Source organism: Streptomyces sp. NPDC053541 (genome assembly GCF_044544705.1).
Classification (GTDB): domain Bacteria; phylum Actinomycetota; class Actinomycetes; order Streptomycetales; family Streptomycetaceae; genus Streptomyces.
On the sequence record NZ_JBITXM010000009.1, the window covers coordinates 57,672 to 170,864 of the forward strand.

105 protein-coding genes, 3 tRNA genes and 1 riboswitch (2 of these 109 running past the window's edge) are annotated in these 113,193 nt (G+C 72.6%); of the genes, 77 read left to right on the top strand and 31 right to left on the bottom strand.

The window, feature by feature from the left end; genetic code table 11:
• The 3 genes from ACIGW2_RS22980 to ACIGW2_RS22990 form a co-directional block, all read left to right on the top strand.
• A protein-coding gene (locus tag ACIGW2_RS22980) for a HelD family protein (RefSeq protein WP_399845457.1) crosses the window boundary here: on the top strand, positions 1-2,032 show its 3' portion. The gene continues 356 nt to the left of window position 1, outside the view; only the last 2,032 of its 2,388 coding nucleotides appear in the window; its start codon lies beyond the left edge, outside the window; it ends in the stop codon at positions 2,030-2,032.
• 433 nt (positions 2,033-2,465) lie between these two features.
• A complete protein-coding gene (locus ACIGW2_RS22985) occupies positions 2,466-3,881 on the top strand; it encodes an NAD-dependent malic enzyme (RefSeq protein ID WP_361583002.1) in 1,416 nt (471 codons plus the stop codon).
• A gap of 398 nt (positions 3,882-4,279) precedes the next feature.
• On the top strand, positions 4,280-4,561 hold the full coding sequence (locus ACIGW2_RS22990) for an HU family DNA-binding protein (RefSeq protein ID WP_128983783.1): 282 nt from the start codon (positions 4,280-4,282) through the stop codon (positions 4,559-4,561).
• A gap of 237 nt (positions 4,562-4,798) precedes the next feature.
• On the opposite strand, the gene murA is transcribed toward ACIGW2_RS22990, so the two are convergent.
• Entirely contained in the window at positions 4,799-6,139 is a 1,341-nt protein-coding gene (gene murA, locus ACIGW2_RS22995) for a UDP-N-acetylglucosamine 1-carboxyvinyltransferase (RefSeq protein ID WP_356066994.1), read from the bottom strand.
• A gap of 288 nt (positions 6,140-6,427) precedes the next feature.
• Here murA and ACIGW2_RS23000 point away from each other — a divergent pair, with 288 nt between their 5' ends.
• From ACIGW2_RS23000 to ACIGW2_RS23095, 20 genes are all read left to right on the top strand, one after another.
• Positions 6,428-6,988: a YqgE/AlgH family protein gene (locus ACIGW2_RS23000; RefSeq protein ID WP_361583005.1), complete on the top strand. Its 561-nt coding sequence runs from the start codon at positions 6,428-6,430 to the stop codon at positions 6,986-6,988.
• A gap of 28 nt (positions 6,989-7,016) precedes the next feature.
• Complete coding sequence (locus ACIGW2_RS23005; protein WP_356066991.1) at positions 7,017-7,304, top strand: DUF3039 domain-containing protein; 288 nt, start codon at positions 7,017-7,019, stop codon at positions 7,302-7,304.
• Between the two features lie 293 nt (positions 7,305-7,597).
• The gene (locus ACIGW2_RS23010; protein WP_391655734.1) at positions 7,598-8,899 is read left to right on the top strand and encodes an extracellular solute-binding protein; all 1,302 of its coding nucleotides are present in this window, start codon (positions 7,598-7,600) and stop codon (positions 8,897-8,899) included.
• 19 nt (positions 8,900-8,918) lie between these two features.
• Positions 8,919-9,890: a carbohydrate ABC transporter permease gene (locus ACIGW2_RS23015; RefSeq protein ID WP_391655733.1), complete on the top strand. Its 972-nt coding sequence runs from the start codon at positions 8,919-8,921 to the stop codon at positions 9,888-9,890.
• Positions 9,887-10,753, top strand: a complete 867-nt coding sequence (locus ACIGW2_RS23020; protein WP_399845463.1) for a carbohydrate ABC transporter permease — start codon at positions 9,887-9,889, stop codon at positions 10,751-10,753. The genes ACIGW2_RS23015 and ACIGW2_RS23020 overlap by 4 nt, the downstream gene beginning before the upstream one ends.
• A 4-nt stretch (positions 10,754-10,757) precedes the next feature.
• Complete coding sequence (locus ACIGW2_RS23025; RefSeq protein ID WP_399845465.1) at positions 10,758-12,497, top strand: beta-N-acetylhexosaminidase; 1,740 nt, start codon at positions 10,758-10,760, stop codon at positions 12,495-12,497.
• A 265-nt stretch (positions 12,498-12,762) separates the two neighbouring features.
• Positions 12,763-13,650: an FAD binding domain-containing protein gene (locus tag ACIGW2_RS23030; RefSeq protein ID WP_356066982.1), complete on the top strand. Its 888-nt coding sequence runs from the start codon at positions 12,763-12,765 to the stop codon at positions 13,648-13,650.
• A complete protein-coding gene (locus ACIGW2_RS23035; RefSeq protein ID WP_399845467.1) occupies positions 13,647-15,077 on the top strand; it encodes a 2Fe-2S iron-sulfur cluster-binding protein in 1,431 nt (476 codons plus the stop codon). Before ACIGW2_RS23030 ends, ACIGW2_RS23035 begins: the two co-directional genes overlap by 4 nt.
• Entirely contained in the window at positions 15,074-17,362 is a 2,289-nt protein-coding gene (locus tag ACIGW2_RS23040) for a molybdopterin cofactor-binding domain-containing protein (RefSeq protein ID WP_361583022.1), read from the top strand. Before ACIGW2_RS23035 ends, ACIGW2_RS23040 begins: the two co-directional genes overlap by 4 nt.
• A gap of 91 nt (positions 17,363-17,453) precedes the next feature.
• On the top strand, positions 17,454-17,885 hold the full coding sequence (locus tag ACIGW2_RS23045) for a hypothetical protein (RefSeq protein WP_391655729.1): 432 nt from the start codon (positions 17,454-17,456) through the stop codon (positions 17,883-17,885).
• Between the two features lie 9 nt (positions 17,886-17,894).
• A complete protein-coding gene (locus tag ACIGW2_RS23050) occupies positions 17,895-20,243 on the top strand; it encodes a hypothetical protein (RefSeq protein WP_399845470.1) in 2,349 nt (782 codons plus the stop codon).
• The gene (locus ACIGW2_RS23055) at positions 20,243-20,944 is read left to right on the top strand and encodes a hypothetical protein (RefSeq protein WP_399845472.1); all 702 of its coding nucleotides are present in this window, start codon (positions 20,243-20,245) and stop codon (positions 20,942-20,944) included. Before ACIGW2_RS23050 ends, ACIGW2_RS23055 begins: the two co-directional genes overlap by 1 nt.
• A 103-nt stretch (positions 20,945-21,047) precedes the next feature.
• A complete protein-coding gene (locus ACIGW2_RS23060; protein WP_391655726.1) occupies positions 21,048-21,593 on the top strand; it encodes a hypothetical protein in 546 nt (181 codons plus the stop codon).
• 36 nt (positions 21,594-21,629) lie between these two features.
• A complete protein-coding gene (locus ACIGW2_RS23065; protein ID WP_399845474.1) occupies positions 21,630-23,171 on the top strand; it encodes a hypothetical protein in 1,542 nt (513 codons plus the stop codon).
• 71 nt (positions 23,172-23,242) lie between these two features.
• Positions 23,243-24,415: a type VII secretion-associated serine protease mycosin gene (gene mycP / locus ACIGW2_RS23070; protein ID WP_399845477.1), complete on the top strand. Its 1,173-nt coding sequence runs from the start codon at positions 23,243-23,245 to the stop codon at positions 24,413-24,415.
• Between the two features lie 215 nt (positions 24,416-24,630).
• Positions 24,631-24,870, top strand: coding sequence for a hypothetical protein (locus ACIGW2_RS23075; RefSeq protein WP_399845479.1), 240 nt, complete (start codon positions 24,631-24,633; stop codon positions 24,868-24,870).
• 83 nt (positions 24,871-24,953) lie between these two features.
• A complete protein-coding gene (locus tag ACIGW2_RS23080) occupies positions 24,954-25,562 on the top strand; it encodes a hypothetical protein (protein ID WP_391655722.1) in 609 nt (202 codons plus the stop codon).
• A 564-nt stretch (positions 25,563-26,126) separates the two neighbouring features.
• Positions 26,127-26,549 carry a hypothetical protein gene (locus ACIGW2_RS23085; protein WP_391655721.1) on the top strand — a complete coding sequence of 141 codons (423 nt, stop codon included), beginning with the start codon at positions 26,127-26,129 and terminating at the stop codon, positions 26,547-26,549.
• A gap of 109 nt (positions 26,550-26,658) precedes the next feature.
• Positions 26,659-28,977 (top strand): hypothetical protein, encoded by a 2,319-nt coding sequence (locus tag ACIGW2_RS23090; RefSeq protein WP_391655720.1) that lies wholly within the window; start codon positions 26,659-26,661, stop codon positions 28,975-28,977.
• 1 nt (position 28,978) lies between these two features.
• Complete coding sequence (locus tag ACIGW2_RS23095; RefSeq protein WP_391655719.1) at positions 28,979-29,665, top strand: hypothetical protein; 687 nt, start codon at positions 28,979-28,981, stop codon at positions 29,663-29,665.
• Between the two features lie 28 nt (positions 29,666-29,693).
• On the opposite strand, the gene ACIGW2_RS23100 is transcribed toward ACIGW2_RS23095, so the two are convergent.
• A tRNA-Cys gene (locus ACIGW2_RS23100) sits at positions 29,694-29,765 on the bottom strand.
• A 187-nt stretch (positions 29,766-29,952) separates the two neighbouring features.
• Here ACIGW2_RS23100 and ACIGW2_RS23105 point away from each other — a divergent pair.
• The 5 genes from ACIGW2_RS23105 to ACIGW2_RS23125 all read left to right on the top strand — a co-directional run bounded on the left by ACIGW2_RS23105 (position 29,953) and on the right by ACIGW2_RS23125 (position 35,141).
• Positions 29,953-31,455, top strand: a complete 1,503-nt coding sequence (locus ACIGW2_RS23105; protein ID WP_399845483.1) for an MFS transporter — start codon at positions 29,953-29,955, stop codon at positions 31,453-31,455.
• Between the two features lie 71 nt (positions 31,456-31,526).
• The gene (locus tag ACIGW2_RS23110; protein WP_399845485.1) at positions 31,527-31,724 is read left to right on the top strand and encodes a hypothetical protein; all 198 of its coding nucleotides are present in this window, start codon (positions 31,527-31,529) and stop codon (positions 31,722-31,724) included.
• Positions 31,721-32,182 carry a type II toxin-antitoxin system death-on-curing family toxin gene (locus ACIGW2_RS23115; protein ID WP_399845487.1) on the top strand — a complete coding sequence of 154 codons (462 nt, stop codon included), beginning with the start codon at positions 31,721-31,723 and terminating at the stop codon, positions 32,180-32,182. Before ACIGW2_RS23110 ends, ACIGW2_RS23115 begins: the two co-directional genes overlap by 4 nt.
• 105 nt (positions 32,183-32,287) lie before the next feature.
• Entirely contained in the window at positions 32,288-34,084 is a 1,797-nt protein-coding gene (locus ACIGW2_RS23120) for a DEAD/DEAH box helicase (protein ID WP_356067035.1), read from the top strand.
• Between the two features lie 415 nt (positions 34,085-34,499).
• Positions 34,500-35,141 (top strand): helix-turn-helix domain-containing protein, encoded by a 642-nt coding sequence (locus ACIGW2_RS23125; protein WP_352080204.1) that lies wholly within the window; start codon positions 34,500-34,502, stop codon positions 35,139-35,141.
• Positions 35,142-35,215: 74 nt separating this feature from the next.
• Here the strand turns inward: ACIGW2_RS23125 and ACIGW2_RS23130 are convergent, their stop codons facing one another.
• Entirely contained in the window at positions 35,216-36,193 is a 978-nt protein-coding gene (locus ACIGW2_RS23130) for an ArsR/SmtB family transcription factor (RefSeq protein ID WP_391655715.1), read from the bottom strand.
• An 82-nt stretch (positions 36,194-36,275) separates the two neighbouring features.
• Between ACIGW2_RS23130 and ACIGW2_RS23135 the strand changes: the two genes are divergently transcribed.
• On the top strand, positions 36,276-37,313 hold the full coding sequence (locus ACIGW2_RS23135; RefSeq protein ID WP_391655714.1) for an alpha/beta fold hydrolase: 1,038 nt from the start codon (positions 36,276-36,278) through the stop codon (positions 37,311-37,313).
• Positions 37,314-37,347: 34 nt separating this feature from the next.
• Positions 37,348-38,151 carry a S16 family serine protease gene (locus ACIGW2_RS23140; protein ID WP_361583054.1) on the top strand — a complete coding sequence of 268 codons (804 nt, stop codon included), beginning with the start codon at positions 37,348-37,350 and terminating at the stop codon, positions 38,149-38,151.
• Here the strand turns inward: ACIGW2_RS23140 and ACIGW2_RS23145 are convergent.
• From ACIGW2_RS23145 to ACIGW2_RS23180, 8 genes are all read right to left on the bottom strand, one after another.
• Complete coding sequence (locus tag ACIGW2_RS23145; protein WP_391655713.1) at positions 38,084-39,415, bottom strand: MFS transporter; 1,332 nt, start codon at positions 39,413-39,415, stop codon at positions 38,084-38,086. The two genes, ACIGW2_RS23140 and ACIGW2_RS23145, sit on opposite strands and share 68 nt — an antisense overlap.
• A gap of 35 nt (positions 39,416-39,450) precedes the next feature.
• Complete coding sequence (locus ACIGW2_RS23150; protein WP_391655712.1) at positions 39,451-39,675, bottom strand: hypothetical protein; 225 nt, start codon at positions 39,673-39,675, stop codon at positions 39,451-39,453.
• A 98-nt stretch (positions 39,676-39,773) separates the two neighbouring features.
• Entirely contained in the window at positions 39,774-40,430 is a 657-nt protein-coding gene (locus ACIGW2_RS23155; protein WP_391655711.1) for a helix-turn-helix domain-containing protein, read from the bottom strand.
• Between the two features lie 96 nt (positions 40,431-40,526).
• On the bottom strand, positions 40,527-41,549 hold the full coding sequence (locus ACIGW2_RS23160; protein WP_391655710.1) for a glycine betaine ABC transporter substrate-binding protein: 1,023 nt from the start codon (positions 41,547-41,549) through the stop codon (positions 40,527-40,529).
• Positions 41,546-42,358, bottom strand: coding sequence for an ABC transporter permease (locus tag ACIGW2_RS23165; RefSeq protein WP_391655771.1), 813 nt, complete (start codon positions 42,356-42,358; stop codon positions 41,546-41,548). The genes ACIGW2_RS23160 and ACIGW2_RS23165 overlap by 4 nt, the downstream gene beginning before the upstream one ends.
• A gap of 107 nt (positions 42,359-42,465) precedes the next feature.
• Positions 42,466-43,722 (bottom strand): betaine/proline/choline family ABC transporter ATP-binding protein, encoded by a 1,257-nt coding sequence (locus tag ACIGW2_RS23170; RefSeq protein WP_391655709.1) that lies wholly within the window; start codon positions 43,720-43,722, stop codon positions 42,466-42,468.
• A gap of 103 nt (positions 43,723-43,825) precedes the next feature.
• On the bottom strand, positions 43,826-44,473 hold the full coding sequence (locus tag ACIGW2_RS23175) for an ABC transporter permease (RefSeq protein ID WP_361583072.1): 648 nt from the start codon (positions 44,471-44,473) through the stop codon (positions 43,826-43,828).
• Between the two features lie 65 nt (positions 44,474-44,538).
• Positions 44,539-45,021 (bottom strand): Lrp/AsnC family transcriptional regulator, encoded by a 483-nt coding sequence (locus tag ACIGW2_RS23180; protein ID WP_356074749.1) that lies wholly within the window; start codon positions 45,019-45,021, stop codon positions 44,539-44,541.
• Positions 45,022-45,142: 121 nt separating this feature from the next.
• On the opposite strand from ACIGW2_RS23180, the gene hppD reads away from it, so the two are divergent.
• The gene (hppD, locus tag ACIGW2_RS23185; protein WP_391655708.1) at positions 45,143-46,288 is read left to right on the top strand and encodes a 4-hydroxyphenylpyruvate dioxygenase; all 1,146 of its coding nucleotides are present in this window, start codon (positions 45,143-45,145) and stop codon (positions 46,286-46,288) included.
• A 165-nt stretch (positions 46,289-46,453) separates the two neighbouring features.
• On the opposite strand, the gene ACIGW2_RS23190 is transcribed toward hppD, so the two are convergent.
• Positions 46,454-47,950 (bottom strand): tetratricopeptide repeat protein, encoded by a 1,497-nt coding sequence (locus ACIGW2_RS23190; protein WP_391655707.1) that lies wholly within the window; start codon positions 47,948-47,950, stop codon positions 46,454-46,456.
• 99 nt (positions 47,951-48,049) lie between these two features.
• Between ACIGW2_RS23190 and ACIGW2_RS23195 the strand changes: the two genes are divergently transcribed.
• The gene (locus ACIGW2_RS23195) at positions 48,050-49,441 is read left to right on the top strand and encodes an FAD-binding oxidoreductase (protein WP_391655706.1); all 1,392 of its coding nucleotides are present in this window, start codon (positions 48,050-48,052) and stop codon (positions 49,439-49,441) included.
• Between the two features lie 80 nt (positions 49,442-49,521).
• On the opposite strand, the gene ACIGW2_RS23200 is transcribed toward ACIGW2_RS23195, so the two are convergent.
• A complete protein-coding gene (locus ACIGW2_RS23200) occupies positions 49,522-50,016 on the bottom strand; it encodes an SsgA family sporulation/cell division regulator (protein ID WP_356074738.1) in 495 nt (164 codons plus the stop codon).
• A gap of 332 nt (positions 50,017-50,348) precedes the next feature.
• Here ACIGW2_RS23200 and ACIGW2_RS23205 point away from each other — a divergent pair, with 332 nt between their 5' ends.
• Together ACIGW2_RS23205 and ACIGW2_RS23210 are read left to right on the top strand one after the other, a co-directional pair.
• Entirely contained in the window at positions 50,349-51,839 is a 1,491-nt protein-coding gene (locus ACIGW2_RS23205) for an RDD family protein (protein ID WP_391655705.1), read from the top strand.
• Between the two features lie 47 nt (positions 51,840-51,886).
• On the top strand, positions 51,887-52,627 hold the full coding sequence (locus ACIGW2_RS23210) for an RDD family protein (protein WP_391655704.1): 741 nt from the start codon (positions 51,887-51,889) through the stop codon (positions 52,625-52,627).
• 38 nt (positions 52,628-52,665) lie between these two features.
• Here ACIGW2_RS23210 and ACIGW2_RS23215 read toward each other — a convergent pair whose 3' ends face one another.
• On the bottom strand, positions 52,666-52,938 hold the full coding sequence (locus ACIGW2_RS23215; RefSeq protein ID WP_391655703.1) for a hypothetical protein: 273 nt from the start codon (positions 52,936-52,938) through the stop codon (positions 52,666-52,668).
• Between the two features lie 332 nt (positions 52,939-53,270).
• Between ACIGW2_RS23215 and ACIGW2_RS23220 the strand changes: the two genes are divergently transcribed.
• Entirely contained in the window at positions 53,271-55,685 is a 2,415-nt protein-coding gene (locus ACIGW2_RS23220) for an immune inhibitor A domain-containing protein (RefSeq protein ID WP_391655702.1), read from the top strand.
• Between the two features lie 166 nt (positions 55,686-55,851).
• A complete protein-coding gene (locus ACIGW2_RS23225; protein ID WP_356074726.1) occupies positions 55,852-56,154 on the top strand; it encodes a hypothetical protein in 303 nt (100 codons plus the stop codon).
• 44 nt (positions 56,155-56,198) lie between these two features.
• Here ACIGW2_RS23225 and ACIGW2_RS23230 read toward each other — a convergent pair whose 3' ends face one another.
• Together ACIGW2_RS23230 and ACIGW2_RS23235 are read right to left on the bottom strand one after the other, a co-directional pair.
• Entirely contained in the window at positions 56,199-56,792 is a 594-nt protein-coding gene (locus ACIGW2_RS23230; RefSeq protein WP_399845498.1) for an isochorismatase family protein, read from the bottom strand.
• Between the two features lie 90 nt (positions 56,793-56,882).
• On the bottom strand, positions 56,883-58,211 hold the full coding sequence (locus tag ACIGW2_RS23235) for a nicotinate phosphoribosyltransferase (protein WP_391655701.1): 1,329 nt from the start codon (positions 58,209-58,211) through the stop codon (positions 56,883-56,885).
• 105 nt (positions 58,212-58,316) lie between these two features.
• Between ACIGW2_RS23235 and clpS the strand changes: the two genes are divergently transcribed.
• The 7 genes from clpS to ACIGW2_RS23270 all read left to right on the top strand — a co-directional run bounded on the left by clpS (position 58,317) and on the right by ACIGW2_RS23270 (position 63,093).
• The gene (gene clpS, locus ACIGW2_RS23240) at positions 58,317-58,631 is read left to right on the top strand and encodes an ATP-dependent Clp protease adapter ClpS (protein WP_361583099.1); all 315 of its coding nucleotides are present in this window, start codon (positions 58,317-58,319) and stop codon (positions 58,629-58,631) included.
• On the top strand, positions 58,631-59,215 hold the full coding sequence (locus ACIGW2_RS23245) for a DUF2017 domain-containing protein (protein ID WP_399845501.1): 585 nt from the start codon (positions 58,631-58,633) through the stop codon (positions 59,213-59,215). Before clpS ends, ACIGW2_RS23245 begins: the two co-directional genes overlap by 1 nt.
• A gap of 337 nt (positions 59,216-59,552) precedes the next feature.
• Positions 59,553-61,013 (top strand): amino acid permease, encoded by a 1,461-nt coding sequence (locus tag ACIGW2_RS23250; RefSeq protein ID WP_361583104.1) that lies wholly within the window; start codon positions 59,553-59,555, stop codon positions 61,011-61,013.
• 84 nt (positions 61,014-61,097) lie between these two features.
• Positions 61,098-61,523: a M67 family metallopeptidase gene (locus ACIGW2_RS23255; protein WP_361583106.1), complete on the top strand. Its 426-nt coding sequence runs from the start codon at positions 61,098-61,100 to the stop codon at positions 61,521-61,523.
• A 108-nt stretch (positions 61,524-61,631) separates the two neighbouring features.
• The gene (locus ACIGW2_RS23260) at positions 61,632-61,748 is read left to right on the top strand and encodes a putative leader peptide (RefSeq protein ID WP_356074711.1); all 117 of its coding nucleotides are present in this window, start codon (positions 61,632-61,634) and stop codon (positions 61,746-61,748) included.
• A gap of 101 nt (positions 61,749-61,849) precedes the next feature.
• On the top strand, positions 61,850-62,128 hold the full coding sequence (locus ACIGW2_RS23265) for a MoaD/ThiS family protein (RefSeq protein WP_356074708.1): 279 nt from the start codon (positions 61,850-61,852) through the stop codon (positions 62,126-62,128).
• 14 nt (positions 62,129-62,142) lie between these two features.
• A complete protein-coding gene (locus ACIGW2_RS23270; RefSeq protein ID WP_361583110.1) occupies positions 62,143-63,093 on the top strand; it encodes a cysteine synthase in 951 nt (316 codons plus the stop codon).
• A 49-nt stretch (positions 63,094-63,142) separates the two neighbouring features.
• On the opposite strand, the gene ACIGW2_RS23275 is transcribed toward ACIGW2_RS23270, so the two are convergent.
• Entirely contained in the window at positions 63,143-63,661 is a 519-nt protein-coding gene (locus ACIGW2_RS23275) for a type II toxin-antitoxin system PemK/MazF family toxin (RefSeq protein WP_391655699.1), read from the bottom strand.
• Between the two features lie 200 nt (positions 63,662-63,861).
• On the opposite strand from ACIGW2_RS23275, the gene ACIGW2_RS23280 reads away from it, so the two are divergent.
• Positions 63,862-64,614 carry an MBL fold metallo-hydrolase gene (locus tag ACIGW2_RS23280; RefSeq protein ID WP_361583116.1) on the top strand — a complete coding sequence of 251 codons (753 nt, stop codon included), beginning with the start codon at positions 63,862-63,864 and terminating at the stop codon, positions 64,612-64,614.
• 63 nt (positions 64,615-64,677) lie between these two features.
• Here the strand turns inward: ACIGW2_RS23280 and ACIGW2_RS23285 are convergent, their stop codons facing one another.
• Both ACIGW2_RS23285 and ACIGW2_RS23290 read right to left on the bottom strand, forming a co-directional pair.
• A complete protein-coding gene (locus ACIGW2_RS23285) occupies positions 64,678-65,985 on the bottom strand; it encodes a PTS transporter subunit EIIC (protein ID WP_391655698.1) in 1,308 nt (435 codons plus the stop codon).
• Between the two features lie 243 nt (positions 65,986-66,228).
• Positions 66,229-67,530, bottom strand: coding sequence for a PTS transporter subunit EIIC (locus ACIGW2_RS23290; protein ID WP_391655697.1), 1,302 nt, complete (start codon positions 67,528-67,530; stop codon positions 66,229-66,231).
• A gap of 137 nt (positions 67,531-67,667) precedes the next feature.
• Here ACIGW2_RS23290 and ACIGW2_RS23295 point away from each other — a divergent pair, with 137 nt between their 5' ends.
• The 4 genes from ACIGW2_RS23295 (at position 67,668) to rdgB (ending at position 69,868) form a co-directional block, all read left to right on the top strand.
• Complete coding sequence (locus ACIGW2_RS23295) at positions 67,668-67,958, top strand: glucose PTS transporter subunit EIIB (protein ID WP_391655696.1); 291 nt, start codon at positions 67,668-67,670, stop codon at positions 67,956-67,958.
• Between the two features lie 91 nt (positions 67,959-68,049).
• On the top strand, positions 68,050-68,781 hold the full coding sequence (rph, locus tag ACIGW2_RS23300; RefSeq protein ID WP_391655695.1) for a ribonuclease PH: 732 nt from the start codon (positions 68,050-68,052) through the stop codon (positions 68,779-68,781).
• Positions 68,782-68,871: 90 nt separating this feature from the next.
• Positions 68,872-69,255, top strand: a complete 384-nt coding sequence (locus ACIGW2_RS23305; protein ID WP_361583458.1) for a hypothetical protein — start codon at positions 68,872-68,874, stop codon at positions 69,253-69,255.
• Positions 69,256-69,262: 7 nt separating this feature from the next.
• On the top strand, positions 69,263-69,868 hold the full coding sequence (rdgB, locus tag ACIGW2_RS23310) for an RdgB/HAM1 family non-canonical purine NTP pyrophosphatase (RefSeq protein WP_391655694.1): 606 nt from the start codon (positions 69,263-69,265) through the stop codon (positions 69,866-69,868).
• 84 nt (positions 69,869-69,952) lie between these two features.
• Here rdgB and ACIGW2_RS23315 read toward each other — a convergent pair.
• Positions 69,953-70,036, bottom strand: a tRNA-Leu gene (locus ACIGW2_RS23315).
• Between the two features lie 50 nt (positions 70,037-70,086).
• Positions 70,087-70,560, bottom strand: coding sequence for a thioredoxin-dependent thiol peroxidase (bcp, locus tag ACIGW2_RS23320; RefSeq protein WP_356067960.1), 474 nt, complete (start codon positions 70,558-70,560; stop codon positions 70,087-70,089).
• Between the two features lie 126 nt (positions 70,561-70,686).
• Between bcp and ACIGW2_RS23325 the strand changes: the two genes are divergently transcribed.
• The 3 genes from ACIGW2_RS23325 (at position 70,687) to ACIGW2_RS23335 (ending at position 71,847) form a co-directional block, all read left to right on the top strand.
• Complete coding sequence (locus ACIGW2_RS23325; RefSeq protein ID WP_356067959.1) at positions 70,687-71,007, top strand: DUF3618 domain-containing protein; 321 nt, start codon at positions 70,687-70,689, stop codon at positions 71,005-71,007.
• Between the two features lie 23 nt (positions 71,008-71,030).
• Positions 71,031-71,366: a co-chaperone GroES gene (locus ACIGW2_RS23330; RefSeq protein WP_030497526.1), complete on the top strand. Its 336-nt coding sequence runs from the start codon at positions 71,031-71,033 to the stop codon at positions 71,364-71,366.
• A gap of 58 nt (positions 71,367-71,424) precedes the next feature.
• Positions 71,425-71,491: riboswitch (guanidine-III (ykkC-III) riboswitch) on the top strand.
• Positions 71,492-71,526: 35 nt separating this feature from the next.
• Positions 71,527-71,847: a multidrug efflux SMR transporter gene (locus ACIGW2_RS23335; RefSeq protein WP_356067958.1), complete on the top strand. Its 321-nt coding sequence runs from the start codon at positions 71,527-71,529 to the stop codon at positions 71,845-71,847.
• Here the strand turns inward: ACIGW2_RS23335 and ACIGW2_RS23340 are convergent.
• Complete coding sequence (locus ACIGW2_RS23340; protein ID WP_399845508.1) at positions 71,825-74,305, bottom strand: transglycosylase domain-containing protein; 2,481 nt, start codon at positions 74,303-74,305, stop codon at positions 71,825-71,827. The two genes, ACIGW2_RS23335 and ACIGW2_RS23340, sit on opposite strands and share 23 nt — an antisense overlap.
• A gap of 219 nt (positions 74,306-74,524) precedes the next feature.
• Between ACIGW2_RS23340 and ACIGW2_RS23345 the strand changes: the two genes are divergently transcribed.
• The 4 genes from ACIGW2_RS23345 to ACIGW2_RS23360 all read left to right on the top strand — a co-directional run bounded on the left by ACIGW2_RS23345 (position 74,525) and on the right by ACIGW2_RS23360 (position 78,687).
• Entirely contained in the window at positions 74,525-75,328 is an 804-nt protein-coding gene (locus tag ACIGW2_RS23345) for an ABC transporter permease (RefSeq protein ID WP_391655692.1), read from the top strand.
• A gap of 169 nt (positions 75,329-75,497) precedes the next feature.
• Positions 75,498-76,274: an ABC transporter permease gene (locus ACIGW2_RS23350; protein WP_399845510.1), complete on the top strand. Its 777-nt coding sequence runs from the start codon at positions 75,498-75,500 to the stop codon at positions 76,272-76,274.
• A gap of 120 nt (positions 76,275-76,394) precedes the next feature.
• Positions 76,395-77,411, top strand: a complete 1,017-nt coding sequence (locus ACIGW2_RS23355; RefSeq protein ID WP_399845512.1) for an ATP-binding cassette domain-containing protein — start codon at positions 76,395-76,397, stop codon at positions 77,409-77,411.
• A 7-nt stretch (positions 77,412-77,418) separates the two neighbouring features.
• Entirely contained in the window at positions 77,419-78,687 is a 1,269-nt protein-coding gene (locus ACIGW2_RS23360; protein WP_391655689.1) for a DUF445 domain-containing protein, read from the top strand.
• Between the two features lie 66 nt (positions 78,688-78,753).
• Here ACIGW2_RS23360 and ACIGW2_RS23365 read toward each other — a convergent pair whose 3' ends face one another.
• From ACIGW2_RS23365 to ACIGW2_RS23385, 5 genes are all read right to left on the bottom strand, one after another.
• Positions 78,754-79,065 (bottom strand): hypothetical protein, encoded by a 312-nt coding sequence (locus ACIGW2_RS23365; protein WP_399845515.1) that lies wholly within the window; start codon positions 79,063-79,065, stop codon positions 78,754-78,756.
• Positions 79,066-79,289: 224 nt separating this feature from the next.
• Positions 79,290-79,871: a HEPN domain-containing protein gene (locus ACIGW2_RS23370; RefSeq protein ID WP_399845518.1), complete on the bottom strand. Its 582-nt coding sequence runs from the start codon at positions 79,869-79,871 to the stop codon at positions 79,290-79,292.
• A gap of 52 nt (positions 79,872-79,923) precedes the next feature.
• A complete protein-coding gene (locus ACIGW2_RS23375; protein WP_399845520.1) occupies positions 79,924-81,141 on the bottom strand; it encodes a DUF262 domain-containing protein in 1,218 nt (405 codons plus the stop codon).
• A gap of 20 nt (positions 81,142-81,161) precedes the next feature.
• Positions 81,162-84,296, bottom strand: coding sequence for a DUF3427 domain-containing protein (locus ACIGW2_RS23380; protein WP_399845522.1), 3,135 nt, complete (start codon positions 84,294-84,296; stop codon positions 81,162-81,164).
• Between the two features lie 91 nt (positions 84,297-84,387).
• Positions 84,388-85,386 carry a hypothetical protein gene (locus tag ACIGW2_RS23385; RefSeq protein WP_391655685.1) on the bottom strand — a complete coding sequence of 333 codons (999 nt, stop codon included), beginning with the start codon at positions 85,384-85,386 and terminating at the stop codon, positions 84,388-84,390.
• A gap of 63 nt (positions 85,387-85,449) precedes the next feature.
• On the opposite strand from ACIGW2_RS23385, the gene ACIGW2_RS23390 reads away from it, so the two are divergent.
• Entirely contained in the window at positions 85,450-86,283 is an 834-nt protein-coding gene (locus ACIGW2_RS23390; protein WP_399845525.1) for a class E sortase, read from the top strand.
• Here ACIGW2_RS23390 and ACIGW2_RS23395 read toward each other — a convergent pair.
• Positions 86,202-87,638, bottom strand: a complete 1,437-nt coding sequence (locus tag ACIGW2_RS23395) for an MFS transporter (protein WP_399845527.1) — start codon at positions 87,636-87,638, stop codon at positions 86,202-86,204. The two genes, ACIGW2_RS23390 and ACIGW2_RS23395, sit on opposite strands and share 82 nt — an antisense overlap.
• A gap of 101 nt (positions 87,639-87,739) precedes the next feature.
• Between ACIGW2_RS23395 and ACIGW2_RS23400 the strand changes: the two genes are divergently transcribed.
• The 4 genes from ACIGW2_RS23400 to ACIGW2_RS23415 all read left to right on the top strand — a co-directional run bounded on the left by ACIGW2_RS23400 (position 87,740) and on the right by ACIGW2_RS23415 (position 90,611).
• Entirely contained in the window at positions 87,740-88,267 is a 528-nt protein-coding gene (locus tag ACIGW2_RS23400; RefSeq protein ID WP_399845529.1) for a winged helix-turn-helix transcriptional regulator, read from the top strand.
• A 158-nt stretch (positions 88,268-88,425) separates the two neighbouring features.
• Positions 88,426-88,746, top strand: coding sequence for a DUF6412 domain-containing protein (locus ACIGW2_RS23405; RefSeq protein ID WP_356067939.1), 321 nt, complete (start codon positions 88,426-88,428; stop codon positions 88,744-88,746).
• Between the two features lie 99 nt (positions 88,747-88,845).
• Positions 88,846-89,577, top strand: coding sequence for a YidC/Oxa1 family membrane protein insertase (locus ACIGW2_RS23410; protein WP_391655682.1), 732 nt, complete (start codon positions 88,846-88,848; stop codon positions 89,575-89,577).
• A 176-nt stretch (positions 89,578-89,753) separates the two neighbouring features.
• Positions 89,754-90,611: a fumarylacetoacetate hydrolase family protein gene (locus ACIGW2_RS23415; RefSeq protein WP_391655681.1), complete on the top strand. Its 858-nt coding sequence runs from the start codon at positions 89,754-89,756 to the stop codon at positions 90,609-90,611.
• Positions 90,612-90,635: 24 nt separating this feature from the next.
• Here the strand turns inward: ACIGW2_RS23415 and ACIGW2_RS23420 are convergent, their stop codons facing one another.
• Both ACIGW2_RS23420 and ACIGW2_RS23425 read right to left on the bottom strand, forming a co-directional pair.
• Positions 90,636-91,118 (bottom strand): heme-degrading domain-containing protein, encoded by a 483-nt coding sequence (locus ACIGW2_RS23420; protein WP_391655680.1) that lies wholly within the window; start codon positions 91,116-91,118, stop codon positions 90,636-90,638.
• A gap of 29 nt (positions 91,119-91,147) precedes the next feature.
• The gene (locus ACIGW2_RS23425; protein WP_399845533.1) at positions 91,148-92,227 is read right to left on the bottom strand and encodes a Gfo/Idh/MocA family oxidoreductase; all 1,080 of its coding nucleotides are present in this window, start codon (positions 92,225-92,227) and stop codon (positions 91,148-91,150) included.
• Positions 92,228-92,385: 158 nt separating this feature from the next.
• Between ACIGW2_RS23425 and ACIGW2_RS23430 the strand changes: the two genes are divergently transcribed.
• From ACIGW2_RS23430 to ACIGW2_RS23490, 13 genes are all read left to right on the top strand, one after another.
• Positions 92,386-93,525, top strand: a complete 1,140-nt coding sequence (locus ACIGW2_RS23430) for an ROK family protein (RefSeq protein WP_399845535.1) — start codon at positions 92,386-92,388, stop codon at positions 93,523-93,525.
• A 251-nt stretch (positions 93,526-93,776) separates the two neighbouring features.
• Complete coding sequence (locus tag ACIGW2_RS23435; RefSeq protein ID WP_399845538.1) at positions 93,777-94,697, top strand: hypothetical protein; 921 nt, start codon at positions 93,777-93,779, stop codon at positions 94,695-94,697.
• A gap of 72 nt (positions 94,698-94,769) precedes the next feature.
• Positions 94,770-95,537, top strand: coding sequence for a GntR family transcriptional regulator (locus tag ACIGW2_RS23440; protein ID WP_391655676.1), 768 nt, complete (start codon positions 94,770-94,772; stop codon positions 95,535-95,537).
• A gap of 189 nt (positions 95,538-95,726) precedes the next feature.
• The gene (locus ACIGW2_RS23445) at positions 95,727-96,848 is read left to right on the top strand and encodes a TIGR03364 family FAD-dependent oxidoreductase (RefSeq protein WP_391655675.1); all 1,122 of its coding nucleotides are present in this window, start codon (positions 95,727-95,729) and stop codon (positions 96,846-96,848) included.
• 5 nt (positions 96,849-96,853) lie between these two features.
• Entirely contained in the window at positions 96,854-97,549 is a 696-nt protein-coding gene (locus ACIGW2_RS23450) for a phosphonatase-like hydrolase (protein WP_391655674.1), read from the top strand.
• Positions 97,546-98,622, top strand: a complete 1,077-nt coding sequence (locus ACIGW2_RS23455) for an ABC transporter ATP-binding protein (RefSeq protein WP_391655673.1) — start codon at positions 97,546-97,548, stop codon at positions 98,620-98,622. Before ACIGW2_RS23450 ends, ACIGW2_RS23455 begins: the two co-directional genes overlap by 4 nt.
• On the top strand, positions 98,615-99,517 hold the full coding sequence (locus tag ACIGW2_RS23460) for a 2-aminoethylphosphonate ABC transporter permease subunit (RefSeq protein WP_399845541.1): 903 nt from the start codon (positions 98,615-98,617) through the stop codon (positions 99,515-99,517). Before ACIGW2_RS23455 ends, ACIGW2_RS23460 begins: the two co-directional genes overlap by 8 nt.
• Positions 99,504-100,301, top strand: a complete 798-nt coding sequence (locus ACIGW2_RS23465; RefSeq protein ID WP_399845544.1) for an ABC transporter permease — start codon at positions 99,504-99,506, stop codon at positions 100,299-100,301. Before ACIGW2_RS23460 ends, ACIGW2_RS23465 begins: the two co-directional genes overlap by 14 nt.
• A gap of 30 nt (positions 100,302-100,331) precedes the next feature.
• Positions 100,332-101,390 carry a 2-aminoethylphosphonate ABC transporter substrate-binding protein gene (locus tag ACIGW2_RS23470; RefSeq protein ID WP_399845546.1) on the top strand — a complete coding sequence of 353 codons (1,059 nt, stop codon included), beginning with the start codon at positions 100,332-100,334 and terminating at the stop codon, positions 101,388-101,390.
• A gap of 142 nt (positions 101,391-101,532) precedes the next feature.
• Positions 101,533-103,074 (top strand): alkaline phosphatase family protein, encoded by a 1,542-nt coding sequence (locus ACIGW2_RS23475; protein ID WP_399845549.1) that lies wholly within the window; start codon positions 101,533-101,535, stop codon positions 103,072-103,074.
• A gap of 81 nt (positions 103,075-103,155) precedes the next feature.
• Positions 103,156-103,935: an HAD-IIA family hydrolase gene (locus ACIGW2_RS23480; RefSeq protein ID WP_356067920.1), complete on the top strand. Its 780-nt coding sequence runs from the start codon at positions 103,156-103,158 to the stop codon at positions 103,933-103,935.
• An 86-nt stretch (positions 103,936-104,021) separates the two neighbouring features.
• A complete protein-coding gene (locus ACIGW2_RS23485) occupies positions 104,022-104,684 on the top strand; it encodes a PT domain-containing protein (RefSeq protein ID WP_399845551.1) in 663 nt (220 codons plus the stop codon).
• Between the two features lie 13 nt (positions 104,685-104,697).
• A complete protein-coding gene (locus ACIGW2_RS23490) occupies positions 104,698-105,345 on the top strand; it encodes a class F sortase (RefSeq protein WP_399845554.1) in 648 nt (215 codons plus the stop codon).
• Positions 105,346-105,578: 233 nt separating this feature from the next.
• Here the strand turns inward: ACIGW2_RS23490 and ACIGW2_RS23495 are convergent.
• A tRNA-Lys gene (locus ACIGW2_RS23495) sits at positions 105,579-105,652 on the bottom strand.
• A gap of 183 nt (positions 105,653-105,835) precedes the next feature.
• Here ACIGW2_RS23495 and ACIGW2_RS23500 point away from each other — a divergent pair.
• The 4 genes from ACIGW2_RS23500 to ACIGW2_RS23515 form a co-directional block, all read left to right on the top strand.
• A complete protein-coding gene (locus ACIGW2_RS23500) occupies positions 105,836-107,344 on the top strand; it encodes a peptidoglycan-binding protein (RefSeq protein WP_399845555.1) in 1,509 nt (502 codons plus the stop codon).
• Between the two features lie 1,374 nt (positions 107,345-108,718).
• Positions 108,719-110,890, top strand: a complete 2,172-nt coding sequence (locus ACIGW2_RS23505) for an SPFH domain-containing protein (protein WP_399845557.1) — start codon at positions 108,719-108,721, stop codon at positions 110,888-110,890.
• Positions 110,891-111,124: 234 nt separating this feature from the next.
• Positions 111,125-111,715, top strand: a complete 591-nt coding sequence (locus ACIGW2_RS23510; RefSeq protein ID WP_361583223.1) for a lytic polysaccharide monooxygenase auxiliary activity family 9 protein — start codon at positions 111,125-111,127, stop codon at positions 111,713-111,715.
• A 133-nt stretch (positions 111,716-111,848) separates the two neighbouring features.
• Positions 111,849-113,193: the 5' portion of an AMP-binding protein gene (locus ACIGW2_RS23515; protein ID WP_399845559.1), read on the top strand. It continues 353 nt past the right edge of the window; the window shows 1,345 of its 1,698 coding nt (coding positions 1-1,345); its start codon is at positions 111,849-111,851; its stop codon lies beyond the right edge, outside the window.

Below are 113,193 nucleotides of genomic sequence, written 5' to 3' on the forward strand. Positions count from 1 at the left end.
CGAGATCGGCGAGACCCTGCACATCGGCCGCATCGGCGTCCTCGACGCCGACTACGCCCCCCTCGTCATCGACTGGCGCGCCCCCGCCGCCGCCCCCTTCTACCGCTCCACCCCCGTCGACCCCGGCCGCGTGGTGCGCCGCCGCGTCATCCGCTCCAAGGGCCGCAGGGTCCTCGGCGTCGAGGACGACCTGATGCGCCCCGAGCTCACGGCCAGCCTGCACGGGCAGGAGCTGCCCGTCATCGGCGACGGCGCCCTGATGGCCGCGCTCGGCCAGGCCCGCGGCCACACCATGCGCGACATCGTCGCCTCCATCCAGGCCGAGCAGGACCTGGTCATCCGCGCCCCCGCCGCCTCCGTCACCTACGTCGAGGGCGGCCCCGGCACCGGCAAGACCGCCGTCGCCCTGCACCGCGCCGCCTACCTGCTCTACCAGGACCGGCGCCGCTACGCCGGCGGCATCCTCATCGTCTCGCCGACCCCGCTGCTCGTCTCGTACACCGAGGGCGTCCTGCCCTCCCTCGGCGAGGAGGGCCAGGTCGCCATCCGCGCCCTCGGCTCGCTCGTCGACGGCGTCGAGGCCGACGCGTACGACGAGCCCGCCGTCGCCCGGATCAAGGGCTCCTCCCGGATGCTCGCCGTGCTCCGCAAGGCCGCCCGCGGCGCCCTGGAGACCCCCGCCCCGAAGCCCGTCCGCGGGCAGGACGGCGGACAGCTCGCGCTCGGCGAGGACGAGGCCCCCGAGGAGGCCACCGGCGCCCGGGCCGACACCCGGTCCGGCACCCCGACCCTGCTCCGGGTCGTCGCCTTCGGCCGCCGCCTGGAGCTGGAGGAGGCCGAGCTCCGCCGGATCCGCCAGAACGTCCTGTCCGGCACCGCCCCCGTCAACCTGCTGCGCCCGCGCGCCCGCCGGCTGCTCCTCGACGCCCTGTACGCCAAGTCCGGCGCCGCCGGCCGGCACAGCGACCCCGAGCTCGCCGCCGAACTGCGCTCCTCCTTCGACGAGGACGTGTCCACCGAGGACTCCTTCCTCTCCTTCCTCGACGCCTGGTGGCCCGAGCTCACCCCGCGCGGGGTGCTCGACGCCATGGCCGACGAGAAGCGGCTCGGCCGCTGGGCCCGCCGCACCCTCAACCCCGGCGAGATCCGCCGGCTGGCCCGCTCGCTGCGCCGCCCCGGCCTGTCCGTGCACGACGTGGCCCTGCTCGACGAGCTGGCCACGCTGCTCGGCGCCCCGGCCAAGCCGCGCAAGAAGCGCGAGTACGACCCGCTGGACCAGCTCACGGGCCTGGAGGAGCTGATGCCGGTACGGGAGGAGACCCAGCGCGAGCGGGCCGAGCGGCTGGCGGCGGAGCGCACCGAGTACGCCCACGTCATCGTCGACGAGGCGCAGGACCTCACGCCCATGCAGTGGCGGATGGTCGGCCGGCGCGGCCGGCACGCCACCTGGACGGTCGTCGGCGACCCCGCCCAGTCCTCCTGGTCGGACCCGGACGAGGCCGGCGCCGCCCGCGACGAGGCCCTCGGCAGCCGCCCCCGGCGCCGTTTCGAGCTCACCGTGAACTACCGCAACCCGGCCGAGATCGCCGAGCTCGCCGCCAAGGTGCTCGCCCTGGCCATGCCCGGCAAGGAGGCGCCGAAGGCGGTGCGCTCCACCGGTGTCGTGCCCCGCTTCGTCCCGGTGGGGGAGCGGGCCGACCTGGCCGGAACCGTGCGGTCGGAGGCCGAGCGGCTGCTCGGCGAGGTCGACGGCACGGTCGGCGTGGTCGTCGCCATGGACCGGCGCGCCGAGGCGGCCCGCTGGCTCGACGGGCTCGGCGACCGGGTGGTGGCGCTCGGCTCCCTGGAGGCGAAGGGCCTGGAGTACGACGCCACGGTGGTCGTCTCGCCCGCGGAGATCGCGGACGAGTCCCCGGCCGGCCTGCGCGTCCTGTACGTGGCGCTGACCCGCTCCACGCAGGCGCTCACCGTGGTCTCCGGCGAGCGCGACCTGCCGGACGAGGACGGCGTACCGGACCTGCTGCGGGACTGAGGGCCCGAGGGCCGCCGGTGGCGGCCGGGCCGGCGCCACCGTCCGGCCTGGGCCGCCAGGGGGCGATTTCGCGTCAACACGCGCCGGGGGAATCACGTCCGGGGGTGGTTTGTTAGCCTGGTCGTGGCACCGGCTCGATCCAAGCCCCCGGGCCCAACCTTCGTCCCTCAGAGGGACCACTTGCCGCGAGGCGAGCATGGCGGGTCGGTGTCATGGCGTGCAGAGGTCCTCGTCACCTTCGGGTGACGGGGACCTCTTGCGTTGCCCCTTCTGTTTGGCAGCCATCTCTCGTATGGTGGAAACTACTTTCCGAAAACGAAAAGACCGTATTACCTGCTACCGGCAGGTAGGTGCGACGATCGGAGGGCGCCACCGGGCGAACCAGTCCGGGTGGCGTAGCAACGAAGCTAGGGAAAGCAGAGGGAACACGGTCATGGCAACGGCGCCCAGCGTCTCGTACTCGATGACGGTCCGGCTCGAGGTGCCCGCGAGCGGCACCGCGGTGTCCCAGCTCACGACGGCCGTGGAGACCCACGGCGGCTCCGTCACCGGCCTCGACGTGACCGCCTCCGGCCACGAGAAGCTCCGTATCGACGTCACCATCGCCGCGACCTCCACGGCGCACGCCGACGAGATCGTCGAGCAGCTGCGCGGCATCGAGGGCGTCGTCCTCGGCAAGGTCTCGGACCGCACCTTCCTGATGCACCTCGGCGGCAAGATCGAGATGGCGTCCAAGCACCCCATCCGCAACCGTGACGACCTGTCCATGATCTACACCCCCGGCGTGGCCCGGGTGTGCATGGCGATCGCCGAGAACCCCGAGGACGCCCGCCGCCTCACCATCAAGCGCAACTCCGTCGCAGTCGTGACGGACGGCTCCGCCGTCCTCGGCCTCGGCAACATCGGCCCCAAGGCCGCGCTGCCCGTCATGGAGGGCAAGGCCGCCCTCTTCAAGCGCTTCGCCGGCATCGACGCCTGGCCGATCTGCCTGGACACCCAGGACACCGACGCCATCGTCGAGATCGTCAAGGCCATCGCCCCCGGCTTCGCGGGCATCAACCTGGAGGACATCTCCGCGCCGCGCTGCTTCGAGATCGAGGCCCGGCTGCGCGAGGCCCTCGACATCCCCGTCTTCCACGACGACCAGCACGGCACCGCCATCGTGGTGCTCGCCGCCCTGACGAACGCCCTGCGCGTGGTCGGCAAGGGCATCGGCGACGTCCGCGTCGTCATGTCGGGCGCCGGCGCCGCCGGCACCGCCATCCTCAAGCTGCTGATCGCCGCCGGCGTGAAGCACGCGGTGGTCGCCGACATCCACGGCGTCGTGCACGCCGGCCGCGAGGACCTGGTGGACGCCAAGCCGGGCACCCCGCTGCGCTGGATCGCCGACAACACCAACCCCGAGGGCGTCACCGGCACCCTCAAGGAGGCCGTCGTCGGCGCCGACGTCTTCATCGGCGTCTCCGCCCCCAACGTGCTGGGCGGCGAGGACGTGGCTGCCATGGCCGAGGGGGCGATCGTGTTCGCGCTCGCGAACCCGGACCCCGAGGTGGACCCGGCAATCGCCCGCCAGACGGCGGCCGTTGTGGCCACCGGCCGCTCCGACTTCCCCAACCAGATCAACAACGTGCTGGTCTTCCCGGGCGTCTTCCGCGGTCTGCTCGACGCGCAGTCCCGCACGGTGAACACCGACATGATGCTGGCCGCCGCGAGCGCCCTGGCCGACGTCGTCACCGAGGACGAGCTCAACCCGAACTACATCATCCCGTCGGTCTTCAACGACAAGGTCGCGGGAGCCGTCGCCGGCGCCGTGCGCACCGCGGCGAAGGCGGCCGGCGCGGGCGCCTGACGGTGTCCCGGGCGGGCGTCCGACGGTCTTCCCGGCGGGCGCCCGACGGCCCTCCGTCCGGGCGGCCGGGGCGCGTGTCGCGAGTCGCCGCACCCCAAACCCGCCTTTAGGGTGGTAGTCCGGCTCCGTACTGTCCGTGCGGAGTCGACGCTACGTCACCACCGAGGGGCACTGGCGCTTTTCGTGTGACCCCAGAGGGTGCCGGATTGGCGTTCCCGCCGCTGGTGGGGGCAGGATGCGGTCTGGGCGCGAGGGTCTGTCGACAGACCCGGGCCCGGGCACTGTCCGAGGGCCCTGGCAGCATCGGCTTCGCAGTGCCCGACATGCGGCTCCCCGCCGCGTGGCCCGCCTCACAGGCAACCCGCCTCACAGGCAAGAAGAAATACGGGAGTAACGAAATGAACCGCAGTGAGCTGGTGGCCGCCCTGGCCGACCGCGCCGAGGTGACCCGCAAGGACGCCGACGCCGTGCTGGCCGCCTTCGCCGAGATCACCGGCGAGATCGTCGCCAAGGGCGACGAGAAGGTCACCATCCCCGGCTTCCTGACCTTCGAGCGCACCCACCGTGCCGCTCGCACCGCGCGCAACCCGCAGACCGGCGACCCGATCAACATCCCGGCCGGCTTCAGCGTGAAGGTCTCCGCGGGCTCCAAGCTCAAGGAAGCCGCCAAGGGCAAGTAAGTCGCCTGTAGGCAGCGCGCCAGGAGGCCGTACGACGGCCTGAGGCAAGCGGAGAGGGCGGTCACCCTGTCAGGGGGTGGCCGCCCTCTCGTATGCCCGCAGAAGCGCTCACAAGCCCGCAGCCGGGCGCATCCGGCGCTTCGGACCCTCGCCGGCCCGCCCGGGCCCCCGCGAGAGGGCCCGGAACGGCTCCGGAAGGCTCCCGGCGCCTGTCCGGCGGATCGGCGTCGGCAGACCCTAGACCAGCGCGCTGCCCGGCAGCTCGACCTTCGCACCGAGCTCCACGAGCTTCTCCATGAAGTTCTCGTAGCCGCGGTTGATCAGGTCGATGCCGTGCACCCGGCTGGTGCCCTGCGCCGCGAGGGCCGCGATCAGGTACGAGAAGCCGCCGCGCAGGTCCGGGATGACCAGGTCCGCGCCCTGCAGCTTGGTCGGGCCGCTGACGACCGCCGAGTGCAGGAAGTTGCGCTGCCCGAAGCGGCAGTCCGAGCCGCCCAGGCACTCGCGGTACAGCTGGATGTGCGCGCCCATCTGGTTCAGCGCCGAGGTGAAGCCGAGCCGCGACTCGTACACCGTCTCGTGCACGATCGACAGGCCCGCGGCCTGCGTCAGGGCCACGACCAGCGGCTGCTGCCAGTCGGTCTGGAAGCCCGGGTGCACGTCCGTCTCCAGGGCGATCGCGTTGAGCGAGCCGCCCGGGTGCCAGAAGCGGATGCCCTCGTCGTCGATCTCGAAGGCGCCGCCGACCTTCCGGTAGGTGTTGAGGAAGGTCATCATCGAGCGCTGCTGCGCGCCGCGCACGTAGATGTCGCCCTCGGTCGCCAGCGCCGCCGAGGCCCAGGACGCCGCCTCCAGGCGGTCCGAGAGGGCGTGGTGGTTGTAGCCGCCGAGCTTGTCGACACCGGTGATCCGGATGGTCCGGTCGGTGTCCATGGCGATGATCGCGCCCATCTTCTGCAGCACGCAGATGAGGTCCTCGATCTCCGGCTCCACGGCCGCGTTGGACAGCTCGGTGACGCCCTCGGCGAGCACGGCCGTGAGCAGCACCTGCTCGGTCGCGCCGACGGAGGGGTACGGGAGGCGGATCTTGGTGCCGCGCAGCCGCTGCGGGGCCTCCAGGTACTGCCCGTCCGCCCGCTTCTCGATCGTCGCGCCGAACTTGCGGAGCACGTCGAAGTGGAAGTCGATCGGCCGGCCGCCGATGTCGCAGCCGCCCAGGCCGGGGATGAAGGCGTGCCCCAGACGGTGCAGCAGCGGTCCGCAGAAGAGGATCGGGATGCGGGAGGAGCCGGCGTGGGCGTCGATGTCGGCGACGTTGGCGGACTCGACGTGCGTCGGGTCCATGATCAGCTCGCCCGGCTCCTCGCCCGGGCGGACCGTCACGCCGTGCAGCTGGAGCAGTCCGCGGACCACGCGGACGTCACGGATGTCGGGAACGTTGCGCAGGCGGCTCGGCTCGCTGCCGAGCAGGGCGGCGACCATCGCCTTGGGCACGAGGTTCTTCGCGCCGCGGACGCGGATCTCGCCCTCCAGCGGGGTTCCGCCGTGGACAAGCAGGACATCGTCTGTGCCGGTCATGAATCTCGCGTTCCGGATCGTCGGTCGGGTCGGCCCTCGAATGGGCCAGGGAAAAGGGTAAGGGTCAAGGAGACCCCAGGTGCATGGGCGAGGGGGGCCCTCGAATGTAATGAATTCGGCACAACACCCTCCGTCCCCGCGATCTTGCGGAGCGTCACCGTCCGCTTCTTCCCGTTCCGCCTGGCGGCGCCCGCGCCGGCCCCCGGGCTGACCTGCGGTGGCGCCCGCCTACCCCGGACCCGCCCGGACAACCCCCGCGATCGCCGAAAGTGCGGAATCATGTGTCGCATGACCGAGGTGTCCTCGCTCACAGGCCGGCTGCTCGTCGCCACCCCCGCGCTGGCGGACCCGAACTTCGACCGCGCGGTGGTCCTCCTGCTCGACCACGACGACGAGGGCTCCCTCGGCGTGGTCCTCAACCGCCCGACCCCGGTGACGGTCGGCGACATCCTCGCCCCCTGGGCCGCGCTGGCCGGCGAGCCCGGCGTCGTCTTCCAGGGCGGCCCGGTCTCCCTCGACGCCGCCCTCGGCGTCGCCGTCATCCCCGGCGACGAGGGCCCGCTCGGCTGGCGCCGGGTCTACGGCGCGATCGGCCTGGTCGACCTGGAGACCCCGCCCGAACTCCTCGGCCCCGCCATCGGCGCCCTGCGCATCTTCGCCGGCTACGCGGGCTGGGGCCCCGGCCAACTGGAGACCGAGCTGCGCGACGGCGCCTGGTACGTGGTCGAGTCCGAACCCGGCGACGTCTCCTCCCCCCGCCCGGAAACCCTCTGGCGCCAGGTCCTCCGCCGCCAGCGCGGCGAACTGGCGATGGTGGCGACGTATCCGGACGACCCTTCGCTGAACTGACCGGGCGGTTTCAGTACCCTTGGGTCCCATGAGCACTCTCGAGCCCGAGCGCGGGGCAGGTACGGGAACCCTCGTCGAGCCGACGCCGCAGGTGTCCCACGGTGACGGCGACCACGAGCGCTACGCCCACTACGTCCAGAAGGACAAGATCATGGCGAGTGCCCTCGACGGCACTCCCGTGGTGGCACTGTGCGGCAAGGTCTGGGTACCGGGGCGGGACCCCAAGAAGTACCCGGTGTGCCCCATGTGCAAGGAGATCTACGACTCCATGGGCGCCGGTGGCGACAAGGACAAGGGCGGCAAGGACGGCAAGTAGCCGCGGGCGGCCGGGTAGTCGGGCGGGCAGCCCGGCGGCCGGGCGGTCCGGGGACGGCCCCCGGTGCGCGGACCACTTCGGTGGTGCGTGCGCCGGGGGCCGTTCGCGTTCCTGGGGCCGGTTCGCGCGGGGCGTTGCACGGAGTGCTTCCGGTGGTCACGGAGTGGTGGAGGAGTGGTCGAGACCTCTTGTGGCGCCGTTGGGTCGGCCCCTAACCTCACGCGTGTTGTGCAGAACGAAATGTGCGTTGCACATGTTGCAATGCACTTGCGCTCGCTCGGAGGGGAACCGCCGTGAAGCTTCCTGCCCGCATCGCCGTACCCATCGCCCTCATCACCCTCGCCGCCTGCGCCCCGCAGACCTCGAACGGCACCGCGACCACCGACGACAAGAGCGGCACCCTGCGGGTCTGGCTCTTCCAGGAGGTCGAGAACAAGCCCAAGGAGCAGGTCGTCGAGCAGGCCGTCGCCGCCTTCGAGCAGCGGCACCCGGGCGCGAAGGTCGAGGTCGAGTACATCCCCGTCGACACCCGCGCCCAACGCGTCAAGGCCGCCTTCAACGACCCGAAGTCCGCGCCCGACCTCATCGAGTACGGCAACACCGACACCGCCGGCTATGTCAAGGACGGCGGACTCGCCGACGTCACCGCCGAGTTCGGCGCCTGGCCCGAGGCCAAGGACACCGACCCCGCCGCCCGGGCCTCCGTCACCGTCGGCGGCAAGGTCTACGGCGCCCCCCTCTTCGTCGGCGTCCGCGCGCTCTACTACCGCACCGACGTCTTCGCGGACCTCGGCCTCGCCGCGCCCAAGACCCAGGACGAGCTCGTCGCCACCGCGAAGAAGGTCCACCGCGCGCGGCCCGAGCTGTACGGGCTCGCCGTCGGCGGCGCGTACACCTACGGCGCCCTGCCCTTCGTCTGGGCCCACGGCGGCGAACTCGCCACCGAGACGGGCGCCGCCGGCAGCGGCTCGTACCGCGCGGCGATCAACAGCCCGGCCGCCCGCAAGGGCATCACCGCCTACACCTCCCTCTTCGGCGACGACAACTGCCCCGCCGCCAAGTGCGCGCAGATGGGCGGCAACGCCACCGTCACCGCCTTCGCCTCCGGCAAGGCCGCCATGGCCATCGGCGGCGACTTCAGCCACCAGGCCGTCGAGGCGGGCGTCGTGAAGGGGAAGTACGCCGTCGTGCCGCTGCCCGGCACCACGCCCGGCTCCATCGCCCCCGCCTTCGCCGGCGGCAACAACCTCGGCGTGCTCAGGAGCACCGGCCACCGCACCCTCGCCGTCGACCTGATGAAGGAGCTCGCCGGCAAGACCACCCAGGGCCGGCTCTTCGACGCCATGGGCTTCCTGCCCACCTACACCGACGTCCGGCAGCGGGCCGCGCAGCGACAGCCCTTCGTCAAGCCCTTCATCGACACCCTCGGCGCCGGCGCCAAGTCCGTCCCCGCCTCCGCCGGCTGGGGCCGGATCGACGCCGAGCTCGTGCTGCCCACGATGTTCCAGGAGATCGTCAGCGGCCGGAAGGACGTCGCCACCGCCTCCGACGACGCCGCGAGGAAGATGGACGCCGCGTTCGCGGCGGCGGGCTGAGACGACGGGAACCGGCCCCATGACCACGGCACTCCCCGCGCCGCCCGCGTCGACCGCGCACGACACCGCGAAGGACCCCTCCGGGCAGGCGGCCCGGCCGCGCGGCACCCGCCGGCGCGGCCCCGGCGCGACCCCCTGGCTCTATCTGCTCCCCGCCCTCGCCGTCCTCGGCGGACTCCTCGTCTACCCGATCTACCAGCTCGGCCTGATCTCCTTCCTCGAATACACCCAGGCCCAGGTCAGCGGCGGACAGCCGACCACCTTCCAGGGCCTCGGCAACTACCGGACGCTGTTCGCCGACCCCCAGTTCTGGCAGGTCCTCCTCGCCACCGTCCTCTTCGCCGCCGCCTGCGTCGTCAGCACCCTCGCCGTCGGCTGCGCCCTCGCCGTCCTGCTCACCCGGATCCGCGCCCTGCCCCGGCTGGCCCTGATGCTGGCCGCGCTCGGCGCCTGGGCCACCCCCGCCGTCACCGGCTCCACCGTGTGGGTCTTCCTCTTCGACCCCGACTACGGGCCGGTGAACCGCGTCCTCGGGCTCGGCGACTTCTCGTGGACCTACGGGCGCTACAGCGCCTTCGCCCTGGTCCTCTTCGAGGTCGTGTGGTGCTCGTTCCCGTTCGTCATGGTCACCGTCTACGCCGGCATCAGGGCCGTCCCCGCCGAGGTCCTGGAGGCCGCCGCCCTCGACGGCGCCTCGCAGTGGCGCATCTGGCGCTCCGTCACGGCGCCGATGCTGCGCCCGATCCTGGTCGTCGTCACCATCCAGTCGATCATCTGGGACTTCAAGGTCTTCACCCAGATCTACGTGATGACGGGCGGCGGCGGCATCGCCGGCCAGAACCTGGTGCTCAACGTCTACGCCTACCAGAAGGCCTTCGCCTCGTCCGAGTACAGCCTCGGCTCCGCCATCGGCGTCGTGATGCTGCTGATCCTGCTGGCGGTGACCCTCGGGTACCTCCGGCTGCTGCGCCGCCAGGGGGAGGAACGGTGAGCACGACACGTACGCACGGCGCCCGTCCGCTCCTGTGCCTGCGCCGGCCCGGGCGGGCGGCCGCCGAGGCCGCGGCGCTGCTGATCGCCGCCGTGGTCGCCTTCCCCCTCTACTGGATGCTCCTCTCCGCGCTCAAGCCGGCCGGCGAGATCCAGTCGACCTCGCCCCGGCCCTGGACCCTCTCCCCGTCCCTCGACTCCTTCCGCCGCGTCTTCGAACAGCAGGAGTTCGGCCGCTACTTCCTCAACTCGCTGCTCGTGGCCGGCACGGTGGTCGTCGCCTCCGCCGTCATCGCCTTCCTCGCGGCGACCGCCGTCACCCGTTTCCGCTTCCGCTTCCGGACCACGCTCCTCGTGATGTTCCTGGTCGCGCAGATGGTGCCGGTGGAGGCCCTGACCATCCCGCTGTTCTTCCTCATGCGGGACGCCGGCCTGCTCAACACCCTGGGCTCGCTGGTCCTCCCGCACCTCGCCTTCTCGCTGCCCTTCGCGATCTGGATGCTGCGCGGCTTCGTGAAGGCGGTCCCGGAGGCCCTGGAGGAGCAGGCCATGATCGACGGCGCGAGCCGCAGCCGCTTCCTGTGGGGCATCCTCTTCCCGCTGGTCCTGCCCGGACTCGTGGCGACCAGCGTCTTCTCGTTCATCTCGACCTGGAACGACTTCCTCTTCGCGAAGTCCTTCCTCATCAGCGACACCTCGCAGTCGACCCTCCCGATGGCGCTGCTCGTCTTCTTCAAGCCGGACGAGAACGACTGGGGAGGGATCATGGCCGGGTCGACCGTGATGACCGTCCCGGTGCTCGTCTTCTTCGTACTCGTACAGCGCCGCCTGGTCTCGGGCCTCGGCGGGGCGGTGAAGGACTGACACGATGACGCACGAAACGGACCTGGCCCTGATCCCCCTGCCCGTACGGACCGAGTGCCGCGCCGGCTCGCCCGGCCACGTCGCCCTCGACGAGCGCACCACCCTCGACGCCGGCCCCGGCACCCACGGCACCGCGCGCTGGCTGCGCACGGCGCTCGGCGCCGCCACCGGACTGCCCCTCGCCGACGGCACCGGGCCGCACGCGATCCGGCTGCGGATCGCCGCCGACGTCGAGCGCGAGCTCGGCCCCGAGGGCTACCGGCTGTCCACCGACGGCTCCCTCGCCGAAGCGGCCGTCGTCATCGAGGGCGGCTCCGCCGCCGGGGTGTTCTGGGGAGCCCAGACCCTGCGGCAGCTGCTCGGGCCGGAGGCGCACCGCCGGGCGCGCGTGGTGCCCGCCGGGCACGACTGGGACCTGCCCATGGTCACGATCACCGACGCGCCCCGCTTCCGCTGGCGCGGCCTCATGCTCGACGTGGCCCGCCACTTCATGCCCAAGGACGACGTGCTGCGCCAGCTCGACCTGATGGCCGCGCACAAGCTGAACGTGCTCCACCTCCACCTCACCGACGACCAGGGCTGGCGCATCGAGATCAGGCGCCACCCCCGCCTCACCGAGGTCGGCGCCTGGCGGGCGCGGAGCAAGTGGGGGCACCGGGCGTCGCCGCTGTGGAACGAGACGCCGCACGGCGGCCACTACACGCAGGACGACATCCGCGAGATCGTCGCCTACGCCGCCGACCGGCATATCTCGGTCGTGCCCGAGATCGACGTCCCCGGCCACTCGCAGGCCGCCATCGCCGCGTACCCCGAACTGGGCAACACCGACGTCATCGACACCACCGCCCTCTCCGTCTGGGACACCTGGGGGGTCAGTCCGAACGTACTCGCCCCCACTGACACCGTCCTCCGCTTCTACGAGGGCGTCCTGGAGGAGGTCCTCGACCTCTTCCCGGCCGAGGTCTCGCCCTTCGTGCACATCGGCGGCGACGAGTGCCCGAAGGACCAGTGGAAGGCCTCGCCCACCGCCCAGGCCCGGATCCGGGAGCTCGGCGTCGGCGACGAGGACGGGCTGCAGGCCTGGTTCGTGCGCCACTTCGCCCGCTGGCTCGCGGACCGCGGCCGCCGGCTCGTCGGATGGGACGAGATCCTGGAGGGCGGCCCGGGGCCAGGGGGCGGGGGCGGGGGCGGAGCCACGGGTACGGGCGGGGCCGGGGCGGCGGCACGGGTCCTGCCCGAGGGCGCCGTCGTGTCGTCCTGGCGCGGCTACGCGGGCGGGATCACCGCCGCCGAGGCCGGCCACGACGTGGTGATGTGCCCCGAGCAGCACGTCTACCTGGACCACCGTCAGGCGCCGGGCGCGGACGAACCGATGCCCATCGGCTACGTGCGCACCCTCGCCGACGTCTACCGCTTCGAGCCCGTCCCGCCCGGGCTCGCCCCCGTGGCCGCGGCCCACGTCCTGGGAACCCAGGCCAACGTGTGGACCGAGGTCATGGAGAGCCGCGACCGCGTCGACTACCAGACCCACCCCCGCCTCGCCGCCCTCGCCGAGGTCGCCTGGTCCCGGCTGCCCGCGCCCGATCACCGCGACCTGGCCGGATTCGAGCGCCGCATGGACACCCACTACCTCCGCCTCGACGCCCTCGGCGTCGCCTACCGCCCGCCCACCGGACCCCGCCCCTGGCAGCGCCGCCCCGGCGTCCTCGGCCGCCCCCTGGAGGGCCCGCCCCCGAACGTGTGAGACACGCGCGGGCGCCGTCCGCGGCGCGTGTGAGGTACCCATCGTCCCCGTGTCACCCAAGAGCGGCAAAAGGGAAGTTACTGTCGCTGGGGGATGTCCCCGCACCTCTCCGGCGGAACCGTCCTTCGCGGACCCTCGCGACGTACGGCTCGGAAGATGTGCCAGAGTTGCCACGTCCAGGCTGTGAGCACGTACGGTACGCCCACACAGGCGTGACAGCCGGGGACGGTCGGGGATCACCGGGACACCGGGAAGGGGCAGCGGGTTGACCACGCACGCACCACAGACGGCATCACGGACGGCGCGGTCCGTGACGCTGCCCGCCTCGCTCGACGAGGCAGTGGCGGCGCTGACGGCCATGCCGGCCGCCGTTCCCGTGGCGGGCGGCACCGACCTGATGGCCGCCGTCAACCGCGGACAGCTGCGCCCCGCCGGACTCGTCGGACTGACCCGGATCAACGAGATCCGCGGCTGGCAGTACCAGGACGGCCACGCCCTGCTCGGCGCCGGCCTCACCCACGCCCGGATGGGCCGCCCCGACTTCGCGGCCCTCATCCCCGCCCTGGCCGCCGCCTCGCGCGTCGCCGGCCCCCCGCAGATCCGCAACGCCGGCACCCTCGGCGGCAACATCGTCTCCGCCGCGCCCACCGGCGACTCGCTGCCGGTGCTCGCCGCCCTGGAGGCCGAGCTCGTGGTCGTCGGCCCGCTCGGCACCCGCGAGCTCCCGGTCAGCCACCTCCTCGCCGGCCGCGACCTGCTGAACCCCGGCGAGCTGGTGGCCTTCGTCCGCGTCCCGCTGCTGCACGCCCCGCAGGTCTTCCTCAAGGCCACCGGCCGCACCGGCCCGGCCCGCGCCACCGCGTCCGTCGCCGTCGTCCTCGACCCGGCCCGGCGCGGGGTGCGCTGCGCGGTCGGCGCGATCGCGCCGATGCCGCTGCGCCCGCTGGAGGCCGAGCAGTGGATCGCCTCGCTGGTGGACTGGGACGGGGAGCGGGGCCTGGCCCCGGAGGCGCTGACGGCGTTCGGCGAGTACGTGGCCGCCGCCTGCATTCCGGACCCGCAGGGCGACGAGCAGTTGCCCCCGGCCGTACTGCACCTGCGGCGCACGGTCGCCGCGCTGGCCCGACGTGCACTGGGGAGGGCGCTGTCGTGAGCGACGCACACGAGGACGCGGAGCGGGGACGCACGGGCGGCTGGGAGCCGATCCCGCAGAGCGAGGGCTACGACGGCGACGCCACGGCCTTCGTGCAGCTTCCCCCGGAGTTCATGCTGGAGGGCACCCCGCTGGAGGCCCCCGGCCACGGCTACGTTCCCCCGCCGATGATCGTCCCGCTCACCCCGGCCGCGGCGGGCGACCCCGCGGCCACCGGCACCTGGGCCGTCCAGCCCCCGGCGCCGGAGCAGGACCCGGCGTACGGGGCCGGCTACGGCGCCGATGCCGTTGCCGTTGCCGGTGCCGCGACCGAGTCCGTGGCCGGGTACGAGGCCGAGTCCGTGGCCGGGTACGAGGCCGAGTCCGTGGCCGGGTACGAGGCCGAGTCCGTGGCCGGGTACGAGGCCGGGTACGCGTCCGCGCCCGACCACGGGGCGACCGGCCAGTGGACCGTGCCGACCGTCGAGGACGGGGCGGACGCCCTGGAGGACTCGGGGGAGTACACCGCCTCGCGCCTCGCGCCGTACGCGAGCGGCGCGCCCGCGACCCTGCCGGGCGGCGCGCCGGCACCGTGGGCGGACGCGTTCACGGAGCGGGAGCCGGAGCGGGAGCAGGAGCAGGAGCCGGGGGCGGGTCCTGAGGCCGTGGAGCCCGTCGTCGAGCCGGCGGCGGCGGAGCCCGTACCGGCGGACGGGGCCGTACCCGAGCCGGTACCCGACCTCGTACCCGACGCCGTACCCGAGCCCGTACGGGAAGAGCCGGTGCCGCCTGTCGCGCTGCCGACGGACCTGCCCGCGGACCTGCACGCGGACCTGCCGACGGACAGCTCCGCCGACAGCGACGAGCACCCCACCATCTCGTACGCGCTGCGCGTGAACGGCGTGGACCGGCCGGTGACCGACTCGTGGATCGGCGAGTCGCTGCTCTACGTGCTGCGCGAGCGGCTGGGCCTCGCCGGGGCGAAGGACGGCTGCTCGCAGGGCGAGTGCGGGGCCTGCAACGTGCAGGTGGACGGCCGGCTCGTGGCGTCCTGCCTGGTGCCGGCGGCCACTGCGGCCGGTTCCGAGGTGCGGACGGTGGAGGGCCTGGCGGTCGACGGCGAGCCCTCCGACGTGCAGCGGGCGCTCGCCAAGTGCGGGGTGCAGTGCGGCTTCTGCATCCCCGGCATGGCCATGACCGTGCACGACCTGCTGGAGGGCAACCACGCGCCGACCGAGCTGGAGACCCGGCAGGCGCTGTGCGGCAACCTCTGCCGCTGCTCCGGCTACCGCGGCGTGCTCGACGCCGTCCGCGAGATCGTCGCCGGGCGCGGCCCGGCGCCCGCTTCCGGGACGGGGGCCGGCTCTCCCGCCTCCGGCGACGGCGGCGACCCCGCCGCCCGCATCCCGCACCAGATCCCCCACCCGCACGACGGAGGCACGGCGTGAGCGTGAGCAGCGACCCGACGACCACGGAGCCCGAGGGCCTCGGCCTGGGTCTCGGCGTCTCGCTCCCGCAGGCCGACGCGCGGGCGAAGACCGAGGGCACCTTCCCGTACGCCTCCGACCTGTGGGCCGAGGGCCTGCTGTGGGCGGCGATCCTGCGCTCCCCGCACCCGCACGCCCGGATCGTGTCCATCGACACCTCGGCGGCGGTCGAGATGCCCGGGGTACGGGCCGTGGTCACCCACGCCGACGTGCCCGGCGCCGCCACGTACGGCCGCAGGATCGCCGACCGGCCGGTGTTCGCCGCCGAGCTGGTCCGCCACCACGGCGAGGCGATCGCCGCCGTGGCCGCCGACCACCCGGACACGGCGCGGCTCGCCGCCGCCGCCATCGCGGTCGAGTACGAGGTCCTGGAACCGGTCACGGACCCGGAGAAGGCCTTCGAGGCGCCGCCGCTGCACCCCGACGGCAACCTGATCCGGCACATCCCGCTGCGCTTCGGCGACCCCGGGGCGACCGGCGAGGTCGTCGTCGAGGGCCTCTACCGGATCGGCCGCCAGGACACCGCCCCGATCGGCGCCGAAGCCGGGCTCGCCGTGCCGCGCCCCGACGGCGGCGTGGAGATCTACACGGCCTCGACCGACCCGCACACCGACCGCGACCTGGCCGCGGCCTGCTTCGGGCTCGCGCCCGAGCAGGTCAAGGTGGTCGTGACGGGCGTGCCCGGCGCCACCGGCGACCGCGAGGACCCCGGCTTCCAGATCCCGCTCGGCCTGCTCGCGCTGCGCACCGGCTGCCCGGTGAAGCTGACCGCGACCCGCGAGGAGTCCTTCCTCGGCCACGCCCACCGCCACCCCACCCTGCTGCGCTACCGCCACCACGCCGACGCCGAGGGCCGGCTGGTGAAGGTCGAGGCGCAGATCCTGCTCGACGCGGGCGCCTACGCCGACTCGTCCTCGGAGTCGCTGGCCGCGGCCGTCGCCTTCGCCTGCGGCCCGTACGTCGTCCCGCACGCCTTCGTCGAGGGCTGGGCGATGCGCACCAACAACCCGCCGTCCGGCCACGTGCGGGGCGAGGGCGCGATGCAGGTGTGCGCGGCGTACGAGGCGCAGATGGACAAGCTCGCCGGGAAGCTGGGCCTGGACCCGGCGGAGCTGCGGATGCGCAACGTCCTGGCCACCGGCGACATCCTGCCCACCGGCCAGACCGTGACCTGCCCGGCCCCGGTCGCCGAGCTCCTCGCCGCCGTACGGGACTTCCCGCTGCCCTCGCTGCCCATGGACTCCCCGGAGGAGGACTGGCTGCTGCCCGGCGGCCCGGACGGCGCGGGGGAGCCGGGCGCGGTGCGGCGCGGCGTCGGCTACGCCATCGGCATGGTGCACATGCTGGGCGCCGAGGGCACCGACGAGGTGTCGACGGCGACGGTACGGGTCCAGGACGGCGTCGCCACGGTCATCTGCGCGGCCGTGGACACCGGCTCCGGCTTCTCGACGCTGGCCCGGCAGATCGTGCAGGAGACCCTGGGTGTCGACGAGGTGCACGTGGCCCCGGTCGACACCGACCAGCCCCCGGCCGGCCCGGCCACCCACGGCCGGCACACCTGGGTCTCGGGCGGGGCGGTCGAGCGGGCGGCGAAGATGGTCCGCACCCAGCTCCTCCAGCCGCTGGCGCACAAGTTCGGCATGTCCACGGAGCTGCTCCAGATCACCGACGGCAAGATCACCTCGTACGACGGCGTCCTGTCGACCACGGTCGCCGAGGCGATGGAGGGCAAGGAGCTCTGGGCCACCGCCCAGTGCCGCCCGCACCCCACCGAGCCGCTCGACGAGTCGGGCCAGGGCGACGCCTTCGTCGGTCTCGCCTTCTGCGCGATCCGCGCGGTCGTGGACGTGGACGTGGAGCTCGGCTCGATCCGGGTGGTGGAGATGGCCGTCGCCCAGGACGTCGGCCGGATCCTCAACCCGGCCCAGCTGGCCACCCGCATCGAGGCCGGCGTCACCCAGGGCGTCGGCGCGGCCCTCACCGAGAACCTCCGCACCTCCCGCGGCCTGGTCCGCCGCCCCGACCTGACGGGCTACGCCCTCCCCACCTCCCTGGACGCCCCCGAGATCCGCATCGTCAAACTCGTCGAGGAACGCGACGTCGTCGCCCCCTTCGGCGCCAAACCGGCCAGCGCGGTCCCCGTGGTCACCTCCCCGGCCGCCGTCGCCTCCGCCGTCCGCGCCGCCACCGGCCGCCCCGTCAACCGCCTCCCGATCCGCCCACAGGCGGCGGTGGTGACGGGCTGAGGACCCGTCTTCACTGCGGAGCGTTGCACTAGCATCGACCGACAGTGACGCGTGGAGCGGCAGGGGAGCCGCCCACGGGAGAGGGGGAACCGTGCCGACGGACGCGTTCGACCAGGAGTGGGCAGCCGCCCGTGCCGACGCGCAGCAGCGCGTCGCCATGCGCCTCAACCAGGCAGATCCCGGCGGTGGCGGGGGCGGTGGAGCCGAGTTAGGCGTCAACCAGGACCACTTGGGCGCCGTCGGCCACGCCGCGTTCGCCCTGCACGGGCGCCTCGCCAAGGACGGCAACCACGCCGCCTCCGTCACCACGGAGGCGGGCGGCGACCTGACAAAGAACGGCTTCCTCACCGGCTCGGCCCTCGCGACCGTCCACAAGACCTGGGACTCGCAGCTCCGCACGCTCCTGGACGCCTGCGCGCAGATCTCGAACCACCTCGACTACAGCGCCGCCGCGCACGCGAAGGACGACGCGGACATCCACGCGGCCCTGTCGGTGTCCAGGCTCAACGAGTACCTGAAGTAGGGGGCGGCCATGCTGACCTACGAGAACGTCATGCAGGCATCCCTCGGCAAACTGAAGACGGCCGCCGACCACTGGTCCGAGATGAAGACCAAGCTGGACCGCCTCGCCGAGGACGCCCGCATCACGATGGCGGCCAAGGCCAAGGACGATTACTGGCGTGGCGTGAACGCCGAGGTCACGAAGCCCTTCGTGGACAAGACGGCCAAGGAGTTCGCCGATGCGGCGAAGGCCGCGGAGGGCATTCACAAGATCCTCCAGGAGGGATACGAGGCCTTCAGGAGGGCGCAGAACGACCTGCACGACCTCCAGGAGGAGGCGCGGAAGAGGGGCGTGGTCGTGACCCCGGCGGGTGCGGTGCGAATCGCCCATCCGCTCGTGGTGTCGAACGACATCGGAAACGATCCTGAAGTTCGCGAAAAGCTCCGCCGGCAGGACCAGACGGTCGGTGAGTTCCGGGAACGGATCGACGCGATCCTCGAGACCTGCGCCGATGCCGACGTCGCCTGCGCCAACGCGCTCCGCGCGAACATCACCGGCGACGGCCACAACTTCAGCGCACCGAAGTACAAGAGCCTGGACGCCGAGGAGGCCCACCGTGCCCTCGATCTCGCGAGCAAGGGCCGCGGACTGACCCACAAGGAACTGCTGAGCCTCAACGAGCTGCTGGCGGACAACAGCGGGTCGAAGGAGTTCGCGCGGACCTTCTACGACGGGCTGGGGCCCAGGAAGTCGCTGGAGTTCTTCGGGCAGCTCTCGGCCGACACCTACAAGTACGGCAAGGTCGACGACCAGCGTCTGACCGACGTCCAGGAGCTCCAGAAGAACCTCGGCCTCAACCTGGCCCAGGCGACCCGGTCCGACGACGCGTGGGCCGACCGCTGGTCGGCGGAGATGCGCAAGCTCGGCACGGAACGCATCCCCATGGCCAAGAACGACTACAACGCGCCCTACGGCTACCAGCTGCTCGGCGGCCTTCTCCGCAACGGCGACTACAATCCCCGCTTCCTCGTCCCGGTCGCCGAGCACGTGACGCAGCTCCACGCCAAGGACCCGAAGATGTTCGCCGGGGCCAAGGGCTTCGGCGGGGTACACCACAACCCGTTCAACCCCTCTGGGGTCAACGGCGCCGGCTACGACCCGGTGGTGCCGATGCTGGAGGCGCTCGGGCACAGCCCGGAGGCGGCGAAGGAGTTCTTCTCGAAGACCCCGACCTCGTACAAGGAGGACGGGACACCCGGCGGTGACTACACGCTCGGGACCAACCCCGACGGCTCCCTCAAGACGTATCTGAGCGTCTTCACGGACGAGAAGTACGCCGGCTTCCCCGATGTCGACGGGCACCGGCCCGAGGACGTGAAGAAGGCCGCGGACTTCCTCCCGGACGCACTCGGCCACGCACTGGAGGCGGCCACGCTCGGGCACGCCTGGGACGATCCCGACCCGAAGCTCGTCAGGGACAGCACCACGGCCGAGATCATGAGCGAGGTCGTGGGCGTGTACGGGAACGCCAAGTTCCTGAAGGAGCACCACTCGGCACTGGCGGACAGCTTGGGGACGATGGCGGCCGGGTACATCGACGACCTCAACTGGTCCCTGGCGGACGGCCCAGTGGCGAGGGACGTCTTCGCACCACGCGGAGACTGGGAGGCGCGCGCTTCTCACGCCGTTATCGACCGAGCTGCGGCAATCGAGTTTCTCAGTACGCTTGGGCAACACCCTGAAAGCTATGCCACCGTGTCGGTCGCGGAACAGGCCTACGTCACCAGTGTGTTGGAGCGAGAGGCGCAGGAACACAGCGGTCGGGTCGACGGTGGGCGCGTGAGCGCGGCCGTTGTCACCGACGCCACGATGCAGGGGCTACTGGACCGGGCGAGGGCTGGTCAGATCACGGCCGAGACGCTGAAGGTCCAGGAGGACTTCGAAAAGGCTCAGGAAGCGAGAGGGGCCTGGATCGAGTTCGGCACGGCCGCTGCCATCGCAGCCGGTGTCGCGTTCCTCCCTGCGACGGCTGTGGCCGCAGGTGCCGCGGCCATTGTGGTGCCGCTTGCCGTGGACACGGGCAGCGGTGCCTTGGAGACATTGGCCGGAGAGCTGGTCGGAGACTGGTCGGACAAGGCAGCGGACGAGCACAAGGGCGATCTCGAGGAGCAGGCCCAGAAGGAAAAGTCGGCTGTGTTCGCCCGGGGCAGGGAGATCTCGCTCACCCCTCTGAACCAATTCCTCCTGCACCACCGGGGGGAACTGAGCAGTGCCGAAGTGCAGCACGTCGTGGAAGCCCGGATCAATGCCTACAACGAGGGTGACATGACCCAGGGTCGCCAGGGCACGCTGCCTCAGACAGGGGAAGGGGACGAGTGATGACCGGGCGCGCACGCACCCTCAAGGCGGCAGGCTTCCTCCTTGCCGGGGCCCTGGTGGTCACCGCCTGCGGGCAGGGGAACGGGCAGGGGCAGGAGCAGGAGCACAAGCCGAGAGTGACCGCGCGGGAGCAGTGTGACGGGGCCATCTCCGCAGCGGCGGCGCCCGCGCTCGAGCGGGCGTTGGGGACCGAGACGTTCCGTGACACGCCCACAGGATGGCTCGATCAGGCGGCCGCGAAGTTGAGCGAGGACTACGACAAGGGAGTCACCGTCAGCCTGGGGGCCGAGAGGTGCGCGGTTGCCGCCAACGGGCCACGCCATGAACTGGGGGTGGGCTTCGACGTGTATCAGGAGCGATCCCTCGGAACCTATGCCGGTGATCCCTTCATGTACCCGTATGACATGGGGGCCGAGGCCGAGGTCGGCTACCGACGGGCCTACCTGTACGTCACGTGCACCAGCGCCCGGCTGAAGGGCTCGGACAAGCGGCCCGCACGCTTCATGGGCATTCTCAGGGTCAGGTGGGCGAGCACTCCGGACACTGCCGCCACGCGCGAGGACAACCTGATCATCCTTCACTCGGTCACGCTGGCCGTGGTCAGGAAGCTGGGCTGCGTGAACGACGCCGGTCTGCCAGCCACGCCGGTGATCAAGCCGAAGAAGCCGACGAAGGTGTGGCCCCCAGGCCCCGTCCGATAGCGGCGGAACCGCTGTGGGAGTGTCCTCTGTCCTACGTCATGCTTACAGTGAACTCATGGACGTGTAGCGCGTGTTGACGGTTCGCGGGGGAGGAGCGTCAGGCATGGAAGCGTATGTGGACGGGGCGGGCAGCGGCTACGCCCTGGGTGGCATGAGCAGGGAGGCCCTGCTCTACAACTCCGAGTCGATGATGGAGTTCAAGAAGGGGGTCGACGGACTGATCACCGACCTTCTGGCCTCGCCCGCCGCTCCCGCGAACATGAAGGCGGACCAGGTGGTCCGTGGCCAGTTCGGTGGAGGCGGGACCGCGTGGATCGAGGCCGACGAGATCTTCACGTCGTACAAGAGCGTGCTCGCGGAACTGATCAGGTTGTCCGGCCTGTTGTCCGACTGCCTTGAAGGCCTGGGCATCGCTGTCGGCATCTCCAAGAACGGCATGGAAGAGACCGACGAGGACATCCGGGCCCGGATGCTGGCCATCAGCAAGCGGACGAGCGAGGCCAAGGCCGCGGCCGACGAGAAGGCCGGCTATGACACGACGCCCTCGGGCAAGCCGGACGCCACGGCCGCCCAGCAGCAGCCGGCGCAGACCCCGGCCGAGCCGCAGCGCACCGAGACCGTCGACGGCGGAGCGGCAGGCCTCGGCTAGCCGGGCCACGAGACACGGGGAAGGAGTGACTCCCGAATGGAGCTGAACGAGGGCGGTGGGGGCGGCGGGCGGACCGACTTCCGCTCCATGCCGCACCAGCAGATGCTGAACTGGCTGGACGAGGCCAGCAGTTTCTACGTACGCAGCGCGAGTGACCGGCTGGCCAAGGCCGCGGCGAAGATGACGGAGATCGCGAAGGAGCTGCAGAAGCGGCCCGGCCGCGTGGAGTGGGACAGCAAGGCGGAGCAGGCGTTCAAGGAGTGGACCGCCAGCCTCGCGAGCACGACCCACAGCCTCTCCGACTACACCAAGAACTCGGCGAAATGGCTGACCGAGGCCGCCGACGCCATCGCCGCCGCCCAGAGCTCCATCCCGCGCTACACCTCCCACGCGCAGGCCAAGGAGAACCTGGCGGCGGCGCAGAAGTACCACAACGACCCCGACGCTCAGACGATCGCCCGCAACGCCCGCAACCAGATGGCCCCGGAGGGCGCCGACGCCGCGGCGATCAAGGCGCAGGAAGACGCCAACCGGCAGGCCGCTGCGGCGGAGATGGAACGGCTCTCGGCGACGTACCAGTGGTCGAGCAGCCAGATGACGAGCTTCCGGATGCCGTCGTTCCAGCCTCCGCCGACGGACTTCGTGCCGCAGCAGCAAGACAGCAGGGACGACACGTCGTACATCGGAACGACGCCGAGGGGCGAGGCTCACCCCGCAGGCATCGTGACCGACGACGGGACGACCACCACGCGCCGTCAGCTCGACGGCAGGCCGCTGCCTGACGCGCAGTTCGTCCCGCCGACGCGCGACACCACCGGTCCCACGCATGCCGTCCGCCCCGAGGCGCCCGCCGACCTGGGCATCGACAGCGTGAACACGTTGCCGCCGCCCACGACCGGCACACCGCCCACCACCGTCGGTCAGCCCCCTCTCACCCGGCCGGACCCCAATGGGATGCCGCCGCTCGCCGTCCCGCCGGGGCCGATCCCGGCGCCACCTCCGATCGGCAAGTCGGGTCCCGTGACCCTTCCTCCGCTCAACGGCACCCGGACCCCTCTCGGCCCCGGCGGCAGGCCTCTTCCGGGCCTCACCGGTCAGTTGCCCCCGATGCCCCGTGAAGGCATCAGCGGCGGTCGTCCCGTGCCCAGCAACCCGGTCGGCCGGCCCGCCACCGGGATTCCGCGAAGCACGGTGATCGGGCAGGAGCCCACTGGGCGCACCGGCAACGGCGTCGGCCGTGCCCCCGTGGCCGGTCACGGCATGGGCCACCCGGCGGGTGGAACGGGCGGTGGGCAGAGCGGTATCACCGGCGGCCGCCGTCTGGCCTCCGAGCCGGGTGGGGTCGTGGGCGGCCGTGCAGAGCGCACCGGCACCGCAGCGGGACGTCCCTTCACGCCCGGCGGTTCGGGGCTTGTGCGCGAGGGCGCCAAGGGAACCGGCCCGGTGGGCCGCGGCGGCTCCGGTCCCGCCCCGGACCAGCGTGAGGAGAAGCGGAGCGAGCGCCCCGACTACCTTGTCGAGGACGAAGAGACCTGGCGGCAGGGCGGCCGCCCTACGGCACCGCCCGTCATCGACTGATCGGCGCGAGGGAGCAGATGCGTACCAGCAGTATTCGACGGAGCCGCGTCCGGAACATCGCCTCGGCCGGCTTGGGCCTGCTGCTGGTGGGCATCGCGTCCGTGCCCGCACACGCGGAGAGCATCCGCGCGCAGCAGTGGCACCTCGACATCATGCACGCGGACGAGATCTGGCAGATCAGCAAGGGAGAAGGCGTCACGGTCGCGGTGATCGACTCGGGCGTCGACAAGGACAATCCCGATCTGAGGGGCCGGGTAATCGACGGCAAGAACTTCGCGACTGACAGACCGGGCGACGAGTTCACCGACTACGACGGACACGGGACGGGAATGGCGGGCCTCATCGCCGGAACAGGAAGGGCGCGGGGCGGGGACGGTGCCTTCGGCCTGGCGCCCGGTGCCAAGATCCTTCCCGTCCGCGTTCCGCACATCGAAGCCGGCCGGGGAAGCCAGAAGGACAGCGACGACGCGTTCAACCGCGACATCCCCCCTGCGATTCGGTATGCCGCCGACGCGGGTGCCAAGGTCATCAACATCTCGCTGGGGGCGACGGCCGGCTCGCAGGGCCTGACCGACGCCGTGAAGTATGCGGTCGACCACGGGGCGTTGGTCTTCGCGTCGGTCGGCAACAGCGCTGAGGAGGGCAACAGGCCCGAGTACCCCGGAGCCACCCCCGGCGTCGTCGGCGTCGGTGCCATCGACCAGAAGCTCACCCGCATCCCCATGTCCCAGTACGGACCCCAGGTCGACATCGTCGCCCCCGGAAAGGACACAGTCCACGCCTGCGGCGGCGGCACCGGCCTGTGCAAGTCGACCGGCACCAGCGACGCCACCGCCCTCGCCTCCGCCTCCGCCGCCCTCATCTGGGCCAAGCACCCCGACTGGACCAACAACCAGGTCCTCAAGGTCATGCTCAACACCATCGCCGCACCCGACGACGGCGCCGGCCGCAACGATTACATCGGCTACGGCGCCATCCGCCCCCTCCGCGCCCTGAAGACCCCGGGCGATCCCGGCCCCGCCGACGTGCGCCCGATCCCGGACCTGCCGGCGGACCGGACCGCCTCCGGATCGCCCTCGGCCGCACCGCCCGCGAACCAGCCCGCTCCTGCCCCGGCCCCGCAGGCGGACGATGCCGAAGGCGGAAGCGGCGGCACCGGGCTCTGGATCGGCCTCGGAGTCGGTGCGGCCGTGCTGTTGGGCGCGGCGGTCGCGGTGCCGGTGCTGCGGTCGCGGCGCGGATGACGATGCGGAATCCCGGAGCGCGGGTGGTCAAGGGCGTCGTCGCCGTGGTCGTCTCCCTCGCGGCAGTGGCGTGCGGTGGCGTGCAGTGGTGGCGGAGACGGTGGGGGAGAGGTGAGCGGGCAGGGCGAGGGTGCGGGGGCGCGGGTCGCGCTGGAGGTGTGTGGCGCGTTCTTCGGCGAGGGGAACGTCGCGGCCGTGCGTTCCGGACCGACGGCGTGTACGTGAAGAAGCGGGACGTGGTCGACGGGCGTGCGGTGGTCATGCCGTGCACGGTCGCGGGCACCGCACCGGAGCAGGGCGAAGGGCTCCCGCTGGAGGTCGGGCTGCGGGCCGAGGGACGCGACGACGACGGCGGCGACTTGTCCGGTCGGCTGCTCGCGGGTCTCGCCCGGAACACCCGCAGCCTGGTGGGCTGTCAGGAAGCCCTCGCGATCCCCGGCCGCTTGCCGCCCTGAGGGGCAATGCCCCCTCCGCGCGCCCGTTTCCGCCCGCGTACGCTCCGTACGACCGCGCGCCACGACCTACCGGAGGCAGCCCCATGAGACGACGAGTCCTGATCGCGACCGGTCTGGCCGCGGTCGTGACGGCCGGCTGCGGGCTCACCGGCGGATCGGGTGCCGCGGACGGGGGCCGCGGGCAAGGGCAGGGGAAGGGGAAGGAGCGGGCGCCCGTGGTCAGGATGACCATGCAGCAGGCCGCCGAGCGGGCCGACCGGATCCTTGACGACACCTTCGCGGCGATCGTGCCGCCCGTGCAGTGGACGCACCGGCAGTCCATGGACGGGGAGTGCTCCACGGACCGGCGGCGCACGGTCATGACGATCGTCTCGGAGCAGCGCCGGCCGGCGTTCCTGCGTCTCGTCGAACGACACTGGCGGGCCCAGGGGTTCACCTTCCGGGCCACCAGCAAGGACAAGCAGGCCGTGTACTACCTGACGCCGGACGGCTTCCAGCTGAGCGTGCTCATCGGTTGGAAGGGACAGGCCCACTTCGAGGTGACCACGCCCTGCGTGGAGAAGTCCGTCGTCCGTCCGCCGCTCACGCCGCCGAACGGCCCCGACTACAGCAAGCGGCCGCCGACGGCGCCCAACGTGGAGTCCCCCTTCTGGTCCGCCGATACGCCGGTGTCCTACGAGCCGTGGGGATAGGGCGGGCTGAGTCCCGCGAGCGGGGAACCGCCCGCCGGGTGCGCCGGTGGCTGAGGCGGGCTGTGGCCGGGGCGCTCGGCGTCGTCGTGGCCGTGAGGAGCACGGTCTGCTCGCCGTCGGCGGAGCGGGCGACGCAACGGCGGCACGGGGGAGGAAGGCTTCCGGGGCTTGCCGGGCCTCCCTGGCCTCCCGGGCTTTCCGGGTTTCCGGGATTCCGGGGGACGGCGACGGGGCCAGCCGCGTGACGAGACGCTGCGGACCTCCATGCGCGCAGTCCCCTGGTGTCCGCCCCGGGTGGTCCACCCGGGCAGGAAGAGCCTCCTCGAGTGCCCTCAGGGGAGCGGCCGAGGCGGGGTGCGCGAGGGCGGGCCCGGGCGGGGTCCGGTGGGCGACATGTCGTACGTCAGTTGATTTGCGGGCGGGAAGTAGCTGTGAGTGTCCTGTGAAAGCGTGGTCGGTGGCGAACGAACCCGTTGACCGGAGGGTAATTCGCCGTCGGCTGCACTAGGATCGGGCCATTCCATGTCCATGATGCTTGCTGAAGCGAAGCTCGGCGGGGGAAGCATGTCGTTCGACGAAGAATGGCGCCAGGCGCGCGAGGCCGCGGCGATGAGACTGAACGGGGTCCCGGAAGAGTCCGGGGGCGGAGCGGGCGGAGTCAAGGACGGCGACTACGTCGTCACCTCGCCGGACCTGAAGGCGGTCGGCAACGAGGCCCAGGAACTCTTCCACTGGTTCGAGAACGACGCCTTCCACGCCGGCGCCCAGACCGACACCGCCTCCAAGAACCTGGATGAGGACGGCTTCCTGACCGGTTCGGCGATGTGGACCATGTGGGACACCTGGCGCACCCAGGCCGAGACGCTGTTGAGCGCCTGCGCGCACATCCACAACCACCTCGAGGACACCGTGATCACGCACGAGAACCACGAGGAGATCCTGGCCACCAACTTCACGGTGTCCAAGATCAGCGAACACTTCAAGTAGGCCGCGGGCGACGAGTACGAGTACGGGTACGAGTGCGAGCACGGCTACGGGCACGAGCACGGCTGCGGGCACGAGTCCGGGTACGCGTACGGGGACGGGGACGATTCACATGCTGAAGTTCGATCAGGTGCTGCACGCCCGGCTCGGCGGCCTCGATCAGGCCGTCACCGCCTGGGGCGAGACGGTCTCGAAGCTGACGAAGACCAAGGAGAAGGCCGAGACGGGGCTTCGGACGAAGTCCGACAAGGCCGACTGGAAGGGCCAGAACGCCGGCGTCACCCAGGAGTTCGTGCGCAAGACCGCCAAGGAGTTCGGTGACGCGCTCACCGAGGCCACCAGCATCCGCAACATCCTCCGCGACGCCCACGGCGAGTTCGAGGCGGCGAAGAGCGCCCTGGAGAAGTGCGTCACGGAGGCGCCCGGCAAGGGCATCCGCATCGACCCCGACGGCACCGTCAGCTATCTGATCCATCCCGACCGGCGGGCGAAGGACTACGACGGACCGAAGCCCACCGAGGCTGACTTCGAGGCGATGCGGAGTGCCATCAAGGCCGCTCTCGACCGCGCCAACGACGCCGACGACGTCGCCTCCCGTGCCCTGCGCGGCCTCGTCGGAAAGGACAAGAACAACTTCTCCGACACGAACTACGAGTCGCTCAAGGCCGCGTCGAAGGCCCAGGACGCCGAGGACGCCAAGAAGGCCTACGACCTCTACAAGAAGGGCGACGACGCCTCGCCCAAGGAGATCGACGAGCTCAACGCCCTCTTCAAGGCCAACGCCGAGGACCCCTACTTCGCCGAGCGCTTCGCCCTGGAGGTCGGCCCCAAGGGCAGCCTGCAGTACTGGGCCGACATGGGCGACCCCAGCGACGGCTCGCGGCTCGGCGCCGACCACCGCGACAAGCTCGCCGAGCTCCAGAAGAACTGGAGCCTCACGCTCGCCTCCGCGACCCACTCCCACAGCCCCGAGATGGAGCAGTGGAAGGCCGACCTGATCAAGGCGGGCGCCGAGCCGATCCAGACCCGCGGCACCCACCCGTACGGCTTCCAGGTCATGAGCAACCTGATGCGCGTCGGCGACTTCGACGACAGGTTCCTCAAGGACTACGGCACCGGGCTGCTCGCCACCGAGCGCAAACTGACCTACGACGGGCGGCTGCCCGCCGACCGCGCCTGGCAGCAGATGGGCGGCATGACCGGCCACCTCAACTGGCAGGGCGGCGGACTCGGCCAGGACCCCATGGTCGGCTTCATGGAGTCGCTCGGCCACAACCCGAAGGCGGCCACGGACTTCTTCAACGGCGATGTCGACCTGACCCCCGAGAACACCAAGGACGACAAGAAGCTCGACGCCTTCGACTACCTCACCAAGGACCGCAAGTGGCCCGATGAGATCGACGACAAGGGCGACCTGTCCAAGGAGCCCGGCTACAACGCCCTCGGCCACGCCCTGGAGGCGGCGACCACGGGCCACTCCTACGACGCCGACCCCGAAGGCCTGAAGGACGCGCGGACCAAGGAGACCGCCGAGATCATGCAGAAGGTCGTGGAGCGCTACGGCAGCGACCCGAAGTACATGCACGAGCAGCCCGGCATCGACGACAGCCTCGGCAAGATGGGCGCCGCCTACATCGACGAGCTCAACCGCTCCCTGGAGACCGACTTCGACACGGCGACGGAGGAGAAGAAGAACTCCCCCTTCGGCTTCGACGACGGCAAGGGGCACTCCCGCTTCGGCTCCGAGTTCGACACCAAGCTGCTCTGGAACCGCGGTGACGCCGTCAACTTCATGGGCATCGTGTCCCAGAGCGAGAGCGGCCACGCCACCCTCTCCCAGGCCGAGATGCTCTACACGTCGAGCGTGCTCGACGAGGTCGGCCCCAAGCCCGGCTCCCACTTCGGGGAGAAGGACCTCACCGACGCGCGCACGACCCTCCGCATCGGCTCCGAGGCGCAGGGAATCATGGACGAGTCCCGCATGGCGCAGATCGACAAGGACTACGAGAAGGACTCCGAGGAGCACAAGAAGGCCGTCGGCCGGACGACGGAGTGGGTCAAGTTCGGCGTCGGCGCCGTGGCCGCCGGCGGTGTCGCCGCCCTCACCGGCGGCGCGGGCGGCGCCCTCGTGCCGCTCGCCACCGAGACCGTCGGCGGCGCGGTCGTGACCTTCCTCGGCATGGAGGCGGACGACATCGCAGAGAAGTACGAGAAGGACGAGCTCCTCAAGAAGAAGTCCGACGACCTCAGGGACGAGGCCCTCGCCATGGGCAAGGAGAACGCCCTGCGCCCCGGCATCGCCTACGCCAACGCCCCCGGCTGGAGCGAGACCGACCGCAACTACCTCGACGAGGAACTCGTCAACTACGTGCGCAGCGCCCGGACGCATTCGCGCGACAACTCCCTGCCCGACCCGTACGAGAAGGACTGACATGCGCGGTATGCCCCTCGCGAAGGCCGCGAAGGCCGCCGTGGCCCTGACGGCCGCCGCCGTCCTCGCCGGATGCTCCGGTGGTGGCGCCGAGCCCGCCGGGTCGCGGACCAGGGCGGCGGCCGAGGTGTGCGGCGGCTTCGCGGAGGACGCCGCGACGGCGGCGGCGCTGAAGGGCGTGATGGGCGCGGAGCGGTACGAGGAAGGGGCGAGCCACCCCGACCGTGCCGTCGCGGAGCTGCGCGAGCTGGTCCGCGCGGGGCAGGAGAACCCGGCGCGCCCCCAGGGCCACACGTACTGCCGGCTCCGGCCCGCCACCCCGGACGGCCAGGACCTCACCCTCCTCGTGAACGGGGTCGCCGAGGCCCCCGGGCAGGACCCGCGGCTCACCGCCACCACCTGGTACGCGTCGGGGGCGCGGGCCTTCGCCACGCACGGCCACGCCAAGGTGTACTTCCCCTGCAGGCCCAAGCCCTCGGACCGGGGCATCGTCATCGAGACCGAGGCCTCCGCCCCGGACGGCACCGCCGAGACCGACCCGCAGCGCCGCACCCGCCTGGTCACCCTGGCCAACGCCGCCGCCCGGCACGTCGCCGCGGAACTCGGCTGCACCGACACCAAGCTGGCCGTCGGCGTGCCCGCCCCGCTCCCCAAGGGCGGGGTGGACACGAAGGGGGCGGCTCCCTGAGGGAGCCGCCCCCTTCGTGCTCTCTGCGAGACCGTGATCGGAATCGAACCGACGTAACTCGCTTTGCAGGCGAGCCCCTCAACCACTCGGGCACACGGTCGTGGTGACGAGAACGACGTTAGGCGGGGCCGGGGAGCGGGCTCAATGGGTGGGGCGGGGCTGCAACACGACTGCCATACGGCGTTCACGGGGGCGGTGTGGCCGGGGGAGGTCGTACGACCTTCGGGGCAGGAGGGATGGGACTCCGGACAGGGGCCATATCCGGGTACGGCCCTTACTCTGGGCACATGAGCGCCCTCGAACCGCGGGACGTCGCCGCCACCGATGCCGACGCCGCCGCACCGCAAGCCGCCGCCGTGCCGTCCGGATCCGCAGGCGGCGGGTCCGTGCTCGACCGGGGGCACCGGGCGCTCAGCATCGGGATCGTGTCCGTCGTGCTGCTGATCGCCTTCGAGGCGACCGCCGTCGGGACGGCGATGCCCGTCGCGGCGCGGGAGCTGGACGGGGTGCCGCTGTACGCGTTCGCGTTCTCGGCGTACTTCACCACCAGCCTCTTCGGGATGGTGCTGTCCGGGCAGTGGGCGGACCGGAGCGGGCCGCTCGGGCCGCTGGGCGTCGGGATGAGCTGCTTCGCGGCCGGGCTGCTGCTGTCCGGGACGGCCGGGGCGATGTGGCTGTTCATCCTCGGGCGGGCCGTCCAGGGCCTCGGCGGCGGGCTGGTGATCGTCGCGCTGTACGTGGTGATCAGCCGGGCCTACGAGGAGCACCTGCGGCCCGCGATCATGGCGGCGTTCGCCGCGAGCTGGGTCGTGCCCTCGGTCGTCGGGCCGCTGGCCTCCGGGACGATCACCGAGCAGCTCGGCTGGCGCTGGGTCTTCGTCGGCATCCCGGCCCTCGTCGTGTTCCCGCTGGCGCTCGCGCTGCCCGCGATCCGGCGCACCGCCTCCGGGCCCGCCGACCCGGACGCGCCCGTCGCGGTCTGGGACCGGCGGCGGATCCGGCTGGCGTTCGCGATATCGCTGGGCGCGGCCCTGCTGCAGTACGCCGGGCAGGAGCTGCGCTGGCTGTCCCTGCTGCCCGCCGCGGCCGGGGCCGCGCTGCTCGTGCCCGCCGTGCGCGGGCTGCTGCCCCGCGGCACCTACCGGGCCGCCCGCGGGCTGCCGTCCGTCGTGCTGCTGCGCGGCATCGCGGCCGGGTCCTTCATCGCGGCCGAGTCCTTCGTCCCGCTCATGCTGGTCACCCAGCGCGGACTGAGCCCCACCCTCGCCGGGCTGTCGCTCGCCGTCGGTGGCCTGACCTGGGCGCTCGGTTCCTGGGTGCAGTCCCGGCCGCGCACGGAGCCGTACCGCGAGCGGCTCGTCGTCGGCGGCATGGTGCTGGTCGCCGCGTCCATCGCCGCCGCCCCGAGCGTGCTGATGGAGGGCGTGCCGGTGTGGGTGGTCGCCGTCGCCTGGGCCTTCGGCTGCTTCGGCATGGGCATGGTCATCGCCTCCACCAGCGTCCTGCTGCTCAAGCTCTCCGCGCCCGAGGAGGCCGGCGCGAACTCCGCCGCCCTCCAGATCTCCGACGGCCTCTCCAACGCCCTCCTGCTGGCCGCCGGCGGCGCCGCCTTCGCCGCGCTCGGCGGCGGCGCGGTCGGCCACGCCGTCTCCGCTGCGGGCGCCGCCACCGGCTCGCACCCGGCCGCCTTCGCCGCCGTCTTCCTGCCCATGGCCGGCGTCGCCGCGGTCGGCGGCTGGGTCGCCACCCGGCTGCACGCGCACCAAGCGGACCGCACGACCGAGGACTGACGGGCGGGCGCTCCGGACGGAGGCGCGAAAACGGATCGACCGGGGGCCACGAGCCCCACTACCGTCCTCGCATGTCCCCGTCCGAGAAGATCACCGTCCCCGTCCCGCCCGGGCTCGCCGACCTCGCCGACGCCCGCGGCGTCCCCGTCGAGGAGCTCGTCGACGAGGCCCTGCGGCGTTTCGTGGCCGTGGAGGCCACCCTCGTACGCCACGAGGCCCAGCGGCTCGCCCTGCGGCACGGTGCCCTCCTGAGGAGGCTCGGCGCATGAGCGGGATCCGAAGCGAGACCGGGACCCTGACCGGGACCGGGAGCGGGAACGGGACCGGGAGCGGGACTGGCACCCGCTTCCTCACCGTCGCCGAGGTCGCCGCCGTCGCCCGCCTCGCCTTCACCGGCGACGGCGACCCGGAGCTGCGCGCGCCCGGGCTCCTGGAGTCGGCCGTGCACCGGCCGCGGGCCCGCATGTTCGGGACCAGCGCGTACGAGGACGTGTACGAGCAGGCCGCCGTGCTGCTGCACGCCCTCGCCTCGAACCACCCCTTCGTCGACGGCAACAAGCGCGCCGCCTGGCTCTCCGCCGCCGTCTTCCTCGCCGTCAACGGAGTGGATCTCGCCGAGGCCGACCAGGACCGGGCATACGAGCTGGTCATCGGCGTCGCGAGCGGGGAACTGGCCGACATACGGGACATAGCGGGGCGTCTGCGGGGGCTGCGGCCCGGGCTGTGAGGACTCTCTCACGCGCGGGCGGCACGGGCTCGTTCCTGCCGGGTCGCGCCGGTCGCACCGGTAAGGTGGCCCGGTTGTCATATCTGGACGAGCGTCGAACCGGAGATCGTGACTACCACCGCCACCTCCTCACACCACCTCTCTCCCGCCTTCCCCGGCCGTGCTCCCTGGGGCACCGCCAACAAGCTGCGAGCCTGGCAGCAGGGCGCGATGGAGAAGTACATCCAGGAGCAGCCCCGTGACTTCCTCGCGGTCGCCACGCCCGGCGCCGGCAAGACCACCTTCGCGCTGACCCTCGCGTCCTGGCTGCTGCACCACCACGTGGTGCAGCAGGTCACGGTCGTCGCCCCCACCGAGCACCTGAAGAAGCAGTGGGCGGCCGCCGCGGCGCGGATAGGGATCAAGCTGGACCCGGACTACAGCGCCGGGCCGCTCAGCAAGGAGTACGACGGGATCGCCATCACGTACGCCGGCGTCGGCGTGCGGCCCATGCTCCACCGCAACCGCAGCGAACAGCGCAAGACCCTCGTCATCCTCGACGAGATCCACCACGCCGGTGACTCCAAGTCCTGGGGCGAGGCCTGCCTGGAGGCCTTCGAACCGGCCACCCGCCGGCTCGCCCTCACCGGCACGCCCTTCCGCTCCGACACCAACCCCATCCCCTTCGTCACGTACGAGGAGGGGAACGACGGCATCCGCCGCTCCTCGGCCGACTACACCTACGGCTACGGCAACGCGCTCGGCGACGGCGTCGTCCGGCCGGTCATCTTCCTCTCCTACAGCGGCAACATGCGCTGGCGCACCAAGGCCGGCGACGAGATCGCCGCGCGGCTCGGCGAGCCTATGACCAAGGACGCCATCTCGCAGGCCTGGCGCACCGCGCTCGACCCGCGCGGCGACTGGATGCCGAACGTGCTGCGCGCCGCCGACCAGCGGCTCACCGAGGTCCGCAAGTCGATCCCGGACGCCGGCGGCCTCGTCATCGCCTCCGACCAGGACTCGGCCCGCGCCTACGCCAAGCTGATCCGCGAGATCACCGGCACCAAGGCCACCGTCGTGCTCTCCGACGACGCCGGCGCGTCGAGCCGCATCGACGAGTTCAGCGAGAACACCGACCGCTGGATGGTCGCGGTCCGCATGGTGTCCGAGGGCGTCGACGTGCCGCGGCTCGCCGTCGGCGTGTACGCGACGACCATCTCGACCCCGCTGTTCTTCGCGCAGGCGGTCGGGCGCTTCGTGCGATCCCGCAGGCGCGGCGAGACCGCGTCCGTGTTCCTTCCCACCATCCCCAGCCTGCTCGGCTTCGCCAGCGAGATGGAGGTCGAGCGCGACCACGTGCTCGACAAGCCGAAGAAGGCCGGTGAGGACGAGGACCCGTACGCCGAGTCCGAGAAGGAGATGGCGGAGGCGGAGAAGCAGCAGGACGAGGACACCGGCGAGCAGGACATGCTGCCCTTCGAGGCGCTGGAGTCCGACGCCGTCTTCGACCGCGTCCTCTACAACGCCGCCGAGTTCGGCATGCAGGCCCACCCGGGCAGCGAGGAGGAGCAGGACTACCTCGGCATCCCCGGTCTCCTCGAACCCGACCAGGTGCAGCTGCTGCTCCAGAAGCGGCAGGCCCGGCAGATCGCGCACAGCCGCAAGAAGCCGGACAGCGAGGCCGACCTGTTGGAGCTTCCGGCGGAGCGGCGGCCCGTCGTTTCCCACAAGGAGCTGCTCGAACTCAGGAAGCAGCTCAACACGATGGTCGGCGCGTACGTGCACCAGAGCGGCAAGCCGCACGGCGTCATCCACACCGAGCTGCGGCGGGTGTGCGGCGGCCCGCCGAGCGCGGAGGCGACCGCCGGGCAGATCCGCGAGCGGATCAAGAAGGTGCAGGAGTGGGCCACGCGGATGCGCTGAGCACCCCGTGGGCGGTTCGAGGCCCGTACGCCGAGCGCGTACGGGCCTCGGCCGTGTCCGAGCCTGGGACCGGGCCGTGTCCGGGGGCCGGATCGGGCTCGGGACGGGGCCCACGAGGGCCCTTTTCCAGGGCGCACGGGGGGTGATCTTGTCCGCCAAAGTCCCCCGTTCGGCCGACTTAGGTCTCGAACCGCCCGTATCCGGTCGCTCGCGCCCGGATTCTGGACGAGGTCTTCCGCTGAGCGGAGCAGGTCGCTACTGTCCCGGCTCAAGCAAACGCCCCGTGGCAGCGCCGCCGCGGAGCGCAGCCGGTGTACCCCGTCCTGCCGGCGGCCTCTGACGTGCGTCGCCGATGGGACCGGTGCCGCAGCTCCCGTACGAGTCCGCCGTCACTGCCTCCGAAGGAGAGGGCGTCGTGACCGCGGAGACCTCCCAGACGCTCGACCGGGGACTTCGAGTCCTCAAACTGCTCGCCGACACCGACCACGGCCTGACCGTCACCGAGTTGTCCAACCGACTCGGCGTCAACCGGACCGTCGTCTACCGCCTGCTGGCCACGCTCGAACAGCACGCCCTGGTCCGCCGCGACCTCGGCGGCCGCGCCCGGGTCGGGCTCGGCGTGCTGCGCCTGGGCCGCCAGGTCCACCCGCTGGTGCGGGAGGCCGCGCTGCCCGCGCTGCGCTCGCTCGCCGAGGACATAGGGGCCACGGCCCACCTCACCCTGGTCGACGGCGCGGAGGCGCTCGCCGTCGCCGTCGTCGAGCCGACCTGGACCGACTACCACGTGGCCTACCGGGCCGGCTTCCGCCACCCGCTCGATCGCGGCGCGGCCGGCCGCGCCATCCTCGCCGCCCGACAGGGCGAGCTCATCGAACCCGGCTTCACCCTCACCCACGGCGAACTGGAGGCCGGCGCCAGCGGCGCCGCCGCGCCCCTGGTCGGCGTCACGGGCATCGAGGGCAGCGTCGGCGTGGTCATGCTCGCCGACGCCGTCCCGGAACGCGTCGGCCCCCGCGTCGTCGACGCGGCCCGCGAGGTCGCGGACGCGTTGCGCTAGGCGGACTGTTCAGCATCGGGCGCCGGGGCCCCGGGCTCCAGGGACGGCCTGGGTCCGTGGGCCCGCCGCGCCGCTCAGCCTCCCGGGCGGAGGCCCGGGAGCAGTTCGGCGACCGGTGTGCGGGTGTGGTGGACCGATCTGCCCGTGCGGGTGGTCGTGACGAGGCCGGCCGTACGGAGGGCCGCCGCGTGTTCGGAGGCGGTCGCGTTGCTCACGTGGAGGGCGCGGGCCAGCTCCGTGGTCGTGTGCGGGGTGGCGAGCAGGCGGAGGAGTTCCGCGCGGGTGCGGCCCAGGGCGGCCGCCAGCGGCTCGTCGGGGGTGTTGTCCTCGTCCGGTACGGGCGGGAGGCCGGGGGTCGCCGGGAAGGTGAGGACCACCGGGCGGGCCGGGAGGTCCTGGACGAGCGGCCCCGAGGGATGGTGGAAGCTCGGCAGCAGCACCAGGCCGCGGCCGGCCACGTGGACCTCGCGGGCGGCGGCGGACGGCCACTCCCAGACGGCGCCGTCGAAGCGGCTGCCCGGCGCCAGGCACGTGAGCGCGGCGGCCAGGCCGTGCTCGGCGACCGCCAGGGCGTGTCGGGCGAAGGCCTCGCGGTGCAGGTCCTGGACCCGCGGCCACACCGGCGCCAGGACCGCCTCGTACGCGGCCCGCTGGGCCCGGCGCACCGTCCGCCAGGGCGCCGTCCCGCCCGCGTGCAGCGCGTGGATCCAGCGTGGCGCCGGGCGGGCCGCCCCCGCCCCGTACACCCGCTCCAGCTCGGCGCGGACCTGCTCCGGGCGGGTCGCGCGGATCCGCTCGAAGGCCTCCTCCAGGGAGTCGCCGAGGACGTCGAGGAAGGCCGGCGGGTGCCCGCCCGGCACCAGGTCGGCCAGCGGTTCCGCGGCGGCCGGCAGGGCGCGCAGCACCCGGGCGCGCCAGCGGGCGAGGAGCAGGGGGCCCGGGCCGGGGGTCACGGCGGTCGTCAGGGCCGCGTGGAGCTCCTGGAGCGGAGCCGGGCGGGGCGCGAAGCGCATCCGCGCGAGGTCGTCCGTCGTGAGGTGGATCCGCAGCACCGCAACTCCCCGCTCCCCGCCCGCCTTTCGGCCACGGCCTGAACCTTCGCGGCCCGGCCCGGTCCGCTCCCAGGATGCTGCCATGACCTCCCGACGCACCCTCCTCAAAGCCGCCCTGATCGCGCCCCTCGCCCCCGGGACGTCGGCGCCCGCGCTGCCGCTGCCCGGGCCCACCGGCCCGTACCCCGTCGGTCTGCGCACCGTCCACCTCACCGACCCGTCCCGCACCGACCCGTGGATCGGCGGGCCGCGCGCGCTCATGCTCACCGTCCTCTACCCGGCCGCCGGGGTGCGCGGCTGCCCGCGCGCCCCGCAGCTGACCCCGGACGAGGCCCGGGCGTTCGCCGGACTGGCCCCCTGGATCCATCCCGGGCTCCCGGCGGAGGGCACGGTGGACTGGGGTGCCGTCCTGACCCACGGGCACGTCGGCGCACCGCCGCTGCCGGGGCGGCGGCCCGTGCTGCTCTACAGCCCGGGCGGCGGGGACTGCCGCGCCCTCGGCAGCGGCCTGGCCGAGGACCTCGCGAGTCACGGCCGGACCGTGGTCCTGGTCGACCACCCCGGTGACGCGAGCCAGGTGGAACTGCCGACCGGGCTGCGCACCACCGTCCTCGTGGGGCCGCCGGACCCGGCGACCTTCCGCACCATGATCGACACCCGGGTCGCCGACCTCCGCCTCGTGCTCGACCGGGTGCCCGACCTGCTGCCGGAGGCGCACGGCATCGGGATCTACGGGCACTCCGCCGGCGGCACCGCCGCCGTGTACGCCGCCGGCCGCGACCCCCGGGTCCGGGCCGTCGCCGACCTGGAGGGCTACCTCGACCTCGCGCCGGTGCCGGACACCGGCCGGCCGCTGCTGCTCTTCCGCACCGACGGCTTCGCCGAGGGCGCCGAACGGATCGACAGCTCCTGGGCCGGGGTCCCGGGGGAGCGGGCGCTGCTGCGCGACGCGGGCCACTGGGCCTTCACCGACTACGCCGCCCTCGTGCCCCGCCTCGCCGCCGCCGGCCTGGTCACGCCCGAGGCCCGGACCGGCCTGGTGGGCCCCGGCGAGCCGGCCCGTACGATCGCCGCCGTACGCCACCGCGTCGGCCGCTTCTTCGCCCGCCACCTGCCGTAGGCGGCCTCCGGCGGGCGCCCAGTAGATTGGGGGCGTGCTCTCCCGTCTCGCCAGTCTCCCGCGCGGCCGTGCCCTCGCGCTCTGCGCCCTGCCCGTCGCCGCGCTGTTCGCCGTCGCCGGGCTCGCGCCGCTGCCGTACGCCGTCGCACAGCCCGGTACGACCGCCGACGTGCTCGGCAAGGACCAGGGCCGTGAGGTGATCACCGTCAGCGGCGTCCCGGTCCGGCCCACCGAGGGGCAGTTGCGGATGACGACGATCCTGGCGACCGGGCCGTCCGCCTCGATCGACCTGGGCGACGTGGCCGAGGCGTGGTTCCGCACCGACCGGGCGGTGCTGCCGAAGTCCTCGGTGTATCCGACCGGGCAGTCCGACGAGGAGATCGAGCAGCACAACCTGGGCCAGATGAAGGAGTCGCAGGACGCGGCGACCCTCGCCGCCCTCGGCTACCTCAAGCTGGACCCGAAGAAGGTCAAGGTCACCCTCCACCTCGCCGACGTCGGCGGCCCGAGCGCCGGACTGCTGTTCTCCCTCGGCATCGTGGACAAGATCGACGGGGACGGCGACGGCGGCGACCTGACCGGCGGCCGGACCGTCGCCGGTACGGGCACGATCGAGCCCGACGGGACCGTCGGCGCGGTCGGCGGGGTGTCCCTGAAGACGCAGGCCGCCGCGCGCGACGGCGCCACCGTCTTCCTCGTCCCGAAGGCCGAGTGCTCCGACGCGCGGGCCGAGGCCCCCAAGGGGCTGCGCCTGGTCCCGGTCACCGCCCTCAGCGACGCGGTGGCGTCCCTCCGGGCACTGGAGCAGGGTCAGGAGTCCCAGGTCCCGAGCTGCTAGCCGCCACGGCCGGACCGGTGCCTGCCGCCGGGGCGTCCAGCTCGCGCCAGACCGGGAAGAGCAGCGGCGACAGGGTGGCCAGGACGTACGCCCCGCCGATCGTGAGCAGTGCGCCCGTGATGCCGACGCTCTCGACCAGGAAGCCGGCGGCCAGGCCGCCGAGCGGGGTGGTGAGCAGCACCGCGGCGGTGCTGGCGCCGCCCACGCGGCTGCGCAGCTCCTCGGGCACCGTCTCGTAGAAGGCGGTGGTGAGGATCGGGTTGAGCACCCCGGCGCCCAGCCCGCCGAGCACCCCCGCCACCACCATCGGCGCGACGGTGTCGGTGAACGCGGCCGTGAGGATCGGCGCGGTGGATATCAGGAAGCCGACGGTGAACACCGGCCGGCGAGGGAAGCGGTGGCCCACCGCGCCGTAGAGCAGCGCGCCGGCGAGGGCGCTGCCGCCGAAGACGGCGACCAGCAGGCCCTGCGCGGCCGCGCCGCCCAGCTCCTCGCGGGCGTGGATCGGCAGCAGCACCGCGCTCCAGCTGAGCGCGAGCCCGTTGGTGACCATCACCATGAGGTCGACGGCGAGCAGCAGCCGGGTGCGCAGCAGGAAGGCGTAGCCCTCGCGCAGGTCGGCGCGGTAGGCGGTGAGGTTCAACGCCGGTGCGTCGCGCAGTGGTTCGGCCGCCGGTATGCCGCGCAGGCCGGCCAGCACGAGCAGTGCGGAGACCAGGAACGTGCCGGCGTCCACGTACAGCACCGTGTCGGCGCCGATCAGCGCCACGAGGAGGCCGCCGACGGCGGCGCCGGTCATCCGGGCGCCGCGCGAGACGGCGTCGTAGAGGCTGGCGGCACGGGACAGCGGGGTGCCGGCGTGCCGGGCGAGGTCGGGGACGAGGACGTGGCGGGCGGTCTCGCCGGGCGCGTGGAAGAGGCCGGTGACGCCCATCAGCGCGCACAGCATCCAGAAGTGCAGCAGCCCGGCCGCGTTGAGCAGCGGGATCGCGGCGAGCGCGAGGGCGCAGACGAGGTCGGAGACGACGGAGACCAGGCGGCGGCCGATCCGGTCGATGACGGGTCCGCCCGCGATGGCGGAGACGACCACGGGCACGGCGGCGCAGAAGGCGACCAGGCCCGCCTTGCCGGCGCTCCCGGTGGTCTCCAGGGCGAACCACGGGACGCCGATGAGGGTGAGCGAATTGCCGCTGATGGAGACGGCGTTGGCCGACAGGACGGCGGCCAGCGGCCGGCGTGAGCGGGTGTCGGTGCGTGCGGGCACGATGGATTCCCCCCGGTTTCCGGTGGTGGCCGGCGTCAGGCGGCCAGGGAGTGCGCGGCGCGGGCGGCGGCGTCCCGGCGGCCCTCGGGCAGGGCGAGCCGCAGGCCGAACTCGACGAACTGCCAGCCGAGTCGGACCCGCACCGGCGCGGCGTGCGCGGTGGGTGCGGTGGTGCGGGCGGCCGGGGCGGCGAGGGCCGCCGACCGCGCGCGCTCGGCGGCGGCGAGGTGGTGCAGCGTCAGGTGGATGTCGGCGTGCATGGGGTGGCCTTTCCGGTCGGTGCTGCGCGGGGGAGTGGGACGGGACGGGGCGGGACTGGACGGGACTGGAGGGGGGGCGTACGGGTGTCGGCCCGGGGTCAGTTGACGCCGTGCTGCGGGAAGGAGTGCAGGTGCATCCGTATCCGCTGGCTCCGCTCGTCCTCGGAGGCGTCGGCGGTGCGGTACTCCTCGATCAGGGCGTGGATCTTCTCGTTGAGCTCGTGCGCGCGCTCCGGCGTCAGGTGGAGCGTGAAGTCGCTCATGTCGGAGGAGTCCCGCCAGATGTCGTCCCACTGGTGGCGGGTGCCGAGGTAGGTGTTGAGCTCCTGGGTGTGGATGTTCGCGATCTCGTGGAGGTAGACCTCCACGGCGCCCTGGACCTCCGGATCCGGGTTCTTGTACAGCTCGCCGTCGAAGGTGGTGCCCTGCTGCATCGCCCGCCACCAGCGCTCCCGCCCCTTGCCGAGCTCCGGGGCGTCCTCCACGAAGCCGTGGGCCGCGAGCTGGCGCAGGTGGTAGCTGGTGGCGCCGCTCGACTCGCCCAGGCGCTCGGCGAGTTGGGAGGCGGTGGCCGGGCCCTGGTGGCGCAGGGCGCGCAGCATCTGGATGCGCAGGGGGTGCGCGAGCGCGCGCAGGGAGCGCGGGTCGAGGAGCCGGTTCGCCGGCCCCGGGGCGCCGGCCTCGCGAGCGTGCTCCTGGGCGCGCTCGCGCTCGGCGGCGCTCTCGGCGGTCTTCTCGTCGCTGTTCTCGGGCATGGCACCACAGTAGAGTTGCAAAAAACTCTCTGCAACCCCTTTTTGCAGAATTTCTTTGCAACTTCCCCGGCGGTGCCCGAGCGAGCTGCCCCCAGCTCAACCCTCCTTGATGAAGCCCTCCTTGAGCAGCCACTCCTTCGCCACCTCGTGCGGGTCCCGCCCCTCCACGTCCACCCTCGCGTTCAGGTCCTGCGCCACCGCCGTGGTCAGCCTCGCCGTCACGGGGGCCAGCAGGTCCGCGATCTCCGGGTGCTCGGCGAAGGCCTTCGCGTTCAGCTCCGGCGCCGCGTTGTAGTTGGGGAAGAAGCGCCGGTCGTCCTCCAGGACGACCAGGTCCATGGCCTTGATCCGCCCGTCCGTCGTGTACACCTCGCCGAGCAGGCACGAGTCGGACTTCGAGACCTGGGTGTAGATGATCCCGGCGTCCATCTTCCGGATGTTCGAGGCGGGCAGGCTCATCCCGTACGCCTTCTGCATCCCCGGCAGTCCGTCGTCGCGCGAGGCGAACTCGTTCTCCACGCACACGGTCACCGCCGCAGGGTCCTTCTTCGCCAGCGCGGCCACGTCCGAGAGCGTCCGCAGCCGGTGCTTCGCGTTGTTCTCGCGGCTGATGGCGAGCGCGTAGGTGTTGTTCAGGGTCGACTGGGGCAGCCACACCACGCCGTTCGCGCGGTCCGCGTCCCGTACCGCCTTCCACTGCTCGGTCGGGTCCTCGATGGGCTCGGCGTTGCCGAGGTACGTGATCCAGGCCGTGCCCGTGTAGTCGTAGAGGGCGTCGGCGTCGCCCTTCACGACCGCCTCGCGCGTGCTGATGGAACCGGCGAGGTTCGTACGGTCCAGGACCTCCGCCCCGGCCGCCCGGAAGACCAGGCCGACGATCTGGCCCAGGACGATGTTCTCGCTGAAGTTCTTGGACGTGACCGTGAGCGAGGCGCCCTCCAGCGGCCGGCCCCGGCCGACCGAACCGGGCGAGACCTCGTCGACCATCGGCGAACCGCTCTTCAGCCCGCAGCCGCCGACCGCCAGGGCGAGCACCCCGGCGAGCCCGCCCGCCAGCAGCGCCCGGGCCCGTCCGCCCGCCAGCAGCGCCCGGGCCCGTCCGCCCGCCGCCCCGCTCATGCCGCCGTCCCCAGGCCGCGCGGGGTGAGCAACAGCTCGGCGAGCGAGGCCAGCCAGTCCACGATCAGCGCCAGGGCCACGGTCAGCACCGAGCCCAGCACCAGGACCGGCATCCGCTGGGTCTGGATGCCGGAGGTGATCAGGTCGCCGAGCCCGCCGCCCCCGCCGAAGGTCGCCAGGGTCGCCGTGCCCACGTTGAGGACCAGCGCGGTGCGCACGCCCGCCAGGATCAGCGGGACGGCCAGCGGGAGCTCGACCTGGGACAGGGTGCCGAACGCGGACATGCCGATGCCCCGGGAGGCCTCCACCAGCTGCGGGTCGATGGCCCGCAGGCCGGCCACCGTGTTGGACAGCACCGGCAGCACCGCGTAGATCACCATGCCGATGATCGCGGTGGACGGGCCGATGCCCAGCCAGATCACCAGGAGCGCGAGCAGGCCGATCGCCGGGGTGGCCTGGCCGACGTTGGCGACGGCGGTGAAGACGGGGGCCGCCCGGTCGATGCCGCGCCGGGTGAGGGCGATGCCGAGCGGGACGGCGATGATCAGCACCCAGAAGGTGGAGATCGCGGTCAGCTGCACGTGCTGCCACAGGCGCAGCCGCACGTTGCCGTTGTCGAGGGCGTTGCGTGCGATGGAGTCGAGGTCGGCGTTGGCGATCCAGAGGGCGGTGGCGAGCAGCACGACCGCCACGAAGGCGGGCAGGACGACGAGCTTGCGCCAGGTGATCCGGCGCGGGGGAGCGGCCGGAGGCGCCGGCTCCTCCTCGTCGACCGGACTCCCCGCCGCGCCCCCGACCGGACTCGCCACCGGGCTGCCGGCCGGGCTCCCGCCCGGGCCGCCGCCCGGGCCCCCGCCCGGCCCGCCGCCCGCGCCCCCGCCCGGGCCCTCCACCGCCGTCCTGCCGTCCTCCTCGCTCACGCCCCGCCCTCCAGCTCCTGCTCGGTCAGATGGGCGCGGCTCTCCTCCAGGTCGTGCTGGTGCTCGATCGCGGCCAGCCGGTCGGCCTCCAGGAGTTCGTGGACCGAGTTCATCAGGGTCTCCATGTCGACCACCCCGATGTACTCGCCGCGCCGCCCGGTCACCGCGACCCGCCCCGTGCTGTCCAGGAGCACCGCCTCCAGGGCGTCGTGCAGCGTCGCGTCCCGGGTCACCGTGTCGTGCACCAGGGTGCCCGCGCGGGCCAGCGAGCCCTTGGCGCGCATCAGGTCGCCGCGCCGCAGCCACTTGTACGGGCGGCCGCGCCGGTCGAGCATCAACAGCTCGTTGTGGCGGTTGCCGCGCAGGGTGTTGAAGATCGACTGGAGCGGGTCGTCGACCGTCACCGTGGGGAACTCGGCGATGCCGACGTCCCGGACCCGGGTGAGGTTGAGCCGCTTGAGCGCCGCGCCCGCGCCGACGAAACCGGACACGAAGTCGTCCGTCGGGTTGGTGAGGATGGCCTCGGGGGTGTCGAACTGGGCGATGTGCGAGCGCTCCCGCAGCACCGCGATCCGGTCGCCCAGCTTGATCGCCTCGTCGAAGTCGTGGGTGACGAAGACGATCGTCTTGCGCAGCTCGTGCTGGAGCCGGATGAGCTCGTCCTGGAGGTGGTCGCGGGTGATCGGGTCGACCGCGCCGAAGGGCTCGTCCATGAGCAGCACGGGCGGGTCGGCGGCCAGCGCCCGTGCCACGCCCACCCGCTGCTGCTGGCCGCCGGAGAGCTGGCGCGGATAGCGCCCGTGGAACTCGCGCGGGTCGAGACCGACCAGGTCGAGCATCTCCTCCACCCGGTCCTTCACCCGGGACTTGGACCAGCCGACCATCTTCGGGACCAGGGCGATGTTCTCGGCCACCGTCATGTGCGGGAACAGCCCGGAGGACTGGATCGCGTAGCCGACCTTGCGGCGCAGCTTCACCGGGTCGATCTTCGTGACGTCCTCGTCGCCGATCCGGATCCGGCCGGAGGTCGGCTCGATCAGGCGGTTGATCATCTTCAGGGTGGTGGACTTTCCGCAGCCCGACGGGCCGACGAAGATCACGGTCTCGCCCGCCTTGATCTCCATGTTGACGTCGTCCACGGCGGGCTGGTGGCTGCCGGGGTAGCGCTTGGTCAGCCCCTCCAGCACGATCGAGGCCCCGGAGGTCGCGCCGTGCACCCCGTCCGAGACGCGTACTCCTTCCCGGACGTGCACTGCCTCCGAGTCGCGCACTCCCTCCGGGACACGCACTGCCTCCGAGACGCGCACTCCGTCCGAGGCGTGGGCTGCGTCCTGTCCATGCGGGGTGCGGGCGGGTTCAGACACGGATCCCCCTCGGAATCGTCAGCCGGCCGAGCAGGACGTACGCCCCGTCGAAGAGCAGCGCCAGGATCACGATCCCGAGCGTCCCCGCCAGCACCTGGTTGATCGCGTTGGCGCTGCCCAGGGAGGCGATGCCGCGGAAGATCTCGTTGCCGAGGCCGGGGCCCGAGGCGTACGCGGCGATGGCGGCGATGCCCATCAGCATCTGGGTCGACACCCGGATGCCGGTGAGGATCGGCGGCCAGGCCAGCGGCAGTTCGACCCGCACCAGCCGGGCCGCCCGGGACATGCCGATGCCGGTGGCCGCGTCCACCAGGCCGGGGTCGACGCCGCGCAGGCCCACGATCGCGTTGCGGACCACCGGAAGGAGTCCGTACAGCGTCAGCGTGATCACGGTCGGCGGCACGCCGAGGCCGACCAGCGGGATCAGCAGGCCGATCGCGGCGAGCGACGGGATGGTGAGCAGCGAGGCGGTCGACAGGATCGCCAGGTTGCCCGCCCAGGGGCTGCGATAGGTGAGCACGCTGATCAGCACGCCCAGCAGGGTGGCGATCACCATGCACTGGAAGACGGCGCTGGCGTGCTGGAAGGCGTCGGTGAGCAGCTGCTGGTGGCGGCTGCCCAGGTACTCCCAGAAGCTCACGCGCGTCCCCTCCGCAAGGGCCGCCCTCCGCAGGGACCGCCGCGGCGAGGGCCGCCTCGGCGGGGCTACCGCGGCGGGGGCGGGTCCTCCGCGGCCTGTTCCACCAGCGGGATGATCCGCAGGGGGACCGGGTTCTCCATGACGATCGCCGTGGAGGCCCGGACGATGCCATCGAAACCGACGACCCGGTCGATCACCCGCTGGAGATCGGCGTTGGAGCGGGCCACGAGCCGGCACAGCATGTCGCCGTGACCGGTGGTGGTGTGCAGTTCGAGGACCTCCGGCACGGTCGCCAAGTGCCCGCGCACATCGGCGCCTTGGCCCTGTTTGATCTCCAGCGTGGCGAAGGCGGTGACCGGATAGCCGAGGGCCGCGGGGTCGACCTGCGGACCGAATCCGCGGATGACTCCGTTCGACTGAAGCCGGTCCAGCCGGGCCTGCACGGTGCCGCGGGCCACCCCGAGCCGGCGCGAGGCCTCCAGGACCCCTATCCGGGGCTCCCGCGCGAGCAGCACGATGAGCCGCCCGTCCAGATGATCGATCGCCACGGCGGTCTCCCGGTGGTCATCATGTACAAGTCGTCCGCCCATACTGACGGCACGCTGTGCAGATTGACCAGTGAAACAACGAACTATTGCGCACCTTGCGAGTCGGCGGGACTCTGCTGCCATGACTGAGACCATGCATGACACCCCGGGCACCGCGCGTGAGGCCGATCCCTTCCCGGTGAAGGGGATGGACGCGGTCGTCTTCGCCGTCGGCAACGCCAAGCAGGCCGCGCACTACTACTCCACGGCCTTCGGCATGAAGCTCGTCGCCTACTCCGGACCGGAGAACGGCAGCCGCGAGACCGCCAGCTACGTCCTCACCAACGGTTCCGCCCGTTTCGTGTTCACCTCCGTCATCAAGGCCTCCACCGACTGGGGCCGCTTCGTCGAGGCGCACGTCGCCGAGCACGGCGACGGCGTGATCGACCTGGCGATCGAGGTGCCGGACGCGCGCGCCGCGTACGCCTACGCCGTCGAGCAGGGCGCCACCGGCCTCGTCGAGCCGTACGAGGAGAAGGACGAGCACGGCACCGTCGTCCTCGCCGCCATCGCCACCTACGGCAAGACCCGCCACACCCTCGTCGAGCGCTCCGGCTACGACGGCCCCTACCTGCCGGGCTACGTCGCCGCCCAGCCGATCGTCGAGCCGCCGGCCAAGCGCACCTTCCAGGCCATCGACCACTGCGTGGGCAACGTCGAGCTCGGCAAGATGAACGAGTGGGTCGGCTTCTACAACAAGGTCATGGGCTTCACGAACATGAAGGAGTTCGTGGGCGACGACATCGCGACCGAGTACTCGGCGCTGATGTCGAAGGTCGTCGCCGACGGCACCCTCAAGGTGAAGTTCCCGATCAACGAGCCGGCGATCGCGAAGAAGAAGTCGCAGATCGACGAGTACCTGGAGTTCTACGGCGGCGCCGGCGTGCAGCACATCGCCCTCGCCACCAACGACATCGTCGCCACCGTGCGCGCGATGCGGGCCGCCGGCGTGCAGTTCCTCGACACCCCGGACTCGTACTACGACACCCTCGGCGAGTGGGTCGGCGACACCCGCGTGCCGATCGAGACCCTGCGCGAGCTGAAGATCCTCGCCGACCGCGACGAGGACGGCTACCTGCTGCAGATCTTCACCAAGCCGGTGCAGGACCGCCCGACCGTCTTCTTCGAGATGATCGAGCGCCACGGCTCCATGGGCTTCGGCAAGGGCAACTTCAAGGCCCTCTTCGAGGCGATCGAGCGCGAGCAGGAGAAGCGCGGCAACCTCTAGCCGCCACTCGCGCACCCCTGACACGAGGGGCCCGGTCCCGGACGTCGTCCGGCCGGGCCCCTCGCACGCCCCGGCGCACGCCGACCGCGACCGGGGCACCTCCGGGACACCCCGGGCGGGTACGGGGGGCTCGCCCGGGGCCCGGGGCGGAAAGCGCCCGACGGCTCAGCCGCGCGCGGCACCGCCCCCGCCGGCCGCCGCGCCCGCGCCGGCCCCGCCGGTCTCCGCGCCCGCGCCGGCACCGTCTCCGGCCGCCGCGCCCGCGCCGGCCCCGCCGGTCTCCGCGCCCGCGCCGGCACCGTCTCCGGCCGCCGTCGGCGCGCCCAGCGCGTCCTTCGGCAGTTCGTCGGGGAGGTCCCCGAGCGCCGTCGCCGACTCCTTCGCGCGGGGCGCGAGCAGCGGAGAGAAGTGCGGGTTGGTGCGCAGCGCCTCCGCGAGGTGGCGGCGGGCCGGGCCCAGGTCGCCCAGGGACCGCTCGATCTCCCCGCGGTGGTACGCGAACATCGCGCTGCGCAGGCCCTCGTCGGTGGCCCGCTTCGCGAACTCCAGCGCCTCCTTCGGCTCGCCCGCGCGGAACAGCGCCCAGCCCAGCGCGTCCGCGACCCGCACCGAACGGTGCCCGCCCGCCCAGGCCGCCCGCAGCCGCCGCACCGCCGCCGCCGGGTCGCCGTGGTCCGCGTCGAGCAGGCCGAGCTCCACCTCCGCGTCCGGCCAGCGGCCCGCCCGCAGCCGCCCGTACAGCGCCCGCGCGTCCTCCTCCCGGCCCAGCGCCTCGGCCAGCTCACCGGCCTCCAGCAGGTACCCGGGCAGCGGCAGCCGCTCCACGGCCGCCCGCCAGTCGCGCACCGCCTCCTCGGTCCGGCCGAGCGCCGCCCGGGCCCGCGCCCGGCCCGCGAGCGAGGGCCCGTGGTCGCCGACGAGCCCGAGGGCCGCCCCGTACTGCGCGAGCGCCTCCTCCGGCTCGCCCCGCTCCCAGGCCAGGTCGCCGAGCCGGCACAGCGCCGCAGCCTTCTCCGCGCCCGTCTCCGCCAGCGCCACCGCGTCGAGCGCGGCCGCGCCCGCGTCCTCGCGCCAACCGCGGTCGCGGTACAGCTGCGCCGTACGCCCGCTGACCGCCGCCCCCGCGTGCAGCTCGGCCAGCTTCTCGGCCGCCTTGCCCGCCGCCCGGTAGTCACCGAGGCCGTTGTACGCGTCGATCAGCACCGGGTACGCCGCCCAGCGCTTCGGGTCCGCCTTCCGCGCCCGCTCGCCCCAGGTCCGGCCGGCCGCCCAGTCGCCCCGCGCGTTCGCCAGGGCCGCCCGGGCCACCTGTCCGTCCGGGCCGCCGCCCGCGTGCTCCAGCGCCGCCCCGGCCCGCTTCAGGTCCGCCGGATCCGCCCGCCGCAGCGCCCGCTCGGTGTACGCCGAGCCCAGCACCGTCCAGGACGCCGTGTCCTCGGGGTGCGCCCGCAGCCACTTCTCCCGGTCGCCGATCAGCGCGACCAGATCGGGCAGCGCCGCCTGCGCCCCGGCCCGGGCCGCGCTCGTCGCCCGCTCCGCGGGCCCGGCCGCCCGCACCGGATCCCGCCCGGCCAACTCGGGCACGTACAGCAGCGCCGTCGCCGCGAGCACCGCGCCCACGCCCGAGGCGAGGACCGTCCGCGACACGTTCTCGGGTCTCATGGCGCACACTGTGCGCCCGGCACCGGCCGTCCGAAGCGCACCTCAGCACCCGCTCCCCGGCGGGTTCACACCGATGGCCCCGAGTGCCACGCTGGAGCCATGGACGATCTTCAGAAGCCGCACCTTCGGAAGCTCCACGAGGCCCTGCGCGCCGGGCTCCCCGCCGAGGCGGTGCTCACCGACCCGGACGTCACCGCCTCCTACGCGCGCGACATGGCGAGTTTCTGCACGGCCGGCACCCCCGCGGCCGTCGTGCTCCCGCGCACCGTCGAACAGGTCCGGCACGTCATGCGCACCGCGACCGAACTGCGCGTGCCCGTCGTGCCGCAGGGCGCGCGGACCGGTCTGTCGGGGGCGGCGAACGCCTCCGAGGGCTGCATCGTGCTCTCGCTCGTCCGGATGGACCGCATCCTGGAGATCGACCCGGTCGACCGGATCGCCGTGGTGGAGCCGGGCGTCGTCAACGCCGTGCTGTCCCGGACCGTCGCCGAGCACGGCCTGTACTACCCGCCGGACCCCTCCAGCTGGGAGTCGTGCACCATCGGCGGCAACATCGGCACCGCGTCCGGCGGGCTGTGCTGCGTGAAGTACGGGGTCACCGCCGAGTACGTGCTCGGGCTCGACGTGGTCCTGGCCGACGGGCGGCTCCTGCGCACCGGGCGGCGCACCGCCAAGGGCGTCGCCGGGTACGACCTGACCCGGCTGTTCGTGGGCTCCGAGGGGACGCTCGGCATCGTCGTCGGCGCCGTGCTCGCGCTCAAGCCGCAGCCGCCCGCGCAGCTCGCGCTGGCCGCCGAGTTCCCCTCGGCGGAGGCGGCCTGTGCGGCCGTGTGCGCGATCATGGAGCGCGGCCACACCCCCTCGCTGCTCGAACTGATGGACGGCACCACCGTCCGGGCGGTCAACCGGCTCGCGCACATGGGGCTGCCCGACACCACCGAGGCGCTGCTGCTGTGCGCCTTCGACACCCCCGACCCGGCCGCCGACCTGGCCGCGGTGGCGGAGCTGTGCCGGGCCGCCGGGGCCACCGAGGTCGTGCCCGCCGAGGACGCCGCCGAGTCCGAACTGCTCCTCCAGGCCCGCCGGCTCTCGCTCACGGCCCTGGAGACGATCAAGTCCGCCACGATGATCGACGACGTGTGCGTGCCGCGCACCCGGCTGGCCGAGATGCTCACGGGCACGGCGGAGATCGCCGGGAGGTACGGGCTGACCATCGGGGTCTGCGCGCACGCCGGCGACGGCAACACCCATCCCGTCGTCTGCTTCGACCACACCGACGAGGACGAGTCGCGCCGGGCGCGCGCGTCCTTCGACGAGATCATGGCGCTCGGGCTCGCGCTCGGCGGCACGATCACCGGCGAGCACGGGGTGGGCGTGCTGAAGAAGGAGTGGCTGGCGCGGGAGCTCGGCCCGGTGGGTGTGGAGCTGCAGCGCGGGATCAAGGCGACCTTCGACCCGCTGGGGCTGCTGAACCCGGGCAAGCTCTTCTGAGACCGGGGTGCGGGCCCGGTCCCGTACGGGAACCACCGCGGGTTCCGCCTCAGGGGCCGCCTCCGGCCGTCCCGCCGGGCTCACAGCTCACCGTCGGTGGACTCGTCCGACGGCCACGGGTCGCGCAGCCACAGCTCGTCCGCCACCACGGTGGTGGCGAGCAGTTCGGCCAGGCCGTCGTCGATGCCGAGCTGCTCGGTCTCGGTGCCCGGCGGGACCACCCGCAGGGTCCGCTCCAGCCAGGCGGACACCTGCGCGGACGGGGCCTCCAGGAGCGCGTCGCCGTCGGGGGAGGACAGCGCCATCAGGATGACGTTGCGGCCGTCGACCTTGGTCGGCCAGATCCGCACGTCCCCGTGGCCACAGGGCCGGAAGACGCCCTCGACGAGCAGCTCGCGGGCGAAGGTCCAGTTGACCGGGTGCTCGGAGCCGATGTGGAAGGTGATGTGGACGGCGTAGGGGTCGTCCACCCGGTAGGCGAGCCGGGCCGGCACCGGCACCGAGCGCTCCGGGGACAGCACCAGCTTCAGCTCCAGCTCGCGCTCGACCACGTTGTTGTTGTCGGTGTTCTGCATGGCGGGCCGCCTCTCTCGTGACGTGCTCTCGGGGGTCTCCCGTGCGGGCCCGCGGTGGGCCTGCACGGGGAGAGAGAGGGGTCGGCCGGGTTCATTACGCGACTTCGGGAAATTTTCCGAGGAATTTTTTCCGGGCCTCCTGGGTAGGGCCCGAGGATCACCGTGCGTGACGAAAATCCGGGGGTGTCGCTCGAAGGCGGGCTTTCTCGCGGGCTCCTTCTCCCTGCGGCGGCGTTCTTCGTTACTGTCCTCCCTGGGACGCGGCGCGGTCGGCGAGGACCCCGCGCGGCCCGGGCGGATCAACGGCGTTGTGACTGAACGGAGTCGGGGCAGTGGCTACTCCACCTGGAGGCGGCGGAGAGGTACCGCAGGCGGGCTACTACCCGGACCCGTCGATTCCCGGGTACATCCGCTTCTGGAACGGCGGCGCGTGGGTGCCCGGCACGAGCCGGCCCGCGCCCAAGGAGGGCGAGACGCCGCCCGCCCCGCCGGTGCCCGCCGCCCCGCAGGTGGCCCCGAGCCCGGCCCCGGCGCCGCAGGTCCCGGCGGCCGCGGTACCGCCCGCGGTCCCGGCCGTCGAGGAGACCGGCCCGGTCTTCCTCGACGACGAACCGGAACCCGCCGGCTCCGCTCCCCAGGAGCCCGCCTCCGCCTGGCAGGCCAGCACCTCCCGGCAGACCGGCTTCGGCGGCGAGCGCGACCAGAAGGTCTCGTGGGGCGTCGGCGGCGGTCAGGACGAGCCGCGGCCCGCCGCGCCGGCCGGCCCCGCTCCCGCCGCCCACTCCGCCGCCGACTCCGCCGATCCGCGCGCCGCGGCGGCCTGGCCGGCCGCCGGCTCCGGCGGCGGGGTCTCGATGCGCCGCGACCCGGCGACGGCCGCCGCGCCCGCGGAGGACCCGGCCCCGGCCCCCGCTGACCGGCCCAAGACCCCGCACCCGCCGCGGTCGCAGGCCCCGGCGGCCCCGGTCGCCGACCGGACGCCCGCTCAGAACCCCGCGCCCGCGTGGCCGGAGGCCGGTGGCTCCGTCCCCGAGCAGCGCCCGGCCACCCCGGCCCCGGTTCCGGCCCCCGCCCCGGTCGCCCCCGCCGCGCGCCTCGGCGGCATGCCGGTCACCCCCGCGCCGGTCGCCCCCTCCCCGGCACCGGCTCCGGCACCCGCGCCCGCCCCGGCCGCGTGGACCCCGCAGAGCGCCCACCCGGCGGTCCCGGCGCCGGCGCCCTCGCCGGCCCCCGGTCCCGTTCCCGGCCCCGCGCCCGCCGCGCAGGACCCGCAGCAGCCCGTGGTGCCGTGGAAGCCGCCGGTCGACGACGTGTTCCAGGCGGCGGCGCGGGCCCAGGCCGCCGCGCGGCCCGCCGGGCTCGGACGGCGGCTGCTGGCCCGCCTGGTGGACGGCGCGGTGCTCGGGGCGCTGGTCGGCGCCGTGTCGTACCCCTTCGTCACCGCCGCGATCGAGCACATCGAGGAGAAGATCGAGGCCGCCCGGCAGACCGGTGTCACCGTGCAGGTGTGGCTGGTCGACGGCACCACCTCGGTGCAGTTCGGCATCGTGCTCGCCGCCTTCCTCGTCCTCGGCACGCTGTACGAGGCGCTGCCCACCGCCAAGTGGGGCCGCACGCTCGGCAAGAAGCTGTGCGGGATCGAGGTCCGGGACATCGAGGGCCACCAGCCGCCCACCTTCGGCGCCGCGTTGCGCCGCTGGCTGGTCTACGGCGTGCTCGGGCTGCTCGGCGTGGGCCTGTTCAACGTCGTCTGGTGCCTCTTCGACCGTCCGTGGCGCCAGTGCTGGCACGACAAGGCGGCCGGCACCTTCGTCGCCCGGTAGGGCCCGTCCGGATTGCGGGGGCCCGGTGCCCGGGGTGCACTGCCCCCATGAGCAACGACCAGCCGCCGCCGCCTCCCGGTCAGCCGCCGCCCGACGACGACCCGTTCCGCAAGGGACCCCCGCAGGAGCCGCCGCCGGGGAACCCGTACGACCGGACGCCCCCGCCGCCCCCCTCGTACGGCGGCGGAGGCGGCGGCCCATACGGGGGTGACCCGTACGGGGGAGGCGGCGGCCCCTCCGGAGGCGGGGGTGGCGGCCCCTACGGTGGCGGCCCCTACGGTGGCGGCCCGTACGGCGGGGCCGATCCGCTCGCCGGGATGCCGCCGCTCGCCGAGTCCGGCAAGCGCATCGCCGCCCGGGTCATCGACTGGCTGATCATCGCCGTGCCGCTGGCGGTCATCGGCATCCCGTTCAAGGTCTACGACCGCGCCGGGGACGGCAACGACTGGGACGACACCGTCAACAGCCTCAACGGCGGCGGGCAGCTGGTCTTCCAGCTCATCACCATCGTCGCGTACGTCGCGTACGACGCCGTCATGGTCGCCAAGAACGGCCAGACCCTCGGCAAGAAGTGGATGAAGCTGCGGGTCGCGATGCTCAACGACGGCTCCACACCGCCGATGAACGCCTCGCTCGTCCGCGCGGTGGTGCTCTGGCTGCCGGCCCTCATCTGCTGCGCGTGTCTGTGGCCGCTGCTCCTGCTGGTCCTCATCCTCGTGGACAAGCCGTACAAACAGGGCCTGCACGACAAGGCGGCGAAGACGGTCGTGGTCTCGGTGCCGCACTGAGCCGACCGCGCCGTCCGTGCCGGCGGCGCCGGCCGCCGTCAGGAACCGATCCGGGTGTCCGCCCCCGCCCCCACGGGCGCGGCGGGCACCCGGATCTGCGTCTCCCCGGACCGGTCGGCGCCGGAGGTCTTGACGTGCCGGGCGCGCACCGGCATGGTCACCGCGACCAGCACGCCCAGGAAGAGGCCCGCGGCGCAGATCACCGCGACGCCGAGCGCCGTGGTGGTGCCGGAGAGGAGCAGCAGGGCGACGGTCGAGAGCACGACGGTGGCCGAACCGGTGGCGTACTGTGCGGCGTTCGGTCGCTGCATGGCGGTGTCCGTCCCTCGGGGCGCGTGGCGAGTGCGACTCTATGACGGTGGATGCCCGGCGGCGGCGGAACCAAGCATGGCCTTACTCACGTCGGGATGCACGGGGGGCGCAGGGGCGCACGGTCATGTCGCATATGCGGGCGACGGATGTTCGTTCGATGTTCGACTATCGGTGGGTGACTTGCACATAGTGCACTTGGCCTGTCCAAGTCAAGATCTGTCTTTTCTGCTTCAACTCCGGTCGAATGTCGTCACTTGTGACGCGTCACCCGTCCGGCGGACACCCCACCTCCGATCCGCCGTACGAGGTGCGCCGGGGAGGACAGAAACAAGTGACCAACAGACGACGGGCGATCCGCGCGTCGGCGATCGTGGTGGCCCTCGCGGCCACCGCCGCCACCGCCTCGACCTTCACCGCGTGGGCCGACGAGACGACGCCCGCGCAGGCCGCCACCGCGGCCCGGGCGAACGCCGTTGACAAGACCACGGTCGACCACGACCTCGACGGTCCGTTCAGCAAGCAGCAGGCGCAGCAGCGCGAGGCCGCCATCGAGCAGGTGCTCAACGGCGAGACCAAGGTCGAGCGCCGGAACGGCTCTCAGGTGGTCAAGCTCGACAACAAGAAGTACGTCGAGCTGGCCCGCGAGAAGACCGACAAGATCTTCACCATCCTCGTCGAGTTCGGCGACCAGGTGGACAACACCACCCTGGTCGACCGCAAGGACGACGACACGCCGGAGCTCAAGCCGAAGTACGGCGGCACGCCCGGCCCGCTGCACAACTCCATAGCCCAGCCCGACCGCGCCGTCGACAACTCGACGGCCTGGCAGGCGGACTACAACCAGCAGCACTTCCAGGACCTGTACTTCGGTACCGGCAAGGACGCCAAGGGCCAGCCCAAGCAGTCCCTGAAGACCTACTACGAGAAGACCTCCTCCGGCCGCTACTCGGTCGACGGCCAGGTCTCCGACTGGGTCAAGGTCCCGTACAACGAGGCCCGTTACGGCTCCAACTACTGCGGCCAGACCAACTGCGCCAACGTGTGGGACACCGTGCGCGACGGTCTCGTGGCCTGGAACGCCGACCAGAAGGCCAAGGGCAAGACCGACGCCGAGATCAAGGCGACCCTGGCGCAGTACGACCAGTGGGACCGCTACGACTTCGACGCCGACGGCAACTTCAACGAGCCCGACGGCTACATCGACCACTTCCAGATCGTCCACGCGGGCGAGGACGAGTCGGCCGGCGGCGGCGCCGAGGGCAAGAACGCCCTGTGGGCCCACCGCTGGTACGCCTACGGCACCGACGCCGGCAAGACCGGCCCGGCGAACAACAAGGCCGGCGGCACCCAGATCGGCAACTCGGGCATCTGGGTCGGCGACTACACGATGCAGCCGGAGAACGGCGGCCTCGGCGTCTTCGCCCACGAGTACGGCCACGACCTCGGTCTGCCGGACCACTACGACACCGCGGGCGGCGAGAACTCGACCGGCTTCTGGACGCTCATGTCCTCCGGCTCGTGGCTCGGCACCGGCAAGGACGCGATCGGCGACCTCCCCGGCGACATGAACGCCTGGGACAAGCTCCAGCTCGGCTGGCTGAACTACGCCAAGGTCAACGACTGGCAGCGCGGCACCAAGACCACCCACAAGCTGGGCGTCTCGGAGTACAACACCAAGCTGCCGCAGGCGCTCCTCGTCGAGCTGCCGAAGAAGGCCGTCACCACCGACGTCGTGGCCCCCGCCGAGGGTGCCACCCAGTGGTGGAGCGACATGGGTGACGACCTCAAGAACACCCTGACCCGCCCCGTCGACCTGACCGGCAAGAGCGCGGCCTCCCTGGAGCTCCAGGGCTGGTACGACATCGAGCAGGACTACGACTACCTGTACGCCGAGGTCTCCACCGACGGCGGCGCCAACTGGACCGCCCTCGACGGCACCGCCGACGGCAAGCCGATCCAGAAGGACGCCTCCGGCGCCCCGGCCCTGACCGGTGCCTCCGGCGCGTACCAGAAGCTGGTCTACGACCTCGGCGCCTACGCGGGCAAGAAGTTCGACCTCCGCTTCCGCTACCAGACGGACGGCGGCGCGGGCGGCAAGGGCTTCGCGGCCGACGCCATCACGCTGACCGCCGACGGCGCCACCGTCTTCTCGGACAACGCCGAGAACGGTGACAACGGCTGGGTCCGCAAGGGCTTCTCGCGCATCGGCAAGGGCTTCACGAAGGAGTACGAGCAGTACTACATCGCGGAGAACCGCCAGTACGTCTCGTACGACAAGACCCTCAAGGTCGGCCCGTACAACTTCGGCTTCACCGGTGACAAGGCCAGCTGGGTCGAGCACTACGCGTACCAGAACGGCCTGCTGATCTGGAAGTGGGACCTGTCCCAGAAGGACAACAACACCTCCCAGCACCCGGGCCAGGGTCTGATCCTCCCGATCGACTCGCACCCGAGCCCGCTGAAGTGGCGTGACGGCAGCCTGATGCGCAACCGCGTCCAGGCCTACGACTCGCCGTTCACCATCGCCCGCACCGACGGCTTCCAGCTGCACCTCAAGGGCGAGCCGACGTGGGTCCCGTCGCAGGCCGGCAACCCGGTCTTCGACGACAAGAAGGGCGTGTACTGGTTCGCCGAGAACCCGCGCGCCGGTGTCCAGGTAACTGACACCAACACCAAGATCCAGGTCGTGAAGGAGCCGAAGGACGGCCAGACCGTCACGGTCCAGGTCGGCCCCTCGGTGAAGTAACACTCAATTCTCCTGCGTCTTCGCAGGTCAGAGCATGATCGGCCGTCGCCCTCTAGCGGGCGGCGGCCGATCGTGTTTAGGTGCGTCTTACGGCCTCGGTCGTACGACCTTATTGACAGTCGATCCCACGGTCGGCTGGAAACGATCCACGGGGGAGTGGTTCCGCATGCCCAACGGAGGGTTCTGCAGACTGCCGGGAGGCAGTGTCGTCGTCGCCATCGGACTGCCCAGCCCGGCCGGCGACGGGGCCACCGTGCGCTTCCTGGTGCACGCGGCGAACCGGGCCCGCGCCCTGACCCGGCTGCGGAACCTGGGGCTGCGCGCGGTCTACCTCCGGGGCAACACCGAGCCGCCCACCCCGGACGAGATCACGGCCGTGCTCCACCACCCCGACGGCATGCTCTGGCGCACCTGCGCCCAGGAGCTGTGGCACCCCATACGGTCCCTGCCGAAGGCCCCGGCGGCCTGAGCCCCGGCGGCCCGAGCGGGCTCCCGTAGGGGCCCCTACGGCCCCTACGGGGCGACGATCGGCTTGCCGGTGAGCTCGACGCCCGCCGCGCGCAGCTCCTGAAGGGCCCGGTCGGTGGACTCCTTCGCCACCCCGGCCGTCAGGTCGAGCAGCACCTGGGTGCGGAAGCCCTCGCGGGCCGCGTCCAGGGCGGTCGCCCGCACGCAGTGGTCGGTCGCGATGCCGACCACGTCCACCTCGGTGACCTTGCGGGCGCGCAGCCAGTCGGCGAGCGTGTCGCCGTTCTCGTCGCGGCCCTCGAAACCGCTGTACGCGGCCTCGTAGGCGCCCTTGTCGAAGACGGCGTCGATCGCGCCGCCGGCGACGGCGGGCGCGAAGTTCGGGTGGAAGCCCACGCCCTCGGTGCCGGCCACGCAGTGCCGCGGCCAGGAGGTCAGGTAGTCCGGGTGGTCGGAGAAGTGGGCGCCCGGCTCCACGTGGTGGTCGCGGGTGGCCACCACGTGCTGGTAGCCGGCCCCGCCGGCCGCGCCGATCAGCTCGGTCACGGCGGCGGCGACGTCGGCGCCCCCGGCCACCGCGAGGCTGCCGCCCTCGCAGAAGTCGTTCTGTACGTCCACAACGATCAATGCGCGGTGCATGGCGGGTGTCCTTGCCGAGACGGGGGCGGGCGGGGTCGGATTCGAGCCTAGAGACTTCCCCCGCCCGGCGGGAGGGGGCGCCAGGAGGCGTTACACGTATTCCGTCGGCAGCACGGGCTCGCCGCGCGACAGCTGGATCGCCGACATCGGGAGCGCGGCGCGGGCCGCGATGTGCCGGGCGCGGGCCGCCTCCAGCGGCTCGCGGGCCACCACGTCACCGCCCTTGACCAGCTCGACGAGCAGCTGCCGGTCGACCAGCTCCGGCGGCACCTGGCCGGTGCCGACGACCTCGGCCTCGGCGACCCCGGCGGCGTCCGCGCGGCGGGCCGCCCACTTGCGGCCGCCGATGGAGGCCTTGCCGCCCACCGACTTCTTGGCCACCGGCGTCAGCGGCGCCTTCGGGTCGGCCGAGGAGGCCCGGGCGACCAGCTTGTAGACCATCGAGCAGGTCGGGTGGCCGCTGCCGGTGACCAGCTGGGTGCCCACCCCGTACGCGTCGACCGGGGCCGCCGCGAGCGAGGCGATGGCGTACTCGTCGAGGTCCGAGGTGACCACGATCTTGGTGTCCCGGGCGCCCAGCTCGTCCAGCTGCGCCCGCACCCGGTGGGCGACGAGCAGCAGGTCGCCGGAGTCGATGCGGACGGCCCCGAGCCCGGGCCCGGCCACCTCGACGGCGGTGCGGACGGCCTCGGCGACGTCGTAGGTGTCGACGAGCAGCGTGGTGCCGCTGCCCAGGGAGTCGACCTGGGCTCGGAAGGCGTCCCGCTCGGTGTCGTGCAGCAGGGTGAAGGCGTGGGCGGAGGTGCCCACCGTCGGGATGCCGTAGCGGAAGCCGGCCGCGAGGTCGGAGGTGGAGTCGAAGCCGCCCACGTAGGCGGCGCGCGAGCAGGCCACGGCGGCCAGCTCGTGGGTGCGCCGGGCGCCCATCTCGATGAGCCGGCGGCCGCCGGCGGCGGCCGACATCCGGGAGGCGGCGGCAGCGATGGCCGAGTCGTGGTTGAGGATCGAGAGGATCACCGTCTCCAGGAGCACGCACTCGGCGAAGGAGCCCTCCACGCGCAGGATCGGCGAGCCCGGGAAGTACACCTCGCCCTCGGGGTAGCCCCAGATGTCGCCGGAGAAGCGGTAGCCGGCCAGCCACTGGAGGGTCGGCTCGTCGACGATCCCGCGCTCGCGCAGGAAGCCCAGCACGGCGGGGTCGAAGCGGAAGTTCTCGACCGCGTCCAGGACCCGTCCGATGCCCGCCACCACGCCGTAGCGCCGCCCCTCGGGCAGCCGGCGGGTGAAGACCTCGAAGACGGACCTGCGGTCCGCGGTGCCGGCCCTGAGGGCCGCCTGGAGCATGGTCAGCTCGTACTGGTCGGTGAAGAGCGCGGTCGACGGCACGTCCACCGGGAGCCCAAGGTCCGCAGCGTTCATATGAGGAATGCTAGCGGGTATTCGTCAGTTTGACGAATACCCTCGCCGGGTGCGCGGGTCCGCCCAGGTGACCCGTTTGTGCGACGGGCCGGTAAGGGTGGCAGCATGGGACAAGTGAGCGTTGCGCCTATCGAGATCGAGCGGACCGAGTCGGCCGAGGAGGTCTCCGCCGTCGTCGAACCCGACGTGCCGTGGGTGACCCTCGTGCACAACGACCCGGTGAACCTGATGAGCTATGTCACGTACGTCTTCCAGGCGTACTTCGGCTACTCCAAGGACAAGGCGCACAAGCTGATGCTCGACGTGCACAACAAGGGCCGCGCGGTGGTCTCCAGCGGCACCCGCGAGGAGATGGAACGGGACGTGCAGGCGATGCACGGCTACGGCCTCTGGGCGACCCTCTCCCAGGACCGCGGCTGATGGCGGGGCGCTTCGAGGCCGTCCCGGGCGGCGGCGCGGCCGTCGCGCTCGACGAGGTCGAGATCTCCATCCTGCGCTCCTTCGCCGTCCAGCTCATGGAGCTGATCGGCCCCGGCGACGAGCCGGCCGAGGACGCCGACCCGCTGGCCGCGCTGTTCGCCGAAGGCCCCAGCGAGCCGCCCGCCGACCCGGCGCTGCGCCGGCTCTTCCCCGACGCGTACGGCGACGACACCGACGAGCTGCGCCAGGCGGCCGCCGACTTCCGCCGCTTCACCGAGAACGACCTGCGGGCCCGCAAGCGCGAGGACGCCCACACCGTGGTGCGCAGCCTCGACGCGCTCAGCTCCGAGGCGGCGGGGGAGGGCGGCGGCGTCCTCAAGCTGACCGCCGACGAGTCCCGGGCCTGGCTCGGCGCGCTCAACGACCTCCGGCTGACCATCGGCACCCGCCTGGAGGTCACGGACGACGACGAGAGCGAGCAGCTCTACCGGCTGCCGGACGAGGATCCGCGCAAGCCGATGGTGATGGCGTACCTCTGGCTGGGCGCGCTGCAGGAGTCGCTCGTCGAGACGCTCATGTCGTAGCGACAGCTCCCCGACGGCTGGTTACCGGCCGGTGTTCGCTCAGCGGACGCTCAAATCCGGATAACGAATACGTTATCCAACCGTCCTCCTTGCTCTGTTGAGTCCCTTTTGTCCGCCCTTTCGAGTGGCGCGGGTCACACGCGCGAGGGTCGATCACGGTGAATGCCGTGATAAATCTTCACGACCACCCGGGGACGCCACCCCTGTTCCCGGGGGCGCTTCGACCGGCTGACCGCCGGTGGCACTCCATCCACATCCGGGGGGATCAGGACCTGATCCGCAGCGCAGAAGGCCCAGCGGCCGGCGCGCGGATCAGCATGGAGAAAGGCGCACCACCATGACCTCAGTGCAGGTCGACCAGCAGCACGACGGCAATGAGGCCGCGGACACCGCAGCCGGCGAGGGCTATCACCGGGCACTCGGCGCCCGCCAGATCCAGATGATCGCGATCGGCGGCGCCATCGGCACCGGTCTCTTCCTGGGTGCGGGCAAGGGCATCTCCATCGCCGGGCCCAGCCTGATCCTCGCGTACGCCATCGCGGGCCTGGTCATCTTCTTCATCATGCGGGCGCTCGGCGAGCTCCTCATGTACCGCCCGGTCTCGGGCTCGTTCTCCGAGTACGCCCGCGAGTTCATCGGCCCCTTCGCGGGCTTCGTGACCGGCTGGACGTACTGGCTCTTCTGGGTCGTCACCGGCATCACCGAGGTCACCGCCGCGGCCACCTACATGACGTACTGGTGGGACATCCCGCAGTGGCTGTCCGCGCTGGTCTTCACGGTGATCCTGTACGGCGCCAACCTGATCTCGGTGAAGCTCTTCGGTGAGCTCGAGTTCTGGTTCTCCATGGTCAAGGTCACCGCGATCGTCGGCATGATCCTGATCTGCGCCGGCATCCTCACGCTCGGCTTCTCCGACGCCGGCGACACCGCGTCCGTGACCCACCTGTGGGACCTGGGCGGCTTCTTCGCCGGCGAGAACGGCATCGGCTCGACCCTGATGACCCTCCAGATGGTCATGTTCGCCTTCCTCGCCGTCGAGCTGGTCGGCGTCACCGCGGGCGAGTCCAAGGACCCGAAGACGGTCCTGCCGAAGGCCATCAACACCGTGCCGTGGCGGATCGCCGTCTTCTACGTCGGCGCGCTGATCATGATCCTCTCGGTCGTCCCGTGGACCGAGTTCAAGCCGGGCGTCAGCCCGTTCGTCGCCGCCTTCGAGAAGATGGGCCTCGGCGTCGGCGCCGCGATCGTCAACTTCGTCGTGCTGACCGCCGCCCTGTCCTCCTGCAACTCGGGCATGTACTCCACCGGCCGGATGCTGCGCGACCTCGCGCTCAACGGCCAGGGCCCGAAGGTCTTCACCCGGCTGACGAAGTCCGGCACCCCGCTGGTCGGCACCACCGTCTCGGCGGCGCTGATGATGGTCGGCGTCTGGATCAACTACCAGTGGCCCGGCGAGGCGTTCAACTACGTCGTCTCCTTCGCCACCATCTCCGGCATGTGGGCCTGGATCGTCATCCTCATCTGCCAGATCCGCTACCGGGTCCGGGCCGACCGCGGCGAGCTGCCCCAGTCCTCCTTCAAGGCCCCCGGCGGCATCTGGCTCAGCGCCTTCTCGCTCGCCTTCATCGCGATGGTCATCACGACGATGGCGATGGACAAGGACAACCGCGTGGCGCTGTACGGCGCCCCGGTCTGGGGTCTGATCCTGGCCGTCGCCTACCTGGTGCTCAAGGCCCGCAACCCCGGGGGCGCCGCCTTCACCAAGGAGTCCGGAACCTCGGCTTCCGTCTCCGAGTGACCCTCTGACCTGCAAGGTCTCAGCATCCGGGCCGCTTCGTACCACTTATCGGTACGGAGCGGCCCGTCTGCTTATCCTGTCGGCATGCTGACCATCACCCGTGCCCTGTACGACCAGATCGTGGAACACTCCCGCGCGGACCACCCCGACGAGGCCTGCGGCGTGGTCGCGGGACCGGTCGGCAGCGGCCGCCCCGAGCGCTTCATCCCGATGCTCAACGCGGCGCGCTCGCCCACCTTCTACGAGTTCGACTCCGGCGATCTGCTCAAGCTCTACCGGGAGATGGACGACCGGGACGAGGAGCCGGTGATCATCTACCACTCCCACACGGCGACCGAGGCCTACCCGTCCCGTACCGACATCTCCTACGCCAACGAGCCGCAGGCGCACTACGTCCTGGTCTCCACCGCCGACACCGACGGCGCCGGCCCCTTCCAGTTCCGCTCGTACACCATCGTCGACGGCGTGGTGGAGGAGGAAGAGGTCAAGGTCGTCGAGGCGTACGCGTAGCCGGCCGGGCCGTGCGGCGCGGCCGTCCGGTCCGGCAGGCGAACGCGATCAGTCCGTCATGTGAGATCACATTCCGGAACCCGGACCGGGAATCGATACGATGAGCCCATGGTTTCCCACGACGTGAGCGAAGAGACGCCGGGCACCCCGCTGCTCGTGGCGCGGCTGCACGTCGACCTGTGCCGCCTCGCCAGCGCGATGTGTCCGCGGCGCGCCGCGCTCTGAGCGCCCGACCGACCGAGCGCACCTCCCTGCACCACCCCCCTTCGCGCGGGGGCCGTACGCGCGCCCACCAGCCACTCCGCCCCTCCCAAGGAGCCCACGCCATGGCCATCGAGGTCCGCATCCCGACCATCCTCCGCACCTACACCGACGGCGCCAAGGCCGTCGAGGGCAAGGGCGACACCCTCGCCGAGCTCTTCGCCGACCTGGAGACGCGCCACACCGGGATCGAGGCCCGCATCGTCGACGGCGGCAAGCTCCGCCGCTTCGTCAACGTCTACCTGAACGACGAGGACGTGCGCTTCCTCGACGGCATCGAGACCAAGCTCGCCGACGGCGACAACGTCACGATCCTGCCGGCCGTCGCCGGCGGCATGGTCTGAGCGGCCCGGTCCCCATGCGCTACGACTCCCCGCTGGCGGCGGTCGGCAACACGCCCCTCGTCCGGCTGCCGCGCCTGTCCCCCTCGGACGACGTCCGGATCTGGGCCAAGCTGGAGGACCGCAACCCCACCGGCTCGGTCAAGGACCGCCCCGCGCTCCACATGATCGAGCAGGCCGAGAAGGACGGCCGGCTCACCCCCGGCTGCACCATCCTCGAACCCACCAGCGGCAACACCGGCATCTCGCTCGCCATGGCGGCCCGGCTCAAGGGCTACCGCATCGTGTGCGTCATGCCGGAGAACACCAGCGAGGAGCGCCGCCAGCTGCTCGCCATGTGGGGCGCCGAGATCATCTCGTCCCCCGCCGCCGGCGGCTCCAACACCGCCGTCCGGGTCGCCAAGGAGCTCGCCGGGCAGCACCCGGACTGGGTGATGCTCTACCAGTACGGCAACCCGGACAACGCCGGCGCCCACTACGCCACCACCGGCCCCGAGATCCTCGCCGACCTGCCCTCCATCACGCACTTCGTGGCGGGCCTCGGCACCACCGGCACCCTCATGGGCGTCGGCCGCTACCTGCGCGAGCACAAGCCGGACGTCCGGATCGTGGCCGCCGAGCCGCGCTACGACGACCTGGTCTACGGCCTGCGCAACCTGGACGAGGGCTTCGTGCCGGAGCTGTACGACGCGTCCGTGCTCACCACCCGCTTCTCCGTCGGCTCCGCCGACGCCGTCACCCGCACCCGCGAACTCCTCCAGCAGGAGGGCATCTTCGCGGGCGTCTCCACCGGCGCCGCGCTGCACGCGGCGATCGGCGTCGGCAACAAGGCCGTCAAGGCCGGCGAGAGCGCCGACATCGTCTTCGTCGTCGCCGACGGCGGCTGGAAGTACCTCTCCACCGGCCTCTACACGGCCGCGACGACCGAAGAGGCGATCGAGACCGTCCAGGGCCAGCTCTGGGCCTGAGCCCGAGACGGGGCCCGAGCCCGAGCCCCGTGCTCCTCGTACGCGGTCGCTAGCGCGCCAGATGGCGGACCTGGTCCCACACGACCGGGTCCGCCGTCCCCACTCTGCGGCGGAACTCCCCCACCGGCACGTCCCGCAGCTCGTCCGTCTCCAGGAAGCTCGGCCGCCCCTGCGCGTCGCCCACCGAGCCCGGCGGCAGCGCGATCACCCCCGGCCGCTCGTCGTGGTACTTGCTGGTGATCTTCGCGACCAGGGCGCAGTCCCCGCGCAGCGCGAGCACCAGACACGGCCGGTCCTTCGACCCCGGCCCGTCCTCGAACGGCACGTCCGCCCACCAGATCTCGCCCGGCCGCGGCACCCGCTCCGGCGCCCGGCCGCGCTCCGGCGCCGCCCGCCCCGGACCCGCCGGCCGGGCCGGCGGACGCGTACGCCCCGCGGGCCGGCGCCCCGGGCGCCCCGACCGACCCGGGCCGCCGCCGGACCCCTTCCGGGGCGAGCCCCACGCGAGCGCGACGACGAGCGCGAGCACCACCACCGCGCCCAGCGCGGGCCACCACGACGTGTCCATACCTCAAGACCGTACCGTCGCGCACGCCGCGCCGCCGCGAGGCCCCACCATCCATCCGAACCGGTGACAGAGCCCGTGAGTTCGCCCACAACGGGCCGCCACGGAGGAGCGACCGGCCGCCACGCGCCGTACTCTCGACAGACCCGCACGACCTCCCCGCCAGCGCGCTTTCCGCACCCGTCCACGGAGGTTCACGCTCCATGAAGCTCACCGTCGTCGGCTGCTCCGGGTCGTTCCCGTCCGCGGAATCGGCCTGTTCGAGCTACCTCGTCGAGGCCGACGGCTTCCGGCTGCTCCTCGACATGGGCAACGGCGCCCTCGGCGAGCTGCAGCGCCACATCGGTCTCTACGACCTCGACGCGATCTTCCTCAGCCATCTGCACGCCGACCACTGCATCGACATGTGCGGCTACTTCGTCGCCCGCTACTACCGCTACGACGGTGGCCGATGTCCGGCCCTCCCGGTCTACGCCCCCGAGGGCGCGGAGCAGCGGCTGACCACGGCGTACGCGGACACGCCCACGCCCGGCGCGATGGGGGAGGTCTTCGACTTCCGGACACTCGGCTCCGGCAGCTTCGAGATCGGCCCGTTCCGGGTGCGCACGGAGAAGGTCCAGCACCCGGTCGAGGCCTTCGGCATCCGGGTCGAGCACGGCGGCCGCTCCCTCACCTACTCGGGTGACACCGGCGTCTGCGACGCCCTGCACGAGCTGGCGGAGGGCACCGACCTCTTCCTCTGCGAGGCCTCCTTCACCCACGGCAAGGAGGACATCCCGGCCCTCCACCTCAACGGCCGCGAGGCCGGCGCCCACGCGGCGCGCGCCGGGGTGGGGCGCCTGGTGCTCACCCACATCCCGCCGTGGACGGACGGCGAGCGGAACCTTGCGGACGCGCGCGAGGTCTTCGACGGCCCGGCGGAGCTGGCGCGGACGGGCGCGGTGTACGAGGTCTGAGAACCACGCGAAGGGGCCCGGAACCGTGCGGTTCCGGGCCCCTTCGCCGTTCGGGGACGAGGCTCACGCCTTGGTGAGGTCCTCGACCTCCTCCTCGGGCTCGCGGCCCGGGGTGGGGAGGTTGAACTTGGTGATGGCGAAGCGGAAGACCACGTAGTAGATCGCGCCGAAGACGAGACCGATGGGGATCATCAGCCAGGGCTTGGTGGAGATGCCCCAGTTGATCAGCACGTCGGTGAGACCGGCGGAGAAGCTGAAGCCCATGTGGATGCCCAGGGCCCAGGTCACGGCCATGGAGATCGCGGTCAGCACGGCGTGGATCGCGTACAGGACCGGCGCGATGAACATGAAGGAGAACTCGATCGGCTCGGTCACGCCGGTGACGAACGAGGTCAGCGCGAGGGACATCATCATGCCCATCACGACCTTGCGGCGCTCCGGACGGGCCGAGTGCGCGATGGCCAGGGCGGCGGCCGGGAGGCCGAACATCATGATCGGGAAGAAGCCCGTCATGAACATACCGGCGCTCGGGTCCTGGGCGAAGAAGCGCGGCAGGTCGCCGTGCACGACCTCGCCGGCGGCGTTGGTGAAGTCGCCGATCTGGAACCAGGCCACGGAGTTGACGAACTGGTGCATGCCGATCGGGATCAGCGCACGGTTGATGAGACCGAACAGACCCGCGCCACCCGCGCCCAGGCCGGTCATCCACTCGCCGAAGCTGGTGATGACGTTGCCGACGGGCTCCCAGCCGAGGACCACGAGGACACCGGCGACGGTGCCGACCGCGGCGGTGATGATCGGGACGAGGCGGCGGCCGTTGAAGAAGCCGAGCCAGTCGACGAGCTTGGTGCGGTGGAAGCGCTGCCAGAGGACGGCGCTCAGCAGACCGAGGATGATGCCGCCGAGGACACCCGGGTTCTGGAACGACGCGGCGGTGGCCGCCTCCGTGCCCTTCTGCCAGAAGCCGCCGCCGAAGCCGGTCGCGGTGTAGGTCGCGCCCTCGTGGCCCTCGGTGATCGGGAACTGGTGGATCACGGCGTAGTAGGTGAGGAAGCCGACCACGGCGGCCAGGGCCGTCGAACCGTCGGCCTTCTTGGCGAAGCCGATCGCCACACCGATGCAGAACAGGAGCGGCAGCCCGAAGGAGCTGTCCAGGATGGCGCCACCGGCGCCGGCGAAGACCTTCGCGACGTCGGCAGGCAGGTGCAGCTTCTCCTGCACGTCAGCCTGGCCGAATCGGAGCAGCAGACCCGCGGCCGGCAGTACGGCGATCGGCAGCTGCAGGCTGCGACCGACCTTCTGCAGGCCCTGGAACAGGCCGGATCCGCGCTTCTTCGCGGGAGCGGCGGCCTGGGCGGTGGCCGTACTCATCAACTTCCTCCAGATGGGCAAGGCGCCGCCAGAGGACAGTGAAAGGGGGTGACGGCGGCGTCTCGTGGAACGCGGTGGTCTGGACCGCGTGGTCTACACCATTAACTGGTGTAGACCAGTTGTAGCACGTGAGACTTAGATAAGGAACCTGTGAATTCTGTGCGCTCAGCCATAGCGGGACAGGCACGACAAAGGGCCCCCGGACACCGAGGTCCGAGGGCCCGTGGAGCCGGGTCACAAGGGCTACGCCTTCGTGACGTCCCGCTCCATTTCCTCCTCCACGTCCTCGGGCTCGCGGCCCGGGGTCGCCAGGTTGAACTTGGTGATCGCGAACCGGAAGATCACGTAATAGACGACGGCGAAGCAGAGGCCGATCGGGATGATCAGCCACGGCTTGGTCGCCAGGTTCCAGTTGATCACGTAGTCGATCAGGCCGGCCGAGAAGCTGAAGCCGTCCTTCACGCCGAGCGCCCAGCTCACCGCCATCGAGACGCCCGTCAGCACCGCGTGGATCGCGTACAGCACCGGCGCGATGAAGAGGAAGGAGTACTCGATCGGCTCGGTGATGCCCGTGACGAACGAGGTCAGGGCGACCGAGAGCATCATGCCGCCGACCTCCTTGCGACGGTGCGGCCGGGCGCAGTGGGTGATCGCCAGCGCCGCGGCCGGCAGCGCGAACATCATGATCGGGAAGAAGCCGGTGGTGAACTGGCCGGCGTTCGGGTCGCCCGCGAGGAACATCGTGATGTCACCGTGCACCGTGGTGCCGTCCGGCTTCGTGTACGAGCCGAACTGGAACCAGATGGGCACGTTCAGGAACTGGTGCAGGCCGATCACGAGCAGCGCGCGGTTCGCGACGCCGAAGATGCCCGAGCCCCAGGCGCCCAGCCCCACCAGCCAGTCGCTGAAGCTCTCCAGGCCGTCGCCGATCGGCGGCCAGATCCACAGGCAGAGCGCGGCGAAGGCGATGCCGACGAAGGCCATGATGATCGGCACGAGCCGGCGCCCGTTGAAGAAGCCCAGCCAGTCGACCAGCTTGGTGCGGTGGAAGCGCTGCCACAGGTACGCCGCGAGCAGGCCCATGATGATGCCGCCGAAGACGCCGGGGTTCTGGTACGTGTAGCCCGCGAAGGCGTCGTCCGCGCCGAGGCAGCCGCCGCCGATGTCCTTCGTACCCGTCGGACAGTCCTTCGGGAACTGGCGCAGCACGTTGTAGTAGACGAGGAAGCCGACCACCGCGGCGAGCGCCGTCGAGCCGTCCGCCTTCTTGGCCATGCCGATCGCGACACCGATGCAGAACAGCAGCGGCAGACCGAGGCTGCCGTCGAGCAGCGCGCCGCCGGCGCCCGACATCACCTTGGCGACGTTGTCCCAGCCGAGCCCGTCCGCGCCGAACACGTCCGGCTGGCCCAGCCGGTTGATGATGCCCGCCGCCGGCAGCACCGCGATGGGCAGCTGAAGGCTGCGGCCCATCTTCTGCAGCCCTTGGAAGAAACCGCCCCACATCGATTTCTTCGGCGCGGCGGCGGCACTGGCGCTACTCATCGGCGGTCCTCCCTGACTGCGGATGCATACTGGTGTAGACCAGTTGCGGTAGGGTCCCGGAGGTGCTCGGGGCAGGCCGCCGGTGATCGTCATCATTCGGCAGAACGGCGGCATTCGCTCGCGAGGTTGGGCCAACCGTGGGTTACCGTGACACAGCGGACCATCGGTGCGCAGAGACGGACAGGGAGAGACATATGGCCAGCAAGGCTGAGAAGATCGTCGCCGGCCTCGGCGGCATCGACAACATCGAAGAGGTCGAGGGCTGCATCACCCGCCTCCGCACCGAGGTCTCCGACGCCAGCCTCGTCGACGAGGCCGCCCTCAAGGCCGCCGGCGCCCACGGCGTCGTGAAGATGGGCACCGCCATCCAGGTCGTCATCGGCACCGACGCGGACCCGATCGCCGCCGAGATCGAAGACATGATGTGACCCGCTGACACCAGCGCACAGGGCCGGACGGCCCGAGGGGCCCGTTCCGGCAGGGGAACGGGCCCCTCCGTCGTACGGCTACGCTCGTGCCATGTCTCGTATCGACGGCCGTACGCCCGAACAGCTCCGCCCCGTCACCATCGAACGCGGATGGAGCAAGCACGCCGAAGGATCCGTCCTCATCTCCTTCGGCGACACCAAGGTCTTCTGCACCGCCTCCGTCACCGAGGGCGTCCCCCGCTGGCGCAAGGGCAGCGGCGAGGGCTGGGTCACCGGCGAGTACTCCATGCTCCCGCGCGCCACCAACACCCGCGGCGACCGCGAATCCGTCCGCGGCAAGATCGGCGGCCGCACCCACGAGATCTCCCGCCTCATCGGCCGCTCCCTGCGCGCCGTCATCGACTACAAGGCGCTCGGCGAGAACACCATCGTCCTCGACTGCGACGTCCTCCAGGCCGACGGCGGCACCCGCACCGCCGCCATCACCGGCGCCTACGTAGCCCTCGCCGACGCCGTCTCCTGGGCCCAGGGCAAGAAGCTGATCAAGGCCGGCCGCAAGCCGCTCACCGGCAGCGTCGCCGCCGTCTCCGTCGGCATCGTCGACGGCACCCCGCTGCTCGACCTCTGCTACGAGGAGGACGTCCGCGCCGACACCGACATGAACGTCGTCTGCACCGGCGACGGACGCTTCGTCGAGGTCCAGGGCACCGCCGAGGCCGAGCCCTTCGACCGCAAGGAGCTCAACGCCCTCCTCGACCTCGCCTCCGGCGGCTGCGCCGAACTCGCCGAGATCCAGCGCCAGGCCCTCGAAGGAACCCTCTAGGATCCCGAGGCGTCTGAGCCAGTACGGGCGCACGGGTCGAACCGTGCGCCCCGTCCACATGTGTACGCCAACAGGGGGGACCCCAACGTGATGCGCCGCCGCTCCATAGCCCTCGCCGTCGCCACGGCCGCCGCACTGACGACCGCGCTGACCGGCTGCGGCGCCCTCGACACCGCGATGGACTGCGTCAAGACCGCCGACGCCATCGCCACCTCCGTCAGCAACCTCCAGCAGGCCGTCAGCAACGCCTCCAACGACGTGACCCAGATCGAGGAGTCGCTGAACGCCATCGACACCGAACTGGGCAACCTCGAGAAGACCACCGGCAACGCGGACCTCGCCAAGGCCATCGACGACCTCGGCAAGGGCGTCGACTCCGTCCGCGCGGCCGTCAAGAACGGCGACACCACCCCCGACATCAAGCCGATCACCGACGCGGCCGGCGAGATCACCAAGGTGTGCACCCCCGGATAATCGAGGCATGACCCGACGACTCATCCTCGCCACCCGCAACGCGGGCAAGATCACCGAACTCCACGCGATCCTCGCCGACGCGGGCCTCGACCTCGAACTCGTCGGCGCGGACGCGTACCCCGAGATCCCCGACGTCAAGGAAACCGGCGTCACCTTCGCCGAGAACGCCCTGCTCAAGGCCCACGCCCTGGCCCGGGCCACCGGCCTGCCCGCCGTCGCCGACGACTCCGGCCTCTGCGTCGACGTCCTGGGCGGCGCCCCCGGCATCTTCTCCGCCCGCTGGTCCGGCACGCACGGCGACGACAAGGCCAACCTGAACCTGCTCCTCGCCCAGCTCGCCGACATCGACACCCCCCACCGGGCCGCCCACTTCGCCTGCGCCGCCGCCCTCGCCCTCCCGGACGGCACCGAACGCGTCGTCGAGGGCCGCCTCCCCGGCACCCTCCGCCACGAGCCGGTCGGCACGAACGGCTTCGGCTACGACCCGATCCTGCAGCCGGAGGGCTACGAGGTGACGTGCGCGGAGCTGACGCCGGAGCAGAAGAACGCGATCAGCCACCGCGGCAAGGCCTTCAGGGCCCTGGTGCCGGTGGTGCGGGAGCTGCTGGCGTAGCCGGTCTCCGTCGAGGCCGAGGTCGACGGCGAGGTCGACGCTGTCGGCATCGACCTCGACCTCGGCCTCGACGGCGTACGAGAGTGCGGCCGGGGGGACTCGAACCCCCACGGGTGTTACCCCACTGGGACCTAAACCCAGCGTGACTGCCAATTCCACCACGGCCGCTCGCTGCCCGGTCATGCTACTGGCCGGGCAGACCCGCTCACAGACCGCCGTCAGCCCTCGATCTTCAGGTCCTTGATGATCTTGGCGACATGGCCGGTGGCCTTCACGTTGTAGAGGGCGCGCTCGACCTTGCCCTCCTCGTCGACGATCACGGTCGAGCGGATCACGCCCGTCACCGTTTTGCCGTAGAGCTTCTTCTCGCCGAAGGCGCCGTACGCCTCCAGGACCTTCTTGTCCGGGTCGCCGACCAGGGTGACCTTGAGGTCCTCCTTCTCGCGGAACTTCGCCAGCTTCTCCGGCTTGTCCGGGGAGACGCCGATGACGTCGTAGCCCGCGCCGGCCAGCAGGTCCAGGTTGTCCGTGAAGTCGCAGGCCTGCTTCGTGCAGCCGGGGGTCAGCGCGGCCGGGTAGAAGTAGACGATGACCTTGCGGCCCAGGTGGTCCGCGAGGGAGACCTCGTTGCCGTCCGCGTCGGGGAGGGTGAAGGCGGGGGCGGTGTCGCCGGGCTGCAGTCGCTCGCTCATGGCTCGCTCTCCTCGGGAAATCTCGCTTACGCGATGAGAGCCTAATGGGGGTCGGGGACGACCCGCGGCGGGAGAAGCTGACAGACTGTCTGTCAACGACCGGAACACGACTACGGAGGCAGCGCGGTGTCGGACGCCAGGACCCCTGCGCAGATCGAGGCGGACATCGTCCGCCGGCGCGAGCAGCTCGCCGTCACTCTCGACGAGATCGGCATTCGGATGCACCCGAAGACGATCATCGGGGACGCGAAGGCGAAGGTCGCCGCCCAGGTCGACCACACCGCGGGCCGCGCCTTCGTGGCCGTGAACCGGGTCGTCTCGGACGTGAAGGCCCGCTTCACCCACGAGGACGGCGCCCCCCGCCTGGAGCGCGTGGTGCCGGCGGCGCTCGTCGCCGTCGCCGTCGTGGGGCTCCTGGTGACCTCCTCCCGGCGGCACAAGGACTGAGCCGGGCCGGTAGGTTCGTTCCCGTGAGCGAGAACACCCACGACAAGCTGCCCATCCGGATGCTCCACGACCGGATCCTGGTCCGGACCGACACCCCCGAGGGGGAGCGGCGCTCGGGCGGCGGCATCCTGATCCCGGCGACCGCGGCCGTCGGCCGGCGCCTTGCCTGGGCCGAGGTCGTCGCGGTCGGCCAGAACGTCCGCACCGTGGAGATCGGCGACCGGGTCCTGTACGACCCCGAGGACCGCGCCGAGGTCGAGGTGCGGGGCGTGGCCTACGTGCTGATGCGCGAGCGCGACCTGCACGCGGTGGCCGCGGACCGCTTCCAGAGCACCGACTCGACCGGTCTGTACCTGTAGCCGTTGCCCGGATGGCCCAAAGGCCCCGGTGACCGTCGTCACCGGGGCCTTTGCCCGTTCTTTGCTAGCCTGGAAGCACCCCGACGAGACGCGCCGTACCGGGTTTCACGACAAGACGACGCACCCCTGTTGATTCCGTCTCGCGGAGGTGTTCGTCGTCATGGCCTGGGTCCTTCTCATCGTCGCCGGTCTGCTGGAAGTCGGCTGGTCCATCGGAATGAAGTACACCGACGGCTTCACCCGCCCGTTGCCCAGCCTGCTCACCGGCGCCGGGATCGTCGCCTCCATGGTGCTGCTCTCGCAGGCCGCCAAGACCCTGCCCATCGGTACGGCCTACGGCGTGTGGGTCGGCATCGGCGCGGCCGGTGCGGCGGTGCTCGGCATGGTCGTGCTCGGCGAGCCGGCGACCGCCGCCCGGATCTTCTTCGTGTGTCTGCTGCTCGTGGCCGTGGTCGGCCTCAAGGCGACGTCGGGCCACTGACCTGCGGCCCGCCGGGGTCCCCGGCGGGGTCCCCGGCCGGGCCGGGCGCGCCGCCGAGGGGTCCGTCCGCCGGGCCCGCGGGCTCCATGGGCGTCACGGTGGACGGTACGGGCTCGCCGACCGGAGCCTGGTCGGGGGCCTGGGCCTGGGCCGGGGCCCGGGCCGGGGGTGCGGGTGCCGGCGGCGGCCCCGGCCGGGCGGGCTCGGCCGCCGTCGGCGGCTCCGCCCGGCGCGCCCCGCGCCGTAGCGGATCGGTGCCCCGCTCCCGTACCCCCGTCGCCGCCCCCGCTTCTGTCCCGGCCTTCGGCGCGCCCGCTCCCTTCCCGCGCGGGCGCTGCGGCCCCTCGTACCCCTGGTCGGGGTAGTCCGGGAGCGGCGGCTCCAGCGGCAGCTCCTCGGCGCCCTCCATCAGCCGCAGGTCGAACTCCTTCACCGGCACCCCGGCCAGCGCGTCCCGGGTGAACCGGGCCCAGATCTCGGCGGGCGCCCCGCCGCCGTTGATCCGCGGCAGGCCGAGCGCCCCGTACAGCGGCAGCTGCCGGCCGGTCTCCGGGTCCTGGCCCATCATGGCGACGACGGTCGCGAGCTCGGGGGTGTAGCCGGCGAACCAGGCCGCCTTGTCGTCCTCCGCCGTGCCCGTCTTGCCCGCCGCCGGCCGGCCGGCGGCGAGCGCGGCCGTGCCCGTGCCGTCGCGCACCACGCCGCGCAGCACCGAGGTGGTGGTGTCGGCGGCCTCGCGGGACAGGACCTGGCCCGCGTCGCCCCCTGATCCCGCTCCCGCGCCCGCTCCCGCCCCCGCGCCCGGGTCGGGAGCCGGCAGTTTCAGCTCCTCTCCGTCCCGCGTGACCTTCTCGACGAGCGTGTACGTGCCGTGCCGGCCGTGGTTCGCGAGGGTGGCGTACGCCTGCGCGAGGTCCAGGACGCTCGCCGTGGCCGGGCCGAGCGCGATCGACGGCGAGGCGGTGAGGTCGGGGGTGCGGGCCGGCAGGCCGAGCGCCACGGCGGTGTCGCGCACCCGGGCCGGGCCGACGTCCACCGCCATCTGGGCGTACACCGCGTTCACGGAACGGTCGGTGGCGGTGCGGACGCTGATGGGGCCGTAGCTCTCGTCGTCCTCGTTCGCCGGGTCGTAGGAGGCCCCGCTCCAGCCCTGCACCGGGCGCCGGTTGTCCCCGTCGTACATCGTGTTCGGGGTGATCCGCTCGCCCTCCTGGGTCTGCGCCCCGTGCTGGAGCGCGGCCGCGAGCACGAAGGGCTTGAAGGTGGAGCCGACCTGGTAGTCGCGGCGGGTGGCGTTGTTGACGAACTGCCGGGTGTAGTCGACGCCGCCGTAGATCGCCACCACCCGCCCGGTGCCCGGCTCGACGGCCGCGCCGCCGACCCGTACGAAGCGGTCGGTGGGCCGGCGCTCCGGGTCCAGCCGGGCCGTCACGCTCTCCTCGACGGCCTTCACGAAGGCGTCCTGCTTGGCGCGCTCCAGGGTCGTGGTGATCCGGAAGCCGCCGGCGGCGAGGGTCTTCTCGTCGACGATGCCGTGCTCGGTGAGGTACTGCTCGACGGCCTGCACCAGATAGCCGCGCTGTCCGGACAGGCCGGCGGAGGCGCGGGCCGGCTGCGGCTCGGGGAAGACGGCGGCGGCGCGGGCGGCGGGGGACAGCCAGCCCTCGGAGACCATGCCGTCGAGGACGTAGTGCCAGCGGGCGAGGACGCGGGCGCGGTTCTCGGGGTGCGCGGTCACGTCGTACGCGTTCGGCGCGTTGAGCAGCGAGGCGAGGTAGGCGCCCTCGGTGGTGTCCAGGTCGTGGGCGTCCTTGCCGTAGTAGGCGCGGGCGGCGGCCTGCACTCCGTAGGCGTTGCGTCCGAAGTAACTGGTGTTCAGATAGCCCTCGAGGATCTCGTCCTTGCTCTTCTCGCGGCCCAGCTTGAGCGCGATGAAGAACTCCTTCGCCTTGCGGGTGAGGGTCTGCTCCTGGCCCAGGTAGTAGTTCTTCACGTACTGCTGGGTGATGGTGGAGCCGGACTGGCGGCCCTTGCCGGTGAGGGTGTTCCAGGTGGCGCGGACCATCGCGCGCGGGTCGACGGCCGGCGAGGTGTGGAAGTCGCGGTCCTCGGCGGCGAGCACGGCGCGCCGCACGCCGAGCGGGACCCGGGCGAGGCTCACGTTCTCGCGGTCGACCTCGCCGTCCCGGGCGAGCTGGCTGCCGTCCCGGTAGAGATAGAGGTTGGACTGGGCGACGGCGGTGGCGTTGGCGGCCGGTACGTCCACGAGGAGGTAGCCGGCGACCAGCCCGCCGAGCAGGAGGAGCAGGCCGAGCGCGGCGAGGCCGGCCAGGCGCCGCAGCAGCCGGCGGAGCCGGCGGGGGCGGTCCGGGCGGGGACGCGGGGGGAGGGTCGGGTCGCGGGGCTCCCAGGCCTCCGGTTCCGCCGGCAGGGCCTCGCTCGCCGCACTGATGGGCATACCGGATGAAGGGGACATAGCACTACATCCTGCACGCGTGGCGCCGGAAGTCCGCAAAACGACTCGACTCGGCTGCTCCGGTCCCACTAAGGTCGGGCGCTTTGGTGCGAGCGGGTGCGCGCGGCGTGGTGCGTACGGGTGTCGACGGGTGCGTACGGGCGCGTGCACGCGTGTGCGGCTGCCTGTGGGCGGACCTGTGGAAGGGGACGGGACGGGACGGTGTTACGGCTCTACGCCACCGTGGCGGCGGGTGGTTTCCGGCGCCACGCCACCTACCGGGTGGCCACCGCGGCCGGTGTGTTCACCAACACCGTCTTCGGCTTCATCCTGTCGTACACCTACATGGCCCTGTGGGACGCCCGTCCCGCGCTCGGCGGCTACACCCAGGCGGACGCCCTCGCCTACGTGTGGATCGGCCAGGGCCTCCTCACCGTGTGCGGACTCATGGGAGGCGGCTTCGAGGACGAGCTGATCGAGCGGATCAGGACCGGCGACATCGCCGTCGACCTCTACCGCCCGGTCGACCTCCAGGCCTGGTGGTTCTCGGCCAATCTCGGCCGGTCCGGCTACCAGTTGCTCGGCCGCGGGGTGCTCCCCATGCTCTTCGGCTCCCTCGTCTTCGACCTCACCCTCCCGGAGGGGCCCGGAACCTGGCTCGCCTTCCTCCTCGCCGTGGCGCTCGGCTCGATCGTCAGCTTCGCGATCTGGTACCTGGTCGCCATGAGCGCCTTCTGGCTGCTCGACGGCCAGGGCGTGGTCCAGGTCGCCTGGCTCGGCGGCCTGTTCTTCTCCGGGACGCTGCTCCCGCTGAACGTCTTCCCCGGCCCCCTCGGGGAGATCGCCCGCCTGCTGCCCTGGGCCTCGCTGCTCCAGGTGCCGGCCGACGTCTATCTGGGCCGGTACGCGGGCTGGGCGCTGTTCGGCGCCTTCGCCTTCCAGATCTGCTGGGCGCTGGTGCTGCTGGCGGCGGGGCGCCTCGCGCAGGTCGCGGCGACGCGGAAGGTGGTGGTGCAGGGTGGTTGAGAGGGGCGCGGGTACGGGGGTGGGTGCGGGTGCGGGCGCGGGTGCGGGTACGGGCTCCCGGGCGGAAACGGGGGCTCCGGGTTCCGTTCCGGGTCCGGCTCCGGCTCCGGTTCCGGCTCCGGAGGGGCGGGTCCGGGCGGCCTGGCGCACGTACCGGATGGTCGCGGGCATGTGGATCCGCTCCACCCTCGCGTACCGCGCCTCCTTCGCGCTGACCCTCCTCTCCAACCTGGTCGTCACCTTCTTCGACTTCGTCGTGATCCTCCTGATGTTCGGTCACGTACGCGCCCTCGGCGGCTTCTCCTTCCCCGAGGTGGCCTTCCTCTACGGGACGACCGCGACCTCCTTCGGCCTCGCCGACCTGGTCCTCGGCTCGCTGCCGAAGATGGGCAAACGGGTGCGCGACGGCTCCCTCGACACCTTCCTGCTCCGCCCGGCCCCGGTCCTCGCGCAGGCCGCGGCGGACCGCTTCGCGCTGCGGCGCCTGGGCAGGGTCACCCAGGGCCTGGTGGTCCTGGTGTGGAGCCTGGTCCTGATCGCCGACGCGTCGCTGGTGCACTGGACGCCCCTGAAGCTGCTCCTGGTGCCGGTGATGCTGGTGAGCGGCGCGGTGATCTTCGGGGCGGTGATGGTGCTCGGCGCCTCGGTGCTGTTCTGGGCGCAGGACGCGGCGGAGGTGACCAACTCCTTCACGTACGGCGGCAACAACCTGCTCCAGTTCCCGCCGACGCTCTTCGCCCAGGAACTGGTGCGGGGCGTCGTCTACGTCGTACCGCTCGCGTTCGTGAACTGGCTGCCCGCGCTCTACGTGCTGGGCCGCCCCGCCCCGGCGGGGGTGCCGGAGGCGGCGGCGTTCGCGTCGCCGCTGGTGGCGGGCGTGTGCTGGGCCGTGGCGGCCCTGGCGTGGCGGACGGGCCTGCGGGCGTACCGCTCGACGGGCAGCTGAGCGAGGCCGAGGCGGGGTCCGAGGGAGCCGAGACGAGCTGAGCGGGACCGAGGGGAACCGAGACGAGCTGAGCGGGACCGAGGGGAACCGAGGGGAACCGAGGAGGAGGCGGAGGGACGGATGACCTTCATCGAACTGGAAGGCCTGGAGAAGACCTTCACCATCAGGAAGCGGGTGGGCCTGCTGCGCCGGGAGAAGCGCGAGGTGCGGGCCGTGGACGGGATCTCGTTCGGGATCGGGAGAGGGGAGGTGGTCGGCTACATCGGCCCCAACGGGGCCGGGAAGTCCACCACCATCAAGATGCTCACCGGCATCCTCACCCCGAGCGGCGGCCGGCTGCGGGTCGCCGGCATCGACCCGTCCCGGGAGCGGACCCGGCTCGCGCACCGCATCGGCGTGGTCTTCGGCCAGCGCACCACGCTCTGGTGGGACCTGCCGCTGCGCGACTCGTACCGCCTGGTCCACCGGATGTACCGGATCCCCGACGCCCGCTTCGCCGAGAACCTGGCCCGCTGCGTGGACCTCCTCGACCTCGGCGACCTGCTCGACGTACCCGTACGGCAGCTCTCCCTCGGTCAGCGGATGCGCGGCGACATCGCGGCGGCGCTGCTGCACGACCCGGACGTGCTCTACCTCGACGAGCCGACGATCGGCCTCGACGTGGTGTCCAAGGCGAAGGTCCGCGACTTCCTGCGCGAACTGAACGCCACGCGCGGCACCACCGTGCTGCTCACCACCCACGACCTCACCGACATCGAGCAGCTGTGCTCGCGGGTGATGGTCATCGACCACGGGCGCCTGATGTACGACGGGGGCCTGGCCGGGCTGCACGAGGCGGGGGAGAGCGAGCGCGCCCTGGTGGTCGACCTGGCCCGGGAGAGCCCGCCGATCGAGGTGCCGGGCGCCCGTTTCGTACGGGCCGAGGGGCCGCGCCAGTGGCTCGCGCTGCCCGCCTCCGCGTCCGCGGCGCCGGTGGTCGCGGCGATCGCCGCCGCGTACCCGCTGGTGGACCTGTCGGTGCGGGAGCCGGACATCGAGTCCGTGATCGCGCGGATGTACGGCGCGTACGGCGGAACTCCCCGTGCGGCGGAACTCCCGGTGCGGCCGGGGAGTCAGTCAGGTAAGGAGGTGGGGTGACGGTGCGATGGTGAGCTTCACGTACACGGCGGCGGACGCGGAGAAGAGCCGGGGCGTCCGGCGCATGAAGGCGCTGGCGACGGGTCTGCTGGCGCTGGTGGCGACGGTCTACGCCCTGGCGACGTGGGCGGAGTCCGCGGGCGCCGGCGGGTGGGCGGGCTATGTCGCCGCGGCGGCGGAGGCCGGCATGGTCGGCGCGCTGGCGGACTGGTTCGCGGTCACCGCGCTCTTCCGGCGCCCGCTGGGGCTGCCCATTCCGCACACCGCGATCATCCCGACCAAGAAGGACCAGCTGGGTGCCTCGCTCGGTTCCTTCGTCGGCGAGAACTTCCTGTCGGCCGATGTCGTACGGGGCAGGCTGCGCGGTTTCGGCATCGCCCGCCGCCTCGGCCTGTGGCTCGCGGACCCGGCGCACGCGGACCGGGTCACCTCCGAGCTGGCCGCCGCCCTGCGGGGCGCCCTGACCGTGCTGCGGGACGCGGACGTGCAGGCGGTCGTGGGCGAGGCGATCACCCGGCGGGCCGAGACCGCCGAGATCGGCCCGGGCCTCGGCAAGACCCTGGAGCGGATGGTCGCCGACGGCTCCCACCACCGCGCCGTCGACCTCGTCTGCGCCCGCGGCCACGACTGGCTGATCACCCACCGGGACGCGGTCATGGAGGCCATCGAGGGCGGCGCGCCGGGCTGGACCCCGCGTTTCGTGGACCGCAGGATCGGCGAGCGGGTCTACAAGGAGCTGCTCCGCTTCGTGACCGAGATGCGGGACATGCCGGGCCATCCGGCGCGCGGCGCGATCGACCGCTTCCTGACGGACTTCGCCGCCGACCTGCAGGGCGACACCGACACGCGCGCCCGCGTGGAGCGCCTGAAGTCCGAGCTGCTGGCCCGCCCGGAGGTCCAGGACGTCATCGCCTCCGCCTGGTCCTCGGTGCGCGGCCTGATCCTGGCGGCGGCGGAGGACGAACAGAGCCAGCTCCGCCGCCGTGCCCGCGCCTCCCTGATCTCCCTGGGCACCCGCCTGTCGACGGACGCCCGCCTCCAGACGAAGGTCGAGGGCTGGGCGGAGGACGCGGCGGCCTACGTCGTCACGACCTACCGCGCCGAGATCACCTCCCTGATCACGGACACGGTCGCCGGCTGGGACGCCACCCAGACCTCGAAGAAGATCGAGGCCAACATCGGCCGCGACCTCCAGTTCATCCGCATCAACGGCACGGTGGTCGGCGCCCTGGCGGGCCTCCTGATCTACACCCTGAGCCACGCCCTGGGCGGCTGAGCGCCCAGAACCGCGGCCCCCGGGCCTCAGCGCGCGCCGCGGCTCACGGCGTACGGACCGGGAGCCTCAGCGCGCGGCGCGGCTCACGGCGTACGCGGCCCCGGCCATGGCCCCGGCCACGGAGAACACGGCGGGCCAGGCCCCGATCTTCTTGGCGAGCGGATGCGACCCGGCGAACGCGGCGACGTACCCCGCCGTCAGCCCGGCCGCCGCCTTCCCTCCGGCCACCTGCGCCCACTCCCGCGCCGCCACCCCACCGGCCACGGCCAGCACCACCCCACCGAGCGGCCGCTTCTTGGTCCACCGAGCGACGGCATAACCCCCGACGAGCCCGGCGGCGGCGACGGCGGGGGAGAGGGTGCGGGTGGTGGTGGCCATGGCGGAGTCCTGTCGGTCGGCGAGGTCTGTCTCGTAGGCACGAGCGTAACGAGCGGGCGGAGGGGTGAGGTTCCTGCGCCGGCTTCGCGAGCAGACCGCGCACCCGCAGCTCCTCGCCGAACCCTCGCCGCGACCGTGTGCTGGCCGACCTCCCGGGCAGTAAGCAGCACCGCTGCGGCTTCTCACCGGACTGGAGCATCCGGGCCTAGGGATACAGACCTGGCTTACTTCTTCTCCAGTATCGTGTCGATTTCCTTGAATCCTCCGAGTATTTTCTTGACGGTGTCGAGTTCGATGCGAGGGTCTATTTGGACCTGCATCTTCGCCGAGCTGTGGGCAACCTTTCCGCGTGCGGTGGCCCAGTTCTCCGTAACCTCCAGCCATGTGGGGTCTATTTCGTCGACAGATACTCCAAGGGGAAGCAGGATGAGGAGGAGGTTCTTCTCCTTGATGCCGTGGTTACGAGTCCGGATGAAGGTGCTGTACTGCCTCGTTGACGCCTCGACTCGCCCCTTCAGGCTCGGGTACTTCTTGGACGAGTCACTGACTTCCGACAGCTTGTCGGGAATTCCGTACGTGGCTTCCTTGTGGGACATCAGGGAAAGTAGGGAGGGGCGAATCTTCCCGGTGGTGTCCCAGGTGGAGTGAGCTCGTTGCAGTACTTCCATGGCCCGGTCCTCGATGAACGACTCGAATTCCGCGTGGGCGAGCACGCGAAAGGCTCGGGCATGCTCGTGGACCCGGTTCGTGTAAAGTCCGGTGGGTTCGAAGACGCGTGGGAGTAGGTTTCTGCGCAGTTCGCTCACGCGACGCGACAGTGTGCGGTAACGCGCGGACGGCATGACCTCACCACCGGCTCTACGCGAAGATGCGGTTGTTGTCGAGGCGAGGCGTGGGGATGGGGACACTGATCGCCGATTCCAGTTCGGCGCCCCAAAGGCTCAGGCGCCGATGGGTCGCCAGCGGGGTCTTGGTGGTGGTCTGGATGGACTCCACGAAGCGGGTGTTCTCGTCGCACAGGCGCTTGAAGGCGGCTTCAACGGCCGGCTTGTTCCGCAGCGCCGCCTCGGAGATTCGGGTGTGGGAGAAGTAGTACGTCATGATGTCGAAGACGGCCCTGTTGAACCGGCCCTCGTAGTCGCCGTCCGACCACCGGTAGAAGGCGTCGTCTCCGAAGATCTCGAAGGTGGTCTCGATGGCGCCGTCCAGGGACGCGCCGACCTCCCTGATCTCTGACTCCTTCTCCGCCCAGGCATCGTTGAGGGTGTTGACCGTTCCGTCGAGGAACGCCTTGAGGTTTCCGGTGTATTCGCCCAGCCGATACCGGAACGCGAAGTAGCGCAGCATTATCTCGACGTCTCGCATGCGGAAGTCGGGCTTCTTGATGCGCAGTGCCGATCGCAGCCACGCGCTGTCCGACGCGGCGTCGTCGAGGTAGTCGGTGAAGTGGCCGGGGTGAAGGGCCTGTCGGAGCTCCTGAGGGGAAAGCTTGACACTACCTGTGTTAAGGCGCAGGAAGACGAGGTTGAGGAACTCTTCGTTGGGCCAGCGGCGAACCACGACCGTACGAATCGTCTCGTTCAGGAACGCGTTGAGGTCATCGACGAGTTCGCTGTCGTTCTCTATCTTCTCCAGGGTCTTGAGGCGGAGGTCATCCCGCACGTCGAGGCTCGTCAACGCGAAGCCCTTGAAGTCCTGCTCCTCTTCCGAAACGGCGAACGACGAGCCGGCGGCGAACTGCCGGAGGGCCAGCAGGCGCTGCTTTCCATCGAGCACGATGAACTTTCCGCGCTGCTTCTTGTCCTCCGCGAGAACGATCTGGGGAATCGGAAGGCCGAGGATCAGCGACTCTATGAACTTGCTCTTGCGCCCCCTGTCCCAGGCGTCGCGACGCTGGAACTTCGGGTTCAGCTGGATGTTGCCGCGTCGGAGCTGGCTGAGGATCGTCTCCGTCGTCCAGTCCGTGTCGGTCACAACCGCCCGGGTGACATCCGCCGACGAGACCTGGGAGGGTTCGTTCTCCTCGCCATCAAGGTCGTCGTACGCGTCGCTGTCGTTTTCGCTGATGCGGGTCATCTTCCTGTTCCTCTGTGTGTTCATCCCGCGGCAATGGCGGAGTAGGTCCAGACGTCGGCCGGAATGTCGTGCTGGAGCTTCCATGTGATGCCCATCGGCCGGCTTCCCCGATGCTCGACGTACTCGGCCGGGCCTAGCAGCATCCAGGGCTGAGGGCCTCCGATGTCGGTCTTCTTGTAGCGGCGGACGAAGAGCAGGACATGAGAGCCGCCCGCCTTGTGGGTCTGGTAACGGACCCCCGTCGGGGACGTCTCAGACGTCTGATGCTGGGACTCCCAATGGAAGAGGGTGTCGCTCAGCGCGTAGTCCCGATAGCGCGTTTGTGGGGAGAAGTCCTTCTCGTCCTTCTCCAGGGTGATGAGCAGGGCATCCGTCTGGATGTCCTCGCACCACCTGACGCCCTCACGGAAGTGCCCCGGCATGAGACCCCCGAGGAAGGACTGGCTCAAGGCCGGCAGGATCTCTTCACGGCTGTACGAGGCGTGGACCGTGAGGGGAAGGTCGGCGAGGGGGCCAAGGAGAGGGATGGGAGCGTGGTCGGTGCGGTCGAGGACGTGCGCCAGGACCTGGCGGAGTTCGCTCCGGAACGCGTGCTGCGGCTTGAGGAGGTCAAAAGCCGCCTGGTAACTGGCGTGTTCGCCCAACGGCCAGAGGGAGAAGTAGAACATGCGGGCGTAAGCCCGCTGGCGCACGTCGAGCTCCCGGTAGGCGGGCGCATCGTCATCAAGGAGTCGTGTGTAGATGGCCACACGCTGGGGGTCGTCGACGTGGAGGAAGGCGGAGGCCCGCTTCAGGAGGGCGACTTCGCCTTCCGGCCCCGTGGCGGGGAGCAACTTCGCTCGGCGCAGGAGCCCGGTCCACGAGTTTCCGCTGCCGCGGTAGATCTCCTTGAGCTCCCGGCCGCTCTCTCGGAGGTACGTAGAAAGCCGCGGCTCGCCGTACTGGGCCACCTCGCGCGCCAACTGCGTGACGTTCACGCTGATCTGGCTACGGATGTTGTCGATGATCACCTCCTTGGCCTTTGACTCCAAGATGATCTGACACCCGGACGGCAGCTGCGGGAATTCGTGCTCCACGCTGTTCAGGAGACGGTTACGTGTGAGGTTGGTCAGGGCGCGGAACTGTTCCTCGAAGCGGAACTCCTTGCGGTGCTGACCGATGAAGTCCAGCACGGTCAATACCGCCTTGTCCTCTGTACGCCGTAGCCCCCGGCCCAGCTGCTGGAGGAAGACGGTGGCGCTGGAGGTGGGTCGCAAGAGCAGGAGGGTGTCCACATCGGGGATGTCCAAGCCCTCGTTGAAGAGGTCGACAGAGAAGATCACCTGGATCGTGCCCGCCCGGAGCGCGTCCAGGGCTCCCTTCCGCTCCTCCTGGGGGCTCTCTCCGGACAGTGCGACAGCCTGGAGGCCAGCGCGTCGGAAGAAGTCCGCCATGTAGCGGGCATGGGCGATCGAGACGCAGAAACCGAGGGCGCGCATCGCCCCCGGGTCCGCCACCTTGTCCCGTACGGCTTTGACGACGAGGCGTGCGCGAGCGTCGTTGCCGGTGAAGAGCTCGCTGAGTGCCGAGGCCTCGTAGGCCCCTCGCTTCCACGTGACCGCACTGAGGTCCGTGTTGTCACTGATCCCGAAGTAGTGGAACGGGCTCAGGAGATCGTTCTCCAGTGCCTCCCACAGGCGCATCTCCGCGGCGATGCGTCCGTCGAAGAACTCGTCCTGGACGTTTCGTCCGTCCATCCGTTCGGGTGTCGCGGTGAGACCGAGGAATTCGACCGGACGGAAGTGGTCGATGATCCTCCGGTAGGTCGACGACACCCCATGGTGGAACTCGTCGATGACGATGACGTCGAAGTGATCGGCAGGCAACTGCTCCAGCCGCTGGGCACTGAGCGACTGCACGCTCGCGAACACGTGGTGCCAGGCGTCAGGCACGAGACCACTGTGCAACTCCTCGCCGAAGTTGGCGTCGACCAGTACGTCTTGGTACGTGCGCAGGGACTGCCGCAGGATTTCCTGCCGATGCGCCACGAATAGCAGCCGTAGGTCGCGGCCGTGCCGCTGACGGAGCCGCTTGTAGTCCAGGGCCGCCATGACAGTCTTACCCGTGCCGGTTGCCGCTACGAGGAGGTTGCGGTGGCGACCGTGGACCTCGCGCTCCACCTCGAGTCGCTCCAGCATGTCCCGCTGGTGGGGGTACGGACGTACCTCCAGACCGGAGAGGGTGATGCGCTGTTCCGCAGAGGACCCCTGGCGTCTGCCGGCTGCCGCGAGCGCTTCGTGGAGCCGCGCTCCGTCCCGGTCGGGGTCGTAGGGCTCGAAGGCGGGGTCGTTCCAGTAGGCATCGAAGGTGGCCTCGAACTTGCGGATGACGTCCGGTGTGGCGACGGACGACAGACGCACGTTCCATTCGAGTCCGTCGAGCAGCGCGGCCTTCGACAGGTTGGAGCTGCCCACGTAGGCGGTGTCATAGCCGCTCTCGCGGCGGAACAGCCACGCCTTGGCGTGCAGGCGCGTGGAGCGCAGCTCGTAGTTGACCTTGACTTCCGCGTTGAACCGCCGGGTCAGGCGGTCCAGAGCGGCCCGCTCCGTCGCACCGATGTAGGTCGTCGTGATGACCCGGATGGGGACACCACGCGCGTGTGCCGCTTCGAGCGACTGCTCGATGACCCGAAGCCCGTGCCACTTCACGAAGGCGCAGAGCAGGTCGACGCGGTCGGCCGTGGCCAGTTCGGCGCGCAGTTCGAACCCGAGGTTGGGGTCTTCGGAAGCGTTGGTGATGAGAGCGGCTTCGGCCAGGGGCGTCGCGGGACGGATCGCGTACGTTCCGGCGTCTCGTTCGGAGACGGCGAGGAGCTGTCGGGGGCCCTCGGCGATCAGGTCGACCCATTCCTGGGCGCCCTCGATGCTGTTCATCGATTCGAGGATGTGGTTGGCCGCGTAGACGCGTTCCCCCTGCGGCAGATCTGCCAGAACCCGCCGCACGGTGTCGGCCACATGTCGGGAGAGGACCGAAGGCGAGGATTCGGGACCAACGGCGCCATCTGTCGTCTGCCAGCCGCGTTCGACGAGCGCCTTGAGCTGCGTTTCGAGTCGCGTGGTCACCAGTTGCTCGTAGAGTCCCGAAGCCGGTTCGCTCGGGTTCGGCAACCCGCTCATCTCTGTCCCCTCCCTGATCAGCCCCACCCATTCGTACCAGGGACTCCAGGGTGGGGCCGACAGAGAGGGCACTGTGTCGTCAAGTACCGGGCTACTCCGCCCCGTGGCACCCCCCATACGCCCGCCCCGACCCGCACCAGCACTTCGCGCCGCGGGCCGGGGGCCAGGGGGTGGCGCGGCCGCGGGCGGCGAGGGTGGTGGCGTATTGGGGGAGGAGGGCCGGGTTGGCGGGGGTGGAGGATTCCGAGGCGGCGAAGGCCTCGTAGGAGGGGACCGTGGCCGGGACGATGCCCAGGTTCGGGGTGCCGGACTGGGCCAGTTCGCGGAGGGAGGCCTCGATGTCGGTGAGGTGGGCCGTGTACGTGGGGTACTCCGCCTCCAGCTCCGGGTAGGCCGCGAGGAGCTCGTCGAGTTCCGGTTCCGGCCAGTGGAGGACGGCGACCGGGAAGGGGCGGGACAGGGCCGTGCGGTAGGAGCCCAGTTCGGAGCGGAGGCGGGTGATCTCGGCACGCAGCTCGGCCGGGTCCGAGGAGCCGAGGGCCCACAGGCGCTTCGGGTCGTGCAGTTCGTCCAGCGGGACCTCCGCCGTGTGGAGGCGGTCCGCCAGGTCGTCGTGGGCGTCGTGGGGGAGGGCCAGCATCCGGCGCACCCGGTGGCGGCCCGACAGCAGGGACTGCAGCGCGTAGGAGACCTCCTCGCCCGGCGGCACGAGCAGCCCGGCCGCCTCCGAGAAGGCCGCCTCCGCCGCCTCCAGCTCGTCGTGGGACTCCAGGGTCTCCGCCACGATCTCCCACGGCGCCGGCTCCTGCGGGCGGGCCCGCCGGACGCCGTCGATGATCGCGCGGGCCTCGGCCTCGTGGCCGTACTCCCAGAGGTTGGCCGCCTTGAGGGACCTGATCAGGAGCGGGTTGGCCGGCTCGCCGGCCAGCAGGTCGTCGTAGAGGGAGGTGGCCCGCTCGCGCTCGCCCGCCAGCTCCAGGTGGGCGGCGGCGCGCAGCAGCAGCGGTTCGCGGTCCTCCGGGTACTGCCCCGCGGTGCGGAGCAGACGCTCGGCTTCGGTGGTGTGGTCGGCAGGCGTGTCGGGGCGCATGTCGTCCACCGTACTGCTGTACGCCCCTGGAGAGTTGGCGCTCCACGGCTTATCGTGCCCGCCGTGCGAGCGACGAGGCGCGGCCGGGTCCCGGTCGTCGTGCAGACGCCGCGCGGCCGCCGGCGCCGCGGGCCCGCCGCCCGCGCCCTCTGGCTCTCCGCCGAAACCCTCGTCACCTGCGGCGTTCTCGTGCTCCTCCTCGTCGTCCACCAGCTCTGGTGGACCAACGAACAGGCCCGCGCCCAGGCCGACCGGCAGGTGCGCAACCTCGAACGCGCGTGGGACTCCTCACCCCTGCCGGAGCCCACGGTGGAACCCGTGCCGGAACCCCTGCCGGAATCCCCGGGCCCGCCGCCCGCCGAGACCGCCGAGCCCGAGGCGCCCGCGGCGACCCGAGCCGCCCCGCCCGAGGAAGACGCCGCCTACGCCGTCCTCCGCATCCCCCGCCTCGGCCTCACCGTCCCCGTCGCCCCCGGCGTCAGCCGCCGCGGCGTCCTCGACCGGGGGTACGTCGGCCACTACCCCGGCACCGGCGCCCCCGGCCGGACCGGGAACTTCGCGCTCGCCGGGCACCGCAACACCCACGGCGAGCCCTTCCGGCACCTCGACCGGCTCCGGCCCGGTGACGCGATCACCGTCCGCACCCGCGAGGGCACCTCCACCTACCGCGTCGACCGGATCCTGCCGGTCACCTCGCCCCGCGACGTCGGCGTCATCGCGCCCGTGCCCCGCTCGCTGTACAAGCCGGAGTACGGCTACGACCGGCCCGGCGCCTACCTCACGCTCACCACCTGCACGCCCGAGTTCACCTCCACCTACCGCCTCGTCGTCTGGGCCAGGCTCGTCACCACCGCGCCCAGCAGCCCCAGCGCCGCCGAGGCGAACAGCGCCGCGTAGGGGCCGGCCGTCGACAGGGCGAGGGCCAGCGCCACACCCGCCGAGGAGCCGATGTAGCGGGCCGTGTTGTTGGCGCCGGAGCCCATCGCCGCCCGCTCCTGCGGTACGGAGTCCACGGCGAGCCGCGGCAGTGCGGCGTTCAGGAGGCCGCTGCCCACGCCCGCGACGAGCAGCCCGGGCAGCAGGCGCGGGACGGACCCGCCCTCCAGGGAGCCGTACAGCGCGAGCACTCCGGCGGTGGACAGGAGGAAGCCGAGGACGAGCTGGTACGGGGCGGAGATCCGCCCGGCGAGCCGCCGCACCTGGAGCGCCACCACGAACGCCGTGCCCGACCACACCAGGAACAGCCACGCCGTCGTCAGCGGCGCCATGCCCGCGCCGTGCTGGAGCAGGGCCGGCAGCACGCTGAAGAAGCCGATCACGGCGAGGCCGGTGAACAGCGCGCCCGCCGTCGCCGCCCGGAACGCCGGGCGCCGCAGCAGCGCCAGGTCGATCATCGGCGCCCGTACGCGCCGCTCGACGCGTACGAAGAGCGCGGTCAGGGCGACGGCCGCGAGCAGCAGCAGCCCCACCCGCGGACGCAGCCAGCCGTCCCGCCCGAGGGTCAGCGCGGTGAGCGCGGCGGCCAGCGCCAGGCCCAGGGCGAGGGCGCCGGTCAGGTCGGCCCGGGTCCGGTGCGGCGCCCGCGACTCGGCCAGGGCGCGCGGCCCGAACGCCGCCACCACCAGCAGGCCCGCCGCGAGCACCCCGTACGCGAGCCGCCACGCGGCCAGGCCGCCCACCTCGCCCAGGCCGCTCAGCCCGCCCGCGAGCAGCGGCCCGAGCGCGATGCCCGCGCTCACGAACGCGCCCCACACCCCCGTGGCCCGGATCCGCGCCGCTCCGCCGGGGTGGGCCTGGGCGATCAGGCCGAGGCTCGCGGCGAGCACGGCCGCGCTCGCCGCGCCCTGCGCGACCCGGGCCAGGGTGAAGGTGAGCGTGGAACCGGCCAGGGCACCCAGGGCCGTGGTGCCGCCGAGGGCGAGGGTGCCGAGCAGGAAGACCCGGCGCCGGCCGTGCGCGTCGGCCAGGCTGCCGGCGACGAGCAGCAGTACGGCGAGGCCGAGCGGGGTGCCGTTGAGCAGCCAGGCCTGCGCGGCGGCCGGGGTCCCGAAGGCGGCCGTCATCGCGGGCAGGGTCAGCATCGGCGCCGTGTAGTTCATCAGCGTGAGCGCGGTGGCGGCGCTGGTGACGGCGAGCGTCGCACCGGGGCGGGGCGCCCCCCGCCCCCGGGCGGGCCCACCCGACGAGCGGGCGGACGAGGAGGGCCGATGGGCAGGGGTGCGGGCGCTGGCCTGGGCGGGGGTCTTGGGCATGCCGGGACCTCGACGGTGTTGGTTCGGTCATTGAACCTTGCGGCTCCGCTCACCGTACCAGTGCCAGTTCAGTGAATGAACCCTCCCGCTACACTCGTTCCATGGCCCTCGGCAAGGACTACGCGACCCAGCAGTGCTCCATCGCCCGCGCCCTGGAGGTGATCGGCGAGCGCTGGACCCTCCTCGTCGTCCGCGACGCCTTCTACGGCGTGCGGCGCTACAGCGACTTCCTCGCCCACCTCGGCGCCCCCCGCGCCGTCCTCGCCGGCCGCCTCCAGGCCCTCGTGGAGGCCGGCGTCCTCGACAAGCGGCGCTACCAGGAGTCCCCGGCGCGCGACGAGTACGTGCTCACCGAGCGCGGCATCGGCCTGTGGCCCGTCCTGCGCTCCCTCGGGCGCTGGGGCCGCGAGCTGCCCGATACCCAGCCCATGCGCCACTTCCACCACGTCGACTGCGGCACCGAGCTCGGCCCGTACGGCGAGTGCCCGGCCTGCCGGATCCCGGTCCACCCCGCCGACGTCGAGATGCGGCCCGGCGCCGGACTCGCCCCCGACCCCGCCGACCCGGTCAGCCGCGCCCTCCTCGCCCCCCGCCGCCTCCTCGTCCCCCTGGAGCTCGATCCGGCGTGACGGTCGATCCGGTGTGACGGCCGGTCGGGCGTGACGGTCGATCCGGTGTGACGGCCGGTCGGGCCGGACGACCGATCCTGTATAACGTCATTACGGTCGTCAGTACGGTCGTCATCCCGTCCGTACGTCGTGACGGCGTCACCCGGAAGGAGGAAGGCATGGCCCGCGGGCCCCTGCTGCGCGTCCTCGCGCCGCTCCTCTTCCTCCTCGCCCTCGCCGACATGCTCTTCACCGACGGGGTCGGCAGCGGTGCCGGCGCCGGAGCCGGCATCTCCGCCGCGTTCGCCGTCGCCGCCGGCGCCTTCCTCTGCGCCCTGATCGGCGGCGGCCGTACGGCCCTGCCCGTACCGCCCACCCGCGTGCGCACCGCCCTGCGCGACCGCGCCCGGCGCACCGCCTTCCTGCCGCAACGCGACCCCGACGCCGCGGGCCGCCGCAGGCCCAGGGCGCCCGGCCGTCCCCTCCCGACGGCCGCGTAGGGCACCCCCTCCAGCACCACGGGCTCAGCCCTCGACGCGGATCCGTCCTGCCGAAAAGTCCCCTTTTCCCGGCACGACGAGACCCCACGGAGGGCTCCCATGTCCGTTTTCGCCAGCCTGGTCGAGCAGCTCGCCGACCTGTTCCACCCGCTGTTCGCCGGCGCCTCGACCGCCGCCGCCATCGTCGCGTTCACGATGGCCGTACGACTCGCCGTCCACCCCCTCTCCCGCGCCGCCGCCCGCGGCCAGAAGGCGCGCGTCCGGCTCGCCCCGCAACTCGCCGAGCTGCGCAGGAAGCACGCCAAGAACCCCGAGCGCCTGCAGAAGGCGGTCATGGAGCTGCACGCCAAGGAGAAGGTCTCGCCCTTCGCCGGCTGCCTGCCGAGCCTGCTCCAGGCGCCCGCCTTCTTCCTCATGTACCACCTGTTCTCCAGCGGGCGGATGTCCGGGCACAGCCTGCTCGCCGCCCCGCTCGGCGGGCGCTACGCGGACGCGCTGGGCGACGGCGGGGTGTTCGGCCCGGCCGGGCTGGTCTACCTCGTGCTCTTCGCGATCGTCGGCGCCGTCGCCACGTACACCTACCTCCGGACGAAGAAGCAGCAGGCCCTGAACCCGGTGCAGCCGGTGGCCGACGACCAGCCCGGGGCGGCGGCCATGGCCGCCATGACCAAGTACCTCCCGCTGCTCTCCTTCGCGACCCTGATCTCGGTCGCCGTCGTCCCGCTCGCCGCCGCCCTCTACATCGTCACCAGCACCACCTGGACCGCCGTGGAGCGCGCCTTCCTCTACCGCGACGTGCCGGCGGCCGGCGCCCTCGCGCCCAGCGTCTGAGTCCAGCGCCGTATACCGATGAGTAAGGGTCCAGTCTGTGAACGGGGTCTTGCACAGCGAACCGAACTCTTGGAGGATCGACCAATCCTCCGATGGCCGCACTCCATCGGCCGGGGCACACCGAGGCCCGCCTCGCCGGGCCGCCTCGACCAGAGGCACGACCTGAGGAGAACACCATGAAGCTGCTGCGCGTCGGCCCGGCCGGGGCCGAGCGGCCCGCCCTGCTGGACCAGGACGGGACGCTGCGCGACCTGTCCGCGCTGGTCGAGGACATCGACGGCGCGCTGCTCGCCGACGGCTCCGCGCTCGACCGGATCCGCGCCGCGCTCGGCGCGGGCGTGCTGCCCGCGCTCGACCCGGCCGGGCTGCGGATCGGCCCGCCGGTCGGCCGGATCGGCAAGGTCGTGTGCATCGGGCTGAACTACCACGGGCACGCCGCCGAGACCGGCCAGCCGACCCCCGCAGAGCCCGTCGTCTTCCTGAAGGCCGCCGACACCGTCGTCGGCCCGGACGACACCGTGCTCGTGCCCCGCGGCTCGGTGAAGACCGACTGGGAGGTCGAGCTCGCCGTCGTCATCGGGCGCACCGCCCGCTACCTGGAGACCGACGAGGAGGCCCTGGCCCACGTCGCCGGCTACGCCGTCGCCCACGACGTCTCCGAGCGCGAGTTCCAGATCGAGCGCGGCGGCACCTGGGACAAGGGCAAGAACTGCGAGACCTTCAACCCCCTCGGCCCCTGGCTGGTCACCGCCGACGAGGTGCCGGACCCGCAGGCGCTGGGCCTGCGGCTGTGGGTCAACGGCGAGCTCAGGCAGGACGGGCACACCTCGGACCAGATCTTCCCGGTCGCCCGGGTCGTCCGCTACGTCAGCCGCTTCATGACCCTCTACCCCGGCGACGTCATCAACACCGGCACGCCGGCCGGCGTCGCCATGGGACAGCCGGAGCCCAAGCCGTACCTGCGCGCCGGCGACGTCGTCGAACTGGAGGTCGAGGGTCTGGGAAGGCAGCGGCAGGAGCTGAAGGACGCCTGAACCCGGCCCGGGGGCCGGCGCCCCTCAGGAGCCGTACGCGGCGAGCAGCCGCTCCAGGCCGAGGACGACCAGCGCGTGGTCCTCGGCCTGCGGCAGCCCCGACACGGTGACGGAGCCGATGACCCCGGCGCCCTCGACCGCGATCGGGAACGAGCCGCCGTGCGCGGCATAGCGGTCCGGGTCGAGCCGCGAGGAGGCCTCGAAGGTCGTGCCCTTGGCGCGGAAGCGGGCACCGACCAGGTACGAGCTCACCCCGTACCGCTCGACCACCCGCCGCTTCCGGTCGATCCAGGCGTCGTTGTCGGCGCTCGACCCGGGCAGTGCGCAGTGGAACAGCTGCTGCGCCCCGCGCCGTACGTCGATCGCGACCGGCGCGCGCCGCTCCCGGGCCAGTGCGACCAGGATCGTGCCGAGCGTCCAGGCGTCCTCGTACGTGAAGTGGGGCAGGACCAGCGCCGCCTCCTGGGCCGCCAGTTCGTCCAGCCGGTCCGGGTGCCCGTTGCCCATTCCCGTCCCTGTGCCCGTGCCCGTGCCGGTCACAGGCTCACCGCCACGCCCTCGCGGGCGGAGAGGCGCGCCGCCTCCAGGACGTCGAGCGCCGCCGCCGCCTCGTGCGCCGTCACCGGGTTCGCGCCGGTGCCGCGCAGGGCGGCGGCGACGGCCTCGTAGTACGCCGGGTAGGCGCCCGGCAGGGTCTCGACGGGGGTGCCGCCGCCGGTGAGCGGGGACTCTCCGGCGCCGAGCCGGCCCCACAGCTCCTCGGGCTCGACGCCCCACGGGGTGCCGGGCTCGGGCCGCAGGCCCTCGCGGAGCGCCGCCTCCTGCGGGTCGAGGCCGTACTTCACGTAACCCGCCGTGCGGCCGAGCACCCGGAAGCGCGGGCCGAGCTGCGCGGTGGTCGCGCTCGTCCACAGGTGGGAACGGACGCCGTTCGCGTGCGTGACCGCGATGAAGGTGTCGTCGTCCGCCTCGGCGCCGGGGCGGCGCACGTCCGCCTCGGCGTAGACGCGCACGGCCGGGCCGAAGAGGACGAGGGCCTGGTCGACCACGTGGCTGCCGAGGTCGTAGAGCAGTCCGCCGATCTCCTCGGGCGCGCCCGACTCGCGCCAGCCGCCCTTGAGCTGCGGCCGCCAGCGCTCGAAGCGGGACTCGAAGCGCTGGACCTCGCCCAGGGCGCCGTCGGCGAGGAGCGCGCGGAGCGTGCGGAAGTCGTTGTCCCAGCGCCGGTTCTGGAAGACGGAGAGCAGCAGTCCGCGCTCCTCGGCGAGCGCGGCCAGGGCGCGCGCCTCGGCGGCGGTGCCGGCCAGCGGCTTGTCCACGACCACCGGAAGGCCCGCCTTCAGGGCGGCGGTGGCGACGGGGACGTGCGTCTTGTTGGGGGAGGCGACCACGACCAGGTCGAGTGCGTCGGCGCGCGCGAGGAGTTCCTCGGCCGAGCCCGCGACCCGCACGCCCGGGTGCTCGGCGCGGGCCTGCGCGGCGCGCTCCGGGTTGCCGGTGGAGACCGTGTCCAGGACCAGGTCGGGGGAGGCGGCGATCAGCGGGGCGTGGAAGACGGAGCCGGCCAGGCCGTAGCCGACGAGGCCGACGCGGAGCGGGGTACGGGGGGAGCTCATGGGAACCACTTTGGCAACGCTGTTGCTGAAGTGCAAGCGACCGGCACAATGGGCAGGTGAACAGGGACCAGGGGAGCGGAGCCGCGCGCGGCAGGACCACCGGAACGGGGGCCGGTCCGGGGCCGGGTCCAGGTGCGGGTCCGGGTCCAGGGCCGAGTATGGGTACGAACCCGGGGGCGGCGGACCTGTCCGGCGGGCGGCGCGGCGGGGTCAACCTCCCGGCCCTGCGCAGCCACAACGCGGCGCTCGTCCTCGACCTGCTGCGCACCGCCGGGGAGGCCGGGGTCAGCCGGCTGGAACTGGCGGACCGGACCGGCCTCACCCCGCAGGCCGTCAGCAAGATCACCGCGCGGTTGCGGGAGGAGGGGCTGGTCGCCGACGCGGGCCGCCGCGCCTCCACCGGCGGCAAGCCGGCCATGGTGCTGCGGCTCGTCCCCACGGCGGCGTACGCGGTCGGGCTCCACCTCGACCGCGACGAGCTCACCGCCGTCCTGCTCGACCTCGCGGGCGCGCCCGTCGCCGTCCGCCGCGCCCCGCTCGACCTCGGCGCGGGCGCCGAGCCGGTCCTCGCGGCGGCCCGCGCGGAGGTCGCCGCCCTGCTCGCCGCCGAGCCGCCCGAGCCGCCCGAAGGGGTCAAGGGGGACAAGGGCGGCAAGGGCGGTTCCCCCGTCCTCGGGGTCGGCGTCGCCATGCCCGGCCCCCTGGACCACCGCAGCGGGCGGCCCGGGCGGGTCACCGGCTTCCCCGAGTGGGACGGGTTCCCGCTGCGGGAGGAGCTGGAGCGGCGGCTCGGCCTGCCCGTCGCGCTCGACAAGGACACCAACGCCGCCGCCCTCGGCCTCGCCCGCCGCCCCGGCGCACCCGGCTCCTTCGCCTATGTGCACCTCGGTACGGGCCTGGGCGCGGGTCTCGTGCTCGGCGGGGCGGTGCTGCGCGGCGGCCGCACCGGCGCCGGGGAGCTGGGCCACCAGACCGTGCAGCTCGACGGGCCGCGCTGCGACTGCGGCGGGCGCGGCTGCCTGGAGGTGCTGTGCCTGGCCGCCCTGGCCCGCGGCGACCTGGCGGAGGCGGCCCGGGTGCTCGGCACCGGCGCCGCCAACCTGGTCCGGCTGCTCGACGTCGACCGGGTCCTGCTGGGCGGCCGGGCCGTGCTCGCCGCGCCCGAGGTCTTCGCGCACGGCGCCCGCGAGGTGCTCGCCGGCCTCGGGCTGCCCGCCGCCGTCGAGACCGTGACGGGCCCGACGGCGGTCGCGGACGGGGCGGCGCAGCTGGTCCTGGCGCCGGTGTTCGGCACGTAGGGCCGGTCCGGCGGATCAGGGGCGGCCAGGCCCTGGTGGCCGGGCCGGGGACCAGGGGCCCGGGCCCGGGGCCCGTACCCCCGCCCCGTACCGCTGTGAAAATACGCTGATCGGGCGGAATGTGCGCCCCGTCCGGACCCCGCCGCCGCGTCGCTGCCCCGGGCGCCCGCCGGTGCGTGGCAGCGTCGCGGGCGAGCCGTACGTCCGCACGTCCGCGAGCAGCAAAGGCACCGGGACCGACCATGCGACCGATGCGCACGAGCAGTACCGCCGTCTCCCTCGCCGCGCTCACCGCGGCCTGGGCGGGAGCCCTGGCCGCCGCGCCGGCGGAGGCCACGGCCGGCGCGCCCGCGGCACCGGCCTGCGGGGCGGCGGGGGACAAGGACTTCCCGCTGACCACCCGGATCCACGGCGGTCCCGAGGAGTACCCGGCGGGCGGGGAGCCGCGGACCTGGAGCCTGGACCTGACGAACACCACCGCCGAGCCGTGCCGCGACGTGCACCCGGTCCTCGTGCTCGCCGACCGGGACAAGGTGCTCCAACCCGGGCAGATCCGGGCCGAGTTCTACGACGCGGGGGCGCGGCTCTGGCGCCCGGTGGCCTTCGAGCGCACCGAACGGGCCGAGAGCGTGGGCGTGTTCGAGGGGCCGGAGCTCCAGGCCGCGCCGAAGCGCCCGACGCCCGTCGTGCCGGCCGTGCCCGCCTTCGACGGGTTCGCGGTGCCCGCGGGCCGCACCCTCACCGTGCCCGTGCGCCTCGCCTTCGGCGCCGACGCCGCGCCCGACGAGGTCACGGTCAGCGCCGCCGTCGTGCAGCGGCGCGGCGAGGACGGCGACTGGGTGGGCGAGTCCGGCGCGTACCGGCTGACGATCGCCCCCGCCGACCCCGGCGCGGCCGACCCGGACGCGGAACCGGCCACCCCCACCGACCCGCCCCCCGACCCGGCCGCCCCCGTCCGTCCGCCCTCCGGCACCCCCGACCCGGCCGGGACCACCGCCCCCGGAACCGGCACCGCCGACCCGGACCGGCCCGAACTCGCCAGCACCGGACGGCAGGAGTCCGCCGCGAGCACCGCCCGGAACGCCGCCCTCCGCCTCGCCCCGCTGGCCGCGGCCCTGCTCGCCACCGGCGCCACCCTGATCGTCCTCGCCCGCCGCGCACGGCGCCGCTGAGCCGGCCGGCCGGCGCCCCCGGGTCACCCTCCGTACACCTCCGCGTTCACCGCGGTCTGCGACGATCACCGGATGAGCAACATGAACAGCATGGGCGACCCGGGCGCGCCCATCCGCTCCGGCATCCCCGAGCACGGGCGCATCCCGAAGTACTACGCGGTGAAGGCGAGGGTCGCCGAACTCGTCGACGAGCTGGGGGAGGGCGGGCTGCTGCCGACCGAGCGCGATCTCGCCGTGCGGTACGAGGTCTCGCGCGAGACCGTCCGGCAGGCGCTGCGCGAGCTGCTGCTCGAAGGGCGGCTGCGGCGGCAGGGACGCGGCACCGTCGTCGCCGGGCCCAAGCTGGAGCAGCCGCTGTCGCTCGCCAGCTACACCGAGGGGGTGCGCCGCCAGGGCCGCACCCCGGGGCGGGCGCTCATCTCGCTCGACCGCTTCCCGTGCCCGGCCGAGCTGGCGCCCCAGGTGGGCGTGGCGGCCGGCGAGCCGGTGTGGCACATGGAGCGGGTGCTGCTCGCCGACGAGGAGCGGGTCGGCCTGGAGAGCACGTACGTCTCGGAGGCCCGCGCACCGCGCCTGGACACCGAGTTCGACCCGGACTCCTCCTTCTACGCCTATCTCCACGAGCGGCTCGGGGTGGTCTTCGGTGACGCCGACGAGCGGATCGAGACCGTGCTCGCGACCCCGCGCGAGGCGCTGCTCATCGGCACCCCGCCCGCGCTGCCGATGCTGCTGCTGCACCGCGTGTCCCGGGACACCGACGGCCGTCCGCTGGAACGGGTGCGCACCCTCTACCGCGGCGACCGCTTCAGCTTCACCGCCCACCTGGGTCGCCAGGAATAGCGCCTTCCAGGCCCTCTTTCGCCTTCCGCCGCCTCCCGTCGCCTTCCACCGCCTCCTCTCCGCCCCGGCTCGCCCTCGACCCTGACATCACAAAAAGGTAACGGGTCTAGTCCAAGCTTGGCGGTCCGTTCACCGTCCCGTCGCCACCCCGACCGGTCCGGGCCATCCACCGCCCCGACCGTGAACGGCATGAAGGTGATAGTCGTCGGAGCCGGCGTCGTGGGAACCATGCACGCCTGGCAGGCAGTCGAACGCGGCCACGAGGTCGTCCACATCGAGCGGGAGGCCGAGGCGCGCGGCGCCTCCCTCCGCAACTTCGGCCAGATCTGGGTCAGCGGGCGGGCCGGCGGGGAGGAACTGGACACCGCCCTGCGCGCCCGCGAGCTGTGGGAGGGCATCGGCGCCCGCGTCCCGAAGCTCGGCTTCCGGGCCATCGGCTCGCTCACCCCCGTCCGCGGCGCGCTCGAACTCGGCGTCGCCGAGGCCGCGGTGGCCCGGGACGACGCCGCCGCCCGCGGCTACAAGCTGCTCACCCCAAAGGAGGCCCGGGCGGTCAACCCGGCGCTGCGCGGCGCCTTCGACGCCGCCCTGTGGTGCGAGCGGGACGCCGCCGTCGAGCCGCGCACCGCCCAACTCGCGCTCCGCGAAGCCCTCCTGGCCTCCGGCCGCTACACCTTCCTGCCGCACCGCGAGGTCCGCGAGGTGGTCGGCGAGCACGCGGTCCGCGACGACCACGGCGACGTCCACACCGGCGACGCCGTCGTCCTGTGCACCGGCGCCTGGCTGTCCGGCCTGGTCCGCGAGGTCGCCGGCGAGGTGCCGGTGCGCCGGGTCCGGCTCCAGATGATGCAGACCGACCCGCTCGGCGAGCCCCTCACCACCTCCGTCGCCGACGCCGACTCCTTCCGCTACTACCCCGCCTACGCCTCCGCCGCCCTCGACGCCCTCAACGCCGGCCAGGCGCAGGACCCGACGGCCGCCGCCCACAAGATGCAGCTGCTCATGGTGCAGCGCCTCGACGGCGGACTGACCATCGGCGACACCCACGAGTACGAGTACCCCTTCGCCTTCGACACCGTCGAGGAGCCGTACGAACACCTCACGCGCGTGGTCGAGTCCCTGCTCGGCCGCCCGCTGCCGCGCGTGCGCCGCCGCTGGGCCGGTGTGTACGCGCAGTGCACCGACACCACCCGGGTCGTCCACCGCCAGCGGGTGCGCGACGGCGTGTGGCTGGTGACCGGACCCGGCGGCCGCGGCATGACCTGCTCGCCCGCCATCGCCGAGACCACCGCGAACGAACTGGGCTGGTGACACCGATGACCACGACCACGCAGCACAAGCTCGTCGTCCTCGACATGGCGGGCACCACCGTCGCCGACGACGGCCTCGTCGAGCAGGCCTTCACGGCCGCCGCGACCCGCCTCGGCGAGGACCCGGCCACCATGATCGACCACGTCCGCGCCACCATGGGCGAGTCCAAGATCTCGGTCTTCCGCCACCTCTTCGGCAGCGACGAACAGCGCGCCCGGCAGGCCAACCTCGCCTTCGAAGCGGCCTATGCCGAGCTCGTCGCCGCGGGCAGGATCGCCCCCGTCGCCGGCGCCGCCGAGACCATCGCCCGGCTCCAGGAGCAGGGCCGCACCGTCGTCCTCACCACCGGCTTCGCCCGGCCCACCCAGGACGCCATCCTCGACGCCCTCGGCTGGCGGGACCTCGTCCCGCTGACCCTGTGTCCCGCCGACGCGGGCGGCCGCGGCCGCCCCTACCCGGACATGGTGCTCGCCGCCTTCCTGCGCACCGGCGCCGTCGACGACGTCCGCCGGATCGTGGTCGCCGGCGACACCTCGTACGACATGCTCAGCGGCGTCCGCTCCGGCGCCGGGATCGTCGCCGGCGTCCTCACCGGCGCCCACGACGAGACCGCGCTCACCGCGCACGGCGCCACCCGGGTGCTGCCCTCGGTCGCCGGACTCCCCGCCCTCATAGGGGAGTACGAGGAGCGCACGGCATGACCGGCGGCATCCGCTTCGACGGCGTCACCGTCCGCTACGGCGGCCACACCGTCCTCGACTCGCTCGACCTCACCGTCGAACCCGGCGAGGTCATGGCCCTCCTCGGCCCCTCCGGCTCCGGCAAGACCACCGCCCTGCGGGCCGTCGCCGGCTTCGTCCGGCCGGTCGCCGGACGGGTCCTCATCGGCGACCGCGACGTCACCGCGCTCCCGCCGTACCAGCGGGGCATCGGCATGGTCGTGCAGCAGTACGCCCTCTTCCCGCACATGCGGGTCGAGGACAACGTCGCCTTCGGCCTCAAGGCCCGGCGCGACCCCAGGGTCCCCAAGGCCGAGATCCCCGGCCGGGTCGCCGAGGCCCTGGAGATGACCGGCATGTCCGCCTACGCCCGGCGCTACCCGCGCGAGCTGTCCGGCGGCCAGCAGCAGCGCGTCGCCATCGCCCGCGCCCTCGCCATCCGCCCGAACGTGCTCCTCCTCGACGAGCCGCTGTCCGCGCTCGACGCCCAGCTGCGCTCCGGGATGCTCGCCGAACTCGCCCGCCTGCACCGGGAACTGCCCGAGGTCTCCCTCCTCTACGTGACCCACGACCAGGTCGAGGCGCTCACCCTCGCCGACCGGATCGCCGTCATGGACCAGGCCCGGCTCCAGGACTGCGGCACCCCGCAGGAGCTGTACCGCAGGCCCCGCACCGAGTTCACCGCCTCCTTCGTCGGCAACGCCAACCTCCTCCCGGTCGTCGTCGGCGCCGACCGCGCCGGCGTCCGCCTCGACGACGTCCCGCTCGACGTGCCGGTCGGCGACACCGCCCTGCCCGGCGCCGGCGCCACCCTCTGCGTCCGCCCCCATCTCGTCGGCCTCGGCCCCGGGCCCAACGCGCTCACCGGCCGCGTCGCCGAGGTCCAGTGGCGCGGCGCCACCCACCGCCTGTACGTGGAGGTCGGCCCGGCCCGCCACCGCGTCAAGGCCGACGTGCGCGAGCTCCGGGAGACCCCGGCCCTCGGCGACGAGGTCACGCTGCACTTCGCCCCCGAGGACGCCGTCCTGCTGGCCGCGGGGGTGAACGATGGGTAGCCGGGCCGCGGGACTCGTCGACGCGCCGCCCGCCGAGCACCGCCCGCCCACGGCGCCCACAGCCGCGCCCGGGCGGCCGGACCGGGGGACCGGCCGGCGGACGCCCGCCTGGCTCTGGGCCGCGCCGCCCGTGCTCGCGCTCGGCGTCGTCTTCCTCTACCCGCTCGCGCTCGTCGTCCGGGAGTCGCTCGCGCCCGGCGCGTACGCCCGGGTCTTCGCCTCCGAGTCCTTCCGCGACGCGCTCGTCACCACCGTGTGGCTGGCCGCGGCGGCCACCGCCGGCTGTCTCGTCCTCGGCTGCGTGCTCGCCCTCGTCATCGCCTTCGTGCCCTTCCCCGGCGCCCGGGCCGTGGCCCGGTTCATCGACGTCTTCCTGTCCTTCCCGTCCTTCCTCATCACGCTCGCCCTGCTGTTCCTGTACGGCACGGTCGGCGTGGCCAACGGGCTGTGGACCGACGTCACCGGAGCCGCCGAGGGCCCCTTCCGGTTCCTCACCACCCCCTGGGGCGTCCTGCTCGCCGAGATCACGTACTTCACGCCCTTCGTGATGCGCCCGCTGCTCGCCGCCTTCGCCCAACTGGACACCGCCCAGCTGGAGGTGGCCTCCTCGCTCGGCGCCCGCCCGCTGCGGATCGTGCGCCGGGTGATCCTGCCCGAGGCCCTGCCCGCCCTCGCGGCCGGCGGCAGCCTCGTCCTCGTCATGTGCCTCAACGAGTTCGGCATCGTCCTCTTCACCGGTGCCAAGGGCGTCACGACCCTGCCCATGCTCGTCTACGGCAAGGCCGTCCTCGAGTCCGACTACGCGGCGGCCTGCGTGGTGGCCGTCGTCAACGTGCTGATCTCCGTGGGCCTCTACACGATCTACCGGGCGGTGAGCCGACGTGCTGGTGCATAGCCGGGCCGGGCGCTGGGGCGCCTGGGCCCTCTTCGCGGTCCTCTTCGTCCCCCTCTTCGCCCTGCCGCTCCTCGTCGTCCTCGCCGCCTCCTTCGCCACCCACTGGTCCGGCGCCCTCCCGTCCGGCCCGACCACCGCCCACTACACGGCGGCCGTCCGCGGCGAGTCCCTCCAGGCCCTCACCACCAGCCTGGTCACCGCGCTCACCGCGAGCGTCCTCGCGCTGGCCACCGGCACCTGGGCGGCGCTCACCGCCGCCGCGCTGCGCAAGCGCGGGCGCCGGGTGCTCGACGCGCTGTTCGTGCTGCCGGTCGCGGTGCCCTCGGTCGTCGTCGGCCTCGCCGTCCTGGTGGCCTTCTCGCAGCCGCCGCTGCTCCTCAACGGCACGCGCTGGATCGTGATCCTGGCGCACACCGTTCTTGTCACGGCGTTCGCCCACCAGTCGGTCTCGGCCGCCATCCTGCGCCTGGACCCGATGTACGAGCAGGCGGCCGCCAGCCTCGGCGCCCGCCCCTCGTACGTCCTGTTCCGGGTGCGGCTGCCCCTCCTGCTGCCGTCGCTCAACGCGGCGGCCGGCCTCTGCTTCGCCCTGTCCATGGGCGAGTTGAGCGCCACGATGATGCTCTACCCGCCGGACTGGCTGCCGCTGCCCGTGCTCGTCTTCACGGCCACCGACCGCGGCTCGCTCTTCACGGGCTCGGCCCTCGCCGTGGTCCTGATGGCGGCGACCCTGCTCGTCCTGCTCGCCGTCTCCCGCATCCGCACCAAAGCCTCGTACCGCTAGCACCCCCTTCCGTCAGGAGAGAACGACGTCATGCTTACGTACGCCAAGCCGCTCGCCGCCGCCGCCGGCTGCCTCGCCCTCGCCACCGCCCTCACCGCCTGCGGCGGCTCCACCGCCGCCGCCGACGAGAAGGTCGTCACCGTCTACAGCGCCGACGGCCTCAAGGGCGAGGCGGGCGACGGCTGGTACGACAAGGTCTTCAAGGACTTCGAGAAGCGGACCGGCATCAAGGTCGAGTACGTCGAGGGCGGCTCCGGCGAGATGGTGCAGCGCGCCGCCCGCGAGAAGAGCAACACCCAGGCCGACGTGCTCGTCACCCTGCCGCCCTTCATCCAGCAGGCCGACTCCAAGGGACTGCTCCAGGCCTACACCCCCCAGGGCGCCGACCAGGTGGCCGGCGGCGACAAGGCCGCCGACGGGAAGTGGACCTCCGTCGTGAACAACTTCTTCGGCTTCGTCCACAACAAGAAGGAGCTGACCACCCCGCCCACCACCTGGGAGGACCTGCTCGACCCGAAGTACAGGAACAAGCTGCAGTACTCCACCCCCGGCGTCGCGGGCGACGGCACCGCCGTGCTGATCAAGGCGATGCACGACTTCGGCGGCGAGGAGCCGGCCATGGAGTACCTGAAGAAGCTTCAGGCCAACAACGTCGGCCCGTCCTCCTCGACCTCCAAGCTCGCCCCCAAGGTCGACAAGGGCGAGATCCTGGTCGCCAACGGCGACGTGCAGATGAACTTCGCCCAGTCCGCGTCCATGCCGAACCTCGCCATCTGGTTCCCCGCGAAGCAGGGCGGCAAGCCCACCACCTTCGCCCTGCCCTACGCCGCCGGCCTGGTGAACAAGGCCCCGCACGCCGACAACGGCAAGAAGCTGCTCGACTTCCTGCTGAGCGAGCAGGCCCAGCGCGAGGTCAGCTCCATCGGCGGCGGCTTCAGCGTCCGCAAGGACGTCAAGGCCACCGACGCCAACGCCATCGAGCTGGCGAAGCTGATGAACGGGGTCGAGGTCTTCGAACCGGACTGGAAGGACATCGACACCAACCTCACGTCGTACGTGGACGCGTGGAAGTCCGCGACCGGCAGCTGAAAGTTCACCGCGCGACCCTTTCCCCGCCCGGGAATGTCGCGGAAGGATAACGGGTACGGACCAAACCTCGCGCGCGCTCAACGCCCCTGGGAACCAGGGGCGTTGACGCGTGCCCCGCTCTCGCCCCTCCCGGAGGAACCGCATGCCGCTCAGCACCGGCATATCCCGCCGCACCGTCCTCGCCGCCGCCGGAGCCGGCGCGGCCGTCGCCGCCACCGGCCTCGCCACCGCCCCCGCCGCCCGGGCCGCGACGACCCCCGTCCTGCCGAACGGCACCAGCAAGGACAAGGTGCTCGTCGTCGGCATGGACGGACTGCGCCACGACCGCATCGACGCCGCGAAGGCCCCGCACCTCAAGTCGCTGATGGCGGGCGGCACCTACGGACGCTCGCTGCTCTACGCCAACCCGATGGCCGCCACCTCCTCCGGCCCCGGCTGGTCCACCATCTCCACCGGCGTCTGGCCCGACAAGCACGGCGTCAAGGACAACACCTTCACCGGCCGCAACTACGCCGCCCACCCCGGCTTCCTCGCCCGCCTGCACCAGGTCCGCCCCGACCTGTCCCTCTTCGCCGCCGTCGACTGGCCCGAACTCGACACCTACGGCACGGTCACCCCCGGCGCCGACGCCAAGCTCGTGTACAACAACGACTACGCGGTCAACGACGCCCTGATCACCGACGCCACCGAGGACATCCTCCGCAACCAGAACCCCGACGTCCTCTTCGTCTACTTCGGCGAGACCGACGAGATCGGGCACTCCTACGGCGCCGCCAGCCAGAAGTACCTCGACGCCATCGACGTCCAGGACGCCCACCTCGGCCGCCTGCTCGCCGCGATCCGGGCCCGCCCCGCGTACGCCACCGAACGCTGGACCGTCATCGTCGCCACCGACCACGGCCACACCGACGCCGGCGGCCACGGCGGCTCCAGCATCGAGGAGCGCCGCACCTTCGTCCTCGCCCAGGGCCCCGGCATCGCGGCCGGCGCCCGCCCGCTCGACACCCGGCTCGTCGACGTCGCCGCCACCGTCTTCCGCCAGCTCGGCATCACCCCCGACCCGGCCTGGGGCCTCGACGGCAAGCCGATCCAGGAACGCACCACCGACCCCTTCGACACCCTCCAGTCCGCCCTCACCGGCCGCGTCGACGAGACCGGCATCCCGACCGGCGTCCTCGGCTTCACCCACACCGCGCCCAGCGGCTGGTCCGTCATCAACAACGCCATGGGCACCGGCGGCACGACCGAGTGGCGCGGCTGGTCCTTCGCCACCGACGAGTTCTGGTCCCGCACCCAGCGCGACCAGTGGCGGGAGCTGAACGTGCGCGCCCGCGGCGTCTTCGCCGTCGCCGACTCCGACGAGTGGGCCGACAAGACCTTCTCCGGCACGTACGACTCCACCCTGGTCAGCCCGGCCCACCCGGTCACCGGCGCGAGCCGGGTCACCCTCGACTTCACCACCCACTACCGCCAGGAGGGCGCCCAGACCGCCCAGGTCCTCGCGAGCTTCAACGGCGGCACCCCGACCGTCGTGAAGTCGTACACCGCCGACGTCGTCTCCCAGCCCCAGTCGGTCACGGTGAACGTCCCGGCCGGCGCCTCCACCGTCAGCTTCCGCTTCCGTTACACCGGTTCCAACAACTGGTACTGGGTGATCGACGGGGTCAGGGTCAGCACTTCCTGACCTACGCTGGGGGCGTCGCCACAGCGTCGTCGCGTCGCCCCCAGCACACCGTTCGTCACGTACGGCAGGAGTCCCGCACCCATGGCAGAGCGCAAGCCGATCGAATCCTGGCTCACCGACATGGACGGCGTCCTCATCCACGAGGGCGTGCCGATCCCCGGCGCCGACGCGTTCATCACCAAGCTGCGGGACACCGGGAAGCCCTTCCTCGTCCTCACCAACAACTCCATCTACACCGCGCGGGACCTGCACGCCCGGCTCGCCCGCATGGGCCTCAACGTCCCCGTCGAGAACATCTGGACCTCGGCGCTCGCCACCGCCAAGTTCCTCGACGACCAGCGTCCCGGCGGCACCGCGTACGTCATCGGCGAGGCCGGCCTCACCACCGCCCTGCACGACATCGGCTACGTGCTCACCGACCACGACCCCGACTACGTGGTGCTCGGCGAGACCCGCACGTACTCCTTCGAGGCCATGACCAAGGCGGTCCGGCTGATCAACGCCGGCGCCCGCTTCATCTGCACCAACCCCGACGAGACCGGCCCCTCCCTGGAGGGCCCGCTGCCCGCCACCGGCTCCGTCGCGGCGCTGATCACCAAGGCGACCGGCAAGGAGCCGTACTTCGCGGGCAAGCCCAACCCGCTGATGATGCGCACCGGCCTCAACGCGATCGGCGCGCACTCCGAGACCAGCGCCATGATCGGCGACCGGATGGACACCGACATCCTGGCCGGCCTGGAGGCCGGCATGCAGACCTTCCTGGTGCTGACCGGCCTGACCACCCAGGCGGAGATCGACCGCTTCCCCTTCCGCCCCTCCAAGGTCGTGAAGTCGATCGCGGACCTCGTCGAGCGGATCTGAGTCCGCGCAGGTGGGGGCCCTGTCGGGCCCCCTGCGGATGCGAACCGACCCGAATCGGGTGACCCTGCCAGTACCAGGAGGTCACCATGCGTTCAGGTCCCATCGCTCTCCGTGCCGCCGGGGCGGCCGTGGCTCTGGTGCTCGCACCGCCCGTCGCGGGCACCGCGCTCGCCCACGACGGCGTCCGGGCCACCGTCACCCCGGCCGCCGCCGCCCCCGGCGCCGACGTCGACGTGCGCGTCACGGGATGCAAGGGCACCACCGGCGCGGCCAAGTCCGCCGCCTTCGTGGCCGACGCGGAGCTCACCGGCCGGGACGGCGGAAAGAACCCGCTCTTCGGTGACACCACCCTGAAGTCCGGACTCGAGGACGGCACCTACAAGGTCACCGTGACCTGCGACGGCCACGACCACGCCGACGTCGGCACGGTCCAGGTCCGCCGCCACCCCGAGCCGAGCCACCGCCCCACCCACCAGCCGACCCACCGCCCCACCCACCAGCCGACCCACCAGCCCACGCACCAGCCGACCCACCACGCCTCCCCGGTCGCCCCGGTCCGCGCGGGCGGCGGTGGCGCGGCGGCCGCCTTCGCCGCGCCCGCGGCCCCCGGCGTCGCCCAGACGGCGGACGAGGCCGGCCTCGGCACCCCGTACACCCTCCTCGGCCTCGGCATGGCCGCCCTCGCGGCCGTCGCCGTCGCCCTCCGCAGCGCCCGCCGGCGCGGCGGCACGGGCCAGGGCACGGACTGACCGGGCGGGCCGGGTGTCCTCCGGGCGCGCGCTGACCGGCACGGCCTGGGCCGTGCTCGTCCTCGGCCTCTGGGTCTGGGGAACGGACGCCCGCCAGGGCCCGGCCCACGGCTCGGCACCGACCACCGGCGACATCGCCGCCGTCGGGCGCCCGCCGGGCGTGGCACTGCCCCCGGCGCACGCCCCGCTCGACCCGGTCGAGCCGCGCCGGGTGGACATCCCCTCGGTCGGCATCTCCGCCCCCGTCGTCGCCCGCGGTCTCGACCCGGACGGCGCGATCGACCCGCCGCCCTTCGCGATGCCGCGCACGGTCGGCTGGTACGCCGCCGGCACCCGCCCCGGCGCCCCCGGCGCCGCCCTCCTGGTGGGCCACGTCGACACCGACACCCGCCCCGCCGTCTTCTACGGCCTGAGCGCGGTGCGCCCGGGGGCGCGGGTGTCCGTGACCCGTTCGGACGGAAGCGTCGCGGAATTCACGATCGACGAGGTGGACGTGCTCCCCAGGGACGGCTTCGACCCCCGCCGGGCCTACGGCCCGCGCGAGCCGGACCGCGCGGAGCTGCGCCTGATCACGTGCGGCGGCGACTTCGACCGGGAGACGGGCGCGTACACGGCGAACGTGGTGGTGTCGGCGTATCTGACGGGCACCGGCGGTCGCTGACCTGCGGCTGACCTGCTGACCTGCGGATGATCCGGGGGAGACCGGGGCCGGCCGGCGGGGCGTGAGCGCCGGCCGCCGGCCGGGCCGGTCCTCGACCGCGTGCTCACGGGCCGCGGGAGGAGCCCGGAACCGCCGCGGGAGGTCGGGTTCCGCTCACTGTAGGAAACGGGACCGGGAGACGGGAAGACGACCGAGGCCCTTCACCATGCGGTGAAGGGCCTCGGCCTTTCGCGTGCGCCGCCAGGGACTCGAACCCCGGACCCGCTGATTAAGAGTCAGCTGCTCTAACCAACTGAGCTAGCGGCGCCTGCTGACAGAGATAACTCTACAGGACGCCTGACCGTGCTCTTGACCATTTACGGTCCCGCCCGGCCTGTCGGATGGTCGTATTGGGCCTTCGATCCGTCAAAATGCGATTTGTCCAGACAGTTGAGACGATGGCGCCCGTGCAAGAGCGCGAAAAGATCTTGACGAGTGTGGAGGGGAACGCATGAGTGTGCCGGTCTTCGAAGAAATCGAGCCAGCGGCGGACTGCGGCTGCCCGGGTTGTGCCCAGCGGCGGCGGGACCTCGCGCTGGGGCTTCCGGTACGGGCCGGGGGTCACCCGGCCGCGCACGGCGCCCGCCGAGCGCTCGTCCTGGTGACGGCGGCGGGCGTGGTGTTCGGCGGGGGTACGGGCGCGGCGGCGGCGCTGCCGGCGGACCCGGTGGTGGACGCGGCGGGTGCGGCGGGTGCGGCGGGTGCGGTGGAGCCCGCGATGGACGCGGTGGACGCGGTGGACGCGGTGGACGCGGCGGGTGCGGTGGAGTCCGCCGTGGACGCCGGGGCCGGCGTGGCGGGGGTCACCGCCGGTGAGGGGTCCCTCGCGGCCGAGGATGCCGGGTCGCTCGCCACCGAGCCGGGCCCCGACACCCCGCAGGGCGACCGCGGCCCGCTGCACGGCGCGCCCGGCCCGGGCTCGGCGCCGTCCCCCGACGCCACCCCGACGACCAGTCAGATCTCGGTCCAGTCCCTGCGGAAGACGACCCGGGCCGAGATCATCAACCGCGCGAAGAAGTGGGTCGCGGCGGGCGTCCCGTACTCCATGGAGCGCTACTGGAACGACGGCTACCGCCAGGACTGCTCCGGCTACATCTCGATGGCCTGGAACCTCCGCTCCAACGAGTGGACCGGCAGCCTCGACCGCTTCGCCGACCGCATCGACCGCGCCGACCTCCAGCCCGGCGACATCCTCCTCTTCCACAACCCGGCCAACCCGACGCGCGGCTCGCACGTGACGATCTTCGGCGGCTGGACGGACTACACCCACACTTCCTACGTCGCGTACGAGCAGACCAAGCCGCGCACGCGGAAGCAGGCGACGCCGCTCGCGTACTGGGAGAACTCCGACCGCTACCTCGCCTACCGCTACAAGGCCGTGATCAGCGGCGACGGCGGAAGCGCGGGCTCCGGGGCGACGACCGGGACGGCGACGGCGTTCCCGGGGGCGGCGAAGTTCGGGCCGGGCGCGAACAACGCGTACGTGACCCAGCTGGGCAAGCTGCTGGTCGCGCGCGGCGGCAAGAAGTACTACGCCCAGGGCCCCGGCCCGCGCTGGGGCGAGGCCGACCGCCGCGCGACCCAGGCCTTCCAGCTCGCCCAGGGCTGGCGCGGCAAGGAGGCGGACGGCCTGCCCGGCCCGGACACGTGGGCGCTGCTCGTGTCGGGGAAGGGTCGCGACATCGGCGGTTCGAGTGGTTCGAGCGGGTCGAGCGCATCTGCGAACGGGTTCCCCGGGCGTGGCTACTTCCGTCCGGGCCAATCCAACGCATATGTGGAGAAGCTGGGCAAACAACTGGTGAAGCGGGGCTACGGCAAGCACTACACGTCGGGCCCCGGTCCGCGGTGGACGGAGGCGGACCGCCGCAACGTCGAGGCCTTCCAGCGGGCCCAGGGCTGGCGCGGCGCCGCGGCCGACGGCTACCCGGGCCCGGAGACCTGGCGGCGCCTTTTCCGATGACCCCGAGAACATGAGGTGGACCGAATGACGGCATCGACCCCGACCCCGCCGGACAACGGCCCGGCCGCCACCCGCGACGCGGCCCGCACGGCCCGCCGCCTCACCGACGGCCGCCTACGCCCCACGGGCCCCCCGGACCCGACGACCCCGCAGGGGCGCCAGGGCACGGCGGTGCCGGGTGCGGTGCCGGGTGGTGCCGGTGGGGCGGCTTCGGCGGTGCCGGGTGCCGGGCGGAGTGGCGCTGACGGTGCGGCTTCGCCCGGTGGTGGCGGCGGGGTGCCTTCGGCGGTGCCGGGTGCGGTGCCGGGTGCGCCGGCGGTCCTCCCGGCGGCGGGCCTCGCGCGCCCGTCGGGGCCCGCGGCCCCGGCCGCCGGGCCGGGGGCGGGAGCGGATGCCACCTCTGCCGAGCAGGGCCGCCCGGCGGCGGCCTCGCCCGCCGACGGGCCGGCGGGCGCCACCACCTCGCCCTCCGTCGACGCGCAGCCGGACGCGCGGGGCGGCGGCCCGAGGGACCACCACTTCGATACGGCTTCGCAGCAGGCGGGTGCGTCGGGCGGTGCCCGTGACGGTGACCCTGCCGTGCGGCGGGGCCACGGCTCGACGGCCGTCATCGGCGCTGCCACTGCTGGCGATCGGGGGCCGGTTGAGCCGCAGGTGAGCACCCGTCAGGAGCCCTACGCGGGCACGGGTGATGCCCGCATCGGCGGGGCTCAGTCCTCGCCCCAGGCGAGCCGCCCGGCGGCCGACACCGGCGGCCGAGGTGCCACCGGATCCCCGGAGGCGGGCGGTGCCCGTGACGGTGACCCTGCCGGGCAGCGGGGTGACTCCGCCGGTACCTCGACCGTCCCCGGCGGTCACCACCCGGCGGCCGGCAGCACCGGTCCCGAACAGGCCCGTCCCCAGGTGGTGTCTGCCGCCACTGCCGGCCAGCACGCGGCAGCGGGCGGTGCCCCCACAGGCGGCCCGGTCGCGGCCCACCCCGCACCGTCCTCGCCCCGAACGCCTACCACCGCCGCACCGGCCTCGCCCCAGGCGGGCGCTCGCAACGAGCCGCACCTGGCAGCCGGCAGCGCCCGTACCGGCGCGCCAAGCGCGGCGCAGCCGGGGCCGTCCTCGTCCGGGGCCTCCGGCCCGGCGGGGGACACCGCCCGCACCGGCGACCCCGCCGTGCGCCATGGTCATGGGCCGACGGCGGTCTCCCGCGCCGGCGAGGCGGCTGCCGCCGGTGGTCAGCCCAACGAGCCGCACCTGGCGGCCGGCAGCGCCCGTACCGGCGCGCCCACCGCAGCGCCTGCGGCATCGTCTTCGTCCGGGTCCTCCGGCCCGGCCTCGCCGCACCCGGCGGCGGGCGCTGCCCGCACCGGCGACCCCGCCGTGCGCCATGACCACGGGCCGACGGCAGCCTCCCGCCTCGGCGAGGCGGCTGCCGCCGGGGGCCAGCGCAACGAGCCGCACCTGGCGGCCGGCAGTGCCCGCACCGGCGCGCCCAGCGCGGCGCAGCCGGCGCCGTCCTCGTCCGGGTCCTCCGGCCCGGCGGGGGACACCGCTCGCACCGGCGACCCCGCCGTGCGCCATGCACATCGGCCGACGGCGGACTTCCGCGCCGGCGAGGCGGCTGCCGCCGGTGGTCAGCGCAGCGAGCCGCATCCGGCAACGGGGAGCGTCCGTACTGGCGCGCCCAGCGCGGCGCAGCCGACGCTGGCCTCGCCGCAGGCGAGCACCCGCGACGAGCCGCACCTGGCAGCCGGCAGTGCCCGCACCGGCGCGCCCAGCACGGCGCAGCCGATGTCGCCCTCGTCCGGGGCTTCCGGCCCGGCCGCGCCGCAACCGGCGGCGGCGGACACCGCCCGCACCGGCGAACCCGCCGTGCGCCACGGCCATGGGCTGACAGGCTCCCGCGCCGGCGAGGCGGCTGCCGCCGGCGGTCAGCGCAGCGAGCCGCATCCGGCAACGGGCAGCGCCCGTACTGGCGCGCCCAGCGCGGCGCAGCCGGCGCCGTCCTCGTCCGGGGCCTCCGGCCCGGCCTCGCCGGAGGCGGACGTTCGTCGTGAGTCGCACCCGGCGGCGGACACCGCCCGCACCGGCGACCCCGCCGTGCGCCACGGCCACGGGCCGACAGGCTCCCGCGCCGGCGAGGCGGCCGTCACCGCTGGTCAGTCCAACGAGCCGCACCCGGCAGCACGCGGTGCCCGTACCGGCGCGCCCGCCGCGGCGCACTCGGCCGCGCCGCAGGGTGGTGGGGCGGTCGCCGACGCCCGGCCCGCCGCGCAGCGAGACGGCGCCCCCGCCCCCGACTCCGTCGACTTCGGGTGGATCGCCGGCATGCGGGTGAAGGCGCTCACCCTCCCCACCGCCGCCGACGCGGAGCCGGCCGGCGCCACCAACCGCACCCCCACCACCGCCCGCCGGCAGAAGGTCATCGCCGGTGAGACCACCGGCAGCATCCCGGTGCACCTCCTCTTCCGGGACGAGCCGGACGCCGGTGGCGGGGGCAAGGCGGATGACGGGGGGCCGGCGACCGTGCCGGTGGGGAAGGTGGGGGGCGACGGCACGGGCGCGCCCATTCCCGCGCCCACGCGCCCCGCACCCCCCACCCCAACCCCCGTCGCCCCCTCGTCCTCCCGCCCCGCGCCGACCGCCGACCCGAAGCTGGTCGAGCGGCCGGGGCCGGTGCTGCCGGGGTGGGTCGGGGTCGTGGGCGGGGTGGCCGCGTTGCTGGGGTGTGCGGCGATGGTGTGGTGGACCGGGGCCGTGCCCGCCGAGGCCGCGCGGATGCTGCGCCTGCCGACGCGACCGTACGACGGGATCCACCTCGGCCAGTGGGCACTGCTCGCCCTCGGCGTCGTCGTCGCGCTGTTCTTCCTGGGCGGTCTCGGCCGCGGCCGGGTCGGCTACGCCCTCGTGCTCACCCTCTTCGGCGAGTACCGCGGCACCGTCCGCCGCACCGGGCTGCTCTGGGTGAGCCCGCTCCTGCTGCGCCGCCGGGTCGACGTGCGCCTGCGGCACTGGCGCAGCGAGCCGCTGCCCGCGGTCGACGCGAAGGGCACGGCGCTGGACGTCGTGGTCCTGGTGGTGTGGCGGATCCGGGACACCGTGCGGGCGGCGCTCGGGGTGGACCGGCACGAGGAGTACCTGCGCGAGCAGGTCGAGGCGGCGATGGCGCGGGTCCTGTCGCAGCTGCCGGCGGACGCGTTCCACGAGGACGCCCCGACCCTGCGCGACGCGGAGGCGGTCGGCGAGGCGCTGACCCGGATGCTGTCGGCGGAGTGCGCGCCGGTCGGGATCGACGTGTTCTCCGCGCAGCCGACCCGGATCGAGTACGCCCCCGAGGTCGCCGCGGCGATGCGGCGCCGCCGGATCGCGGCGATCGACGCGAAGCACCGGGACAGCGTGCTCACCTCGGTCGTGGACGCGGTGGACGACGTGGTCCACCGGCTGACCTCCCGTGGTCTGGTGGAGCTGGACGACTACGAGAAGAAGGCGCTGGTGAAGGACCTGACCGTGGCGTTCTACACCGGCCGCACCGCCCCGGGGGAGGGCGCCTGATCCCGTAGCGGCAACCCTGCCGTTGGTATGGACATGGCCAAGTTCCGTCCCTACCGTGGGACTTGGTCTAGACCTAACCGCACCCTCCGTGGCCCCTTCGCGTCGGCTCCGGAGAGCCCTCCGGCTCTCCGGGGCCGGTGCGGAGACGGCCGGAACCGCGCCCGTCGACCGACGGGCACCGCACGCGTGCAGCACAGCCCACAGAACACCCCCACGTTCTCCTGGAGCGACAGCATGCGCAAAAAGACAGGGGTGGCGGCCGTGGCGCTCGGCGTCGCCGCCGCCTCCCTCCTCGCCACCACCAGCGCGAGCAGCCACGGCTACACCGACTCGCCGATCAGCCGGCAGAAGCTCTGCGCCAACCGCACCGTCACCAACTGCGGCGACATCCAGTGGGAGCCGCAGTCGGTCGAGGGGCCCAAGGGCTTCCCGTCCGGCGGACCGGCCGACGGGACGATCTGCGCGGGCGGCAACTCCCGCTTCGCGCAGCTCGACAACCCGCGCAACGGCGCCTGGCCGACGACCCGGGTCACCGCGGGCCAGAGCTACACCTTCCGGTGGCAGTTCACGGCCCGCCACGCGACCACGGACTTCCGCTACTACATCACCAAGAACGGCTGGACCGGCAGCAAGGTCCTGACCCGGGCCGACCTCGACAGCCAGCCCTTCCTGGTCGTCCCCTACAACAACCAGCAGCCGCCGTCGACCCTCTCGCACTCCGGGACCCTCCCGGCGGGCAAGACCGGCCGGCACCTGATCCTGGCGGTCTGGACGATCGCGGACACCGGGAACGCCTTCTACGCGTGCTCGGACGTGCAGTTCTGAGGGGCGCTCCACGGAGCACTCCCGGCGGGGCTCCGGCGTCACCGCACCCGGCTCCGCCGGAGCCTTCCCGTCTTCCCGTCTTCCCGTCCGCCCGGCTTCTGGTCTGACGGGGTGTCAGCTACAATCCCGCCGCATGGGGACCGTCGCGGAACTCGTACGACGCCGGTGGGGCGACCACCGGACCGGACTGAGGGACGAGCACACCACCCTCACCCACCACCAGGTCGCCGCCGGCGCCGCCGCGCGGGCCGCCCTGCTCACCGAGCTGATGCCCCACCGGCCGGGGTGCGAGCCGCACCTCGGCCTGCTGCTCGACAACACACCGGAGTACCCGCTCTGGCTCGGCGCGGCGGCCCTCGCCGGGGCCGCCGTCGCCGGGATCAACCCCACCCGGCGCGGCGCCGAACTCGCCCGCGACATCCGGCACACCGCATGCCGGGTCCTCGTCACCCAGCGCGCCCACCTGCCGCTCCTCGACGGACTCGAACTGCCCGCCGGGCTGCGCCTCCTGGTGACCGACACCGACGCGTACGCCGACCTGCTCGCCCCCTACGGGACGGCCACCCCGCACGACCGCTTCCTGCGGCCCGCCCGCCCCGACAGCCGGCTGCTCCTCTCCTTCACCTCCGGCTCCACCGGCGCGCCCAAGGCCGCCGTCTGCTCCCAGGGCCGGCTGGCCGCCGCCGGGGCCTCCCTGGTCTCCCACTTCGGGATACGGCCGGACGACACCCACTACATCTGCATGCCGATGTTCCACGGCAACGCCGTGATCGCCGACTGGGCGCCCGCCCTCGTCGCCGGCGCCGACATCGCGCTGCGCGCCCGCTTCTCCGCCTCCCGCTTCCTGCCCGACGTGCGCCGCTTCGGAGCCACCTACTTCACCTACGTCGGCCGGGCCGTGCAGTACCTCCTCGCCACCCCGCCCGGGCCCCACGACCGCGACCACCGGCTCCGGCTCGGCTTCGGCACCGAGGCGGGCGCCGCCGACGCCGCCCGCTTCGAGGCGCGCTTCGGCGCGCGGCTCGTCGAGGGGTACGGGTCCTCCGAGGGCGGGGCCGCGATCCAGCGCACCCCCGGCACCCCGGCCGGGGCGATCGGACGCGCCGCGCCCGGCGACGACCTGGCCGTGGTCGACCCGGAGACCCGCCGGGAATGCCCACCGGCCCGCTTCTCTCCCACCGGCGTGCTGCTCAACGCCGACGAGGCCGTCGGCGAACTCGTCAACCGGGGCCGCAGCCCCTTCGAGGGCTACTGGCGCAACCCCGAGGCCGACGCCGCCCGGCTCCGGGGCGGCTGGTACTGGACCGGCGACCTCTTCTACCGGGACGCCGAGGGCTTCCTCTACTTCGCCGGCCGCACCGACGACCGGCTCCGCGTCGACAGCGAGAACCTCGCCGCCGCGATGATCGAGGACATCCTGGCCCGCTGGGACCGCACGGCCGGCGTCGCCGTCTACGCGATACCCGACCCGGCCGCCG

Coding starts and splice junctions, on each gene's coding strand:
- ACIGW2_RS22985 (WP_361583002.1), top strand. CDS start 2,466: ATGGCAACGGCGCCCAGCGTCTCGTACTCGATGACGGTCCGGCTCGAG.
- ACIGW2_RS22990 (WP_128983783.1), top strand. CDS start 4,280: ATGAACCGCAGTGAGCTGGTGGCCGCCCTGGCCGACCGCGCCGAGGTG.
- murA (WP_356066994.1), bottom strand. CDS start 6,139: ATGACCGGCACAGACGATGTCCTGCTTGTCCACGGCGGAACCCCGCTG.
- ACIGW2_RS23000 (WP_361583005.1), top strand. CDS start 6,428: ATGACCGAGGTGTCCTCGCTCACAGGCCGGCTGCTCGTCGCCACCCCC.
- ACIGW2_RS23005 (WP_356066991.1), top strand. CDS start 7,017: ATGAGCACTCTCGAGCCCGAGCGCGGGGCAGGTACGGGAACCCTCGTC.
- ACIGW2_RS23015 (WP_391655733.1), top strand. CDS start 8,919: ATGACCACGGCACTCCCCGCGCCGCCCGCGTCGACCGCGCACGACACC.
- ACIGW2_RS23025 (WP_399845465.1), top strand. CDS start 10,758: ATGACGCACGAAACGGACCTGGCCCTGATCCCCCTGCCCGTACGGACC.
- ACIGW2_RS23050 (WP_399845470.1), top strand. CDS start 17,895: ATGCTGACCTACGAGAACGTCATGCAGGCATCCCTCGGCAAACTGAAG.
- ACIGW2_RS23055 (WP_399845472.1), top strand. CDS start 20,243: ATGACCGGGCGCGCACGCACCCTCAAGGCGGCAGGCTTCCTCCTTGCC.
- ACIGW2_RS23060 (WP_391655726.1), top strand. CDS start 21,048: ATGGAAGCGTATGTGGACGGGGCGGGCAGCGGCTACGCCCTGGGTGGC.
- ACIGW2_RS23065 (WP_399845474.1), top strand. CDS start 21,630: ATGGAGCTGAACGAGGGCGGTGGGGGCGGCGGGCGGACCGACTTCCGC.
- ACIGW2_RS23080 (WP_391655722.1), top strand. CDS start 24,954: ATGAGACGACGAGTCCTGATCGCGACCGGTCTGGCCGCGGTCGTGACG.
- ACIGW2_RS23085 (WP_391655721.1), top strand. CDS start 26,127: ATGTCGTTCGACGAAGAATGGCGCCAGGCGCGCGAGGCCGCGGCGATG.
- ACIGW2_RS23090 (WP_391655720.1), top strand. CDS start 26,659: ATGCTGAAGTTCGATCAGGTGCTGCACGCCCGGCTCGGCGGCCTCGAT.
- ACIGW2_RS23095 (WP_391655719.1), top strand. CDS start 28,979: ATGCGCGGTATGCCCCTCGCGAAGGCCGCGAAGGCCGCCGTGGCCCTG.
- ACIGW2_RS23105 (WP_399845483.1), top strand. CDS start 29,953: ATGAGCGCCCTCGAACCGCGGGACGTCGCCGCCACCGATGCCGACGCC.
- ACIGW2_RS23110 (WP_399845485.1), top strand. CDS start 31,527: ATGTCCCCGTCCGAGAAGATCACCGTCCCCGTCCCGCCCGGGCTCGCC.
- ACIGW2_RS23115 (WP_399845487.1), top strand. CDS start 31,721: ATGAGCGGGATCCGAAGCGAGACCGGGACCCTGACCGGGACCGGGAGC.
- ACIGW2_RS23135 (WP_391655714.1), top strand. CDS start 36,276: ATGACCTCCCGACGCACCCTCCTCAAAGCCGCCCTGATCGCGCCCCTC.
- ACIGW2_RS23150 (WP_391655712.1), bottom strand. CDS start 39,675: ATGCACGCCGACATCCACCTGACGCTGCACCACCTCGCCGCCGCCGAG.
- ACIGW2_RS23155 (WP_391655711.1), bottom strand. CDS start 40,430: ATGCCCGAGAACAGCGACGAGAAGACCGCCGAGAGCGCCGCCGAGCGC.
- ACIGW2_RS23160 (WP_391655710.1), bottom strand. CDS start 41,549: ATGAGCGGGGCGGCGGGCGGACGGGCCCGGGCGCTGCTGGCGGGCGGA.
- hppD (WP_391655708.1), top strand. CDS start 45,143: ATGACTGAGACCATGCATGACACCCCGGGCACCGCGCGTGAGGCCGAT.
- ACIGW2_RS23190 (WP_391655707.1), bottom strand. CDS start 47,950: ATGAGACCCGAGAACGTGTCGCGGACGGTCCTCGCCTCGGGCGTGGGC.
- ACIGW2_RS23195 (WP_391655706.1), top strand. CDS start 48,050: ATGGACGATCTTCAGAAGCCGCACCTTCGGAAGCTCCACGAGGCCCTG.
- ACIGW2_RS23200 (WP_356074738.1), bottom strand. CDS start 50,016: ATGCAGAACACCGACAACAACAACGTGGTCGAGCGCGAGCTGGAGCTG.
- ACIGW2_RS23210 (WP_391655704.1), top strand. CDS start 51,887: ATGAGCAACGACCAGCCGCCGCCGCCTCCCGGTCAGCCGCCGCCCGAC.
- ACIGW2_RS23215 (WP_391655703.1), bottom strand. CDS start 52,938: ATGCAGCGACCGAACGCCGCACAGTACGCCACCGGTTCGGCCACCGTC.
- ACIGW2_RS23225 (WP_356074726.1), top strand. CDS start 55,852: ATGCCCAACGGAGGGTTCTGCAGACTGCCGGGAGGCAGTGTCGTCGTC.
- ACIGW2_RS23230 (WP_399845498.1), bottom strand. CDS start 56,792: ATGCACCGCGCATTGATCGTTGTGGACGTACAGAACGACTTCTGCGAG.
- ACIGW2_RS23235 (WP_391655701.1), bottom strand. CDS start 58,211: ATGAACGCTGCGGACCTTGGGCTCCCGGTGGACGTGCCGTCGACCGCG.
- clpS (WP_361583099.1), top strand. CDS start 58,317: ATGGGACAAGTGAGCGTTGCGCCTATCGAGATCGAGCGGACCGAGTCG.
- ACIGW2_RS23245 (WP_399845501.1), top strand. CDS start 58,631: ATGGCGGGGCGCTTCGAGGCCGTCCCGGGCGGCGGCGCGGCCGTCGCG.
- ACIGW2_RS23250 (WP_361583104.1), top strand. CDS start 59,553: ATGACCTCAGTGCAGGTCGACCAGCAGCACGACGGCAATGAGGCCGCG.
- ACIGW2_RS23255 (WP_361583106.1), top strand. CDS start 61,098: ATGCTGACCATCACCCGTGCCCTGTACGACCAGATCGTGGAACACTCC.
- ACIGW2_RS23260 (WP_356074711.1), top strand. CDS start 61,632: ATGGTTTCCCACGACGTGAGCGAAGAGACGCCGGGCACCCCGCTGCTC.
- ACIGW2_RS23265 (WP_356074708.1), top strand. CDS start 61,850: ATGGCCATCGAGGTCCGCATCCCGACCATCCTCCGCACCTACACCGAC.
- ACIGW2_RS23270 (WP_361583110.1), top strand. CDS start 62,143: ATGCGCTACGACTCCCCGCTGGCGGCGGTCGGCAACACGCCCCTCGTC.
- ACIGW2_RS23275 (WP_391655699.1), bottom strand. CDS start 63,661: ATGGACACGTCGTGGTGGCCCGCGCTGGGCGCGGTGGTGGTGCTCGCG.
- ACIGW2_RS23280 (WP_361583116.1), top strand. CDS start 63,862: ATGAAGCTCACCGTCGTCGGCTGCTCCGGGTCGTTCCCGTCCGCGGAA.
- ACIGW2_RS23285 (WP_391655698.1), bottom strand. CDS start 65,985: ATGAGTACGGCCACCGCCCAGGCCGCCGCTCCCGCGAAGAAGCGCGGA.
- ACIGW2_RS23290 (WP_391655697.1), bottom strand. CDS start 67,530: ATGAGTAGCGCCAGTGCCGCCGCCGCGCCGAAGAAATCGATGTGGGGC.
- rph (WP_391655695.1), top strand. CDS start 68,050: ATGTCTCGTATCGACGGCCGTACGCCCGAACAGCTCCGCCCCGTCACC.
- ACIGW2_RS23305 (WP_361583458.1), top strand. CDS start 68,872: ATGCGCCGCCGCTCCATAGCCCTCGCCGTCGCCACGGCCGCCGCACTG.
- rdgB (WP_391655694.1), top strand. CDS start 69,263: ATGACCCGACGACTCATCCTCGCCACCCGCAACGCGGGCAAGATCACC.
- bcp (WP_356067960.1), bottom strand. CDS start 70,560: ATGAGCGAGCGACTGCAGCCCGGCGACACCGCCCCCGCCTTCACCCTC.
- ACIGW2_RS23335 (WP_356067958.1), top strand. CDS start 71,527: ATGGCCTGGGTCCTTCTCATCGTCGCCGGTCTGCTGGAAGTCGGCTGG.
- ACIGW2_RS23340 (WP_399845508.1), bottom strand. CDS start 74,305: ATGCCCATCAGTGCGGCGAGCGAGGCCCTGCCGGCGGAACCGGAGGCC.
- ACIGW2_RS23350 (WP_399845510.1), top strand. CDS start 75,498: ATGTGGATCCGCTCCACCCTCGCGTACCGCGCCTCCTTCGCGCTGACC.
- ACIGW2_RS23355 (WP_399845512.1), top strand. CDS start 76,395: ATGACCTTCATCGAACTGGAAGGCCTGGAGAAGACCTTCACCATCAGG.
- ACIGW2_RS23360 (WP_391655689.1), top strand. CDS start 77,419: ATGGTGAGCTTCACGTACACGGCGGCGGACGCGGAGAAGAGCCGGGGC.
- ACIGW2_RS23365 (WP_399845515.1), bottom strand. CDS start 79,065: ATGGCCACCACCACCCGCACCCTCTCCCCCGCCGTCGCCGCCGCCGGG.
- ACIGW2_RS23375 (WP_399845520.1), bottom strand. CDS start 81,141: ATGACCCGCATCAGCGAAAACGACAGCGACGCGTACGACGACCTTGAT.
- ACIGW2_RS23380 (WP_399845522.1), bottom strand. CDS start 84,296: ATGAGCGGGTTGCCGAACCCGAGCGAACCGGCTTCGGGACTCTACGAG.
- ACIGW2_RS23385 (WP_391655685.1), bottom strand. CDS start 85,386: ATGCGCCCCGACACGCCTGCCGACCACACCACCGAAGCCGAGCGTCTG.
- ACIGW2_RS23395 (WP_399845527.1), bottom strand. CDS start 87,638: ATGCCCAAGACCCCCGCCCAGGCCAGCGCCCGCACCCCTGCCCATCGG.
- ACIGW2_RS23400 (WP_399845529.1), top strand. CDS start 87,740: ATGGCCCTCGGCAAGGACTACGCGACCCAGCAGTGCTCCATCGCCCGC.
- ACIGW2_RS23405 (WP_356067939.1), top strand. CDS start 88,426: ATGGCCCGCGGGCCCCTGCTGCGCGTCCTCGCGCCGCTCCTCTTCCTC.
- ACIGW2_RS23410 (WP_391655682.1), top strand. CDS start 88,846: ATGTCCGTTTTCGCCAGCCTGGTCGAGCAGCTCGCCGACCTGTTCCAC.
- ACIGW2_RS23415 (WP_391655681.1), top strand. CDS start 89,754: ATGAAGCTGCTGCGCGTCGGCCCGGCCGGGGCCGAGCGGCCCGCCCTG.
- ACIGW2_RS23420 (WP_391655680.1), bottom strand. CDS start 91,118: ATGGGCAACGGGCACCCGGACCGGCTGGACGAACTGGCGGCCCAGGAG.
- ACIGW2_RS23425 (WP_399845533.1), bottom strand. CDS start 92,227: ATGAGCTCCCCCCGTACCCCGCTCCGCGTCGGCCTCGTCGGCTACGGC.
- ACIGW2_RS23430 (WP_399845535.1), top strand. CDS start 92,386: ATGGGTACGAACCCGGGGGCGGCGGACCTGTCCGGCGGGCGGCGCGGC.
- ACIGW2_RS23435 (WP_399845538.1), top strand. CDS start 93,777: ATGCGCACGAGCAGTACCGCCGTCTCCCTCGCCGCGCTCACCGCGGCC.
- ACIGW2_RS23440 (WP_391655676.1), top strand. CDS start 94,770: ATGAGCAACATGAACAGCATGGGCGACCCGGGCGCGCCCATCCGCTCC.
- ACIGW2_RS23445 (WP_391655675.1), top strand. CDS start 95,727: ATGAAGGTGATAGTCGTCGGAGCCGGCGTCGTGGGAACCATGCACGCC.
- ACIGW2_RS23450 (WP_391655674.1), top strand. CDS start 96,854: ATGACCACGACCACGCAGCACAAGCTCGTCGTCCTCGACATGGCGGGC.
- ACIGW2_RS23455 (WP_391655673.1), top strand. CDS start 97,546: ATGACCGGCGGCATCCGCTTCGACGGCGTCACCGTCCGCTACGGCGGC.
- ACIGW2_RS23460 (WP_399845541.1), top strand. CDS start 98,615: ATGGGTAGCCGGGCCGCGGGACTCGTCGACGCGCCGCCCGCCGAGCAC.
- ACIGW2_RS23470 (WP_399845546.1), top strand. CDS start 100,332: ATGCTTACGTACGCCAAGCCGCTCGCCGCCGCCGCCGGCTGCCTCGCC.
- ACIGW2_RS23475 (WP_399845549.1), top strand. CDS start 101,533: ATGCCGCTCAGCACCGGCATATCCCGCCGCACCGTCCTCGCCGCCGCC.
- ACIGW2_RS23480 (WP_356067920.1), top strand. CDS start 103,156: ATGGCAGAGCGCAAGCCGATCGAATCCTGGCTCACCGACATGGACGGC.
- ACIGW2_RS23485 (WP_399845551.1), top strand. CDS start 104,022: ATGCGTTCAGGTCCCATCGCTCTCCGTGCCGCCGGGGCGGCCGTGGCT.
- ACIGW2_RS23500 (WP_399845555.1), top strand. CDS start 105,836: ATGAGTGTGCCGGTCTTCGAAGAAATCGAGCCAGCGGCGGACTGCGGC.
- ACIGW2_RS23510 (WP_361583223.1), top strand. CDS start 111,125: ATGCGCAAAAAGACAGGGGTGGCGGCCGTGGCGCTCGGCGTCGCCGCC.